Annotated in this window: 108 protein-coding genes and 1 pseudogene (2 of these 109 running past the window's edge); 13 read left to right on the forward strand and 96 right to left on the reverse strand. The window is 44.9% G+C overall.

What is annotated here, in order from left to right; all coding sequences use genetic code 11:
* The 14 genes from AZ46_RS16485 to hprK all read right to left on the reverse strand — a co-directional run.
* Positions 1–561, reverse strand: the 5' portion of a protein-coding gene (locus AZ46_RS16485; RefSeq protein WP_029284614.1) for a tetratricopeptide repeat protein. Its footprint begins 909 nt before the window's first position; the window shows 561 of its 1,470 coding nt (coding positions 1–561); its start codon is at positions 559–561; its stop codon lies off the left edge, out of view.
* Positions 562–787: 226 nt separating this feature from the next.
* Positions 788–1,417 carry a bifunctional phosphoribosyl-AMP cyclohydrolase/phosphoribosyl-ATP diphosphatase HisIE gene (hisIE, locus tag AZ46_RS16490; RefSeq protein ID WP_029284616.1) on the reverse strand — a complete coding sequence of 210 codons (630 nt, stop codon included), beginning with the start codon at positions 1,415–1,417 and terminating at the stop codon, positions 788–790.
* Entirely contained in the window at positions 1,414–2,172 is a 759-nt protein-coding gene (hisF, locus tag AZ46_RS16495) for an imidazole glycerol phosphate synthase subunit HisF (RefSeq protein WP_029284618.1), read from the reverse strand. The genes hisIE and hisF overlap by 4 nt, the downstream gene beginning before the upstream one ends.
* Positions 2,169–2,906 (reverse strand): 1-(5-phosphoribosyl)-5-[(5-phosphoribosylamino)methylideneamino]imidazole-4-carboxamide isomerase, encoded by a 738-nt coding sequence (hisA, locus tag AZ46_RS16500; protein WP_029284620.1) that lies wholly within the window; start codon positions 2,904–2,906, stop codon positions 2,169–2,171. Before hisA ends, hisF begins: the two co-directional genes overlap by 4 nt.
* Entirely contained in the window at positions 2,903–3,538 is a 636-nt protein-coding gene (gene hisH, locus AZ46_RS16505) for an imidazole glycerol phosphate synthase subunit HisH (protein ID WP_029284622.1), read from the reverse strand. Before hisH ends, hisA begins: the two co-directional genes overlap by 4 nt.
* Complete coding sequence (gene hisB / locus AZ46_RS16510; protein ID WP_029284624.1) at positions 3,539–4,126, reverse strand: imidazoleglycerol-phosphate dehydratase HisB; 588 nt, start codon at positions 4,124–4,126, stop codon at positions 3,539–3,541.
* A 12-nt stretch (positions 4,127–4,138) separates the two neighbouring features.
* The gene (hisD, locus tag AZ46_RS16515) at positions 4,139–5,407 is read right to left on the reverse strand and encodes a histidinol dehydrogenase (protein ID WP_029284626.1); all 1,269 of its coding nucleotides are present in this window, start codon (positions 5,405–5,407) and stop codon (positions 4,139–4,141) included.
* Positions 5,404–6,045, reverse strand: coding sequence for an ATP phosphoribosyltransferase (gene hisG, locus AZ46_RS16520; protein WP_029284628.1), 642 nt, complete (start codon positions 6,043–6,045; stop codon positions 5,404–5,406). The genes hisD and hisG overlap by 4 nt, the downstream gene beginning before the upstream one ends.
* On the reverse strand, positions 6,038–7,213 hold the full coding sequence (locus AZ46_RS16525; protein WP_029284631.1) for an ATP phosphoribosyltransferase regulatory subunit: 1,176 nt from the start codon (positions 7,211–7,213) through the stop codon (positions 6,038–6,040). The genes hisG and AZ46_RS16525 overlap by 8 nt, the downstream gene beginning before the upstream one ends.
* 523 nt (positions 7,214–7,736) lie before the next feature.
* Positions 7,737–8,267 carry an acyltransferase gene (locus tag AZ46_RS16535; protein ID WP_029284635.1) on the reverse strand — a complete coding sequence of 177 codons (531 nt, stop codon included), beginning with the start codon at positions 8,265–8,267 and terminating at the stop codon, positions 7,737–7,739.
* 3 nt (positions 8,268–8,270) lie between these two features.
* Entirely contained in the window at positions 8,271–8,912 is a 642-nt protein-coding gene (ppaX, locus tag AZ46_RS16540) for a pyrophosphatase PpaX (RefSeq protein WP_029284637.1), read from the reverse strand.
* Complete coding sequence (locus AZ46_RS16545) at positions 8,902–9,852, reverse strand: nucleoside recognition domain-containing protein (RefSeq protein WP_029284639.1); 951 nt, start codon at positions 9,850–9,852, stop codon at positions 8,902–8,904. Before AZ46_RS16545 ends, ppaX begins: the two co-directional genes overlap by 11 nt.
* A gap of 4 nt (positions 9,853–9,856) precedes the next feature.
* Positions 9,857–10,675, reverse strand: a complete 819-nt coding sequence (gene lgt / locus AZ46_RS16550; protein ID WP_029284641.1) for a prolipoprotein diacylglyceryl transferase — start codon at positions 10,673–10,675, stop codon at positions 9,857–9,859.
* A 22-nt stretch (positions 10,676–10,697) separates the two neighbouring features.
* Positions 10,698–11,633: an HPr(Ser) kinase/phosphatase gene (hprK, locus tag AZ46_RS16555; RefSeq protein ID WP_029284643.1), complete on the reverse strand. Its 936-nt coding sequence runs from the start codon at positions 11,631–11,633 to the stop codon at positions 10,698–10,700.
* 283 nt (positions 11,634–11,916) lie between these two features.
* Here hprK and AZ46_RS16560 point away from each other — a divergent pair, with 283 nt between their 5' ends.
* A complete protein-coding gene (locus AZ46_RS16560) occupies positions 11,917–12,612 on the forward strand; it encodes an N-acetylmuramoyl-L-alanine amidase (protein ID WP_029284645.1) in 696 nt (231 codons plus the stop codon).
* A gap of 33 nt (positions 12,613–12,645) precedes the next feature.
* Here AZ46_RS16560 and AZ46_RS16565 read toward each other — a convergent pair whose 3' ends face one another.
* Complete coding sequence (locus tag AZ46_RS16565; protein ID WP_029284647.1) at positions 12,646–13,551, reverse strand: metallophosphoesterase; 906 nt, start codon at positions 13,549–13,551, stop codon at positions 12,646–12,648.
* Positions 13,552–13,664: 113 nt separating this feature from the next.
* On the opposite strand from AZ46_RS16565, the gene mscL reads away from it, so the two are divergent.
* The gene (mscL, locus tag AZ46_RS16570) at positions 13,665–14,048 is read left to right on the forward strand and encodes a large conductance mechanosensitive channel protein MscL (protein ID WP_029284649.1); all 384 of its coding nucleotides are present in this window, start codon (positions 13,665–13,667) and stop codon (positions 14,046–14,048) included.
* Positions 14,049–14,074: 26 nt separating this feature from the next.
* On the opposite strand, the gene AZ46_RS16575 is transcribed toward mscL, so the two are convergent.
* From AZ46_RS16575 to AZ46_RS16620, 10 genes are all read right to left on the reverse strand, one after another.
* Positions 14,075–14,443, reverse strand: a complete 369-nt coding sequence (locus tag AZ46_RS16575) for a phage holin family protein (protein ID WP_029284651.1) — start codon at positions 14,441–14,443, stop codon at positions 14,075–14,077.
* A gap of 2 nt (positions 14,444–14,445) precedes the next feature.
* Positions 14,446–14,646: a PspC domain-containing protein gene (locus tag AZ46_RS16580; protein WP_029284653.1), complete on the reverse strand. Its 201-nt coding sequence runs from the start codon at positions 14,644–14,646 to the stop codon at positions 14,446–14,448.
* A gap of 6 nt (positions 14,647–14,652) precedes the next feature.
* Positions 14,653–15,771, reverse strand: coding sequence for a DUF4097 family beta strand repeat-containing protein (locus AZ46_RS16585; RefSeq protein ID WP_029284655.1), 1,119 nt, complete (start codon positions 15,769–15,771; stop codon positions 14,653–14,655).
* A gap of 51 nt (positions 15,772–15,822) precedes the next feature.
* A complete protein-coding gene (locus AZ46_RS16590) occupies positions 15,823–16,143 on the reverse strand; it encodes a DUF4870 domain-containing protein (RefSeq protein WP_029284657.1) in 321 nt (106 codons plus the stop codon).
* Between the two features lie 602 nt (positions 16,144–16,745).
* Positions 16,746–19,622, reverse strand: coding sequence for an excinuclease ABC subunit UvrA (gene uvrA / locus AZ46_RS16595; RefSeq protein WP_029284659.1), 2,877 nt, complete (start codon positions 19,620–19,622; stop codon positions 16,746–16,748).
* A 6-nt stretch (positions 19,623–19,628) separates the two neighbouring features.
* Positions 19,629–21,611, reverse strand: a complete 1,983-nt coding sequence (uvrB, locus tag AZ46_RS16600; RefSeq protein ID WP_029284661.1) for an excinuclease ABC subunit UvrB — start codon at positions 21,609–21,611, stop codon at positions 19,629–19,631.
* 245 nt (positions 21,612–21,856) lie between these two features.
* The gene (locus AZ46_RS16605; protein WP_029284663.1) at positions 21,857–22,096 is read right to left on the reverse strand and encodes a DUF2198 family protein; all 240 of its coding nucleotides are present in this window, start codon (positions 22,094–22,096) and stop codon (positions 21,857–21,859) included.
* A gap of 15 nt (positions 22,097–22,111) precedes the next feature.
* Complete coding sequence (locus AZ46_RS16610) at positions 22,112–23,701, reverse strand: peptide chain release factor 3 (protein ID WP_029284665.1); 1,590 nt, start codon at positions 23,699–23,701, stop codon at positions 22,112–22,114.
* Positions 23,702–23,952: 251 nt separating this feature from the next.
* Positions 23,953–25,353 carry a sensor histidine kinase gene (locus tag AZ46_RS16615; protein WP_029284667.1) on the reverse strand — a complete coding sequence of 467 codons (1,401 nt, stop codon included), beginning with the start codon at positions 25,351–25,353 and terminating at the stop codon, positions 23,953–23,955.
* Positions 25,350–26,048, reverse strand: a complete 699-nt coding sequence (locus tag AZ46_RS16620; protein ID WP_029284669.1) for a response regulator transcription factor — start codon at positions 26,046–26,048, stop codon at positions 25,350–25,352. Before AZ46_RS16620 ends, AZ46_RS16615 begins: the two co-directional genes overlap by 4 nt.
* A 190-nt stretch (positions 26,049–26,238) precedes the next feature.
* Between AZ46_RS16620 and AZ46_RS16625 the strand changes: the two genes are divergently transcribed.
* The 4 genes from AZ46_RS16625 to cyoE all read left to right on the forward strand — a co-directional run bounded on the left by AZ46_RS16625 (position 26,239) and on the right by cyoE (position 30,819).
* Positions 26,239–27,702 (forward strand): ABC transporter permease, encoded by a 1,464-nt coding sequence (locus AZ46_RS16625; protein WP_029284671.1) that lies wholly within the window; start codon positions 26,239–26,241, stop codon positions 27,700–27,702.
* A gap of 12 nt (positions 27,703–27,714) precedes the next feature.
* Positions 27,715–28,410, forward strand: coding sequence for an ABC transporter ATP-binding protein (locus tag AZ46_RS16630; protein ID WP_029284673.1), 696 nt, complete (start codon positions 27,715–27,717; stop codon positions 28,408–28,410).
* A gap of 144 nt (positions 28,411–28,554) precedes the next feature.
* Complete coding sequence (locus AZ46_RS16635) at positions 28,555–29,532, forward strand: zinc-binding dehydrogenase (RefSeq protein WP_029284676.1); 978 nt, start codon at positions 28,555–28,557, stop codon at positions 29,530–29,532.
* 372 nt (positions 29,533–29,904) lie between these two features.
* Positions 29,905–30,819, forward strand: a complete 915-nt coding sequence (cyoE, locus tag AZ46_RS16640; RefSeq protein ID WP_029284677.1) for a heme o synthase — start codon at positions 29,905–29,907, stop codon at positions 30,817–30,819.
* 30 nt (positions 30,820–30,849) lie between these two features.
* On the opposite strand, the gene AZ46_RS16645 is transcribed toward cyoE, so the two are convergent.
* The gene (locus tag AZ46_RS16645) at positions 30,850–31,170 is read right to left on the reverse strand and encodes a ribonuclease E inhibitor RraB (RefSeq protein WP_029284679.1); all 321 of its coding nucleotides are present in this window, start codon (positions 31,168–31,170) and stop codon (positions 30,850–30,852) included.
* A 141-nt stretch (positions 31,171–31,311) separates the two neighbouring features.
* Between AZ46_RS16645 and AZ46_RS22005 the strand changes: the two genes are divergently transcribed.
* On the forward strand, positions 31,312–31,470 hold the full coding sequence (locus AZ46_RS22005; RefSeq protein WP_161781219.1) for a hypothetical protein: 159 nt from the start codon (positions 31,312–31,314) through the stop codon (positions 31,468–31,470).
* A 77-nt stretch (positions 31,471–31,547) separates the two neighbouring features.
* Positions 31,548–31,880 (forward strand): membrane lipoprotein lipid attachment site-containing protein, encoded by a 333-nt coding sequence (locus AZ46_RS16650; protein WP_029284681.1) that lies wholly within the window; start codon positions 31,548–31,550, stop codon positions 31,878–31,880.
* Between the two features lie 87 nt (positions 31,881–31,967).
* Here AZ46_RS16650 and AZ46_RS16655 read toward each other — a convergent pair whose 3' ends face one another.
* From AZ46_RS16655 to AZ46_RS16835, 36 genes and pseudogenes are all read right to left on the reverse strand, one after another.
* A complete protein-coding gene (locus AZ46_RS16655; RefSeq protein ID WP_029284683.1) occupies positions 31,968–32,696 on the reverse strand; it encodes a MerR family transcriptional regulator in 729 nt (242 codons plus the stop codon).
* A 296-nt stretch (positions 32,697–32,992) separates the two neighbouring features.
* On the reverse strand, positions 32,993–34,171 hold the full coding sequence (locus tag AZ46_RS16660; protein ID WP_029284686.1) for a PDZ domain-containing protein: 1,179 nt from the start codon (positions 34,169–34,171) through the stop codon (positions 32,993–32,995).
* A gap of 88 nt (positions 34,172–34,259) precedes the next feature.
* Positions 34,260–34,634, reverse strand: a complete 375-nt coding sequence (locus AZ46_RS16665) for a swarming motility protein SwrAA (RefSeq protein WP_051865622.1) — start codon at positions 34,632–34,634, stop codon at positions 34,260–34,262.
* Between the two features lie 355 nt (positions 34,635–34,989).
* Complete coding sequence (locus AZ46_RS16670; protein ID WP_029284691.1) at positions 34,990–36,459, reverse strand: S41 family peptidase; 1,470 nt, start codon at positions 36,457–36,459, stop codon at positions 34,990–34,992.
* Between the two features lie 155 nt (positions 36,460–36,614).
* Entirely contained in the window at positions 36,615–37,967 is a 1,353-nt protein-coding gene (locus AZ46_RS16675; RefSeq protein ID WP_029284692.1) for a murein hydrolase activator EnvC family protein, read from the reverse strand.
* A 90-nt stretch (positions 37,968–38,057) separates the two neighbouring features.
* The gene (ftsX, locus tag AZ46_RS16680; protein ID WP_029284694.1) at positions 38,058–38,948 is read right to left on the reverse strand and encodes a permease-like cell division protein FtsX; all 891 of its coding nucleotides are present in this window, start codon (positions 38,946–38,948) and stop codon (positions 38,058–38,060) included.
* On the reverse strand, positions 38,941–39,627 hold the full coding sequence (gene ftsE / locus AZ46_RS16685; RefSeq protein ID WP_029284696.1) for a cell division ATP-binding protein FtsE: 687 nt from the start codon (positions 39,625–39,627) through the stop codon (positions 38,941–38,943). The genes ftsX and ftsE overlap by 8 nt, the downstream gene beginning before the upstream one ends.
* A gap of 410 nt (positions 39,628–40,037) precedes the next feature.
* Positions 40,038–40,367: a cytochrome c551 gene (gene cccB, locus AZ46_RS16690; RefSeq protein ID WP_029284698.1), complete on the reverse strand. Its 330-nt coding sequence runs from the start codon at positions 40,365–40,367 to the stop codon at positions 40,038–40,040.
* A gap of 53 nt (positions 40,368–40,420) precedes the next feature.
* On the reverse strand, positions 40,421–41,287 hold the full coding sequence (locus AZ46_RS16695) for a YitT family protein (RefSeq protein WP_029284700.1): 867 nt from the start codon (positions 41,285–41,287) through the stop codon (positions 40,421–40,423).
* A gap of 190 nt (positions 41,288–41,477) precedes the next feature.
* On the reverse strand, positions 41,478–42,098 hold the full coding sequence (locus AZ46_RS16700) for a DedA family protein (RefSeq protein WP_029284702.1): 621 nt from the start codon (positions 42,096–42,098) through the stop codon (positions 41,478–41,480).
* Positions 42,099–42,622: 524 nt separating this feature from the next.
* Positions 42,623–43,724, reverse strand: a protein-coding gene (gene prfB / locus AZ46_RS16705) for a peptide chain release factor 2 (RefSeq protein ID WP_139015506.1) whose coding sequence is annotated in 2 segments (ribosomal slippage) — positions 42,623–43,651 and positions 43,653–43,724 — 1,101 coding nt in all. Because the reading frame shifts where the segments join, the coding sequence is not laid out codon by codon here.
* 55 nt (positions 43,725–43,779) lie between these two features.
* On the reverse strand, positions 43,780–46,296 hold the full coding sequence (secA, locus tag AZ46_RS16710; protein ID WP_029284705.1) for a preprotein translocase subunit SecA: 2,517 nt from the start codon (positions 46,294–46,296) through the stop codon (positions 43,780–43,782).
* 256 nt (positions 46,297–46,552) lie between these two features.
* Positions 46,553–46,855 (reverse strand): DUF4282 domain-containing protein, encoded by a 303-nt coding sequence (locus AZ46_RS16715; protein WP_081870219.1) that lies wholly within the window; start codon positions 46,853–46,855, stop codon positions 46,553–46,555.
* 127 nt (positions 46,856–46,982) lie between these two features.
* Positions 46,983–47,555: a ribosome hibernation-promoting factor, HPF/YfiA family gene (gene hpf / locus AZ46_RS16720; protein ID WP_029284709.1), complete on the reverse strand. Its 573-nt coding sequence runs from the start codon at positions 47,553–47,555 to the stop codon at positions 46,983–46,985.
* A 390-nt stretch (positions 47,556–47,945) separates the two neighbouring features.
* The gene (locus tag AZ46_RS16725) at positions 47,946–48,335 is read right to left on the reverse strand and encodes a hypothetical protein (protein WP_029284711.1); all 390 of its coding nucleotides are present in this window, start codon (positions 48,333–48,335) and stop codon (positions 47,946–47,948) included.
* Complete coding sequence (locus AZ46_RS16730; RefSeq protein WP_029284713.1) at positions 48,319–48,669, reverse strand: flagellar protein FliT; 351 nt, start codon at positions 48,667–48,669, stop codon at positions 48,319–48,321. The genes AZ46_RS16725 and AZ46_RS16730 overlap by 17 nt, the downstream gene beginning before the upstream one ends.
* On the reverse strand, positions 48,669–49,070 hold the full coding sequence (gene fliS, locus AZ46_RS16735) for a flagellar export chaperone FliS (protein WP_029284715.1): 402 nt from the start codon (positions 49,068–49,070) through the stop codon (positions 48,669–48,671). The genes AZ46_RS16730 and fliS overlap by 1 nt, the downstream gene beginning before the upstream one ends.
* Positions 49,071–49,086: 16 nt before the next feature.
* Positions 49,087–50,865, reverse strand: coding sequence for a flagellar hook-associated protein 2 (locus AZ46_RS16740; protein WP_029284717.1), 1,779 nt, complete (start codon positions 50,863–50,865; stop codon positions 49,087–49,089).
* A gap of 14 nt (positions 50,866–50,879) precedes the next feature.
* Positions 50,880–51,212, reverse strand: coding sequence for a flagellar protein FlaG (flaG, locus tag AZ46_RS16745; protein ID WP_152554765.1), 333 nt, complete (start codon positions 51,210–51,212; stop codon positions 50,880–50,882).
* A 528-nt stretch (positions 51,213–51,740) separates the two neighbouring features.
* Positions 51,741–51,857, reverse strand: a pseudogene (locus AZ46_RS16755) (flagellin); the annotation flags it as partial.
* Positions 51,858–52,201: 344 nt separating this feature from the next.
* Positions 52,202–53,410: a flagellin N-terminal helical domain-containing protein gene (locus tag AZ46_RS22525; protein WP_029284726.1), complete on the reverse strand. Its 1,209-nt coding sequence runs from the start codon at positions 53,408–53,410 to the stop codon at positions 52,202–52,204.
* A gap of 177 nt (positions 53,411–53,587) precedes the next feature.
* Positions 53,588–53,806, reverse strand: a complete 219-nt coding sequence (gene csrA / locus AZ46_RS16765) for a carbon storage regulator CsrA (RefSeq protein WP_029284728.1) — start codon at positions 53,804–53,806, stop codon at positions 53,588–53,590.
* Positions 53,806–54,234, reverse strand: coding sequence for a flagellar assembly protein FliW (gene fliW / locus AZ46_RS16770; protein WP_029284730.1), 429 nt, complete (start codon positions 54,232–54,234; stop codon positions 53,806–53,808). Before fliW ends, csrA begins: the two co-directional genes overlap by 1 nt.
* Before the next feature lie 18 nt (positions 54,235–54,252).
* Positions 54,253–54,807: a DUF6470 family protein gene (locus tag AZ46_RS16775; protein ID WP_029284732.1), complete on the reverse strand. Its 555-nt coding sequence runs from the start codon at positions 54,805–54,807 to the stop codon at positions 54,253–54,255.
* A 43-nt stretch (positions 54,808–54,850) separates the two neighbouring features.
* On the reverse strand, positions 54,851–55,732 hold the full coding sequence (flgL, locus tag AZ46_RS16780) for a flagellar hook-associated protein FlgL (RefSeq protein WP_029284734.1): 882 nt from the start codon (positions 55,730–55,732) through the stop codon (positions 54,851–54,853).
* 10 nt (positions 55,733–55,742) lie between these two features.
* Entirely contained in the window at positions 55,743–57,263 is a 1,521-nt protein-coding gene (gene flgK, locus AZ46_RS16785; RefSeq protein ID WP_029284737.1) for a flagellar hook-associated protein FlgK, read from the reverse strand.
* A gap of 18 nt (positions 57,264–57,281) precedes the next feature.
* Entirely contained in the window at positions 57,282–57,764 is a 483-nt protein-coding gene (locus AZ46_RS16790) for a flagellar protein FlgN (protein WP_029284739.1), read from the reverse strand.
* 17 nt (positions 57,765–57,781) lie between these two features.
* Entirely contained in the window at positions 57,782–58,039 is a 258-nt protein-coding gene (gene flgM, locus AZ46_RS16795) for a flagellar biosynthesis anti-sigma factor FlgM (protein ID WP_029284741.1), read from the reverse strand.
* 65 nt (positions 58,040–58,104) lie between these two features.
* Positions 58,105–58,521 carry a TIGR03826 family flagellar region protein gene (locus tag AZ46_RS16800; RefSeq protein WP_029284743.1) on the reverse strand — a complete coding sequence of 139 codons (417 nt, stop codon included), beginning with the start codon at positions 58,519–58,521 and terminating at the stop codon, positions 58,105–58,107.
* Between the two features lie 55 nt (positions 58,522–58,576).
* Positions 58,577–59,266, reverse strand: a complete 690-nt coding sequence (locus AZ46_RS16805; RefSeq protein WP_029284745.1) for a ComF family protein — start codon at positions 59,264–59,266, stop codon at positions 58,577–58,579.
* Complete coding sequence (gene comFB / locus AZ46_RS16810; RefSeq protein ID WP_029284747.1) at positions 59,263–59,538, reverse strand: late competence protein ComFB; 276 nt, start codon at positions 59,536–59,538, stop codon at positions 59,263–59,265. The genes AZ46_RS16805 and comFB overlap by 4 nt, the downstream gene beginning before the upstream one ends.
* Positions 59,539–59,618: 80 nt before the next feature.
* Positions 59,619–61,073 (reverse strand): DEAD/DEAH box helicase, encoded by a 1,455-nt coding sequence (locus AZ46_RS16815; protein ID WP_029284749.1) that lies wholly within the window; start codon positions 61,071–61,073, stop codon positions 59,619–59,621.
* Positions 61,070–61,255, reverse strand: a complete 186-nt coding sequence (locus AZ46_RS16820) for a hypothetical protein (protein WP_029284751.1) — start codon at positions 61,253–61,255, stop codon at positions 61,070–61,072. The genes AZ46_RS16815 and AZ46_RS16820 overlap by 4 nt, the downstream gene beginning before the upstream one ends.
* A gap of 214 nt (positions 61,256–61,469) precedes the next feature.
* Positions 61,470–62,312 (reverse strand): DegV family protein, encoded by an 843-nt coding sequence (locus AZ46_RS16825; protein ID WP_029284753.1) that lies wholly within the window; start codon positions 62,310–62,312, stop codon positions 61,470–61,472.
* 183 nt (positions 62,313–62,495) lie between these two features.
* On the reverse strand, positions 62,496–63,179 hold the full coding sequence (locus AZ46_RS16830) for a response regulator (RefSeq protein WP_029284755.1): 684 nt from the start codon (positions 63,177–63,179) through the stop codon (positions 62,496–62,498).
* Between the two features lie 72 nt (positions 63,180–63,251).
* Positions 63,252–64,409 carry a sensor histidine kinase gene (locus tag AZ46_RS16835; RefSeq protein WP_029284757.1) on the reverse strand — a complete coding sequence of 386 codons (1,158 nt, stop codon included), beginning with the start codon at positions 64,407–64,409 and terminating at the stop codon, positions 63,252–63,254.
* Between the two features lie 148 nt (positions 64,410–64,557).
* Between AZ46_RS16835 and AZ46_RS16840 the strand changes: the two genes are divergently transcribed.
* The gene (locus AZ46_RS16840) at positions 64,558–65,193 is read left to right on the forward strand and encodes a YigZ family protein (protein WP_029284759.1); all 636 of its coding nucleotides are present in this window, start codon (positions 64,558–64,560) and stop codon (positions 65,191–65,193) included.
* A gap of 14 nt (positions 65,194–65,207) precedes the next feature.
* On the forward strand, positions 65,208–66,191 hold the full coding sequence (locus tag AZ46_RS16845; protein WP_029284761.1) for an LCP family protein: 984 nt from the start codon (positions 65,208–65,210) through the stop codon (positions 66,189–66,191).
* Between the two features lie 21 nt (positions 66,192–66,212).
* Here the strand turns inward: AZ46_RS16845 and AZ46_RS16850 are convergent, their stop codons facing one another.
* The 9 genes from AZ46_RS16850 to galU all read right to left on the reverse strand — a co-directional run bounded on the left by AZ46_RS16850 (position 66,213) and on the right by galU (position 75,606).
* Positions 66,213–67,199: a hypothetical protein gene (locus AZ46_RS16850; protein ID WP_029284763.1), complete on the reverse strand. Its 987-nt coding sequence runs from the start codon at positions 67,197–67,199 to the stop codon at positions 66,213–66,215.
* A complete protein-coding gene (locus AZ46_RS16855) occupies positions 67,196–68,575 on the reverse strand; it encodes an O-antigen ligase family protein (RefSeq protein WP_029284765.1) in 1,380 nt (459 codons plus the stop codon). Before AZ46_RS16855 ends, AZ46_RS16850 begins: the two co-directional genes overlap by 4 nt.
* Before the next feature lie 21 nt (positions 68,576–68,596).
* Entirely contained in the window at positions 68,597–68,956 is a 360-nt protein-coding gene (locus AZ46_RS16860; protein WP_029284767.1) for a hypothetical protein, read from the reverse strand.
* A gap of 145 nt (positions 68,957–69,101) precedes the next feature.
* Positions 69,102–70,520 (reverse strand): lipopolysaccharide biosynthesis protein, encoded by a 1,419-nt coding sequence (locus AZ46_RS16865; RefSeq protein WP_029284769.1) that lies wholly within the window; start codon positions 70,518–70,520, stop codon positions 69,102–69,104.
* Positions 70,521–70,618: 98 nt separating this feature from the next.
* Positions 70,619–71,290 carry a sugar transferase gene (locus tag AZ46_RS16870; protein ID WP_081870221.1) on the reverse strand — a complete coding sequence of 224 codons (672 nt, stop codon included), beginning with the start codon at positions 71,288–71,290 and terminating at the stop codon, positions 70,619–70,621.
* Positions 71,291–71,509: 219 nt separating this feature from the next.
* On the reverse strand, positions 71,510–72,262 hold the full coding sequence (locus tag AZ46_RS16875; RefSeq protein WP_029284773.1) for a glycosyltransferase family 2 protein: 753 nt from the start codon (positions 72,260–72,262) through the stop codon (positions 71,510–71,512).
* A 206-nt stretch (positions 72,263–72,468) separates the two neighbouring features.
* Positions 72,469–73,383 carry an NAD-dependent epimerase/dehydratase family protein gene (locus tag AZ46_RS16880; RefSeq protein WP_029284775.1) on the reverse strand — a complete coding sequence of 305 codons (915 nt, stop codon included), beginning with the start codon at positions 73,381–73,383 and terminating at the stop codon, positions 72,469–72,471.
* Positions 73,380–74,699, reverse strand: coding sequence for a UDP-glucose dehydrogenase family protein (locus AZ46_RS16885; protein ID WP_029284777.1), 1,320 nt, complete (start codon positions 74,697–74,699; stop codon positions 73,380–73,382). The genes AZ46_RS16880 and AZ46_RS16885 overlap by 4 nt, the downstream gene beginning before the upstream one ends.
* Positions 74,700–74,724: 25 nt before the next feature.
* Positions 74,725–75,606: a UTP--glucose-1-phosphate uridylyltransferase GalU gene (gene galU / locus AZ46_RS16890; protein WP_029284779.1), complete on the reverse strand. Its 882-nt coding sequence runs from the start codon at positions 75,604–75,606 to the stop codon at positions 74,725–74,727.
* 323 nt (positions 75,607–75,929) lie between these two features.
* Here galU and AZ46_RS16895 point away from each other — a divergent pair, with 323 nt between their 5' ends.
* Entirely contained in the window at positions 75,930–77,351 is a 1,422-nt protein-coding gene (locus AZ46_RS16895; protein WP_029284782.1) for an oligosaccharide flippase family protein, read from the forward strand.
* A 50-nt stretch (positions 77,352–77,401) separates the two neighbouring features.
* Here the strand turns inward: AZ46_RS16895 and AZ46_RS16900 are convergent, their stop codons facing one another.
* The 10 genes from AZ46_RS16900 to AZ46_RS16945 form a co-directional block, all read right to left on the reverse strand.
* Positions 77,402–78,205, reverse strand: a complete 804-nt coding sequence (locus AZ46_RS16900) for a glycosyltransferase family 2 protein (RefSeq protein WP_029284784.1) — start codon at positions 78,203–78,205, stop codon at positions 77,402–77,404.
* A 19-nt stretch (positions 78,206–78,224) separates the two neighbouring features.
* Positions 78,225–79,145 carry a glycosyltransferase family 2 protein gene (locus AZ46_RS16905; RefSeq protein ID WP_051865625.1) on the reverse strand — a complete coding sequence of 307 codons (921 nt, stop codon included), beginning with the start codon at positions 79,143–79,145 and terminating at the stop codon, positions 78,225–78,227.
* The gene (locus AZ46_RS16910) at positions 79,114–80,265 is read right to left on the reverse strand and encodes a glycosyltransferase (RefSeq protein ID WP_051865628.1); all 1,152 of its coding nucleotides are present in this window, start codon (positions 80,263–80,265) and stop codon (positions 79,114–79,116) included. The genes AZ46_RS16905 and AZ46_RS16910 overlap by 32 nt, the downstream gene beginning before the upstream one ends.
* A 107-nt stretch (positions 80,266–80,372) precedes the next feature.
* Positions 80,373–82,595: a SpoIID/LytB domain-containing protein gene (locus tag AZ46_RS21060; RefSeq protein ID WP_051865632.1), complete on the reverse strand. Its 2,223-nt coding sequence runs from the start codon at positions 82,593–82,595 to the stop codon at positions 80,373–80,375.
* A gap of 51 nt (positions 82,596–82,646) precedes the next feature.
* Complete coding sequence (locus tag AZ46_RS16920) at positions 82,647–83,411, reverse strand: hypothetical protein (protein WP_029284792.1); 765 nt, start codon at positions 83,409–83,411, stop codon at positions 82,647–82,649.
* Between the two features lie 76 nt (positions 83,412–83,487).
* The gene (locus tag AZ46_RS16925) at positions 83,488–85,578 is read right to left on the reverse strand and encodes a cell wall-binding repeat-containing protein (RefSeq protein ID WP_029284793.1); all 2,091 of its coding nucleotides are present in this window, start codon (positions 85,576–85,578) and stop codon (positions 83,488–83,490) included.
* Between the two features lie 184 nt (positions 85,579–85,762).
* A complete protein-coding gene (locus tag AZ46_RS16930; RefSeq protein ID WP_051865635.1) occupies positions 85,763–90,397 on the reverse strand; it encodes a cell wall-binding repeat-containing protein in 4,635 nt (1,544 codons plus the stop codon).
* 416 nt (positions 90,398–90,813) lie between these two features.
* Positions 90,814–92,673 carry a cell wall-binding repeat-containing protein gene (locus AZ46_RS21065; protein ID WP_051865638.1) on the reverse strand — a complete coding sequence of 620 codons (1,860 nt, stop codon included), beginning with the start codon at positions 92,671–92,673 and terminating at the stop codon, positions 90,814–90,816.
* A 108-nt stretch (positions 92,674–92,781) separates the two neighbouring features.
* A complete protein-coding gene (locus tag AZ46_RS16940) occupies positions 92,782–93,564 on the reverse strand; it encodes an SGNH/GDSL hydrolase family protein (RefSeq protein ID WP_051865641.1) in 783 nt (260 codons plus the stop codon).
* 148 nt (positions 93,565–93,712) lie between these two features.
* Positions 93,713–95,029 carry a cell wall-binding repeat-containing protein gene (locus AZ46_RS16945; RefSeq protein ID WP_029284802.1) on the reverse strand — a complete coding sequence of 439 codons (1,317 nt, stop codon included), beginning with the start codon at positions 95,027–95,029 and terminating at the stop codon, positions 93,713–93,715.
* Positions 95,030–95,395: 366 nt separating this feature from the next.
* On the opposite strand from AZ46_RS16945, the gene tagU reads away from it, so the two are divergent.
* The gene (gene tagU, locus AZ46_RS16950; RefSeq protein WP_029284804.1) at positions 95,396–96,340 is read left to right on the forward strand and encodes a polyisoprenyl-teichoic acid--peptidoglycan teichoic acid transferase TagU; all 945 of its coding nucleotides are present in this window, start codon (positions 95,396–95,398) and stop codon (positions 96,338–96,340) included.
* Positions 96,341–96,539: 199 nt separating this feature from the next.
* On the forward strand, positions 96,540–99,845 hold the full coding sequence (locus tag AZ46_RS21070) for a cell wall-binding repeat-containing protein (protein ID WP_235728242.1): 3,306 nt from the start codon (positions 96,540–96,542) through the stop codon (positions 99,843–99,845).
* A gap of 171 nt (positions 99,846–100,016) precedes the next feature.
* Here AZ46_RS21070 and AZ46_RS16960 read toward each other — a convergent pair whose 3' ends face one another.
* The 15 genes from AZ46_RS16960 to AZ46_RS17030 all read right to left on the reverse strand — a co-directional run.
* Positions 100,017–101,816 carry an SEC-C domain-containing protein gene (locus AZ46_RS16960; protein WP_029284807.1) on the reverse strand — a complete coding sequence of 600 codons (1,800 nt, stop codon included), beginning with the start codon at positions 101,814–101,816 and terminating at the stop codon, positions 100,017–100,019.
* A gap of 115 nt (positions 101,817–101,931) precedes the next feature.
* Positions 101,932–102,195: a hypothetical protein gene (locus tag AZ46_RS16965; RefSeq protein ID WP_029284809.1), complete on the reverse strand. Its 264-nt coding sequence runs from the start codon at positions 102,193–102,195 to the stop codon at positions 101,932–101,934.
* Positions 102,196–102,247: 52 nt separating this feature from the next.
* On the reverse strand, positions 102,248–103,039 hold the full coding sequence (locus AZ46_RS16970) for a metallophosphoesterase (RefSeq protein ID WP_051865646.1): 792 nt from the start codon (positions 103,037–103,039) through the stop codon (positions 102,248–102,250).
* A 99-nt stretch (positions 103,040–103,138) separates the two neighbouring features.
* Entirely contained in the window at positions 103,139–103,660 is a 522-nt protein-coding gene (locus AZ46_RS16975; RefSeq protein ID WP_029284813.1) for a competence protein ComK, read from the reverse strand.
* A gap of 150 nt (positions 103,661–103,810) precedes the next feature.
* Positions 103,811–104,263 (reverse strand): hypothetical protein, encoded by a 453-nt coding sequence (locus tag AZ46_RS16980; RefSeq protein WP_152554766.1) that lies wholly within the window; start codon positions 104,261–104,263, stop codon positions 103,811–103,813.
* A gap of 110 nt (positions 104,264–104,373) precedes the next feature.
* Positions 104,374–104,916 carry a transposase gene (locus AZ46_RS16985; RefSeq protein WP_029284816.1) on the reverse strand — a complete coding sequence of 181 codons (543 nt, stop codon included), beginning with the start codon at positions 104,914–104,916 and terminating at the stop codon, positions 104,374–104,376.
* Positions 104,917–105,055: 139 nt separating this feature from the next.
* On the reverse strand, positions 105,056–106,615 hold the full coding sequence (locus tag AZ46_RS16990; RefSeq protein WP_029284818.1) for an FAD-dependent oxidoreductase: 1,560 nt from the start codon (positions 106,613–106,615) through the stop codon (positions 105,056–105,058).
* 55 nt (positions 106,616–106,670) lie between these two features.
* On the reverse strand, positions 106,671–108,968 hold the full coding sequence (locus tag AZ46_RS16995) for a glycoside hydrolase family 10 protein (protein ID WP_029284820.1): 2,298 nt from the start codon (positions 108,966–108,968) through the stop codon (positions 106,671–106,673).
* A gap of 72 nt (positions 108,969–109,040) precedes the next feature.
* Positions 109,041–110,534: a DUF4127 family protein gene (locus AZ46_RS17000; protein ID WP_029284822.1), complete on the reverse strand. Its 1,494-nt coding sequence runs from the start codon at positions 110,532–110,534 to the stop codon at positions 109,041–109,043.
* Between the two features lie 48 nt (positions 110,535–110,582).
* Positions 110,583–111,473, reverse strand: coding sequence for a carbohydrate ABC transporter permease (locus tag AZ46_RS17005; protein ID WP_235728231.1), 891 nt, complete (start codon positions 111,471–111,473; stop codon positions 110,583–110,585).
* Positions 111,474–111,477: 4 nt separating this feature from the next.
* Positions 111,478–112,353: a carbohydrate ABC transporter permease gene (locus tag AZ46_RS17010; protein WP_029284826.1), complete on the reverse strand. Its 876-nt coding sequence runs from the start codon at positions 112,351–112,353 to the stop codon at positions 111,478–111,480.
* The gene (locus AZ46_RS17015) at positions 112,350–113,240 is read right to left on the reverse strand and encodes an ROK family protein (protein ID WP_051865649.1); all 891 of its coding nucleotides are present in this window, start codon (positions 113,238–113,240) and stop codon (positions 112,350–112,352) included. Before AZ46_RS17015 ends, AZ46_RS17010 begins: the two co-directional genes overlap by 4 nt.
* Positions 113,241–113,267: 27 nt before the next feature.
* Positions 113,268–114,119 (reverse strand): MurR/RpiR family transcriptional regulator, encoded by an 852-nt coding sequence (locus AZ46_RS17020; RefSeq protein ID WP_035319428.1) that lies wholly within the window; start codon positions 114,117–114,119, stop codon positions 113,268–113,270.
* Positions 114,073–114,807 carry an N-acetylmannosamine-6-phosphate 2-epimerase gene (locus AZ46_RS17025; RefSeq protein ID WP_051865651.1) on the reverse strand — a complete coding sequence of 245 codons (735 nt, stop codon included), beginning with the start codon at positions 114,805–114,807 and terminating at the stop codon, positions 114,073–114,075. The genes AZ46_RS17020 and AZ46_RS17025 overlap by 47 nt, the downstream gene beginning before the upstream one ends.
* Positions 114,808–114,878: 71 nt before the next feature.
* A protein-coding gene (locus AZ46_RS17030) for an ABC transporter substrate-binding protein (protein WP_235728232.1) crosses the window boundary here: on the reverse strand, positions 114,879–115,343 show its 3' portion. 837 nt of this gene lie beyond the right edge of the window; only the last 465 of its 1,302 coding nucleotides appear in the window; its start codon lies beyond the right edge, outside the window — the gene reads right to left on this strand; its stop codon occupies positions 114,879–114,881.

The following is a 115,343-nucleotide window of genomic DNA, read 5'->3' on the forward strand; positions in this document are numbered from 1 at the left end:
CCAGAACTCAGGAAAGTCTGCCGTAATTTCCTTCAGCAGGACAATCGCTTCTTCAAGCTTTCCGTTCTCAAGCAGGGATTTTGCTGCATCCTGCTTCACGATCAGTTCGTCTGAATCAGAAAACAGATCCTCCTCATCCGCGCTTTCAATTGTCAAAAGCTCAAGAAGATCCTCCGTTTCTTCGATAAACTCGCCGTTCGGCTCCTTAGTCTGGTATTCTGTCGCACATTTATAGGCTTCATGAAAAAGACCCAGATGCGCGTAATTATTGGCCATAAAGTAATGGCACTCTGATAACTCGCTATCAAGGTTTTTTAGAATATATGTTAAAAGCTCGTTTGATTGCTGATATTTTCCAAGTTCGGTATAGATGGCTGCAAGCTGGCTGAGCATCACGATATGATCCGGCTCAAGCTTTATGGCACGCTCAATCCACTTGCCCGCTCTTAATAGGTCTCGCTCCCGATAGGCTTTCATGCCCTTACGGTAAAAGTACTGTCCGTCTTGGAAGAAAGGGACAATCTGCGCTTTCTGTTCACTGTTGGTTGATTGTTTACCCACTGAAATCCTCCATTTCTTTACTTCTGCCGTAGGTTAGTATACCACACTGGGGAAGTACAACATAGCAGGTGGCAAAAATTAAAAGCTCTTGTCCTATCATGGTCAAAATAACAGCGCGGCAAACAATTTACAGGCAGAACAGGATGGTCCGCTTATACCTTTTTCCGCCGGGTTGGAGGGAACTTAACCTGTCTCACAACAAAAAAAAGCCCCAAAATATAGGGCTTTACTTTGATGCATGACGCTCTTTCAATACACTCAGAACTTCATCGAGAGGCAGCTTCTGTTCTCTGAGGAGCACCATGAGATGAAACAGCAGATCGGCTGCTTCCCATTTCAGTTCCTCCGCGTCGCGGTTTTTGGCAGCAATAATGACTTCAGATGCTTCCTCGCCGACTTTTTTAAGGATCTTATCTACTCCCTCTGTGAAAAGGTAGGTTGTATAGGAGCCTTCAGGCATTTCAGCTTCGCGCTCTGCAATCAGCTTCTCTAAAGTGCTCAGGATGTTGAAGCGGTCAGGAACAGATTCCTGCGCCTTGCCGAACAGCGTTTCAGAAAAGCAGGAATAGGCGCCGGTATGACAGGCAGGACCTGCAGGCTTCACTAATACAAGAAGGGCATCCTGATCACAGTCATACTTCAGCCCCTCAACCTCCTGGGTGTTTCCTGAAGTTGCCCCTTTGTTCCAGAGCTCCTGTCTTGAACGGCTGTAAAACCACGTTTGCTTCGTATCGATTGTTTTTTGAAGGGATTCCTTGTTCATATAAGCAAGCGTAAGAACTTCTTTGCTTGCTGCATCCTGTACGATGGCAGGGACTAAGCCATTTTGATCGAATTTTACGGATTCCAGGTTCATCTGACTAACACTCCCTGCGTTTTTAAGTAGTCTTTTACTTCTTTTACGGACGTTTCTTTATAGTGAAAAATAGAAGCTGCAAGTGCGGCATCTGCTTTTCCCTCTTTAAATGCATCAGCAAAGTGTGCCGCATTGCCCGCACCTCCGGACGCAATCACGGGAACTGTTACAGCTTCGCTTACGATCCGGTTCAGCTTGAGATCAAACCCGCTCTTTTCTCCGTCGCTGTTCATGCTCGTAAGCAGGATTTCACCGGCTCCGCGCTTCACTGCTTCTCTTGCCCATTCGGTTACTTCCCAGGCTGTTTTCTCTCTTCCGCCATGTGTGTAAACCAAATAAGTACCTGATTCCGCATCAAACCTTGCATCAATTGCAACGACGATGCACTGGGAGCCAAAAAAGCTGGCGCCTTCTGTAATCAGCTCCGGACGCAGAACCGCCGAAGTATTGACAGACACCTTATCGGCCCCTGCACGAAGGATTCGCTTCATATCCTCAAGGGAGTTGATGCCACCTCCAACCGTAAAGGGAATCGCAAGCTGCGCGGCTACGCTCTCCACGACGTCGGTCATCGTTTTTCTTCCTTCATGGGATGCAGAAATATCGAGGAACACTAGCTCATCTGCTCCCTCTTTGTCGTAGAACTTCGCCAGTTCAACAGGATCTCCAGCATCACGGAGCCCCAAAAATTGAATGCCCTTCACGACCCTGCCGTCTTTGACATCAAGGCACGGAATAATGCGTTTTGTGATCATGCCCGCTCCACCTCTTCCAGCGCTTCCGCCAGGTCAAACTGATTTGTATAGAGCGCTTTTCCGACGATTGCTCCTTTAACGCCATTTGCCGCGAAAGCTGCTAAAATAACAAGGTCATTCAGCGAACTGACTCCTCCGGATGCGATCACTTCTTTGCCTGTCGCTTTTGCCATTTCACACACAGCATCCACATTCGGTCCGGAAAGCATGCCGTCTGTTGCAATATCTGTGAAAATAAACGTTTCTGCACCGGCTGCAGCAAGTTCCACTCCAAGCTCAGTCGCTTTAACGGTCGAGGTTTCCACCCATCCTTCCGTTGAAACAAAACCGTCTTTCGCATCAATGCCGATGGCGATTTTCTCTCCGTACTTGGAGAGCATTTTTTTCACAAATTCAGGATTTGAGATAGCGGAACTGCCCAGAATGACGCGGGAGACACCATTTGAAAGGTAATAGTCCACATCTTCTTCAGAGCGGATGCCACCGCCTATCTGCACCTTCACATCAAGCTTTCGTGCAACTTCAATCACATGATTGTCATTCACGCGCCTGCCTGCTTTTGCACCGTCAAGGTCCACCATGTGAATCCACTCGGCTCCTTTTTCAGCAAATACTTTCGCCATTTCAAAAGGAGAATCGCCGTACACCGTTTCTTTTGCGTAATCTCCCTGTATGAGACGGACACATTTGCCGCCCCTCATATCAATGGCGGGATAGATGATAAATTCACTCATGGTTTCACCTTCTCTTCCACAATAGTAACAAAGTTTCTCAGAATGCCGATTCCTGTATGACTGCTCTTTTCAGGGTGGAACTGTGTTCCATAGACATTTCCTTCACCTACAACTGCCGGTACTTCCACACCGTAATCTGCTGCTGCGATCACTGTGGCATCAGCTTCTGCTTTTACGTAGTAGGAGTGGACAAAATAGGAATACCCTTCCTCAATCCCGTCAAGCAGTTCACTCTCTCTGTTCAGACGAAGCCTGTTCCAGCCCATGTGAGGTACCTTCAGCTGCTCTCTTTTCATGACATCTTCCGGAAAATGAACGACCGTTCCTTTCAAAAGGGAAAGTCCTCCTGTGAGGCCGTTTTCCTCGCTTGAATCAAACAGCAGCTGCATGCCAAGGCAAATGCCGAGCAGCGGTTTCTCTGCACGGGCAGCCTTTTGTATGTATGCTGCCAATCCTGTTTCATTTAAAATGGCCATTGCGTCTTTAAATGACCCTACTCCAGGAAGAATAATTCCGGACGCCCGGTCAAGCTCTTCAGGGCTGTCAGAAATGAAATAGGAAACATTCAGGCGTTCAAGCGCCTTGCTGACGCTGTAGAGGTTCCCCATGCCATAATCTATAATTCCGATCATTTACAACATTCCCTTCGTCGACGGCACTCCTTTGATCCGCGGATCAATCGTTGATGCTTCATCAAGCGCTCTTCCCAGTGCCTTAAACACAGCTTCAATCATGTGGTGGGTGTTGCGGCCGTAATGAACGATGACGTGAAGATTGATCCGTGCTTCAAGAGCGAACTTCCATAGGAATTCATGAACAAGCTCTGTATCAAAATTGCCGACTGTCGGACTCGGGAACTCTCCCTTCAGCTCAAAGTGAGGACGGTTGCTGAGATCCACTACAACTTGTGCAAGTGCTTCATCCATCGGCACCATTGCCTGACCATAGCGTTTAATGCCTCTTTTGTCGCCAAGAGCTTCTCTGAAGGCCTGTCCAAGACAGATGCCGATGTCTTCTGTTGTGTGGTGGCCGTCAATTTCCGTGTCGCCGTTAGCTGCAACGGTCAAATTAAACTGGCCGTGTTTTGTAAAAAGATCAAGCATGTGCGTCATAAACGGCACGCCTGTATTGAGTTCTGAGATTCCTTCTCCATCTATCGCAAGAGAAAGGGAAATATCGGTTTCATTCGTCGTTCTTTGCAGACTTGCTGTTCGTTCCATTTTGACATCCTCCTATTTTAAGCGCTCCTCAATGGCGCGTGCATGTGCTTCAAGACCTTCAAGACGGGCAAAGGCCGCAATCTTTTCCGCTGACTGCGCAAAAGCTTTTTCACTATATGAAATGATGCTCGTTTTTTTGATAAAATCATCGACAGAAAGCGGACTTGAGAACCGTGCCGTACCGTTAGTGGGCAGAACATGATTCGGGCCCGCGAAATAATCGCCGACTGGCTCAGAGCTGTACCTTCCAATGAAAATCGCTCCCGCATGACGGATGCTGCCAACCAGCTCCATCGGATTTTCTGTCAAAATCTCAAGATGCTCAGGGGCCAGTTCGTTCACAGCCGCAACTGCTTCATCAAGTGAATCCGCGACATAGATACAACCGTAATTTTCAATTGAAGCAGACGCGATTTCTCTGCGCGGCAGCGTCTCAAGCTGTTTCTCAACTTCTGAAGAAACGGCCTCTGCAAGCTCCATTGAATCTGTTACAAGCACGCTTGACGCAAGGGCATCGTGCTCTGCCTGTGATAAAAGATCTGCCGCGACTTCACCCGGAACAGCGGTATTGTCGGCAAGAACCACAATTTCGCTCGGACCTGCGATCATATCAATCGCGACATCTCCAAACACTTCTCTTTTCGCCAGAGCCACATAGATGTTTCCGGGCCCTGTTATTTTATCGACCGGTCTGATGGTTTCTGTGCCGTAGGCAAGGGCTGCAATCGCCTGCGCTCCGCCGGCCTTGTAGATTTCCTCCACGCCAAGCTCTTTTGCGGCGACGAGGACGCCTGCAGGCAATGTGCCTTCTTTATTCGGCGGGGATACTAGAACAATCCGCTTCACGCCTGCTGCCTGAGCAGGAATGACGTTCATCAGAACAGAAGAAGGATAGGCAGCCGTGCCTCCCGGTACATAAACACCCGCCGCATCAAGAGGCGTTATTTTCTGCCCAAGCATCGTCCCGTCCTCTTTATACGTCATCCACGACTCGCGCTTTTGCTTTTCGTGAAATGAACGGATATTTGCAGCCGCTTCGCGGATAATGTCTGCCGTTTCCTGATCTAATTCCTGATAGGCAGCCTGAGTTTCAGCTTCCGTTACCTTTAGATCAGATAGCGCCACGCCGTCAAATTTTTCCGTAAAAGCAAACAGGGCTGCATCCCCCTTTTGCTTCACTTCTTCAATGATTGATTTTACCGCGGCCCGCTGAGTTTCTGTCCCTGAATCAATGGATCGTTTTAATGATGCGGACGCGCCTGTCAGCCGCTCGATTCTCATAGTGCTTCCCCCTCTACAACAGCTGAAAGACGGCTTACAAGCTCATCAATCTGTTCATCCTTCATTCTGTAGCTTACAGGGTTTACAATCAACCGCGAGGTAATGCTGCAAATTTTCTCAAACTCCACTAGACCGTTTTCCTTCAGCGTGCGTCCTGTTGAAACAATATCGACAATTCTGTCGGCAAGCCCGATCAAAGGCGCAAGCTCGATTGATCCGTTCAGCTTAATAATTTCAACCTGTTCTCCCTGTTCCCTGAAATAAGAGGAAGCTACTCCCGGATACTTCGTGGCCACTTTGGGAGCCACTGCACCTGTGCCGCTGCCCCCCGGCAGACCGGCTACAGCCAGGTAGCATTCGCTGATTTTCAGATCAAGCACTTCGTACACATCGCGCTCTTCCTCAAGCATCACGTCTTTACCTGCAATCCCGATATCCGCAACCCCGTGCTCCACATATGTGGCAACATCCATAGGCTTAGCGAGGATAAACCTCATCTTTTCCGCCGGCACCTCAAGAATGAGTTTACGTGATTCATCAAATTCAGGCGGCAGCTTGTACCCTGCTTTTCTGAGCAGGTCAGCCGCTTCGTCAAAAATTCTTCCCTTCGGCATGGCAATTGTCAGCATGTTACTCATCCTGCTCTCCCTTTCTTGATCCGATAAAATAACTCACGTCCGTAAACTGTTTCGTATAGGAGTCAACATCATTGACACCTGTAATATCCTGCATCGTCACCCGTTTTCCCTGTCCGCGGAGATTTGCAGCCTGTGTAATGGCTTCTGCTCTTCTCTCTCCGCTGTAAAGGATACAGTGAATGTCAGGCTGTTTGTCTTCTTCACCAAGCGATTCAATGAGCCTGTCGAGCCTGATTCCGAATCCTGTAGCAGGAGCCGGAGTGTTAAAGCGTTCAAACAGCTTGTTGTACCGTCCGCCGCTGCCGACAGGAAACCCGATGTTTCCTGCGTACACTTCAAACAGAATGCCTGTGTAATAGCTCATGTGGCTGACAATATTCAAGTCTAGCTTCACATATTCTGCTGCTCCAAAATCCTTGAGGTGCAGCCACAGCTTTTCAAGCTCCGCAGCTGCTTCTTTTGCCTCTTTGCTTGAAGCAAGCTCAGACGCAAGTGCGAGTTTATCCTCGCCGCCTCTAAGCTGCAGAAGCTGAAGCAATCTGCCTTTATCAATGGAAGACAGAGGCAATGCCTTCACATGTTCTCTATATCCCACGTAGTTCTTTTCGTAAAGAAAACGGCGAAGTACATCTGCCCTCTCCTGATTCCCGAGAATCTCCTTGAAAAGGGCGTCCGCAAAGCCGATGTGGCCGATGGCAACCTTGAAATCACGCAGGCCGGCCTCTTTCAGAACGGCAATCATAAGGGCAATTACTTCCGCATCACCGCTTGTCGTTGCATCTCCAATGAGTTCCGTTCCGATTTGCTCAAACTCTGCCGGACGCCCTCCCTCTCGCTGCTGTGCGCGGAAGACGTTCGCATCATACGCCAGGCGCAGCGGGTAATCATCCTGATAAAAACGGGATGCTGCCACACGTGCAATCGGCGCGGTCATATCCGGCCGAAGGACGAGCGTGTGTCCCTGCTGATCGAGAAGTTTAAATAGCTTGCCTTCTGAAATGGCGGATTGAACACCGACAGTATCGTAAAATTCAAGTGTAGGCGTTTCAATAAACTGAAATCCCCATTTCCCGATCGCATCGGTCATCCGTTCCCTGACCTGTTTTTTTGTATCATAAAGCGATGGCAGTGTATCTCTCATGCCAAGCGGTTTTTCAAACATAAACATCTTCTGCTGCACCTCTTTCACGAAAAGTTCCGAATCCTTTAGTTCGCTAATATAGTAACATGCTACCAAAATAAAGCTGGGTTCGCAAGTCATAATGTTTCTTTCTTATTCTTTCTGTTTGGTTGATTTTCCTTTTAAAAAAAGTTTTTAAACAAACGTTTGATTAGGTTTGAGTGGCTGAAATGCGGGTATATAGAAAGTAATATTTCCCCCAATGATCATAGAAAACCGGCCTGGATGTTGAGGGCCGGTTCTTTTTTTGCTTAAAGTATTTTTCGGGATTGCAGCTGTACACGTTCCTTTCCGCTCCAGAAACTTGCTTTCCGCGGGGAGGACCGGGAGCTTCCTCAGCTGCGCTTCCGGGATCTCCCGTGTCCTCTTCATCCCGCAGGAGTCAAGTTTCTTCCGCTGCAATCCACTTATATCCAACTTCTCTCACAATAAATCTCTCACTCCACTTACATCCGAAAACTTTTTCTTGCAATTCAAAAAGACTATAAAAAAACACCGGCCGCAGCCAGTGTCATTGTTTTTCGCGGAGCGGATCTTTTTGATTCCGTTCTGCCATTTGTTCTTTTGTGTAAATGATTCTCATCGGGTTGCCTCCGGCGAATGCTCCGGCTGGTACGTCCTTGTGGACAAGGGTGCCGGCAGAGACGATGGCGCCGTCGCCTATTTCTACTCCGGGGAGAACGGTGGAGTTTGCGCCGATCATGACTTCGTCTCCGATTACGATGTCCCCGAGCCTGTATTCCCGGATTAAGTATTCGTGGGCAAGCAGCGTGGTATTGTAGCCGATGACCGTATTTCTGCCGACTTTGATTTTTTCCGGAAACATGACATCAAGCATCACCATCAGGGCAAAGGATGTCTGCTCGCCGACCTTCATTCCGAGAAGTCTGCGGTACATCCAGTTTTTCATGGATAGAAACGGCGTGTAGCGCGCAAGCTGGATGACGGTGAAATTGCGTACAACCTTCCAGAACGGAACGGTTTTATAAACGTGCCAAAGTGAGTTCGGGCCTTTAACAGGGTATCTCGTCGTTCTTCTCAAGAGTTATTCCTCTCCAAGCACGCTTAACAGATCGCTCATCTTGTTAAGCATGTAGTCCGGCTGAAAGCCTTCCAGATATGCTGCTCCCTTGATGGTCCATGCTACACCTGCTGTTTTTGTGCCAGCTGCCTTGCCTGCATCAATATCATGGTAATTGTCCCCGACCATAATCGCCTCGACTGGTGAAGCATTCAGCTTTTCAAGAGCGAGCAGGACGGGTTCTGGATGAGGCTTAGCATTTTTCACATCATCAAGCGTGACGACCGTTTCAAAGAACTTGCCGAGTCCGGTCAGCTCAAGGCCCATATTGACGGTATTCCGGATTTTCGTTGTCACGATGCCGAGCTTGAAGCCTTTTTCATGCAGCGCCTGAACCGTTTCGTACACCGTTTCAAACTGAGTGACAAGCTTGTCATGATTATCATGGTTAAACGTGCGGTACGTGCTGATCATTTCATCAACTCGCATCGGATCCATTTTCACAAACGTCTCATGAAGAGTCGGCCCGAGAAACGGCAGCACATCGTCTCTTCCGTACTGATTTGGATAATAGAGGTTGAGCGTATGAAGAAATGATTCAATAATTAAGTCATTTGTGTTGATCAATGTTCCGTCCAGATCAAACAATACGGTGTTAATTTTCATAAGTTGCTTCCTTTCTGCTTGTATGTTCAAATCTGTCCCAGATCGCCCCGACTGCCATTGTCAGCAGCACCGCTGTCACGATCCTGATAATCAAAAGCGGCAGCACAGGAATGCCGAGCGGAACAAAGATCAGCGTATCCTCAACAACGGCATGGCAGGACACGAGAAAAATAAAGGCAAGCGTCAAGTCCCTGTAGCTGACCCCGTCCTCTTCCACCGCCTTGATCATAACCCCGGCACCATATGCGAGGCCAATCGTTAAACCCGCAACCATCGTCATAGAGGTATTTTCTTTCATGCCGAGCATTCTTGTTACAGGGGCCATCCATCTTGAAAAGACTGTCAGGAAACCTTTGTCCTTTAAATACTGAATAATAATCATAAGCGGAATGACGATAAGCGCCAGCTGCACGATGCCAAGACCTGCTTTTTGAACAGCGCTTAAACCAATCTCCAAATAGCCTTCCGGAGCAGCCGCCTGCTTGGGAATAAACCCGTACTGAGCCGTCTCCGCTCCGCCCTTCCACAGGAGATTGATCATAATCGCCGAGCTGACAGCAAGACCGATTCTGACAAGGAGAATCACCCAGATTTTGATGCCGACTTTGGCAGCCACCGTGGATTCAATAATCAAATTATGTGAAAAAGAAAGCATAACCGCTAAAATAAATACTTCTTTAACTGATAAATCAAGCGTTAAAATCGCAGCAATTCCCGCATACAGATTCAGCATATTGCCAAGCACAAGCGGAATGGCCGCTTCCCCTGAAAGCCCGAAGATTCCCATGACCGGCTGAATCAGCTTAATCAGCCATGGCAGAACCGGTGTGTGCTGAAGCAGGCTGACAATCAGCGTAACGGGAAAAATCACTTTTCCAAGTGTCCAAGTTGTCTGAAGCCCTGCCTGAAATCCCTTTTTTAAGCTAGTAATCAGAAACATCCCCTTATTCAGCTGATTCTAAATAGCGTTCCTTTGAATAGCCTTTGACTCTTCTGAAAATCAAAACGGCAACCGCAACGGCAATCAAACCTAGTGAAATGACCTGGGCGATGCGGAGTGACTCCGTCAGCATCAGGCTGTCCGTCCGCATGCCTTCGATAAAATAACGTCCGATTGAATACCAGATGATATAGGTGAGAAACAGCTCGCCGCGGCGCAGATTCGCTTTTCTGAGAAGCATCAAAACGGCGAATCCGGCAAAGTTCCACAGTGATTCATACAGGAACGTCGGGTGATAGTAAGTCCCGTCAATATACATCTGATTAATAATAAACTCCGGCAAATATAACCCTTCAAGGAACTGGCGGGTAACCTCGCCTCCGTGTGCTTCCTGGTTGATGAAATTACCCCATCTGCCGATTGCCTGACCTAAGATGATGCTCGGCGCGCCAATATCGGCAAGCTTCCAGAAGGAGATTTTTTTCACTTTGGCAAAAATAAAGCCCGTCACAAATGCGCCGATCAGACCGCCGTGGATCGCAAGGCCGCCGTTCCAGATCTTCACGATGTCTCCCGGATTCTGAGAGTAATAGTCCCATTGAAAAATCACGTAGTAAATCCGCGCGCAAATAATCGCAATCGGAATGGCAAATAAGACAAGATCAACAAATGTATCCTTATGAAGCCCTCTTCTCTCGCTCTCGCGCACCGCAAGCCACAAGCCGAGCAGCGCCCCCACTCCAATGATCAGGCCGTACCAATGCACCTGAATAGGTCCAAGCTCCAGAAACACCGGATCAATCGGCGTAAAATTCTCCTCCATGCTTTCTTCCCCCTATAGATGATTATGCGTCATCGTGCTCTGTATCCGTTATGACATCCGTTAATTTATTTGTAAACTGTTCGGCAGCATTCAAACCCATGCGCTTCAGCCTGAAGTTCATCGCGGCCACTTCAATGATAACGGCAAGGTTTCTTCCGGGACGGACAGGAACTGTCAGCTTTGGAACATCCGTATCAATGATTTTCATTTTTTCTTCATCAAGACCAAGTCGGTCGTATTGCTTTTTCGGATCCCAGATTTCAAGATCGATGATGAGGGTAATCCGTTTATAGCTGCGGACTGCGCCTGCTCCGAAAAGCGTCATGACGTTAATGATGCCAAGACCGCGGATCTCAAGCAGATGCTCAATCAAGTCAGGTGCATTCCCGATCAGCGTATCCTGATCCTCCTGGCGTATTTCTACACAGTCATCTGCAACCAGGCGATGGCCGCGCTTCACAAGTTCAAGAGCGGTTTCACTTTTCCCCACGCCGCTTTTTCCGACAATCAGGACACCGACTCCGTACACGTCAACCAAAACACCGTGCACAGCCGTTGTCGGCGCAAGCTTCCCTTCAAGGAAATTCGTCAAATGACTTGATAGGCGTGTTGTTTTTAACGGGGAACGGAGAACGGGCACCGATTTCTCCTCAGATGCATCTGTCAGTTCTTTTGGAATCTCCATCTCCCGTGAGACAATAATAGCCGGAGTAGAGTCCGTGCAGAGCTGATCCATGCGTTTCACTTTTTCCTCGTCCGTCAGCTTCTGAAAAAATGTCAATTCTGTTTTTCCGAGTATTTGGACGCGCTCTTTCGGATAGTATGTAAAAAATCCTGCCATTTCCAAACCCGGGCGGGACAGGTCACTCGTCGTAATCGGCCGGTTAACACCTTCTTCACCGCTGATGAGCTCTAAATGGAACTTTTCTATTAAATCTTTCGTGCGAACTTTCGCCATGCAAGTTCCTCCTTTTTTTCTAAAAATAGAACGTATTTTATGCGCATAAATCCATTGCCTGACTGGCGCGGAATCAAGATCCCGACTCTTGCATTCATGCATTTTTACTGATTAAGTAAGAGAACTAAAATCCCTTCTTATTTTAGCACTTTTGCCTTTTAAACGGAAACCGGGATTCCCCGGTCTTCAACTTTTTATAAGAGGGCGGGGACAAACACCGCTACTCTACCATACCGAACGCCATATATTACTAGAGAAAAGATTTTTACTAGGAGGACTGCACGTGAAAATAGCCATTGATGCCGGACACGGCTACACTACGCCCGGAAAACGGACTGTAGACGGGACGCGAGAATACGAATTCAACCGTGCTGTGGCAAATGAAATGAAAACTCTCCTTGCAGGCTATGAAAATGTCACAGTATTGTTTACCCATTCAGACGCGCGTGACGTCCCGCTGCAGGAAAGAACGGACAAAGCCAATAAGGAACTTGCGGATGTATTTGTTTCGATCCATGCGAATGCATTCGGCAGCGGCACCGCTTGGAACGACGTAAAAGGAATTGAGACATATGTACATGATTCCAGGCCGCAGCAGGCACTCGCACTTGCAAATGCCGTTCAAAAAGAACTGATTGAAAAATCGAAGCGGACAGACCGCGGGGTAAAAGCAGCAAACTTCCATGTTCTGCGCGAAACAAAGATGACGGCGATCCTGATTGAATGCGGCTTCATGACCAATCAGGAGGAAGCACAGGCACTGAAATCAGCGGCCTACCGGAAACTCTGTGCGGAAGCCATCACAGAAGCTCTTGCCGCCTTTTACAAGCTGAAGAAAAAAGCACCGCCTGCCCCTCCTCCCGCACCCGGCAAGCTTTACAAAGTTCAGGTTGGGGCTTTTGCAAATAAAGCTAACGCAGATGCTCTGGCAAATGAACTTAGAAGCAAGGGGTACAGCGTCATCGTAATTGCTGAATAGCCAAACTTACAGAGACAGCCGCACAGGCTGTCTTTATTCTTTTAATTCAAGCAGGAAGCGCTCTTTTGGAAGCTTCTTTTTAGAGCGGAATTTATTCAAATAAGGAGAATACGTATCAACTTGAATCTGATTTTGATCCGGCTTAAAAAAGAGCAGTCTCATAAATCCGTTGCCGCCGTGCTTTTCCGCCTGATAATTGGCAAGCATCTGAAAGACCCTCTGCTCAGGCGATAACCGGCTTTCAAGGAACCCGGTGCCGTAGTAGTGTCCTGATAAAACAAGCTGGACATTTTTGTTCTTTAAAACCACTTTCTGATAGAGTTCCTCCCCGGCCGGACTGCGTTCACTTTTAAAGTTCAAGTAATCATGAAAGGCAAGGATCGCTTTGTGGCCGCGGTATTCCCTGAGTACTTTGTTCAGCCATTTAATCGCTCCGCGGTTTAATTCAAAGCCCATATAAATCATAATATAGGGCTGATTCTGGATCGTCAGCAGATCGTAGTGGCCGCGGTTATTTTCAAACGAGCCCCCGTAAAAAGGCTGCCTGATAAACCGGTGATAGCCGAAATTGTCTGTAAACACCCGGTACGGATCATCTCCGTGAACGAGGTCATGGTTTCCTGCCAGAACACCATAGGGAATACGGGTCATATCAAGCATCTTCATGATCTGATCAGTCCGTTCCCACTGCACCTCATCATTCGGTTCGTTCACAAGATCGCCTGTATGGAAAACATATTTAATATTGTATTGATCCCTGTTTTCAATAATCCATTGAATTTGCTTGATCATGATTTCAGGGTAGGTTTTTGCATAATACTGTGTATCCGTGAGCCAGACAACCGTCTCATCTCCTTCTTCAAAAGAAATGGCTGCATACGCCGGCCCGGCTGATAGAGAACTAAATAGAAGCATAACGGCAAAACAGATTTTTTTCATGACATTCACCCATTAATAGCGTGCCCACAAGCGTTCTCCTTATGTTTGCGGATTTACATTTGCCCTCATTGGTCTATACTAGAGATGGAAAAACAGGAGAAGGAGACAGATCTATGCTAAAAGATTTTAAAAAGTTTGCCATAAAAGGCAACGTCATTGACCTTGCTGTCGGGGTCATCATCGGTACAGCTTTCGGCAAAATTGTCACATCCCTTGTCAATGACATCGTCATGCCCCTGATCGGGATCCTTATTGGAGGAGTAAACTTTTCCGGACTCGACTATGCCTTTGGAAAAGCAATCGTAAAATACGGCGCCTTCATTCAAACCATCATCGATTTCTTCATCATTGCGTTTTCTGTGTTCTTATTTGTCCGCTTTTTTGAGCGATTTAAAACAAAGGACGAGCAAAAGCCTGTCCCGACTCTTACGAATGAGGAAAAGCTCCTGACTGAAATTCGTGACCTACTTAAAACTCAGCAGGAAAGAGAGCATTAAAAAAGGCGGACAAATGTCCGCCTTTTCTATTTCTTCTTACTTTCCTTAAGGGGTTCTACAACCCCTTTTTGAATCAGCAGGTGAAGCAGGGAAATCACGATTGAAGCAAGCACCGCGGTGCCAAAACCGTCAATGTTAAACGAGTCCCCCATAATCCCCTGCGCAATCATCAGTGTGATGGCATTGATGACAAACAGGAACAGACCGAGAGTAAGGACCGTAACAGGAAGTGTAAGCAGGATCAAAAAGGGCTTCACTAAAATGTTTAAGACGGAAATGAGCAAGCTTGCTAAAATCGCAGCACCCACGCCGCTAATATGAAAAGATTCAAAATATCCCGATACAACAATTAATATTAATGCATTGACCAGGATACTGACTGCCCATCTAATCATGGCTATCTGACATCTCCTTCATTCGGCACAAGGAAGACCATCGCTACATAGATAAGGCCAAACGGGAAGAAAGCTGTTGTAAGCAGGAGAATCACAAATAAAATCCGCAAAAGAGTTGTATCGATGCCGACATAATCCGAAAGTCCGCCAAGCACCCCGCTGATCATTTTCTTCGATTGCGATCTGTACAATTTCTTCTTCATAGTGAATTACCTCTCTTTCAGCGTAATGGAACCAGTTTTTGAATCTGCAATCAGATTCATAACCGGTCCTGCCTGTGCAGCTGATTTAACACGCAGTTCTTTCTGCATGGATTCATTCTTTTCATAGAGCACTTCAAGATCCGGCAGATCAGCAGAAACGGATCCCAGATTTGATTTCAGTTCGCCGTTAATGGCTGTCTGGACGGGAAGAAGAACTTCCACGTTCCCAGTCGCGGTTTTGGCATAAAGCGTGCGGCATGTTTGCTCTTCAAGCTTCAGCACCATGTTGCCATTGAAGCTCTGGACATCAAGCCTCTCTGATTTCCCTTCAAATTGAATCATGCCGTGGATGGTTTCTGCTTCTGTATGAGCAGCTTCAATTCCGGCAAGTCTGATCTGGCCGTTTGCGGTTTCAGCTTCAAGCTTTTCTCCCTTGAATGAATAAAGGGAGATGAGACCGTTGGCTGTTTTAGTGCGAAAATCTTTTATCTTTAAATTTTCCCCTCGTATCGGACCGCTAAACAGTTTAATTTTTACAAGCTCATATTGCTTTTCCGGTAAATATAGAGTCATGCTGACTTTAACGGTTTTCTTTTCTGTATAAAAACGGAATGCGCCATCATCAAGGCTGCAGTTCGTGTTTTGGACAAAGATTCCCTTCGCCTGTTCGGCATTTTCAGCCCTGTATACTTTGATATCACATTCTGCACGGACGTCCTGCTGCGGCCATGACTGCAGCGTGACACTTCCGTTTAAAATCTGAATGTCCAAATCGCGGATATCCGCATTTTCGTAGTGATAAACATGCTGAACACTGACCGAATGGCCAAAGTTCAAATCAAGATCCATTTCTTTCACCTTTTTAACGGCGGAATCGATATCGAGTTCTTTGACTTTTTTTACAGCTGTATCAATAAACAAGGCAAGTTTTGACGACAGGGCAGAGGATGGCGCAGCTTTTTCTTTTTCAACAAACGGCCCGCCAAAACCAGCATGATCGGCCATAGATGCCGTTTCTTTTTGGGCATATTCTGATTCAAGACCTTCAATGAGAGTTAACGCTTCGCTTGCTGAAAGCTTACCCTGCTCAACCAATTCCAAGATGCGTTTCTTCTGATCCTTCACAATTCCTTCCCCCTAATTATGTAATGGCAAAGCCTTGAGTCATCTCAAAGCTTATACGGTTTTCAATATTTTAATTCCCTGCACAATGTTGTAAACAAACACCGCAATGTTGACAACCCCAATCAGAATGAACCCGAAAATCACAATCCCGACCGCCAGTGCCTCAGGAGAACCTGCAAGACCTGCAAACAGCATCATGAAAAACGGCAGAATCAGCGTCAAGAGCGGAACTAAATGAGAGAACAGCGACTTTTTGGCATGCTGCTTCACATCGTGCTCATCTGCAATAAAGTACACGATAATCGGAAATAAAAACGGGGCAAAAAAGATACTGAAATAACAAAGTGAGGATAAGAGTTTATTTGTGTTCAATTCATGTCAGCTCCTTATAACAAGTATACGACTGAGTGAAAGATAAGTTTCATTCTTTTTTTGGGCTGAAGGCAGAAAAGCATATACCGCAGGTCATTTCAGGGGCGAGTTGAGTGGGTTTGGATGGGGAAAATGGTTGCAAACTCGGAGATGAGTGCTGTCAAAACGGAAAAACTGTGGTTTGATGGTTCTTATCCAGGGGATAAGTGCCACCAAAGTGAAAAATCTATGGCTTGATGGTTCCTATCCCTGAGATAAGTGCCACCAAAGCGGAAGATCTATGGCTTGATGGTTCCTATCCCGGAGATAAGTGCCACCAAAAACGAAAATCCACCCCTTGATGGTTCCTATCCCGGAGATAAGTGCCACCAAAAACGAAAATCCATAGCTTGATGGTTCCTATCCCGGAGATAAGTGCCTCCAAGATGAAAAATCCACCCCTTGATGGTTCCTATCTCCGAGATAAGTGCCACCAAGACGGAAATTCCACCGCTTGATGGTTCCATCCTATAGTGTTTTGTGTCATCAAGCCGACTGCAAAAAGAAACAATCCCCAAATAAAAAAAACAGCCCCCGCCTTATTAGGCTAGGGGCTGGGTCTGTTAAGCTTTCGCAACCGCTTCTTTTTCTTTTAATGCTTTTTTCATCCGTTCGCGGTCACGTTCGAGGATCGGTTTTAAATATTTGCCCGTATAGGAGCCTTTTACTTTTACTACTTCTTCCGGTGTACCTGAAGCGACGATTTGGCCTCCGTGATCTCCGCCTTCAGGGCCGAGGTCGATGAGATAGTCCGCTGCCTTGATGACATCCAGATTATGTTCAATGACAAGCACGGTATCTCCATTTTCAACGAGACGCTGAAGGACTTTCAAAAGTCTTGAAATGTCGTCTACATGAAGACCTGTTGTCGGCTCATCAAGAATATAAAGAGAGCGTCCTGTTGAGCGGCGGTGCAGCTCAGAAGCAAGCTTCACGCGCTGCGCTTCTCCTCCGGACAGAGTGGTTGCCGGCTGTCCGAGTGTGATGTAGCCAAGTCCAACATCGTAAATGGTTTGTAGCTTCCGCTTGATTTTCGGGATATTTTCGAAGAAGGATACTGCGTCCTCAACCGTCATTTCAAGAATATCCGCAATGTTTTTGTCTTTGTACTTCACTTCAAGTGTTTCGCGGTTGTAGCGTTTTCCGTGGCACACTTCGCACGGTACATACACATCAGGAAGGAAGTGCATCTCGATTTTAATTATTCCGTCACCGCGGCACGCTTCGCAGCGTCCGCCTTTAACGTTAAAGCTGAAACGCCCTTTTTTGTAGCCGCGCACTTTTGCTTCATTTGTTGTAGCAAACACATCACGGATGTCGTCAAACACTCCCGTATATGTGGCAGGATTTGACCTCGGCGTGCGTCCAATTGGAGACTGGTCGATGTCAATGACCTTATCAAGCTCTTCAATTCCTTTGATTTCCTTATGCTCACCGGGCTTCGTTTTGGCGCCGTTCAGTTTTTGGGCAAGGGACTTGTGGAGAATTTCATTCACAAGTGTACTCTTTCCCGAACCGGAAACGCCTGTTACGGCCACAAATGTTCCAAGAGGAAATTTTGTTGAGACGTTCTTCAGGTTGTTTTCGCTTGCTCCTTTAATCTCAATAAATCTTCCGTCAGGTTTGCGGCGCTCGACCGGCAGAGGAATGAATTTTTTGCCCGACAGATATTGTCCGGTCAAAGAATTCTTGTCATTCATAACGTACTCAGGCGTGCCTTCGGAAATGATCTGCCCGCCGTGTACTCCTGCGCCCGGTCCTATATCAATCAAGTAATCCGCTGCAATCATCGTATCTTCATCATGCTCGACGACAATGAGCGTATTTCCAATATCTCTCATGCTTTGAAGTGTCTGAATCAGCCTGTCATTATCCCGCTGATGAAGACCGATCGACGGCTCATCCAGAATGTACAGAACTCCTGTCAGCCTAGAGCCGATTTGCGTGGCAAGTCTAATACGCTGGGCTTCACCGCCGGAAAGAGTGCCGGCAGCGCGGCTGAGCGACAGATAATCAAGGCCGACATTGTTCAGGAATCCAAGCCGCTCCTCAAGTTCCCTGAGAATCAGTCTTGCAATCTGCATTTCTTTTTCCGTTAAATTCAGGCTTTCAAAGAAAGCGATGGCTTCATGGACAGAAAGAGCTGTGACCTTTCCGATATGATTCCCGTCAACAAGCACGGCAAGACTCTCTTTTTTAAGCCTGTGTCCTTTACATTTAGGACATGCCTGCTGAGCCATGTATTTCTCCATCTGCTCGCGGATGTAATCAGAGCTTGTCTCTTTATAGCGGCGTTCCACATTCCGGATAACCCCTTCAAACTGAATGTAGTTTTCGCGCACCTGACCAAAGTCATTTTCATAGCGGAAGTAGATTTCATCACTGCCGCTGCCGTAGAGAACTTTATCTAATAGATGTGCCGGAATATCCCTGACCGGAATATCCATCGGAACACCGTAGTGATTGCACACTGCTTCAAGCAGCTGCGGGTAGTACTGCGAACTTGTCGGCTCCCACGGTGCGAGCGCATGCTGTTTTAAAGAAAGGTCTTTATTCGGCATGACAAGATCAACATCCACCTCTAGCTTTGTGCCAAGTCCGTCGCATTCATTGCAGGCGCCGAACGGGCTGTTGAACGAAAACATTCTCGGCTCAAGCTCGCCGATTGAGAAACCGCAGATCGGACAGGCGTGATGTTCGCTGAACAACAGCTCCTCCTCACCGATGATGTCAATGACAACCCTGCCCTCCCCAAGGCTGAGGGCTGATTCAAGAGAATCAGCTAAACGGGCTGAAATTCCCTCTTTTATCACAATCCGGTCAATCACAACTTCAATCGTGTGCTTTTTGTTTTTCTCAAGGCTGATCTCATCGCCGACTTCCATCATTTCCCCGTCGACACGGACGCGAACGTAGCCCTGCTTTTTGATGTCTTCAAACACCTTCGCATGTGTTCCTTTTCTTCCAGAGACAATTGGCGCAAGCACCTGAAGCTTTGTCCGCTCAGGATACTCAAGGATCCGGTCCACCATCTGCTCGATTGTCTGGGATGAGATTTCAATATCGTGGTTTGGACACGTTGGTCTTCCAACGCGCGCAAACAGAAGTCTCAGATAATCATAAATTTCCGTTACTGTTCCTACTGTGGAACGGGGATTCCGGCTTGTTGTTTTCTGGTCGATTGAAATGGCAGGTGACAGCCCTTCGATGGAATCAACGTCCGGTTTATCCATTTGCCCGAGAAACTGGCGGGCATAGGCAGAGAGAGATTCAACATATCTCCGCTGCCCTTCTGCATAAATCGTATCAAACGCAAGCGACGATTTTCCGGAGCCCGATAAGCCTGTCAGAACAACGAGCTTATCCCGCGGAATCGTCACATCTATGTTTTTCAAATTGTGAGCGCGCGCACCTTTCACACTAATTTTATCGAGTGCCATCTAGTTTCATCCTTCCGCTTTAAGCTCTAGTATCAGATCACGAAGCTCGGCAGCACGCTCGAAGTTGAGCCCTTTAGCCGCTTCTTTCATCTCTGATTCCATTTGCTGTATGACTTTTTCGCGCTCTTTTTTAGACAGCTTGCCGAGTTTTGGAAGAGCTGATTCCAGTTCTTCCGCATCTTCCGGGGCAATAACAGCGCGAATCGTCTCGGCAATTTTTTTCTGGATTGTCTTCGGTTCAATGCCGTGTTTTTCATTGAATGCCTTCTGTGTTTCACGGCGGCGTTTTGTTTCATTTATGGCAATTTCCATGGAATTCGTCATTTTGTCGGCATACATAATAACGTGGCCGTTTGAGTTCCGGGCAGCACGTCCAATCGTCTGAATCAGCGAGCGTTCCGATCTCAGGAAGCCCTCTTTATCCGCATCAAGGATGGCGACAAGAGACACCTCAGGGATGTCGAGTCCTTCCCTGAGAAGATTGATTCCGATAAGAACATCAAATTTCCCGAGGCGCAGCTCTCGGATAATTTCGATCCGCTCGAGCGTTTTGATTTCAGAATGCAGGTAGTTAACCTTGATTCCGATGTCTTTAAGGTAATCGGTCAGATCCTCGGACATTTTCTTCGTGAGGGTCGTAACGAGGACTCGCTCGTTGCGCTCAATTCGGGCATGAATCTCCCCAATCAGATCATCAATCTGACCCTGAATCGGCCTGACGTCGATGGTCGGATCAAGAAGCCCTGTCGGACGGATAATCTGCTGCACCATTTCAGGTGTATGATCAAGCTCGTACGGTCCTGGAGTTGCAGATACAAACAGGATGTTGTTGATATGCTCTTCAAACTCGCCAAACTGAAGGGGACGGTTATCCTTGGCCGACGGAAGACGGAATCCGTGATCGACAAGCACCTGCTTTCTCGCCTGGTCCCCGTTGAACATGCCTCTGATCTGAGGAATCGTCACATGTGACTCATCGACAACAATCATAAAATCCTTCGGGAAGAAGTCGAGAAGCGTGTAAGGCGTTGAACCGGCCGGGCGGAGCGTCAGGTGCCTTGAATAGTTCTCAATCCCTGAGCAAAAGCCCATTTCCCGCATCATTTCAAGGTCGTATCTCGTACGCTGCTCAAGACGCTGCGCTTCAAGCAGCTTTCCGTTCTCATGAAGCTCTTTCAGCCGCTCTTCAAGCTCTTTTTCAATGTTTCCAATCGCGACTCTCATTTTTTCCTCGCGGGTAACGAAGTGGGATGCCGGGAAGATCGAGACATGCTCGCGGTCGCCGCGGATTTCGCCGGTCAGCGCATCGACCTCGCGGATGCGGTCAATTTCATCCCCGAAAAATTCAACCCGGATGCACTGTTCATCTCTTGAAGCAGGGAAAATCTCCACAACATCCCCGCGCACCCTGAACGTTCCGCGCTTAAAATCAATGTCATTGCGTTCATATTGCACATCCACAAGCTTCCGGAGAAGCTGATTGCGTTCAATATCCATGCCCGTGCGCAAAGAAACGACCAGGTCGCGGTATTCTTCAGGAGAACCGAGGCCGTAGATGCAGGATACACTGGCAATGATGATGACATCTTTCCGTTCAAATAACGAGGCGGTAGCGGAGTGCCTCAGTTTATCGATTTCATCATTGATGCTTGCGTCCTTTTCAATAAATGTGTCCGTCTGCGGGACATAGGCCTCCGGCTGGTAATAGTCATAGTAGCTGACAAAGTATTCGACTGCATTGTTCGGAAAGAACTCTTTAAACTCGCTGTACAGCTGTCCGGCGAGTGTTTTATTGTGGGCGATGATCAGCGTCGGCTTGTTCACTTCCTGAATGACGTTTGAAACGGTAAACGTCTTCCCGGTGCCTGTTGCTCCAAGAAGCGTCTGATGCTTCTTCCCATCTTTAATGCCCTGGACGAGCTGCTTGATCGCCGCTGGCTGATCGCCTTCCGGCTTATAATTTGATACTAACTCAAAACGATCGCTCAACAGGAGGACCTCCATTCGTATGTAATCAGTATTCATATTTTACCATAATCACAGAGAAAAACACTAAAAATACGAACGATAGTTCGTATTTTTCTTTCGACAATTTGGTTTGATTTTATCATTATCGCCTGAAAAAGCTATTTAAATGCTTGTGTTTCTTATTTCAATACCTTTTTAGAGAGGGAGGTAAACCGGAAGGGTGTTTTATAGAAAACAAAAAAACCTGCTCCCACCGGGAACAGGTTCTAATTGGTCTTTTCATTTCTCGTCCTTTTGGCCATTTTTGCTGCGTACAGGAAGCCTGCGATAACCGACACCGCGTCAAGAGCGATAAGCAGCCAGGAATCCATGTAGCCCTTTGAATAGGCTGCAGCAAGAAGGGCGATTGTCAGCACCGCTGCCACGTAGTGATTATACGTCACGCGCGCAAACAGCGTGAGAATGACAAAAGGCAGGACGAGAGCCAGAGCTGCTTTCAATAGCATTCAATCAGCCCCCGCTTATTTATCTGTAGCCGAATAGCTTTGATAGTCATTTTCCTGCAGAAGATCGATCAGCTGAATCTCTTTATGGTTTTCACTGAAATGCCTGAAGGTAAATTCGTTTTCGAACAGAACGGCAAACTGGTCATTGCGGTCGCGGACAAGAAGGCTTCTTGAATCGAAGAATCGTTTTTCAAACTTGTCGTTGCCGATCCACCTTGGAATGCGGTCGCCCATTGGCACGAATTCAATTTCAACGTTATATTCCGCTCTCATGCGGTATTCGAACACTTCATATTGAAGCTGTCCGACTGCGCCGAGGATAATATCATCAGTAGAATCCTGGCGGAAGTACTGAATGGCGCCTTCCTGAACAAGCTGTTCAATTCCTTTGCGGAACTGCTTTGCTTTCATGACGTTTTTCACGCGCACTTTTTTGAACATCTCAGGCGGGAACTGCGGAAGCTCATCATACTGATAGCCTTCCTTGCCGGCTGTCAGCGTGTCCCCGATCTGATAGACGTTCGGGTCATAGATTCCGATGATATCGCCCGCGAACGCTTCATCAACTGTTTCTCTGTCTTTGGCCATAAAAACTTGCGTCTGATTCAGCTTCAGCGTTTTGTTCGTTCTGCTCAGCTGAACACTCATGCCTCGCTCAAATCGTCCTGAGCACACACGAAGGAAGGCGATTCTGTCGCGGTGAGCCGGATTCATGTTGGCCTGTATTTTAAAGATGTAGCCTGAAAATTCTTCTGTTTCAGGAGAAATAAAGCCCTGATTTGTTCTTCTTGGCTGCGGAGGAACGGCATACTGAAGAAACACATCAAAGAACGATTTTACCCCGAAGTTTGCCAGCGCGCTTCCGAAGAAAACAGGCGTCAGTTCTCCGCGTTTCACACGGTCAGCGTCGAACTGGTTTCCGGCTTCTTCAAGCAGCTCAAGCTCATCAAGCGTTTCAAGGTACGTCGGATGGCTGCCGATTTCGCTGCCTTCCACTTCAGCTGCAGGAATGATTTCCTCCTGCTCGTTTCCTTTAAACTGAACGACTGTGTGCTGCTCGCGGTCAATGATTCCAAGGAACCGCTTGCCCATTCCAACCGGCCAGTTCATTGGATAGGATTCGATGCCGAGCACTTCTTCAATTTCAGACAGAAGCTCAAGCGGATCTTTGCCTTCACGGTCAAGTTTATTAATAAAGGTGAAAATAGGAATGCCTCTCATGCGGCAGACTTTAAACAGCTTGATCGTCTGCGGCTCAACCCCTTTAGTGGAGTCGATGATCATCACAACGCTGTCAACTGCCGTCAGTGTGCGGTAGGTGTCCTCACTGAAATCTTCGTGTCCAGGAGTATCAAGGATATTAACGTGGAAGTCATGATAAGGAAAACTCATGACACTTGATGTAACGGAAATGCCGCGTTTTTTCTCGATTTCCATCCAGTCGGAAGCGGCAAACTTGCCGGTCTTCTTCCCTTTTACTGTTCCTGCTTCGCGAATCACTTTCCCGAAATACAGGAGCTTTTCTGTTAACGTTGTTTTACCGGCATCAGGATGGGAGATGATGGCAAACGTCCGTCTCTTTGAAATTTCATTATCTATGCTCATATATGATTACCCTCACAAAGTTTACTTCGTTTGAAATATATCACATTTAGAGCAATAGAACAATTTCAGCCCGGACTTTCTTTAAACAGGAGCTGTGAAAAAAAGAACATTGACCGCAGCCATAATGACAGCGCCTACAAGAATGAAGACCGTATCCTTCTTTTTCATAAATCTCGTCCCCTTTCCTATTTTTCAGTCATATTTGTAATCAGTTTACCAGAGAAGTATGAACAAAGTATGAACAGCGCTCTCTACTTCTCTGGAAATTTGAGGATGAATGTTGTTCCCTGATTCTTTTTGCTGACAATATCAATTTCTCCGTTATGCATGAGGACAAGCTGCTTTACTATTGAGAGGCCCAGGCCGAATTCCCCGAACTGATGACCTGTGCGGGACATGTCCGCCTTGTAAAACCGCTGCCAGATGGCTTTCACTTCCTCTGGATCCATGCCAATTCCCGTGTCCTCTATTGTAATAATGGTTTCTTTATACCCCCTTTTGCCCCGAAGGCAAACGGTCCCGCTCTCTGTAAACTGAATACTGTTTTTCGTAATGTTAATAAGAATCTGGATGAGCCGGTCATAATCGGCGTAAACCTCTGCATCAGCATCTGAAGCAATCTCAAGCCGGACATTTTTATCTTCTGCCTGCAGCTCTAAATGTTCTTTTATAATTTCAAAAACCTCAATCAGCTGAATCTTTTCTTTAAAAAGCTTCACCTGGTTTGAACGGATTTTTTCATAATCCAGATTTTCATTTACGAGCCTGATCAGCCGTTTTGTCTCCTGACTCACAAGCTGCAGTCCCCGGTCTTTTTCCGTTTCCGGAATCATGTTGTTTTTCAGCCCTTCAATCACACCGCTGATGGTCGTGAGCGGTGTCCTCAGTTCATGTGATACATCCGCCATGAATTTTCTCCGGCGGTTCTCTAAACTCTCGATTTCTTCATTTGATTTTTTCAGCCGGCCGGCCATGATATTAAAATCGTTGGCCAGTTCGCCAATCTCGTCGATTGTAGAAGTCGGCACGGAGATGTCATATTTCCCTTCAGCGATCATAGACGTCGCGTTTCTGATCCGCTGAATTCTCTTCACGTGAAGACTGGACAAAATCCAGCTGAGCAGCAAGGAAACAGAGAGCGAAATAAGGATTGTGTAAAGCAGGTATCTGTTGATTTCACTGATTGTCTCCCGTGAACCTTTAATTGGAGATACAAGCAGGATCCCTCCCGACAGCGAGCCGTTCTCTATATACGGCAGGGCAACGAGCGATACCTCCTGGTCGAACCGCTTGATTTCATGCTTGACCACTATCCGTTCGCCGGATTTCAGATTTTCCCATTCCTCGTCTGTCGGCTGAAATCTTGGCGCATTTCCGGAGTACGGATAAAAAATCATTCCTTTATTATCAAACAAACTGAAGCGGATGGCGCGTGCACTTAAAACACGATCATATTCTTTAAGCGCCTGCTCCCCTCTGTTGTTTTTAACATCTGCGAGGATTCTGTCTCCGTACTGTTCAAGCTCCTCTACCTTGTTTTCATAAACAAAGGATTCCGCGTATTGCGCAACAACCAGACTTAAAATCATAAATGCGATAATCAGAATGCTGATGTGGCTTAAAAACAGCTGGTAAAGATATTTAATTCTCATTCGGATCCGGCCGTTTCATCAAATTTATAGCCAACTCCCCAGACCGTATGGAAAAAAGGGCGCGCTTTCGTGCCGAGTTTTGCTCGGAGCCGCTTAATATGCACATCGACGGTCCGCTCATCTCCGTAGAACTGATAGCCCCATACCCTCTCAAGCAGCTGCTCTCGCGTGAAAACCTGTCGCGGATGCTCTGCAAAATAGCAGAGCATCTCAAATTCTTTTGGCGTAAGGTTTTCTATTTTCCCGTTATCAAGAAGAACCTCGCGTGTCTGCTTATTAATTTTAAAGTTAACTGTTTCTAAGGAATCTGTTTCTTCTTTAGGCGTCCTCGCGGCTGCGTGTCTCCTTGATACAGCTTTAATCCGTGCCATCAGCGCAAGCGGACTGAACGGCTTTGTCACATAATCGTCCGCTCCCATTTCAAGTCCGAGAACCTGATCTGATTCACTGTCTTTGGCTGTCAGCATAATGATGGGAACCGTTCCCTTTTCCTCCCTGATTTTCCGGCAGAGCGAAACCCCGTCCATCCCCGGCAGCATCCAGTCGATGATCAGAACGTCCCAGTCCTCCTGCTTATAGGCTTTGTACCCTTCCAGTCCATCCTTTATAAAAGCACCGTCAATGCCTTCTTTTGAAAAAAACATCTCAAGCATCTCACTGACGCTCTGATTATCTTCTATTACTAAAACTTTCATTTCTTCACCTTCCAAATCGATCACTTTCTATTCAAAGTAAAGTGAATTTCATCGTTTCGCAACTATTTTCTAAATTGTTCCCTGTTTTTTAAAACTTAGGAAACAGATTTGACACAGTTTGTTCATGTTTCCTCATTAATCTGTAAAAGCCGGAGCATATGGCCCCAATTACAGGAAAAGGAGAAAACATATGAATTTTATCAAACGCGGTTTTTTAAGTGTGAAAGCACGGGCCGGAAAAAGCCTGCTGCAGGTATTTATTTTTACTGTTATTTGCGTGTTTGTTTTATCGGGCCTGTCCATTCAGTCGGCTGCTGAAAAATCAAGCGTCCTTGCAAGAGAATCTCTCGGCGGTGAAGTGACCTTGAATGTGGACATGGAAAAAATGATGGAACAGCAGCGAAGCGAAAGTACGGAGCAAGGAGGGCGAGTAAGGTTTCAGCCTGTGCCGATTCCTGAAAAAGCAGCTGAAGAGCTTGCATCTTATTCTCAAGTAAAAGGATATAACCTCCTATCGTCAACATTCGCTGCAGCGAGCAGCTTTGAGCCAATCGAAAATGAATCCTCTGACACAGCAGAAGAAAATCAGGGTCGCGGCGGAATGGTCGGAGGCGGCATGATTTCAGCGGATGTTACCTTGCAGGGAGTGATGTTTACTGACTCTGTTCAGGCCTTTTTAAACAGCGAATCTGTTCTGACTGAAGGCCGTCACCTCACAGATGCGGATATCGATAAAAATGTGGCCGTTATTGAAAAGACGCTTGCTGAGGAGAACGAGCTTGCTGTCGGAGAAACACTGACAGTTAAAGGAGCAGCGAGCGAAGAAGAAACCGCATTGGAACTGGAGATTGTCGGCATCTACGAAACAGCTGCCGCAAGCACTGATCTTGGCGGGAGGAATATATCTGCCATGAATCCTTATAATCAGCTTTATGTGCCTTATACGAAAGCTGCCGGGCTTAAAGGCTCCGATTATGAAGGGACGATTGACCAAGCCATCTATTACATGAATGATCCTGAGCAAATAGATTCTTTTATTTCTGAAGCCAAAGAAAACAGCAGCATAGATTTTGACACGTTTAAACTGGGTGCCAATGACCAGACGTACCAGCAGATGATCGGGCCAATCAACAATGTCGCCTCTTTTTCAAAAAATGTCGTTTATTTAGTGACGATTGCAGGTGCAGTCATTTTGGCGCTTATTATCATGATGTCAATACGCGAACGGAAATATGAAATGGGCGTTCTGCTTGCAATCGGCGAAAAGCGATGGAAGCTCGTCGGCCAGTTTCTGTTTGAGATCCTGATTGTTGCCATTATTGCCCTTGGCGTTTCCTCCATTTCAGGCCAGGCTGTGGCAAAGCAGTTCGGAGATCAGCTGCTGTCACAGGAGCTTTCACAAGCTGAAGAAACAGCATCAAATCCTGCTTCGTTTGGCGGAGGGAGAGGCGGAATGGGTATGGGCGGACCGCTTGGCAGCGGTAATGCCGCAGCAAGCGCTGAACCGATTGAGGAAATGGAAATTGAAGTCACAGGCAGCGACCTTGGCATGTTGTTTGGAATCGGACTTCTGATTGCAGTCATATCTGCCATAATACCGGCACTGTCAGTCTTGAGACTTCAGCCTAAAACAATCTTAACAAAACAAGATTAGGAGGAACACACTATGACAAACCTGCTGCAATTTGAAAACGTCAGCTACTGGTATCATCATGAAAATAAAAAGCATGTCATTTTAAACGATATTTCAATCGGCTTTAACAAAGGAAGCTTTTACACAATTGTCGGCCCTTCAGGTTCAGGTAAAACCACCTTCCTTGCACTGGCCAGTGCCCTCGATCTCCCAAAGGAAGGATCAGTGCTGTATGAAGGAAAAACGATAAAGAAAATTGGACTTGCCAACTTTCGGAATAAGCATGTATCCATTGTTTTTCAGTCCTACAATCTCCTTCCCTATATGACGGCTCTGCAAAATGTGACAACAGCCATGGAAATTACAGGATCAAAACAAAAAGACAAAAAAACTTTTGCCTTAGAGATGCTTACGAAAGTGGGCATCACCGAAAAGCAGGCCCGCCAGAAAGTTCTCACACTCAGCGGCGGTCAGCAGCAGCGCGTTTCCATTGCCAGAGCCCTTTCCTGCGAATCCGATCTGATTATCGCCGATGAGCCGACAGGCAATCTTGATGAGGACACCGCAAAAGACATTGTCCGCCTGTTTCAGTCTCTTGCCCATGATGAAAATAAATGCATCATCGTTGTTACACATGATCCAAGCATTGCCGAGATCTCCGATGTTACGGTAAAGCTTTCTAAAAGGAGCTTTACTGTAAAGGAAAACGGGATTTTAATGAACCGTTAATGGCCGTCTTCAAATTGGCTGGTTTAAAATGTTCGCGCCTGCAGCCTTGACTTTAAATACAGGCACTTCATTTGAAAACAGTTCACTCTTTCTCCTATAATGTCAAAGAAACTTGTTTATAAAACTCAGAGGAGTGTTCTACATATGAAAGCATTATTGCTTCAAGGAAAAGGCGAATGGAAAGACATGCAGGTCGGTGAAAGTGAAAAGCCGTCGCCCGGCAGAGGCGAAATTCTCATTAAAGTGAAAGCAGTCGGACTGAATCCGGTTGATTATAAAACAGCAACAGGCGGCAATCCGCTTTGGAGCTATCCCCACATTCTCGGCCTTGATGCGGCAGGCATCGTTGAGGAAACAGGTGAAGGCGTGGAGCACCTGCAAATCGGAGACCGCGTCGTATATCACGGCGACCTGACGAAAAAGGGCGGATTTGCAGAGTACGCTGTGACAACTGCCCACACAGTATCCATCATTCCGGAGTCAGTCTCATTTGAAGATGCTGCAGCCCTTCCGACTGCGGGCTACACAGCCTATCAGGCTCTTTACAGAAAGCTCCGCGTCACAGAAGGCGAATCGATTCTGATCCACGGGGGAGCAGGAGGAGTCGGCGGATTTGCCATCCAGATGGCGAAACGTTCAGGACTGACAGTCTATACAACGGCATCTGCCTCCAATCATGAGTTTGTGAAATCTCTCGGAGCAGACCATGCAATTGATTACAATGAAACAGACGTTACGGCTGAAATCATGAAGCTGACCGGCGGAAACGGGGTCGATGCTGTCCTTGATACAGTAAGCCGTGAGAACGCAACAAACTCTCTTGACTGCCTAGCCTTCAACGGCCGGATTGCCTATATCGCAGGCGCACCTGATTTTACAAAGGTTAAGCCATTTACCAAAGCCATTTCGTATCATGAAATCGCTCTTGGCGCTGTTCATCAGTCCGACAACCTCAAGCAGCAAAAAGATCTGGCGGTCATGGGCGATGACATGCTGCTTCTGCTTGCTGAAAGACAGCTGAACTCCCTGCTAGAGCAGGTCATCCCGCTTGAAGAAGTGCCGCAAGCACTTGTACAATTATCGGAGCGCCATGTAAAGGGAAAAATTGTTGCGAAAATTTGATAATCGGTAAGACCGGGTTTTTGAGCCCGGTCTTTCTTTTTTTATCCGGACAGGGAATATGCTCATTACGGGTTTTGAGGATTGACCCGGGATTGTATCAATACCATAATGGAGAGAGTGCCTTATTGCAGGGGTATTATCAGAAAAGTTCAATAACGTATAGAAAATGTTCACAAAGATGCGACATCTTTTTGTCAAATCTATCCGTCTATTACTTTCCAGTTCAAATACCTGTTAAGATAGTAGATAATTAGTTAAGTTAGGTAAGAGTTTTCGCATGATAAAAGAGCGCATGTGTCTGGTCAGATTCTGCAGGCTGCATACAGCTGCGCTTGCATTTATATTTTTTAACACTTGAAAAGGAGAATTGTGATGAAAAGTTCAGAGGTTATCGTAGAAGATTCTCTTTCTATAAAAAGCATCTTTTCCTGGAGCAATCTTAAAGCCATCGTCAAAGACGGCATCGTAAAATCAAACCTTCTCGGCATGTTCGCAGGTCTTTCTGTGGCCCTGTCCGTATATAATGCAAATTTTGTAGACAACATTTTAGTGGTGATTCTCGCCCTGCTTGGAACAGCAGCCGTTGTAGGCGGAGCAGGCGCAATCAATAACTACTATGACAGAGACATCGACTCTCTTATGCAGCGCACGATGGAAAGACCGACCGTTACGGGGTCCATTCATCCGAAGTTTGCGCTCTGGCTCGGAATAGCCCTATCCATCAGCGGGGCAGTGTTCCTGTATCTTATTTCTCCGCTGACAGCTTTTATCGGTGTACTTGGTCTCTTTCTGTATTTAGTACCCTACACAATGTGGACGAAACGCAAAACAATCTACAACACGGAAGTGGGAAGCTTATCAGGTGCCATTGCTCCGCTGATCGGCTGGGCAGCCATCTCGCCTGACCTGTTTCATCCGGCAGCTTTCGGCCTGTTCGTTCTTATGTTTTTATGGCAGCCTCCGCATTTTTACGCGATTGCCATCAGACGCTTTGATGACTATAAAAACGCAGGCGTTCCAATGCTTCCGGTCGTGAAAGGAACACCGCGCGCCAAAATTCAAACAATCGTTTATTTAATTGCCCTGCTAGCAGCTTCATTCCTTTTCCTGTCCTTCAGCAAAGTCGTTGCGTTCTCCATGTTCGCCCTGACTCTTGCATGGATGATCGCAGGCCTTGCAGGCTATAAGAAAATGGACGACTACAAATGGGCAACAATGATGTTCATCTTCTCGCTGAATCATTTGACGATTATTTTCACTATGCTTATTATTGTTTCTTTCCTATAAGAAAAGCCAGCCGCTCAGGCTGGCTTTTTTCTATTCCGTCATAACACCCCAGCCGTCCGCGTATCCGCCAAGAGGCTTTACAATCGCATCGAGCTTTTTCTGCACGGCCGTAATTTCATTGTGCTTCAAATGCATTTTAATGGAACCGAAGCATGTCCACTCTTCCACATCATCATCATACTCCATCATGAACTTATAACCGTTATCAGCAAGCGCCTTAATCATCGCTTCCCCGTTCTTCTCATCTGGTACAGCTACATAAAAATCAACATTGTGAGGCTTTTTAAAATTCAGCCCTTCCCTGTAAAGCATGCTCAGGATCTTGCCGTCCTCATCCTTTGGAAACTTCATTCTTACTCCTCCTGCTACTCAAGTCTCTATCCATTATAAAGCATTCCCATCCTAAAGACCGAGAAAAGTTCAGTCCGATGCCGAATCTGTTTTTCGCGCCGGCTCCCATATAATGAAAGTAACTTAAGGAGGCGGTAAAAAATGAATAACCACGATTTTTATGTCATGGAAGAACTTCATAAACTCGAAAAGGAAGCACAGCTTAATAAGATGAGAACTGACGATGCCCTTCAATCCTATTCTAAGGTTCAGCGGAAAAAAGTATGCGCGGACTTTGGGCTATTTAAAATCTGTTTTTGAAATTTGAATTAACCACTATTCCTTGATAAGTAGATATGCTAGAATTGGATATATCTGTAATAATTGGAGGCCTGAAAATGAAAAGAACCATTTTTGGTGCATCAATGTTATTACTTCTCGGAGCATGTTCACAAGATCATTCCATTTATGAAGATAATGAAAGAGAAAAAGCCATTGGAGAAAAAATCTTTCATGAGTTAAGCAAAGAGGAATACAACAATGTAGCCGGACACATCGTGGCGGAAGGCATTATTGAAGAAAAGAAGACCATCGCTTTCCTGATAAGACCTCCGGAAGGTGTCAGTTACAGCACGCTTAAGCAAAATGCAACTGATGGGATCAATCACGTTCTAAATGAAAATGACATCAGCGGTTATACGATTGAAATAAAAAAAGAGCCAAAATGGTAGGTTCGAGAACTCATAACGAGTTCTCTTTTTCGTTTATATCAATCAACTTATAAAACGGCGATTCCCTCAAGAATCGCCGCTCCACTCTCACTTCTTGCGAGTATCTGCGTAAACTGCCATCGCATCCCGCATGAAAACGGCAAGACCTTCACCGAACTTGTCGATGTTCTTAGTAAACCGCTCATCGTCAATATACAGCTGGCCAAGCCCTTTGAACGCATCAAGTGAATAGCTGCCAAATTCATTGAGAAGGGTATACCATTCGCCGATTGCTTCCTGTGCCTCCTTAGAATCAGGTGCTGTATGGCGCACATCTGCAAGTCTTCTGTACAGGTCGTTGAACCGCTCCTGCATATCTTGATTCATACCGGCTGCTTTTTGATTCGCCTCATCAACTGCTTTGTCCCCGTAAAGCTTCCGTGCCTCCTCCTCATAAGGATTATGGCTGAAGTCAAAGCCTTTGAATTTTTCTTTTTGTGACATCTCAATTTCTCCTTTCGTATGCTGTATCGTTTTTTCAACCGTCTCAATCATCTGATCCAGCCGCTTCCGCTTCTCGAGGAGCATTCGGCGGTGAAGCTCCAGAGCTTCTTTTCTGTCAAATGTAGGACTGCTGATGATTTCATTTATTTTTTTCAAAGGGAAACCGAGCTCTTTAAAAAACAAGATCTGCTGCAGCGTTTCAAGATTTTCACTGGAATAGATCCGGTACCCTGACTCTGTTACCTCGTCAGGCACTAAGAGTCCAATCTCATCGTAATGATGCAGCGTGCGCACACTGATTCCGGTTAAATCTGCCACTTCTTTTACTTTCATGCTGTGAGCCTCCCTTCACTTGTTACTTTAAAGTATGACGCAGCGTGAGGGTCAATAGTCTTTTTCAAAAAAAAAGCACTTTTTGCAGGGGTACCGGTTCCTTTCCGCTCCAGGAACTTGCTTTCCGCGGGGACGACCGGGAGCTTCCTCGCTGCGCTTGCGGGATCTCCCGCGCCATCTTCATCCCGCAGGAGTCAAGTTCCTTCCGCTGCAATCCACTGGAGTTTTGCGGCTGAAAGAAGAATACTTTAGAAAAGACCAAAAAAGACTTTAGCATTTGTGCTAAAGTCTTTTTGTCACACTGCTTCTATTCCCCACTTCTTATCGTCCTGAACAAACAGGATGCCAAGTTCGTGGTGTTCGCCTTTGTAAATGGCACCCTGAACAAAGCGGATTTCTCCGTTGTGGCCGATGACTTCCATCTTGCAAAATGCCCCGTTGATCTGCAGGGCCTGATAAAACTCATCGACCGTTTTAACAGGCGTACCGTTCGTTTTCATAATAATCTCGCCGACCTCAAGCTGGAGCTTGACCGCTGGTGAATTGGGCAGAATGCCAAGAACCATCAGTCCCTGATCGCGCTTTGAAAAATAGAAGGCCGCTGAGTTGTCGTTCATGCGCTGGCGGACAGTCAGGAACTCTCTGCCGATAATCGCTATGATTGCAGCTGCAAACGCAAGCGGTGTGATCCAAATACTCGCTGCAGCGATGGCGGTAATCCCTATGCCAAGCCAGATTATGCGTTTTGATGTGACCATAATGCTTTCTTTTGGAAGAGAGCCCTGAACACGCTGATGAAATCCGATAATATAAGGAATAAATAAAAGCATGAACGGCTCATTTCCGATTGTGAAAACAGGCCACCATGGCAGGCTTTCTGTCAGTGTACCGCCAGGAACAAGCAGAAGCAGCGGTACAAGCCATGTACGGTTGGCAACATGATTGCCGATCGGAAGACCCCTGCTGCTCTTCAGCAGAAACGGAGAAGTCTTCACGTGTCCTGTCTTATATGCCAGAGATCCCTCAACGATGAGGAAAAATCCCATAAGCAGAGCAAGAACCGCAAAGCTTGTCCCCTCAAGCGCAAGCCTTCCTGATAATATCCCAGTGTTCATTAGAATGAGCACCGCGAACATCGTAAGTCCAAGCGTATAGGCAGGAGAAAGAAATCTGAGCTGCATCGTTAATGCCAAGAGTACAGTTACTGCTCCAAGTACGATGACTGCACCGGACGGCATGCCAAAACCAAACGCAAGCGCTGCTGCTGAAAGGACCAAACCTGTAAGCAGTCCTTTTGAATATGTAAACCGAACTTCTTCGTAAAGATCTTGAATCCTTGTGTGAAAGGATTTGCGCTCACGCTTTACGCGGATGTATCCAAACACAAGACTGTAAATAAGGAAAAAATAAACGAGAGGATGAATAAAAAACCTTCCCATTGCAAATAGAAATTCAAGCAGCCAGTTTTCAAGCAAATCCTGTCACCACCTTATATCCTTTCGTCTGACTCTACTGCTATTTTATCAGATAAAAATAGCATTGAGTATCCTGCATGAGCAAAGTTTACTTTAATTTGCTCCACAAATGCAGATTCGAAAGGGAAAAATCAAGGAGGGAATCGTCCACTTTTATTTCCAGCACTTCTTCAATCAGCTGCATTGAACGTTTTATATCCGTGAGGTTTAACGAAAGACGCCTGTAGTTTTCCGTCAAATAGTGAAAGTAGTCTTCGACGCAAGTCTTGTTCACTTCCTGAAGATGCTTGACGTCAGTGTAATTAGCAAGGTACATGCAGAACAGCTGTACCCATTTGCTGACCTTTGCATGAGAGGAGTTTGCCGTTTGCAGTCTCATCTTAAATTCCTCTGTTAACTGCTTATACGTTTGTTCTCTCATCACACTTGCCCTTTTTTTCAATTGATCTCCCCATCTTTCCATAGGCTGTTTTCGCTCTTTGTTTACGTTTTACAGGAAGCATTAATGCTCTTTTCCTTTATAATCAAAACGTTTTGATTATCATGCAACAAAGGGGCACGAAAAGAGCCGTTCTTATTTAGTGTGTTGTAGAACAGTACTTCCATCGTAAAACGAAATATCGAACTATTCAACTAGCTAAAGATTCATTTTTATGTGCCCGAAAAGTCTGTACTAATTATAAAAATACGGAAATTCCCGCTTTTTTCCGTCGCTTTTTCACTAAAAAGTTAGTAAATCGTCCTAAATGTAGATAATATGTTATTTTTATCCATAAAAAAGCCAGCTCGCATTCTTGCGGCTGACTCACTCGAACATACTATTGGTTTGATATCGTTTCTAATGCTTTATTCAGCTGGTTATCGTGTTTCCCGTCTGTGCGCTGTTTGGAGATTTGCTCATTGATTTCATTTGCTGTTGCGATATCAATGGTTCCTGATTGTTTAAGGCTGTGTTTTTTCTGGAACGTCTTTACGGCATCGGCCATTTTCTTGCCGTAGTAGCCGTCTTCTCGTCCAGTGTCATACCCAAGGCCTTTCAGCAGCACTTGTGCCACCTTGATCTGTTCGTCATTCATATCAAGGGCAAGCGGCTTTTCAAGCTGAATCGGTGGAGATGTCAGGTGCTTAGGCTGTGCCACTTTGACTGTCGGCGCAACTCCTTTTTTATGGATCCAGTTTCCTTCAGGAGTTAGCCACTTATAAAGAGTCAGCTTGATGTTGCTGCCGTCTCCCATAGGTACTGCCTGCTGGACGGTTCCCTTTCCGAAAGAGGTTTCGCCGATAATGTCATAGTTGCCCGCCTCTTTAAGCGCTCCAGCCAGAATTTCCGATGCAGAAGCACTTCCTTTATCAATCAGAACAGATACAGGATAGTCTTTTTTCTCTCGAAGATTCGAGAAATACCGTTTCTTTTCTCCGTTGCGCTCTTCAATTTGAATGTAAGGCTGGTCCTTTGTGACAAATTGCTTCAAGATCTCTTCAACACTTTGCAGATACCCTCCCGGATTGCCGCGCACGTCAAGAACAAGTCCTTTTATATTCTGGTCTTCAAGCTTGGCCAGTTCTTCCGTAAAGTCCTCTGCTGTATCTTCAGAAAAAGAGGTGATTTCAAGATAGCCGATTTTCTTCTTGCCCTGCTGTTTAATGGAACTGAATACTGTCTCAATCGGAATCTCATCACGCGTGACATCAAAGCTCAGCTTTTCCTTTGAGCCTGCACGCATAACTTCAATTTTTACCGTGGTCCCTTTTTTCCCGCGGATCTTTAACACCGTATCATTTAAATCACTGCCGACTGTCGATTCACCGTCAATGGAAACAATCTCATCATTCGGCTGGAGACCTGCCTTTTCAGCCGGTGAATTCTTAAACGGGGAAACAATGATGATTTTCCCGCCATCCATTCCAACTTCAGCGCCGATTCCTTCAAAAGAAGAATCAAGGCTGTCCGAAAATTGCTTCGCTGTTTCTTTATCCATATAAACCGAATAAGGGTCATTCAGCGTAGAAAGCATTCCCTGAATGGCACCTTCCAGTAGCTGCTCCTCATCTACTTCCTCAACATACTTGCTTGAAATCAGCTCATACGCTTGTTTTACCTTCTCAAGGCCTTCTGTTTCCTGTCCGCGCTCTCCCTTTAAAACATCCGTAACGGCAGGAACGGAAAGCTCTTTTGCGGTTGCATCCTGCTGCTTGTCATGCTCGTAAAACTGGATGCCGGTGTACATGCCCCCTGCACCCAGGACCAGGGAAAGAGCCATCAGTAGGGCTGTCATTTTCTGCTTCATCTTGTTCCTCCTTTGGTAGGCTTGACGATTGGTTATGTAGATACCAGTACAGCTAGTATATGTAAATTATGGATCATTCATGTAGGACAAGGCAATCTCTATGAAAAAAAGTCAAAAAAAACTCCTAAAACGCTTTGTTTTAGGAGTTTTCATTCTTATTGAAGATAGTTCATCGGGTTTACAGGGTTTTTCCAAGCACCGTCATGAATTTCAAAGTGAAGATGCTTTCCTGTTGAACGTCCAGTGTTACCCATGTAACCAAGCTGCTGTCCTTTGCTTACAGACTGTCCAGCACTTACGTGACGTGCATCTAAGTGAGCGTATACCGTTGTATACGTCTTGCCGTCGATGTTATGCGTGATAAAGACTGCATTTCCGTAGCTGCTTGAGTAGTATGAACGGATAACCGTACCTGCTGCTGATGCAACTACAGGAACGTTCGCCGAACGGTTGGCAATGTCAATACCTGCATGGAGTTTGCCCCATCTATGGCCGTATCCTGATGTAAAAGTACCTTGTGCAGGCCACATGAACTTACCGCCTGTAACAGCTGGTGCTGGTGCCGGCTTAGCAGGTGCTGGAGCCGGAGACGAACTTCCGGAAGAGCTGCCTGATGATGATGACTTCTTAGGTGAAGATGGTTTGGCTGCTGCTGCTTGAGCTGCCGCTTCCTGCTTCGCTCTTTCTTCTGCTGCCGCCGCTTCTGCTGCTTCACGGCGCTTGCGCTCAGCTTCTTGTTTTTGACGCTCAATTTCTTTAGCGATCGCTGCTTCCTGCTCTTTCAGGAACGCTGCTTCGTCTTCTAGTTCGTAGATTGCTGCTTCTGTAGACTTATGCTGTGCTTTCACTTGCTCAATTAGTTTATTCTTTTCTGCTGCCTGTTTCTTAAGCTGCTGCTTTAAAGATTCAAGCTCAATTAAAGCTGTTTCCAGATTCTGCAGTTCGCTGCTTAGTTCTGCTTCACTTTGCTCAAGAAGTTTCTTATCTTCTTCATGCGCTTTAATAATTTCTTTATCAGCATCGACGATTTGTGTTACTGCACTTACGCGTGTAACAAGATCACCGAAATCCTGAGCACCGAGCAGCACATCCAAATAGCTCACTACTCCGCCTGTTTCCTGCAGGGAACGGACGCGGTTTTCCAATAGCTCATTGCGTTCTGCAATGCGTTTTTTCACTTCCTGAATTTGAACCTTCAGTTCCTGAATCTTTTTCTTTGCTTCTTCAATTTCAGCCTGGCGCTCACGGATTTTTTCGTTCGTCTCCGCTGTTTGCTTATCAAGCTTTTCAATGTCTGCGTTCAGCTTTTCTTCTTTGCTTTTAAGCTCAGAAAGCTCGCCCTGTTTTTCTTTAATATTTGAATCTACTCCAGAACGCTCAGTTTGGAGTTCTGATTTTTTCTTTTCTAATTCTGTGTTTGCGTAAGCTTTTTCTTGGGTAACTGGTATAATAACGGAGCTTGTCCCAACCAAAGCCGCAAGGCCAAGTGCCAGTAATTTCTTTCTCACTCTCTAGTTCCTCCCTTTATCTTATCTCTCTATCATTCTCTGAATTTCACATCATCCAGAGAAAACAAGCAATCCTTAAAGACTGCTTGTTTATACTCTCAAGAACTTGCGGACAGACATTAAGCTTCCCCATACACCGATCAGTGCACCGATCAGGATCAGAATAGCTGATACCTGGAAGGCAAACGGACTGAACGGCAGGAATTGAACAAATGAACCTGCGACCTTTGGTTCGACCCATGTATATAAATAGTTGTAAGTGGCCAGTACAAGGATTACAGGGACGATGGCTCCCATTACTCCAAGCATCAGGCCTTCTAAGAAGAACGGCCAGCGGATAAACCAGTTGGTTGCGCCTACGAGTTTCATAATTTCAATCTCGTGCCTTCTGGCAAAGATTGTGATTTTAATGGTATTTGAGATAAGGAACATCGCCGTGAAGACAAGTCCGATAATCAGCGCAATACCGATGTTTCTTGAAATTTCAACAAAGTCAAATAGCTTTTTGACTTCATCTTGACCATAGAGAACTTTATACGCTCCGTCAAAACGCTCTATTTGCTTGGCGATTTGTGGTGTGTCGCGCGGATTCTCTGTTTTAACTACAATAACGTCATTCAGCGGATTGTTCTGTTCAAACAGCTGATACGATTTTCCTTGTTCGCCCATGCTGCTGATCAGGTTATCCAATTCTTTTTCTTTCGGTGAAAGTTCTACGGATGCAATCCCGCTCAGATTATCCACCCTGCTCCTGAGCTCTTTCTGCTGTTCAGGTGTGCTTGTCACATCAACCAGCACCCTGATCTCTACATCCTCTTCAACCTTTGTAGCAAAGTTGTTTAAGTTCATCATAATGACCAAGAACGTTCCTACAAGGATTAAAGTGACCGTAACGGCACTGACCGACGCAAAGGTCATCCAGGCGTTGCGGGTTAAGCTTTTCATACTTTCTCTGAAGTGACGCCCAAGGGTTCTAATCATAAATACCATACTCCCCTCTAGCCTCGTCACGCACAATCTTTCCGCCTTCGATCGCGATGACTCGTTTTTTCATGGTGTTAACAATTTCCCGGTTGTGAGTGGCCATCACAACAGTAGTGCCTCTGTTGTTGATTTCCTCAAAAATGTTCATAATCTCCCACGACGTATCAGGGTCAAGGTTTCCTGTCGGCTCATCAGCGATGACTACGCCTGGATTGTTGATAATCGACCTTGCAATCGATACCCGCTGCTGCTCTCCTCCTGAAAGTTCGTTAGGAAAAGACCGGGCTTTATGCTTGAGCTGAACAAGATCAAGTACATCCAGCACTTTCTTTTTGATGACTCTCGGCTGCTCCCCGATTACCTCAAGAGCAAATGCGATATTTTCATAGACTGTCAGCTTCGGCAAAAGCTTGAAGTCCTGGAACACAACGCCGATGCTTCTTCTTAATTGAGGAACTTTTTTCTCTCTTAATTTTGCAAGATTGACTCCGTTGATCAGGATTTTGCCGTCTGTCGGCTTTTCCTCACGGTACATCATTTTTATAAATGTCGATTTGCCTGCACCGCTCGGACCAACAACATAAACAAATTCGCCCTGATCTATTTTTACATTTATTCCATTAATGGCGAGAACGCCGTTAGAATACGTTTTATAAACGTCTGTCATTTCGATCATAATTTTATCACCCAAAGCTGTTTATTTTGTAGATAACGTGGTGTAATGGCCTGATTTAAGCTAAATTTAAGTATGTAACCATAATTTTCATATATTAATAAGATTTACCCACAAAAGTCATTATACCATCAAAGTTCGGCAAAAATAGACTTAAAAATATTACAGTTTCATTTCAGTGTCGTAAATTGTCAAAGGAAATGTAATCCAGGTCTAAAGAATTGTCGACTGATAGCGCTTTAATGTAAATATTAGAACTTTCTGACTAAAAAGACAATCTTTTTTTAGGAATATATAGGTGGAAATTCTTTCTTACTTTCGGAGGAAGGAACGGATATTGGAAGGCGGCAAGTTATATCGTGCCTTTAAAACAGCAAAACCAGCCGATGCTGCCGGCTGGCTTCTCTTTAAGATTATTTCTTCTGCGCAAGCCATTCAGCTACGACAGCTGCATCCGTTTCGTTAATAAGACCTCCAGGCATTCCGCCCTGGCCATTATTAATGATGCTTTCAATTTTTTCTTTGTCATATTTTGAGCCGACCTTTGCAAGACTTGGTGCGGCCCCGCCGCCTTCAAGATTTTGACCGTGGCAGCTGATGCAGTTCTGCTGAACAATTTCTTCAGCATTCGCTGTATCTTTTGAGCCCGAATCTTTTGGCTCTTCTCCTGCGTTATCTCCTCCGCCGCATGCAGCAAGGACTAAAGATGTTCCGAAAAGAAGGGCAAGTACTTTTGATTTCATCGCCGAAATCCTCCCCAAATAAGGATGTAAAACACACATTTATTATATCCTAACTAGGCCCGCTTGAAACCTTCCCCGAGCACATGAGAAGCATCCATAACGACCACAAACGCAGACGTATCAATGCTTTTAACGAGTTGTTTCAATTTCGTGAATTCTGTCTGATCCACCACGCACATCAGGATCGGCCGCTCGCTGTCTGTGTAGCCTCCGAAGGCCGACAGCTTTGTCACTCCCCGGTCGATCTCGCTCAAAATCGCTTTTCTGACCTCTTCTTCCTGATTTGTAATGATCATCGTCATCTTCGATCGGCCCAGCCCCACCTGAACGACATCGATCGTTTTACTTGTAACATAAAGGGCGACAAGAGCGTAAAGCCCAAGTTCAATATCAAAGACCACCGCAGCGGTCAGAACAATCAGCCCGTCAATTAAAGCCACGCACGTTCCGAGAGAAAGCCCCGTAAACTTGTGAATGATCTGAGCAGCCAGATCCGTACCCCCTGTAGAAGCTTTTCCTCTAAAAACAAGCCCAAGACCAAGACCTACTCCGATTCCCCCGAAAATTGCACCGAGCAGCGGATCTGTCGTCGCTGGCGCAACGTCCTTTGTCAAAAAAACAACAAATGGCAGAAAGATCGTTCCAACCAGCGTTTTTAAGCCGAACTGTTTCCCAAGCAGCAGCACACCTGCAACAAACAGAGGAATATTAAAAGCCCACTGCACATAGGCAGGCTCAAAACCGAATAAAGCATCTGTAATCGTACTGATCCCGCTCACTCCGCCTGAAGCGATGCGGTTCGGCAGAAGGAACAGATTAAATGCAATGGCAACGATTCCAGAACCGAGCAGAATAAATAAATACGACGTCACTTTTTCAAGCATTGGATTATATGTACGAGTGCGTTTACGCTGAAACATCCTGCATCCTCCATCTGAATCACACAAATTTTTGACATAACCTTACAGAGTATAGCACCCGTCTGATTCAGCTGTAAATAACAGCGGGATAACGTGCTAAAGAGATAAAGCGGTTATGTTAGTTTTAGCATTGCAGGTGGAATTTAGTCTGCGGTGCGCGGATTTGTGTGGAGGATGCCGGTGCTTTCGGTTAACAGGTCATTTCTTTTCCAGTACTGCTTTTCTTTTTCTCACGCCAACTGCGCTGCGCTTTCAAGCCTGCATATCCGGCAGTAATGATCACAAAGCCTGCAAGGAGCAGCGTTTGATAATCTGTAATTGTTTTGATGATTGTTTCCGTATCGCCATCATAAAAATGGCCGATACTCAAAAATAGAAAAGTTGTAGGGGCAATCCCAGCCATGGTCAGCAATGAATACTGGCGAAGATTCATATTTGAAGCGCCAGCTAGGAAAGGTACGACATTTCCTAAATGAAGGGGACTAGAAATAACGACACTCCAAATTCCATATTTGCTGAAATTGGCTTTTGCTTTTTCCAGACCGATTCTGTTCCGAGGGCTTAATCTGTTCTCGAATGAGTGTCCCAGTTTGTATCCGATGAAAAAAGGAATGTAGCTGCCTGCTGTATAAAGGAAGCTTCCGATGAGCGAAATTCCTGCAATTTCGAGCCAGGACAATTCTAAAATGAAGCCTATTGTTACCATAAAAAAGGTTCCGATAAAGGGAAAAGCACTTCCTTCAATGAATAAGGAAAGGAGCACACCCCATATACCCCAGTCTTCTGCGTGACTCACGATTGTTTGCGTCATACCTTCTAGCTCCTGCCGTTTTAGTATGCTTTAATCATAGAGGTATTTTTAATGATCAAACAACGGCTGGAGAAGCAATTTCGGCTGCGTCTTGGGACTTAGAAGGAGCGCACCTTTTTTGGCTACCCTTATTCCACTCGCTCTATTTTATAAGACAGCGTTTCTTCCTTTTGCTACCCCATATTCTGCTCACTCCGATTTATAAGGCTGCATTCCTTGCTTTTGCTACCCCATATTCTGCTCACTCCAATTTATAAGGCAGCATTTCTTCCTTTTGCTATCCCATATTCCGCTCACTCCGATTTATAAGGCTGCATTTCTTCCTTTTGCTACCCTATATTCCGCTCACTCCGATTTATAAGGCAGCATTTCTTCCTTTTGCTACCCTATATTCCGCCCACTCCGATTTACAGGGCAGCATTTCTTCCTTTTGCTACCCAATATTCCGCTCCACCCAATTTATAAGGTACCAAAGTCCACAAAAAAAACAGCCGCCCCCCACAGGGACAACTGCCTCATTTGTCTTATGATAGTTTTGAACGAAGATACGCATCGATAAACGGATCGAGGTCTCCGTCCATGACTCCCTGCACGTTTCCGCTCTCGGTGCTTGTGCGGTGGTCTTTGACAAGAGAGTACGGGTGGAACACGTAGGAGCGGATCTGGGAGCCCCAGCCGATTTCCTTTTGTTCGCCGCGGATCTCGTCAAGCTCGGCCTGCTGCTCGTCAAGCTTGAGCTGGTAGAGCTTTGCTTGAAGCATTTTCATTGCGCGCTCGCGGTTTTTGATCTGGGAGCGCTCTGTTTGACAGGATACAACCGTGTTAGTCGGCAAATGCGTAATACGGACGGCGGAATCCGTCGTATTGATGTGCTGACCGCCGGCGCCGCTTGCACGGTACGTGTCAATTTTCAGGTCCTCTGTACGGATGTCGATTTCGATTTCATCATTGAATTCCGGCATGACTTCGCAAGATACGAATGACGTATGACGGCGGCCAGATGAATCAAACGGCGAAATCCGGACAAGACGGTGAACGCCTTTTTCCGCTTTCAAGTAGCCGTAGGCGTTGTGGCCTTTGAATAGAAGCGTGACGCTTTTGATTCCCGCTTCATCACCTGGAAGGTAGTCAAGAGTTTCCACTTTGAAGCCCTTCTTTTCGCCCCAGCGCGTGTACATGCGGAGAAGCATTGAACCCCAGTCCTGGGACTCTGTTCCGCCTGCTCCCGGGTGAAGCTCAAGGATCGCGTTATTCTTGTCATGCGGTTCACTTAATAGAAGCTGAAGCTCATAATTGCTCATCGCTTCAGTCAGCTCGGCAATTTCACTTTCAAGCTCTGCATGAAGATCGGCATCAGGCTCTTCTTTTAAAAGTTCGTGCGTGATTTCGAGGTTTTCATGCGTTTCGCTCATTTCTGTGAACTGAACAACTGCCTCTTTCAGCATATTGCTTTCGTTAATAACGGTTTGTGCTTCGTTTTGGCTGTCCCAGAAGTTCGGGTGGGACATCATTTCATCTAGCTCCTGAATGCGAGCCTGTTTACGGTCGAGGTCAAAGAGACCCCCTAAAAGCCGCTAATTTCTTAGCCATTTTTTCAAGTTCGTTTCGAATTTCTGCAAGTTCCATATTCATTCTCCTCTAAAATGGGGTAAAGAGAGGCAAAGTGCCCCTCTTTGAAAAATTATTTTCCGCTGCCGCAGCAGTTTTTGTATTTCTTTCCGCTTCCGCATACACATGCGTCGTTGCGGCCGATTTCCATCTGCTTCTTAACCGGCTTTTTCTTAGGCGCCTCGTCTCCCTCTTTCGGGTGAACCGCCTGCTGGCCTTTAGCAACTTCCTCACGCTGAAGGTTGTTTCTGATTTCTGCTTTCATGATGTATTTTGCAGCATCCTCTTCAATCGATGCAATCATGCTTTCAAACATCGCAAAGCCTTCCATTTGATACTCGCGGAGAGGATCTGTCTGGCCGTACGCACGAAGGTGAATACCCTGGCGCAGCTGATCCATGGCATCAATGTGATCCATCCATTTCGTATCAACCGCACGAAGAAGGATGACCTTTTCAAACTCGCGCATCTGCTCTTCTCCGAATGCCTCTTCTTTTTCATTGTAGCGGGCTTTCGTTTTCTCAAGCACAAGCTCTGAAATCTCTTCGGATTCTTTTCCTTTAAAGTCATTAACTGTGAATGTGCCTTCTTCAAGGAGGTTGGCATTCAGGTAGTCAATCAGCCCTTCAAGGTTCCAGTCCTCAGGAAGCTCTTCCCTTGGCGTGTACATCGCAACCACACGTTCAACTGTTGATGTAACCATGCTTTCAACAATCGCACGCAGATTTTCAGAGTCAATCACGTCAAAGCGCTGCTTGTAAATAACTTCACGCTGTTGGCGAAGAACGTCATCATATTGAAGAAGCTGTTTACGAGCGTCAAAGTTGTTGCCCTCAACGCGTTTTTGCGCAGATTCAACAGCTTTCGTAACAATTTTACTTTGAATCGGCTGTGAATCATCCATGCCCAGACGATCCATCATCGCCATCATGTTTTCAGAGCCGAAGCGTCTCATCAGTTCATCTTCCATAGATAGGTAGAACTGAGTCACACCAGGGTCTCCCTGACGTCCGGAACGTCCGCGAAGCTGGTTATCGATGCGTCGTGATTCATGGCGTTCTGTTCCGATAACAGCCAAACCGCCAAGCTCCCTTACACCAGGTCCAAGCTTGATGTCCGTACCGCGTCCCGCCATGTTTGTCGCAATCGTAACCGAACCCTGATGGCCGGCATTCTCGATGATTTCCGCTTCTCTTTCATGGTTTTTCGCATTCAGCACGTTATGTGGAACACCTTTTTTCTTCAAAAGCCTTGAAATAAGCTCAGACGTTTCTACCGCAACCGTACCGACAAGAACCGGCTGGCCGGCAAAATAACGCGTCGTTACATCATCAACAACGGCTTTGAACTTGCCTTCCATAGAACGGTACACAAGATCTGCACGGTCATCACGCACCACATCGCGGTTTGTTGGAATCGCCACAACCTGCATGTTGTAAATGTTGCGGAACTCCTCTTCCTCCGTCTTCGCTGTACCTGTCATACCTGAAAGCTTTTCGTACATGCGGAAGTAGTTCTGGAATGTGATCGTTGCAAGTGTCATGCTCTCGTTCTGAATCTCAAGGCCCTCTTTCGCCTCGATTGCCTGGTGGAGACCATCGCTGTAGCGGCGGCCTTTCATTAAGCGGCCCGTGAACTGGTCAACGATGACAACATTGCCGTCTTCAACAACGTAATCAACGTCATTGTGCATCACAACGTGGGCTCTTAATGCCATATTAATATGATGGTTGAGAGACACATGTGTTAAATCGAACAGGTTTTCAATATTAAAGGCTTTCTCTGCTTTTGACATTCCGTCTTCAGTCAGCTGCACACCTTTTGTTTTTTCATCGAACGTATAGTCCTCATCGCGCTTCAATGAACGGACAAAACCGTTAGCCTGTACATAAAGCATCGTGGACTTTGCAGCAGACCCCGAAATGATTAACGGCGTACGCGCCTCGTCAATCAGGATGGAGTCAACTTCATCAATAACCGCATAATGAAGCGGACGCTGAACCATCTGCTCTTTGTAAAGAACCATGTTGTCGCGCAAGTAGTCAAAGCCAAGCTCATTGTTTGTGGAATACGTAATATCCGCCGCATAGGCAGCACGCTTTTCCTCTTTGGAAAGACCGTTTGAATTGAGTCCGACAGTCAGGCCGAGAAACTCATACAGCTTGCCCATCTCAACAGCATCACGGCTTGCAAGGTATTCATTGACCGTCACAACGTGAACGCCTCTCCCGGAAAGAGCATTCAAATAAACAGGCATCGTGGAAGTCAGTGTTTTACCTTCCCCTGTTTTCATCTCGGAAATATTCCCTTCGTGAAGAGCGATACCCCCCATCAGCTGAACCGGGTACGGATAAAGTCCGAGCACTCTCTTTGAAGCCTCGCGCACAACCGCAAAAGCCTCTGTCAAAAGATCATCCGTGCTTTCGCCTTTGGCAACGCGCTCTTTAAATTCCTGCGTCTTCGCCTTCAGCTCTTCATCAGAAAGCCTCTCCATGTCACCTGCTAAAGATTCTATTTGATTCGCCATTTTTTCGTATCTATTCAATGCACGTTTATTAAAATCAAACACCTTATTTAAGATTCCAAGCATTCTAAACGCTCCTCTGTTAGTGAAGTGCCATACGTGAAGCTACTCATAGGCAGGATAATTATCCGTCCTGCAAAACTACCTTCTATTTTACCATATATTAAATAATATCAACAGTTTATCCTGTTTCAAAGCGAAAAACCGTTCTCCATCAACTTTTTTAAAACATCGTCTTCAGGTTTGCTGAAGAAGCTTATGTATTTTTAAAAAAGAAAACAAAAAAATCCGGCATGGCCGGAATACCCTTCTATGTATCCTTTTATAGAAGATCAGCGGAGGAACTGCTTTTCTGTTCTGCAGAAACATTCTTGGTTATCACTTGCAGATTCTCATGCATTTTGAACATGACAATTAACAGCTCACAGTAGATCCTGATGACAAAGGGACCAAACAGCAGTGTCAAAAGCCCGGCAAACACCTGAGCTCCACCCCCGAAATCAGCGCTCGCTCCTGTTGCAATCGAGATAAATCCTGCGATGATGCTGAGGGCCGATCCCACATAAAAGATAACTGTAATGATAGTGGGGGTAATCATTTTATTGAATTTTAAAAAGTCCTGCATGTTTATCTCCTCCTTCTCTAGAGCATATGACTTTAGAATCATTGAATATGTCTTATTAAAGTAAAAATATGTAAATTAGAACAAATGAAAAGCAGCCTCTTCAATGAGAGACTGCCTGATGGTGTATTTATTCAGTCGGTTCAATAATCGCGTACTTGCCGTCTTTACGCTGATACACAACGTTTGTTGTGTTTGTTTCAGCATTTGTAAAGACGAAGAAATTATGACCGAGCATGTTCATTTGAAGAATGGCTTCTTCGCTGTCCATCGGCTTTAAGTTAAAGCGCTTTGTGCGGACAACCTGGATCTGGTCTTCTTCTTCCTGAACGGCTGTCTGGGTCTGTGCCCCTTCAGCTTCTTCTGTGCCTGCTGCAAACATGAATTTAGGTGATCCCTGCTCGCGCAGCTTGCGGTTGACTTTTGTTTTATGTTTACGGATCTGACGCTCGAGCTTGTTTGTCACAAGATCGATGGCAGCGTACATATCCTCGTTATATTCCTCAGCACGCAACACTAGATTGGTCATGGGAATGGTTACTTCAATTTTTGATTCCTGATCGCTGTAGAATTTCAAATTTACGTTTACGTTTGCTTCAACTGAATCCTCAAAATAGCGTTCCAGTTTGCCGATTTTCTTCTCGACATACTCTCTTAATGCTGGAGTTACCTCAATGTTTTCGCCTCTGACGTTATAATTCAAAATGAACTCCTCCTTTGTTAAGGATATGTAAACTTAATTCTTCCTTTCCCTTTAGAATTCCTGCTGAAACGTAAAAATAATGTTAAAACAATGTGAAATTTGTTGAAGTTTGCGGTTCAGAAGGAAAGGATGTGAATAGAGTATGCGAGGGTGGTTTGATTTATTCTGTGAAAAAAAAGACTGATTTTATGAAATCGTACCCGTTCCCTTGCGCTCCAGTCACTTGCTTTCCGCGGGGAGTGCCGGGAGCCTCCTCGGCCAGCCTGCGGGGTCTCCCGTGCCCTCTTTATCCCGCAGGAGTCAAGTGCCTTCCGCTTCAGTACACTTATACATCTTCCATTACAACCACTCCTAATAAAAAACAAAAATCCCGTCCTTATTCTGGCGGGATCAGTGAAGCAGGTATGGGAGCAGGCATGTTTGGATGTCTCTCTTCCAGGCTGTATAGAGATGGGATAATCTTTTTAAATAGGCATGGAAAAGGTGGGACCCGCCTTCTGGCGCCGGTCTTAGTTCTTCGAGCATGTCATCAAAGAGAAGAATGGCCTTTTGGAGATCTGGATTGCTGCGGGCCGCATGCATCATGGAGCTGTGAACGGCATCCACCTGTATGAAGGCGTCCATCAGATCGTCCATAATCTGCTCGCGATTTGTATATTCCATGCTTTCATAGCTTTTGATCAGATAATAAAAACACTCTTCGATTGTGTTCAGCAGCTCATTATAGGAAAGGAAAAGCTCGTAATCGCTTTGAGTTATGGCGTCACTTGCGCTTATCATAATACATTCCGTCAATGGCTGTGCTCTGGTAGGGGTTTGCATATTTCTGGCCGGAGGCTTTTTGCAGCTTCAATTTTGTCATATCTTCTTTAATCTCATTCTGCACAGCTTTCAGTTTTTCATGGATAACCGCGTTCCATTCCGTGATTTCTTTTCCCAGCTGTTTTTCCTGCTGGGTGTATGGCGGCTTCAGGTTTGAGATCAGCACTTCCCGCTGTTCAATCCACTGCTGGATGTTCAGGATGTAGCTGTCCCTCATGTCCTTTTGCTGTGAGCCGTTCACTTCACTCAGCAGCTGGTGAGTAAGCTGATGCAGTTTTTCAACAGCGCTCATCAGATCGGGCCGCCCTGTCCGAACTGCTGCCTGCGGGCGGATTGGATGACCTGTTTCCACGCATCGCGGAATTCGGTTACATATCCCTCTGCTTCAGAGAGAATCTCCGGATCATTTGAGATATTCGCTTCTACGAGCCTGCGGTTGATGTATTCATACATCTGCATCATCGACCCGGAAACCTCAGCTTCAGGGTTCAATGTAATCATCAATTCTTGAATAATGCGCTGCGCCTTTTGAAGATTGATGTTTTTTTCCTGAACCTGTTTCTGTTCCATCGCTGTTCGTGCCTGTTTAATAAATTTGAGGCAGCCGTTATAAAGCATCAGTGTCAGCTCGCCTGGAGATGCCGTGCTTACTGAATTCTGCTGGTACGCCTGATAAGGATTTGTCAATGCCATCGTGTTAACTCCTTTTTTAGCCGAATTGCTGCATTAAATAACTCATTTGTTCGTTGGATCGCTGAATCGCTTTTTCCATCGCCGTAAACTGCGCCCAGTAGCGATCCTCTACTTGCGTCAGCCTGTCTTCAAAACGCGTGATCTGATTATCAATGGATGAGAGATTTCTCCCGATCGTAAATTGCTGGCTTGTGGAACTGGACGTGCCTGCTTTGGCATTAAGCTTGTCCATCGTTGTTTTTAAATTGTCATACAGGTTGGTAACAATCCCTTTTTCTCCGCTCGTCGGGCCATTGCTTGTGAACAGCTTCTCTACGCCTTCCGGATTTTCTTCAATTGCTTTTTTCAGCTTGGCCTCATCAATAATAAGCTTTCCGCCCTCCCGATAGTTCGTGGAGGTCGTGATTCCGATATTGGAAAGATGGGTAAAAGATGTGCCTGATGCTGAAGACAGCGTTGAAGAGAAATCTGAGCGCATCTGGCTGAGAGTACTTGTCAAAATCGAGTCTTTTCTGAGCATCCCGCTCTTCGCCTTTTCATCCCACTGCTCCTGCTGCTTGTCAGACAGAGCTTCGCGTTCTTCGTCAGAAAGCGGCTGATAGTCGCGGTAGCGGGTTTCATCTGTTTTCGTCTGGATTTTGGCAATGGTTTCGTTGTAAAGGGTGACGAATTTTTTGATGTTGTCAAAAACGGCATTTGTATCGTTTGTCACATTAATGGCGACAGGCGGTTCTGCAGCCGTGAACGTGTTTTTCAGGGTAAAGGTAACCCCGCTCATTTCAAACGTGTTGGACGTCCGCTCTGTTTCAAGTCCGTTGATCGTGAACTTCGCGTTTTGCCCGCCCGTTTCTGTGCCTGAGCCAAATCTCAGGACGTTATTCAGGAAGCCCGCGGATGTAATGATTTCATTTCCGGCTTTGTTAAAATCACCGGTTTCTTTTCTCGTCAGTGTAATCTTGTCTGAGAAAGAATCATACAGGGCCGTCACGCCGAGAGAAGATGAATTGATTTTTGCAAAGACGTTGTTCAATGATTCTGTGCCCTGAATCAGGAAGTTCTCTTTTTTGAGACCTGCTGAAGTATGGGTCTGCATGTCAAAAGAGAAGTACTGGTCTGTACTCTCAATCACGTAATCCGCTTTGATGACGCTTCCTTTTTTGATCGTTTCGCCGAACATCAGGTTGCCGTCTGTATCAAGTGCAGCTTCTCCCGCTTGAGGAGTACCCGTCACAAGCTTAAAAGATTTTCCGTCCACTTTGATAATCGCGTCTTTATCAACATTTTTCAGCACTTGCCCGGTTTCAAGTGTCAGCTTAAATGACGTCCCGTCAGCCGCGGCAGTGACTGCCTGATTTTTAACGGTTCCTGTCTGCCAGTTGAAGTTCGTGTTGGCAAACGAATCTTTTATATCCTGGAGAGCTTTGGACGGGTCGACCTTTTGGCCGGATGCAGAGATAGCTCCGGCATTCACCTTCGTCGCTGCCGTTGCAAGCTGATCTACTTTCGAGATGCTGTAGGACGCCTGGCTCGCTGCACTGGTTGCAGTGGCTGTCACCTTATCGGCATTGGAGCTGTTCGTCGTCCGTGCCCGGTAGTTGCTCGAGAGCTTCATATCAAACGCAGCATTCCGGAATGAAAACAGCAGGCTGTTCATCTCGCGGTAGCCGTCGCGCTGCCACTCAAGCACCTGCTTGTTCTGCTTCAGCTTATCAAGCGGCATTCTCTCCGCCTTCATCAAATCTGCCACGAGCGAATCAATGTCCATTCCGCTCGCCAAACCGCCGATTCTGACCATGTACCTTCACCTCTCTAAATTTTCTTATCTACTACAAATCCCAGGAACTCCGTTAATGCTGCGTACAAATCCAGCATCTTCTTCGACGGAATCTCCCGGACAATTTCCTTCGTCTGACTGTCTACCACCGTCACATAATACTCATTCAGCTTCTCATGCAGCTGAAACTGAATCGACGTATTCGCCGGCTGTAGAAACTCATTGATGCTGATCACCGCTTTTTCAATCTCTTCTTTCGGAAAAGCAGGAATATATTCTTCTTTACTTCCTTCTTGTATGGTTACGGGCTTCGTGTCAATTTCTGAGATGCGCGGACCAGGCTGGGATGACATTTTCTCAATCATCATGATGGGTCGCTCCTTGGATAAATGTTCTATTGGTTATATCGGAGGGATTGGGGAGATTTGAAGGTTTGGGGAGTTAAAATTGGGCTTAAATGTTTTGCAATTTTGGAGAAAAATTGCAAGCAGAAAAGACCCTAGCTGGGCTAGAGTCTTTGATCCAATTAACGAAGTAATTGAAGAACACCTTGTGGTTGTTGGTTGGCTTGCTTTGCCGCTATGCCTTTCGGTCATAGAATAGACTATATCTTCACCCTGATCATTCAGGGGCTGGGCACTTCGAACAGTTTGCACTGCCCTACGAGATTCATAATCATAGCTTGCGCCGTAGACCGTCTTCTCTAGTCGTTGAACCTTCTCCAGAGTTTCCTCCCAGGAGCTTGGCTGCTGATTATCCATTGTGTGATCTTCATCATTTTCATACCTTCACGCTGACCGTTTCCAGTTACGTTGTGGTTGAGGAAGCTTTAGGAAGTTCCAGCAATTCACCCAGTTATACTCTAGTTCGTTACCAAACTAGACGCCCTTCAATCATTATCTCAAGAGTTGTAAAACCCCTTGAGGCATCTGATTGGATTGAGCCAGCATTGCTTGTGCTGCTTGAGAAAGAATAGAATTCTTTGTTTGGTTCATCATTTCTTTCGCCATCGTGCGAACATTTACTTTCATAAATGACCAGACTATATCTTCACCCTCATATTTTCAAGTAGGGGTCGGGCACTTCGGATTCACAATGCTGATGATACATTGCTTCACCTATGGATTTCATCATCATAGCATTCGCCTTAGATGGTATATCCTAGTCGTTGAACCTTCTCCACTCTTTCGAGACAGGAGCTTGGCTGCTGATTGCCCAATCTTTTCTTTTGTCAAACCATCACGCTTGTCGTTTCCAACTACGTTTTGGTAAGAAAAGCTCTAAGGGGTTTCCAGCAATTCACCCGATAATACTCACTAGCCGTTACCAGCCAGGACGACTGTGCTTGTCACTGCTCTTAGGCAGCTAAAGCATAATCTACGTCACGGATACGAGATTCCGCAGCAGTTAGGTTTTCAGAAGATGTTCCTAGGTTGTTGATTGTGTGTTCTAGACGGTTTTGGTAAGCACCTAAACGAGAACGTTCTGCAGAAACTGAAGCAATAGCTTGGTCAACAACTTTAATTGCTGCACTTGCTTTGGTTGAGCTTGAAAGGTCTAAAGCATATTCTGGGGTTCCAGATGCGCTAGCATCTGTTAATTGATTAGTTGCACCAGTTGCAGTGAAACTAGCACCTGTAACCGCATCATTTGAATCAATACCAGTTGCAGTTGCACCACCAGTAGTTCCTGAAACTCCTAGAGCAGCAGAACGCATATCATTAATTTCCACTGAGAATTGTTGCCCTTGGTTAGCACCGATTTGGAGAGAAACTGCTCCACCTGGAGTAGCAGGGCTTCCTGGAGTTGCTGTTACCTCAGCATTTAGAGAATAAGTGAATGAATCTCCAGTTGTAGCACTTGCAACACTACTTACATCAACAGTCATACCATCTGTTGTAAAAGTTGTTGTGCCTCCACCAATTGCTGCATCTGTAAGAGCGTCAGTTACCCCACCATCAATTGAATAACCAGTAGCCGTTTTTTCTACAGTAAGAGTGGTGTTAGTAGCACCTGAATATGTTCCTTGTAGTGTCATATTACCTGTTGCCATGTTACCAACATCAGCTGTCATGTTTGTTGCTGAAGATAGAGTAGTAGCTGGTGAGCCTGGATTAGCTGGTACTGCTGGTGAACCGGCTCCAGTTTTTGTACCATTTAATAATTTTTGAGTATTAAACTCTGTAGTATTTCCAATCCGATTGATTTCAGAAGTTAATTGGTTCATTTCTTTCTGAATTTCACCGCGGTCAGCAGTTGTATTGGTATCGTTCGAAGCTTGAGTAGACAATTCTTTCATCCGTTGTAGGATACTGTGTGTTTCATTTAAAGCTCCTTCAGCGGTTGCAATTAAAGAAATACCATCTTGAGCATTTTTAGAAGCCATGTCTAAACCGCGAATTTGCCCACGCATTTTCTCAGAAATCGCAAGTCCAGCTGCATCGTCACCAGCACGGTTGATACGCTGACCAGAAGCCAATTTTTCCATTGATTTAGATTGAGCAGCAGAAGCACTGTTCAACTTATTATAAGTATTTAAAGCCGCAATATTATGATTAATTCTCATTACAAATTTCCTCCTTGAAATGGTTGTTTTCTTCCACGTCCTTGTGGAAGGTGTCAGACTGGGCCGAGCCGGCCGTCTGCAGCCCTGCCTGACACTTTTTATATCGACAGGGAGAGGTATTGTTTAATAGAAGAGGGAAAAAAATCATAAAAAAACCTCAAGCTAATGTGCTTAAGGTTATCTGTTTCTTAGCTGTGATAAGAGGTCGAGTGTTACGTCCGCCGCTTTGTTGTTTTCTTCCTGGATGGAAAGGTAGATTTCTTTCCGGTGGATTTCGATGTGTTTTGGGGCGTTGATGCCAATTTTGACCTGGTCGCCTGAGATGGAGATGACGGAGATCTCGATATCGTCGCCGATTTTGATGGCTTCCCCTGTTTTTCTTGTGAGTACGAGCATCAGGCTTCCTCCCACAGGCGGTGTTTGGTTGTGTAGTCTGTTCCACTCAGGATGAGCTGCTTGCCTGTTTTTTGTTTTCGGTTGATGATGACCGGTCCCTGGAGATTGGCGGTTGAAGCATTGAAGGGATCTGTTACGGTCAGGATGACATAGACTTCAACGTCTTTTTCACTTTCAATGGACAGGGCTTCTTTTGAGGCTTCGTCTATCTCAAATTCATAGTTTTTGAAAAAGAAAAACGGACTTGTGACGACGAAGGCAGTGGACGGGCTCTGAACTGACTGAAGAATGAAAAAGGAGGAATCCTCTTCAAGCGGCAAGAGGATAAACGAGCTTTCATCCAAAAAGCCGGGTATGCCATGCTCGAACTTCAGTTTTTCGCCTTCATCAACATCGACCGTTCCGTGGTACTTCGTTTTGAAAACCATGCTTCACGTTCCTTTCTGTTAAATGACAAAATCAATTTTCAGCTGATTTCTCTCAGCGAGATGAATGTTCACGTCTCCGGCCTCATAGTCTATGACCGGCTTATTAGGCGTGCTTTCAATGACGGGTTCATTCGTCTTCACATCAATCTCAACCTCTGCAGGCTGATAGGCAAGCTTCACACTGAAATGCGACGGGATAAAGCCGATGTTGAATTGCTTCTCCGGGCGCCCGCTGTTCGTCTTTGCCTGGGCAGTCAGAGGACGGCCGCCGTTTTCAATCCGCATCTGCTCATCACCCTGCCTGATGCGTCTTGCAATTCCGGAGAGAACATCCTGCCTGCCCATATCGGCAGCTTCTTCGATGCGCTTTGAAATATGCTTCAAATCGACATCTTCCCGCGCTTTGGTCTGGTCAATTGTGAGCTTGCCCGGTGTGGTCCGGATGGACAGCTCTGCCTTCGGCTGCTGAATGGAAAGGTCAGCTGGCTTCTGTTCAATGGAGAGCTTAGCGTTCACCGTTTCGATTCCGATTTTGGTAAACCTGCTCTCAAGTCTGATTTGAGGAATGTTCATTATTTCACTCCTAGTAAAAAAGCTATCTCTCTAAAAGATAGCTTTATCGTAAAAAGTCCATAAGCGTAGGCTGAATGATTCTCGCACCGACTGAAAGGGCAGCTCTGTGTAGGCTTTCCTGAGCGGTGAGACTCATGATGACTTTCTCAAGGTCTGCGTCTTCGTTTTCTGAAAGAATACGAGTAGACACAACCTCCTGCTTCATCACCCGGTCTTCGATCAGCTCAAGACGGTTGTACCGTGCGCCAAGCTCCGCGCGTTCAGCGGTCATGGCGTCCATTTTCCCGTCAAGGTCTGAAAGCAGTCCGTCCAGGCCGGACGCATCACCTGATGACATTGCTTTTTCAATCGATCCAACTACCGCAAACAAGTCTTCGCTGAATACGTTATCTGAATTGATATTCGCTTTTAATGAAACCCCTTTTGACACTTCTACTTCAAACGGAGATTTATCAACGAGAACGGTTACCGTACCGTCATCATTCAGTGTCACTGGAGCCTTTTTCGTTTCCGTTCCGTTGAAAATGTAATTCCCCGCTACCTTGGTATTGGCTGACCCGACCAGGTCCTCTTTCAGCTGCTTGATTTCAGCGCCGATCGCTTTAAGGTCCTCCGGGCTGTTTGTGCCGTTGCTTGCCTGCACGACAAGTTCACGGACACGCTGCAGAACCTGTGTGCCCTGCTCTATGCCCGCTTCTGAGTTCTCCATCCACTGATAGGCTTCGGAAATGTTTCGCTGGTATTGTTCAACTTCCGTCAGGTTTGTGCGGTAGTGCATGCCTTTCATGGCAACGACCGGATCATCTGATGGTCGGTTGATCTTTTTGCCCGTGGCCAGCTGATCCTGATATGTCCCCATTTTCTCATAGCTTTTACTTAAGTTGCGGAGAGAATTGGCTGCAATCATACTTTGTGTGACGCGCATGGTTTTTCACCTACCTTCTTAATCCGTTGATAATGGTGTCAAGCATCTCATCCTGCAGCGAGATCATTTTCGCCGAAGCATTATAGGCATGCTGAAACTGAATCATATTTGTCATTTCTTCATCGAGTGACACAGCACTAACCGACTGGCGGCGCTGGTCAACAGCCGACCGGAGGACATCTGTGTTGCTTGAAAAGCGGTTTGCTTCCTGGGCATCAACAGCCATTCCGCCAATAAGACTTTCGTAGAAGTCCTGGATGGTCGTCGTTTTTCCGCCAATGAAAAACGTCTGATTTTTCACTTCGGCAAGTGCCAATGCATTTTTTCCGTCTCCGATGTTTCCATTGGAGGAGGCTGCGATGTTGTCGGTCGAATCGAGAATGTCCTGGTGCAGCTGAATAAGGGCAGCGGCACCTTCAGGAGGATTTGTCAGGCTGCCGAGATCAAAGAATGGTGAGCTGCTTGTTCCGCCCTCTTCAATTCTTTTAATACTATGGCCTGCTTCTTGAACTTTGTTTACCTCGATTGCAAAGCTGTAGGCAAGCTGGTCAAGCTGCTGAAGCATTTCCGGGTAAACTCCCTTAGCAGAACCGCCGTCATTGTATCCGTACGAATCAATTAAACTGCGGATCTTGCCCGCGCTGCCGAAATCTCTCACATCTAAAGCCGTCCCTCCGATCGAGACGGTATCAGCAAGGCCGTTTACAGAAGAATACCCGACGCTTATTTCATTCACTGCTTTCGTTTTGCCGTCTACTAGGGTCCCGAGTGATTTGCCTCCGGCGTCTACGATTTCAATAGAAACGGATCCTTCTGCAATCGAAAGTGCATTTCCTCCGCTTTTTTCATAGGAAATTTTCACGTTAGCCATCCCCGAAAGCTGATCAAGCAGACGATCCCGCTCATCGTACAAATCATTCGCCAGATAGCCGTGCGGCTCAACTTCCGAGATTTGCTTGTTGATGCTGTTAATCTGCTTTGCAAGTGAATTGATTTCTTTGAGAGAAACCTGGATTTCGCTTTTCAGCTCACCCTGAACTGCTTTTAGAGAAGTAGAAAGATAGTGGAACGTTTCCGCTACCGCTTTTCCTCTCTCGCGCACAACCGAACGGGCGCCTGCATTCGTCGGGTTTAGGGCCAGATCCTGCGTCGACTGCCAGAAACGGTCAAACGTTTTGGAGAGACCGGTCTCAGACGGTTCATTCATGATTTCTTCCATCTTCAGAAGAGCATCGGCGCGGGAATCCCAGTATCCACTTTTGTTGTTTTCATAGCGGAACTGCGTGTCCAGAAAGCTGTCGCGCACACGTTCAATTGTCCCTGCCTGAACGCCGGTTCCGGTTTGCCCCGGGATATGGGGGCGGTTGATGGATGCGTTCGGATAGGGCTCCGTCTGTTCAAAGTTCACACGCTGCCTTGTGTAGCCCGGCGTGTTGGCATTGGCAATATTGTGGCCTGTTGTATTAAGGGCGCTTTGCTGCGTAAACATTCCTCTTTTGGCAATTTCAAGACCTGAAAAAGTCGAGCGCATGGTTCATTCCTCCGAGCTTTATGCTTTTGAATCAAATAACGATTTTCGTTTCGGCTGAGCTGCTGCAGATAAGCCCGGAGGCTTGTAGGCCGGGGACTCTTCCTTAGGCATGAGCATATCAAGAGACAGGGAGACAAACTGAAGGGCCTGAACGGTCAGCTGCTGGTTCAGCTTGTTTGCCTGTTTCAGCTTGTCCATGACATCTGTCAGGTCGGATAAAAGCTGCTCAAACTGGACCTTGTCTTCTCCCTTTGCTTTTTCGATGCATGCCCACAGTGTCAGATCATGATCTCTGCCAAGATAGGCTGAGGTGAGCGGGATCCGCTCTTTCTCTGCAAGCTTAATAGCGCTTACGCAGATGTGTTCCTGCTTCAGGGTTTGCTGAAGCACAGCCAGATCTTCTTTTTTCAGGGCTTCTGTTTTGGCTTCGGCTAGCTTCAGAAGCTGCTGATTAAGCCTGAGAAGCTTCTCGAGTTTAAAAATTAACGGCTGTGCTGACACGGCAAATCCCCCTGGTTCTATTTCTTATAGTGATTAAAAAGGCTTTCGGCCACAGCTTTTGGATCAGGCTGGTAAGTGCCGCTTTCAATTTGTTTTTTCAGAGCTGCCACTTTTTCCTGTCTTGCGGCATCGATGCTGTTCTGCTGCTGAAGTTCTTTCGCTTTGGATGAGATCTCTACCTTATCCTGTTTCTGTGCAGCCTGCGGAAGCTGCTGTTTTTCCGCACTTCTTTGGTAGGGATTGATTGAAGCTGAATTCAGATGATTGATTTTCATCTCTTATCCTCCTCCATTCCTTTGATGATATCTTTATCGGCCCTTTTTGCCGGGCATTAACAGTCTTACTTGTTTTTGGGCTGAAAGGTATAGAAAGTCGCTTTCTCTTCTGTGACTTTCTGACGGCGTTCTTCCTCCCGCTCTAAGTCAAACAGCTGAGTTTTCAAGTCTTTTGAACATGTGAGGCACAGCTTGTTCTCCCTGATCAGCGTTCCGCATTTCTGGCACGGGTAGCCAAGATTCGGGAAATTGGCGAGCTGGATCTTTCCCTGTCTGATAAATTTCAGAATCAGGTCTTCAGAAACTCCTGTCTCCTCTGCCGTTGTGACCAGTGTAGCTGTCCGGTTCCTGCTTTGTTTTAAAAAGCTGTAAACCGCTTCGTAATGACGCTCTTCTTTTTTATGGCACGTATCGCATACTGTTTTAAACGGTGTTCTGACAAATAATGAGTAGCATTCCGGACAATTTGATAGTTCCACAATAATTCTCCTATCATTGTACTATATATCATTAATATCGGTTCGTTTTTGAAAACGTTTAGCCTCTGACGAGAGTTAAGGAGGAGACCTTTTTTGCACCGTTTTGAATCAGCACGTTTGCTGCATGCCTGATTGTCGTGCCTGTTGTGTAGATATCATCAATTAAAAGGATGTGTTTTGAGTGAATGTCTGAAGGGTTTTCGATAAAAAAGACATTTTCACTTTGGAGGCGTTCTTCGCGGGTTTTTTTGGATTGTTTTTCAAGATGTTTGCGGTTTAAGGGTGAAAGGACGGGGCGTCCGAGAAGTTCAGCGAGGAGGAGTGCCTGATTAAATCCGCGTTCATAAAGTCTTTGGCTGCTGAGAGGGACCGGAACGATGAGGCCGGCCTCTTTAAAGTTCTGAAGGAAAGCTTGGCGGAAGGAGTCTTGAAAGACGCGAACTAATGCTGCGTCACCCCTGTATTTGTACCTGGCGATGACATCTTTCATCCAGTCATTGTAGTGGTAAACCGAGCGGTTACTTGTGAGGACGGGGCCGAGTTCAGGGTCTGACTGCCACCTTTCACAGTCATAACAGGTTTGTTCATCTGCCTGAGGCCGGCCGCAGGTTCGACAGACCGGTCCTTCGATCAGAGTGAATTTATCAAAGCATTCTGAGCAGCATGCTTCTTCCTTTTCCAAGAAAAAAACGCTTCTCCACGTAACCGTTTGTGCAAGCTCTGCTGCGCAAATCAGACAAAGGCTCATTCTTCGCCTCTGCGGCAGCGCGGCATGTCAGATACCATTTTCGCCGACTCCGCGAGCTTGACGATCAGCGTCGTCATCTGCTGCTTGTCTATGAATTCCGCTTTGACGTAGGCGATTTTGCCGGCGTCTGTCACATATCTCGGCTGGACTCTGTTCAACACAAGCGCGAGCACGTCATTCAGGCATTCATCGCACGTGCAGCTCATCTGAAGAGCCTGCTTATATTCAAATAACAGGTCTGACATAATTTGTTCCATTGCATTAACAGCCAACTTCCTGTCCCCTTTCCTGCTGCTACTAACCGATTATGCCACAACGTAAAAATGTTGGATATATTTAACATGCTAAACAGTCAGAAAGTCACTTTCGAAGCTTCCGAATTCATCATCTCGATATGCTTTTTGGCACGAATCATGGCTTCTGTTTTCCCATAATGAAAAAAACGGACATCTCCATCAGGGTGTGCAGCGCTTCTGCCGACACGTCCTGCAATCTGGACAAGGGCACTTTCAGTAAAAATACCTGCTTCTGCCCCGAGCACCGCCGCATCCGAATTAGGAATGGTGACTCCCCTCTCTAAAATGGTCGTTGTCACAATGATTGGAATGGCGCCGTCTCTGAATTTCTGCACTTTTTCTTTTCGGTCCGGATCTTCTGCATGGACGCCTTCTATCGCTGTATGCTGTTCTTTCAGAATTCTCACAGCGTCCTTTAGAACAGGAATAGAGGGGACAAATAAAAACGCCTGTCTGTTTATGGCAAGACGGGCATTGACCCATTGCTGAAGCGGTTCAGGCAGTCTTTTTTTCTGAAGCGCCCGTTTATAATGCCCGCACCAGGTGAAGGAAGGAACAGGAAGCGGATGGCCGTGGTACCTTTGCGGAATTTTCACATGAAGGGTGATGGCTTCTCTAATTTTTTCTGAAGGGGTGGCGGTCAAGTAAATAAGGGAACTGTCAGGCTTTCTCGCTCTTGCTGCAGCAAACTGGAGTTTTTGGTCTGCTGAAAATGGAAAGGCGTCCACTTCGTCAATGATCAGAACATCAAATGCCGCGGTGAAGCGCATGAGCTGATGGGTCGTTGCGATCACGAGATCCGCTTCCTGGAAGCGTTCTTCACTTCCTCCGAACAGGGAGGCAATCTTCACTTTTGGAAAGGCAGCACGCAGTCTCGGAGTCAGCTCGAGGATGACATCCGTTCTCGGGGCAGCAAGGCAAACTTGTTTATTTTCTGATAAAGCTGCCTCTATTCCGTGAAAAAGCATCTCGGTTTTACCCGCTCCGCATACGGCCCAGAGCAGTAAATCCTGCTGATTTCTTACCGCATAAACCATTTGGTCTGATCCTTTTTGCTGAGCACTTGAAAGCCTGCCGTCCCACTTCAGGCCTGCAGATTCAGACTCGTTCTTTGGCCGGCACGGGCCTGTCCATTTGATGAGGGGCGTACATTCGCTTACTTTTCCCATTTGAATGCAGGCCCTGCAATAGGAGCAGCTTTCACCGCATCTCGCGCATGAAAAGGAATGAATCAGCCGGGGATCTTTATTTCCGCAGCGGTAGCAAACTCCGTCTTTGACACCATATTCATAGCTGACATAGCCATTTTCAGCATGCGATTGGATTAGGGCAATGGGGAAAGGAAGCTCATCAGGGAGCAGCAATCTGCCTTGAAGGTATGTTTGGAGGTCTTTGGAGTATAAAAATGATGGATTGGTTCGGCTAACACGGAGGCTGTGTTTGGCGACCTGAAGTCCTTCACTCACAATCTCTGTGGGTTTCAGCAATCCATTTACGACCGAAAACCTCACTCCTGATCGAACTTCGTTTTTTCAATTTTTCTGAAGCGCTTTTCTACACTGATTGGTGTCCTGTTCAGCTGCTGGGCAATATCACGGAATTTAACGTTCTGTTTTCTCAGGTCAACCAGCTTGCGGTCTTCCAGAGTTGTCCAGTGACGATATGACCGTTTTTGAATGTCAATTTCCTGCATATTATCTCTCCTCTAAATGGATATTGAAGTATACATATCCAAGTATGGGAATAAATGCAGGTATTGTCTAGTCCTGTCATAAAAAAAGTATTAAAAAAACTGAAATTTTCGGTGGGAATTTCGTCTTTTTTTCGTTGTATTTCGTTTACCGAAGTAAAAGAAAGGGGTCAGTCCCTCACCGCTTTAAAGCGGTGAGGGACTGACCCCTTTTCCATTATCTCGTGTACCAGCCAAGGCCCATAGCCCCTTCACCCAAATGGGTGCCGATGACGGGTCCGAAATAGCTGATCGAATATTCGACGTGTGGATATTTCGCTTGGAGTTCCGCTTTCATGCTCTCTGCCTCATCAGGACGGTTGGCATGAATGATGACAGCGCGCATCGGTTTGCCTTTGTTTGCTTCTTCGTCAAACAGGTCATAGATGCGGTTGAGCGCTTTTTTGCGTGTGCGGATTTTTTCAAATGGCACGATGAGTTTGTCTACAAAGTGCAGGATAGGTTTGACTTGCAGCAGGCTTCCAATCAAAGCCTGTGCACCGCTCAAACGTCCTCCCCGCTGCAGGTGGGAAAGATCATCCACCATAAAATAGGCGCTGATTGACTGCTTCACTTCGTTTAAGCGTTCCATAATTTCCTCAGGCGTTTTGCCCAGAGCTGCCATTTCTGCCGCTTCAATCGCGTAAAAGCCCTGCACCATGCAGCTGACTTCTGAATCAAACGCAAAGACTTTAATGCTTTCCGCCATTTGTCCAGCAGTGACGGCTCCATTATAGGTTCCGCTGATGCCGCTTGATAAGTGGACGCTGATGACAGCGTCATATTCTTTTGAAAGCTCCTGAAACAGCTCGACAAATTTCCCGACGGGCGGCTGTGAAGTTGTCGGAAGCTCACCTTTGCTTTTGACTTCCTCGTAAAATTCGGCAGCCGTAATTTCGACTTCCTCCTGATACACTTCCCCGCCAAAAATAACGCTGAGCGGGATCATATGGATGTTCAGCCGCTCGCGGGTTTCTTTCGGTATATAAGCTGTACTGTCCGTAACAATTGCCGTTTTCATAAAATGTACCTTCCTTGTCATCGACTTCTCAACTTGTTCTTTCATTCTATAAGATAATGCTATAAATTTCATTACTTTTGTATGTAAATAATTGGTGAACAGCAAAAACCCCTGTTACCTATCATAACAGGGATTTGCTATATAGAAAAACTTCAAAACGAAAAAAACCCGCCGAAGCAGGTTCTATCGCACTTCCACCCAGCCGTTTTTGATGGCAACGACTACAGCTTGTGTACGGTCATTAACGTTCATTTTCTGAAGAATGTTGCTTACGTGGTTTTTAACGGTCTTTTCACTGATGAAAAGAGCTTCGCCAATGCCGCGGTTGCTTTTGCCGTCAGCAAGCATCTGCAGCACTTCACACTCGCGGCGCGTCAGGATATGTAATGGACGCCGAATTTCCGTTGCGATTGTGGCTGTGCCTCCGCCTGAACCGCTTGTCGCGAGGCGTCTGAATTCATTCACAAGGTTGTGAGTGACTTTAGGGTGCAGGTAAGAACCGCCGTCAGAAACAACTTTAACTGCTTCAATCAGTGTATCTGCATCCATTTCCTTCAGCAGGTAGCCTCGTGCTCCCGTTTTCAGCGCATGAGTGACATAGTTTTCGTCATCATGAATGGAAAGAATAATGACTTTCGTTTCAGGATTTGCTTCTACAAGCTGCTTTGTCGCTTCCACGCCGTTTACTTTCGGCATGTTGATGTCCATGATGACGACATCAGGCTTGCTGTCCTCAACGATTGAAAGAGCATCCTCTCCGTCATCGCCTTCTGATACAACTTCAAAGCTTGGTTCAAAATCCAGGATCCGCTTAACGCCTTCCCGGAATAATTGGTGATCGTCTATAATTGCAATTCTTGTCTTCATGCATACGCCTCCCATTTTTTTATTCTAGTCTAAAACAAGGTCATGCCGTCAATATGCCTTTTGTCTCCTTTTTCAGACGTTAAGAGGCACCTGTATCATAATGAATGTCCCAAGACCTATTTTCGAATCAATGGTCATTCTTCCGTTCAGGAGCTCCACCCGCTCCCTCATGCCGAGCAATCCGAATGACTTTTTCTGATTTTGAATGGTATCTCTCGTATCAAAGCCTTTTCCATTATCTTTGATCATGAGGACAATATTATTCTGGTTCACTTCGACTTTTACCTGTATTTCGCGGGCCTCAGCATGTTTGAGGGCATTTGTCACAGCCTCCTGGGCAAGGCGGAACAGCGCAACCTCAAACCGCGGCGGCAGCCGGTTCTCCTCAAATTCCCCAAGGCTCGAGAACAGGATTCGTGTTTTCCCGTTATACTCCTCAATCGTGTACAGATACTTCCTGAGCGTAGGAATCAGGCCAAGGTCATCCAGGGCCATTGGTCTCAGGTCATAGATGATGCGGCGCACCTCATAAAGGGCATTCCGGACATTCTGCCTCAAAGAGCGGATTTCCTTAAATCCTTCTTCAGAACCGCGCTCTCTGAAAATCCGTTCAATTAACTCAGAGCGCATCATCACATTTGCAAGCATCTGTGCAGGCCCGTCGTGAATCTCACGCGAAACGCGCTTGCGCTCTTCTTCCTGGGCTTCAATAATTCTGAGGCCGAAATCCTGCCTCTGCTGGGCATCTTCAATGAGCAGGCCAACCTGCCGCAGATCCTGATGCAGATAGTTCAGGACGACGGTAATCTGGCTGACAAGCACCTCAGCGCGTTCTATCGTCTCCTGAAGACCGAGCAGCCTTCGCTCAAGGTCATCACGGCGGTCTCTGAGCTGCTTTTCCTTCTGCTGCAGCATCGTCAGCTCTACCTGAAGCTTGTGGGCCTTCTCATACGCCTCCCGGATTTCCTCTTCACTGAACTGCTTGAAGTGCTTGCTGACCTCTGAAAGGCGCTTTCTGGCGAATCTCGCATGCACCTCGAGTTTGTCGCCCTGCTCAATGACATCATTCACCTGTATTTTGATTTGCTTTAACTCTTCGACGAGTGATTCATATTGATGGCGGGACTGTTCGCCGATCTTAAAAATCTCGCCTTTGCTGCCGTCCACCGTTTTTACCATTTTATCCAGAATCTGATCGAGCACTTTGCAGTCGAGCTTCTTGGAGTCCACTATATCTCCTCCGCTAATGGGTTAAAATAAACTTCACACAATATAATGATTGAAGTGAAAATTTTGTCGCTTTATAATAGAAGAATGGCTTTTGAAAATTTTTAAAAAATATGCTGCCTTCTGCAACCCTTTAAGGAGGTGTACAAGCATGCTTTCACACTATTATACCGTAAAAGGATACGGAGAGCATGAAATATCCATACAGAAATCCCGTTTTATTTGTTATCTTACCCGTGCTGAAACAGAAGAAGAGGCACAAGCCTTCATTCAGGAAATCAAAAAGAAGCACTGGGACGCAGCGCACAACTGTTCCGCCTATCTGATTGGGGAACAGGATCACATCCAAAAGGCAAACGATGACGGAGAACCAAGCGGGACAGCAGGAGTGCCCATCCTTGAAGTTCTAAAAAAAAGGCAGCTGAAAGATACAGTCGCAGTCGTGACGCGTTATTTCGGCGGCATCAAGCTCGGCGCAGGCGGTCTGATCCGCGCATACGGAAGCTCGGTATCAGAAGCATTAAATGAAATCGGCATTGTGGAGCGTAAGTTGACCCGTGTGATGCATACTAAGATTGATTATACATGGCTCGGAAAAGTGGAGAACGAACTGAGAAACTCCCGCTTTCAGCTCAAAGAGATCCACTACCTAGATACCGTTGAGGTTGAGACCTACACTGACGAGGGCCAGAAAGAAGCATTTACAGAATGGATGACTGAGCTGACAAACGGCCAGGGAGAAATTACAGAGGGCCTTGTCACTTATTTAGAGCAAGATCTTAATTGAAGGAGAAATACAACATGGAAAATGGAAGAAGATATCAGAAAAAGAAAAGAAAGAACTCGATTTTCCGCAGGATTCTAGGGTTATTGCTCCTTATAGCAATTATTTCGGGTGCATACTTCGGATACCTTTTTTACACAACCTACCAGGCAGCAAATGAATCATATACTGAACTTGAGCGCGGCAACAAGTCCAAACTGAGAGAACAGGAAGTTCAGCTGAGCAATGACCCGGTCTCCATTCTTTTTATTGGTGTAGAGGACTACTCAAGCGGCGGTCAAGGCGGAAGAACTGATTCTATTCTGGTCGGAACATTCAATCCAAAAACCCAGAACATGAAACTGCTGAGCATCCCTCGTGATACTCGAGTTGAAATACCTGGAACCGGAAGATCAAGCAAGATAAACTCAGCTTATGGAAAAGGCGGAATCGAGACAACAATCGATACGGTTGAAAACCTGCTGAATATCCCGATTGACTACTATGCAACCGTAAATTTCGAAGGATTTAAAGAAATTGTTGATGAAGTAGGAGGCGTTACAGTAGACGTTCCGTTTGATTTCTGGGAATATACCGATACAAAACCGCGCCAAAAGATATATTTTAAAGAGGGAAAGGCAAAGCTTGACGGTGAAGAAGCACTTGCCTACGCAAGAATGAGAAAACGGGATCCCCGTGGTGACTTTGGCAGAAACGACAGACAAAAACAGATTGTTATGTCCACCATTGACTCAATTTTAAAACCGAACAACTTATTAAAGATTGATGATGTTTCACGGCATATCGGACAAAATGTCGAAACCAACATACGGGTCAGTGAAGGTCTTGCTTTTGCAAACAAGTATAAAAACTTCAATTCCAAAGACATTGACCAGTTAACATTAGAAGGCTCTGATGCAACAATCGGAGGCGGTTACTATTTCATCCCGTCAGAAGAGAGCATCATCACCATCCAATCAGAACTGAAACAGCATCTTGAAGCAGACAAAACAACCCCCTGACTAAGTCAGGGGGCTGTTTTTTTATTTCTCTTTCATATAAAGATAGCCTGTGTCTTCTGTTGCGAATTGCACATATGCTGTAACGGGATAATCTTCCGGCAGCTGGATGTAGACCTTATTTCCTTCTTCCCTTAAGCTATAGGCAGATGAGAGCTCATCCTTCGTTATTTTCACATAGGCTTTTATCTGTTCAACTTTGTCTTCTTCATTGATTCCAAAAAACACTTTCATTTTTTTATAAAAATACCATTTGTAGTCTTCTTCCTCATCGATTAAGCCCGGTGAGCCATTGTTCATGATCAGATCTTCTTCACTCATCCCGATTGGTACAGGCGCTTCAGGGAACAGACTTGCCTTCGCATAGTCCATGAATTCATCTGAGAGAAGCTTCTCTTTGTTCTCTTCTAACCCCAGATCAAGGGCGACCGGCTTTGAGTTTTTGATGATATCTTCATTTTCAAGCTCGGCAAGAGACGGTTCAAGATCAAATGATGTCATAAAATCCATCGCTTCCGCTATCGGCAGCTCCGGGTCTGAAAGGACGATCTCCTTGATTTTATTGTCACTTCCGATATAGAAAAAGACATTTTGATCCCTGTGAACGAAGTACACTACAGCGCCTTGGTTAGTGGCAATTTCGAGAAAGTCAAAGTCTTCATATTTTCTAATAAGCTTGTTCTTCGTATCACCAACATGAATATTTTCCTTTGTTTTAAATCCCGGATCCTTCGAAGACATGAGTGTCATAATACGGCTTCGGTCAAACTGCAGTTCAAGCTTTTCATCACTGTACAGATACCTGCTGTCTTCAGCTTCATCCGGTTTGCCGAGTTTATCTGAAACAACCTTCCTTGACTCCCCGAGGCCTATTCCATAGTAAGAGAGTTCTTTCGCGAAGCTTTTGTACGCCTCCGGTTCAACTTCAAGTGTCTTTAGTTTAATGCACCCGGAAAGGATGAGTGAAGAAACGGCAATAAGACAGATACTTGTATATATTTTCTTCATCATTCATTTTCCTCCCTTACTGAATGCAAACGGTCATGTTCATACTTTCCAATCAATGAAAGCAGACCCACAATCAGCAGAATCCCCCAGAATCTAGGTGTGACAAAGTCAGCTCTGTAGAGTGAGGTGATGAGCATATGCACGTACAGCAGCAAAGCAATAAAGTAATAAATATTTTTCTTGTAGTGTTTGATTAACGAAACAAATACAAGGACTAAACCTGTGAATACGAGCAGGAATCCGATCACACCGTGCTCAAACATAATATCGATGTACATATTGTTAGAGGAGATGGCAACAGGCGCGATACTCGGCAGAATTTTGGTTTGTGCCAAAAATTCAAATGATCCGGGACCGTATCCAAACATTGCCGATATGAACGAATGATCAAACAGCCAAAAAAACGGCATGACATACATGTACATTCTTGAGTGATGCTCAAAGTCAAGGATAGTGGAAAAACGTCCGATGATCGGATTAAAGAAATCCATCATCAAGTCGTTGGCTACAACAAACGCAGCACCAAAAACAACTGCACCGGCGACGATGAGATACACAAGAATCTTTTTTGGAAATGACTTATGAAAAACGAGCAGGACTGCTAAAAAACCAATCAGAAAAACAATATTCACGTATGCTGACAGTGAAAATGAAAACAGCAGAAGAAATCCAGCTGGCAATAAAATCAGCGGAATATACGTATACCACTTTCTGAATAGAAGTAGACCAAGTATAAGAAAATCAATAAGAATCGGCCCAAGATAGCTTGGCTCATCAGCAAACGATGTAAGCCTGAAATCAAACAGTGTCGGCCCTTCTGAGCTGTGAACAAAACTTCTTGTGTTTATATCCAGAAAAGGAACGTTATACGTAAAATGAAAAAATTGCCATATACCCACCGCAATCAGCAGGAAAACAGCCGCCGGGTACATGTTAACGATATTCTTAAGGGCTTGAAGCGGAAGCCTGCGGGCCACAGCAAGGCCCAATACCACAAGTGCGATATAGGCACCGTAATAAATAAAGCGCGTATACAAAGATGACCTTAGATACTGATCATACTCTGTACTGAACAAGACTGTGCTTGTGTAAAACGCTGAGAGAGTCGAAAAGACAAGTGATACGACAAATAAAACCAAAAAGAAGTAAAAACTGTTTTTAACAAAGAGACCCCTGATAAAGTGCCGCCCTGTCATTTTTATGTACACTAGAGCAAGGCCAAGTACTGCGGCACTTGTAATCAATGCAGGAGTGGGAATCGGCAGTGCATTTATAAACAAACGGGAAATGGAAAACTGAACTTGAAAAAAGAACAAGAAAAACAAAATATAACTAAACCATATTGACGGTAATGATACCTCTCTGTCTTCAAGATGCATGTCGTAAAGCTCCTTTATTCTTTAATTCTCATATATATAGATGTCTTTTAACTTATAAGTGCCATGTTCTTTTTTCCAGATCGTCTGATACAATAGCTCTTTATCCAGGGAGAACCTGTACATCTCATTATCAAGTACTACATGAAACGACTCTGGATCTCCTTTAATCAACTTTTTGAATGATTGAAAATCGTCTTTGCTTACCTGGGCGTTTTTAGAAAGTCCCTTTTCAAAAACGCTCCACTCCATTCCCTCAATATTGCTGTGGTAATATTTATCAGCTTCGAGGAGGTTTCTGAATTTTAATGGTTCTTTGGAACATCCATTCAGGAGAACGGTTAGTAAGAGAATGGCAACAAGCCAGTGATATTTCTTAGACAATGCTTCTCTCCCCTTCATTTGGTTTAGATAAAATGTCACTTTGATTATTATGAATAATAATTCACTGCATATCAATCTTTTTTCAAATTCATCCTACGGTTACCCACTAATCTTCCCCTAATCAAGTATTACTATTTAAAACCTTTCATGAAGTCCTGCCAAGCTTTTTATCAATAAAGCTCCGGATGTTCAGTAAATTAAATGCATACGAGTAAATCAGGTGTACGACGGCAATCACAATGCCCATCTTGATAATCCCCGCTATACCCTTCTCGTAGAAGAACAGCCATATAATCAGACAGAAAGTAATGACTGACAGGGTATTCGCCATAAATCCTTTCCAGTCAAACTGATAACGGAGCATTTTCCTTCCCACGGCATACGTCACTATACAGGATGAACCATACGCGATAATGGTCGTATAAGCCGCACCGTATACGCCGTATTTGGGAACAAGGATGACGTTGCAGACGACACTGATTACTGCTGTACTCAGTGAGACGACGGATGTCAGACGCGTCTTCTTTTTAATTTGAAATGGCCGGATGAAAAAATACTCTTTAAATACCAAAAAGAAATTACCGATCATCAGCAGCATGAACAGGTCTTCGGTACCCGCATATTGAGAGCTCAACACTCCGTTAAACAGAGGATAAGCAGCAATGATAAGACCGAAAGATGCCGGCCACAGCATAAAGATAAGCATTCCATTTTCTTTTCTGAGCAAATCATTCATTTCACTGTAATTCTTTTCGTCATGCGCTCTGAAGATAAGCGGCAGCGAAGCAAGTCCAATCGTTGAAACTAGCGTCAAAAGAACCTGCTTTCCAAGGTTATAGCTCATGGAGAACACACCGACAGCTTCTTTTCCTTCATATATATTCAAAAAGAAAATGTTCGAGTAGGTAATGAAATACTCCAGTGATAACGTGATGGCAATTGGAATACCAAACTGATAAAGCTTCCCGAGCATTTCTTTATCCGTTTTTTTAAAGTCAGGTTTTGTCCACTCCGTTTTGATAATGAACATGGGAATAATCATCCCTGCTGTAAAGGAAATGAGAAGGCTGTATTCCTTAAAATCGAGAAGGGCAAGGATGATTCCCAGCAGCAGAAAGGTAACGGAACGGATATTCAGAGCCAGTAAGTATTTCTTAGGCTGAACGCTTGCTGAATACAACTCAAGATTCAGTTCATAAAAGGATTGAACAATCAGCAAGAGCCCCATGATGAGAATGATCAGCGGGTTTGATGCAAAAATCGCAAGCACGGCAAACACCAGAAAAGAAACAGCAAGTATCACACTGTAGACCGTAATGATATTGGTCTTAAGTTTATTTACTGCCGCTGTGTCTTCCCTGTCAATTTCCTGATAGAATCTGGTAAAGCTTACACGGAGCCAGTGATAAGCCGCAACATTTACAAGAGCTGTCGTGGCTATCACATAGTTGTAAATACCGTATTCTTCCTTAGTTAACAAATACGAAAAAATAAACAGTGAAGCAAGCATGGCAATTCCATGCACTGCCTTTGAAATAAAATAAATGAAACTGCTCTTGAACATGGCTTAACTCCAATCACCAATTAAGGTTTGCTTAGTTGAGTAACATGATTCTTTCCAATCCTTTAAAAAAAGCTGTGAGGGATTCCTCACAGCTTTTTTTACCTTGCGCCTTCTCCGGTTAGAACAACCTTGACCGTTTTCAGCATAATTTTAAAATCAAGAGCCAGGCTCATGTTTCTAATGTAGAAAAGATCAAGCTTTAATTTATCTTCAGGACTGATGTCGTATCCGCCGTTTACCTGGGCCCAGCCTGTGAGACCCGGCTTCACGATAGTGCGTTTATCAAATCCTGGAATCTCTTTAGAGAATTGTTCGACAAAGATTGGTCTCTCAGGTCTTGGTCCAAAGATTGTCATATCTCCCTTGAACACGTTAAAAAGCTGAGGCAGCTCATCAATTCTTGTTTTACGGATAAATTTACCTACTTTTGTCACGCGGTTATCATCTTTTGAAGCCCATTGAGGACCATTTTTCTCTGCATCCGTTGACATGGAACGGAGTTTATAGATGTTAAACGATTTGCCGTTTAAGCCGCTTCGTTCCTGCTTAAAGAAAGCAGGACCCTTTGATTCAAGCTTAATAAAAATCGATGTGATCAAAATAATGGGAATCGCAACAATCAAACTGACTGAAGATAAAAGAATATCGAGTACACGCTTAATCATCAAATACGCTTTTTTATCAGACAGGTCAATCTCTTCTATTTCTTCGTAGTAGTATTCTTTTTGCATATTGCGGTAGTAGTTCATTTCAGCTCGATCTATGGCCATGAAAAATTCACCTCTAAATTACAAGAATAAAAAAGATTTTTTTTATCTTCTTTTTTGAATACAAACTCTATTCTCTTACTTACATGTAGCCGTGTCAACAACTTTTTCTACTGGTGAAAATTAAGAATCCGGTTTCTAAGAGAGGCCGCTAACGTTATTTTCCCCTAAAGTTAGACGAAATAACTTGAAAAAAGTTTCATTTTTAAAGAATATTTGTTTTTATCGAGACTTTTTCACTGCATTTATTGCATACCCTGTAAACGAAACGGCCGATTTGAAAAGAGATAATTTTTCAATTTCCCGGTAAACTTTCCAGTTTTGCTTTGCAGCCTTCAGTTTGTTGCTCGAAATAGAGCCTGGAACTTTCCGGTAAAGAGCGAGCGTTTCATCTATTCCATAGGCTATATACCCTTTTTTCAGAATACTAAGCCACATGACGTAATCCTGTCGGGTGCGTATATTGACCATTTTCACTTTCCCCAGACTTTCCAGGTTGAGCATAACCGTTAAGCAGCCAATTATTGTGTTGCTGAGCAGTTTATTGTACGTCATTTCTTTCGGGGCATGTACAACTTGACCAAGCCGGTTTCCTTGATCGTCCATGATTTCATAGCTCGTAAAGCTGAAATCAATTTTCCGTTCTTCCATAAAAGAAACCTGCTTCATCAATTTCTCTGGAAGCCATGCATCATCGCTGTCAAGAAAGGCTGCATATTTCCCTGATGCATGTTCAATCGCCGTGTTTCTTGCAACGGCCGCTCCACCGTTCTCTTTTTGCTCTATCAGCTTTATTCTTGAATCGGCCGCTGCCAGTTCTTTAATCACGCTGCGGCTTTTATCGCTTGAACAATCATCTACAAGCAGCATTTCCCAATTGGTATATGTTTGATTCTGAACCGAACGGATCGTTTCAGTTATAAATTTCTCTGCATTATATACAGGTGTAATGACAGACACAAGAGGTGTGTTCATAGTTAAGGCTCCTTTTTAAACTCATTTAATACTATACAATAAAACAGTACGTATTTTAAGTGAATTTTTTGTAACAAAATTGCAGGGTTTTAATTATAATGTATCCGTCATGTAAAGATATACCCCATAAATAGAAGTCAAGGTGTTTTTTGGAACTTTATACAGCTGGGCAAGCAAAAAGACTTGCACGCGGACGCGGCAAGTCTTTACATTTTTTTATAAAATTGGTAAGTCTTCAGCAAACCTTCATGAAGTGAAATTTTAGGCTCCCAGCCCATGAGGTTTTTTGCCTTGCTGTTATCAAGGAAGCTCTTTTTGATATCGCCTTTGCGTTCCTCGCCGTAATGTACGACCAGTTCCGTTCCGGTAACTTCCTGGAAAATGGCAACGGTTTTGTTGAGATCAAGTTCGATATTAGTACTTATGTTCACTATTTCATTGTAGGATTTTTCTGTGGCAGCCACATTTGCCGTCACAAGATCTTCGACGTGGATAAAGTCTCGTGTCTGTTCACCATCACCGAAAATGGTGAAGTCCCTGCCTGAAACTGCACAATCAACAAGAATGGAGATCACTCCACCCTCCCCTTTTGGGTCCTGGTGTTTTCCGTATACGTTCGCATAACGCAGAATAGTATAAGGAATTCCGTATAACGTGCTGTATGACTGAATATAGTGCTCAGGTGTATGCTTTGAGATGCCGTATGTCGAAAGCGGCGCGACAGCATGATTCTCATCCACAGGCAAATATTCGGGTGTGCCGTAAACAGCAGCAGAAGAAGCGTACACCAAACGTACACCAGGAACCTGTCTGCAGGCCTCAAGTACATTTATTGTTCCAAGGATATTTATTTTCGCATCAAACACAGGCTCCTTTATCGACGTCTGAACATCGATCTGAGCTGCATGATGGTTAATAACATCCGGTTTCTCTTCCTCAACAATGCGAAGAAACTCTGCATCTGCAATATCAGCCTCATAAAAAGTGATGCCGTCAGGAAGGTACTTCTTTTTTCCTGTAGAGAGGTTATCAACAACAACAACCTTATGGTTTTGTTTCAAGTATTCTTCAACTAAGTTGGAGCCGATGAATCCGGCTCCCCCAGTTACTAATACTTTCATGATGTAACCCTCTTTCCGTTCACTGTTTTACGTCCAATAGAGGCATAGTAGAAGCCTTGATTTTCCATAAACCCAGGATCAAAAACGTTTCTTCCGTCAATCATGATTTTTTCGTTCAGCGCTTTTCCTGCTTTAGCCACATCAAGATTTTTGATTTCATCCCAGTCAGTCAAAAGCAAAATAGCATCGGCATTTTGAATAGCCTCTTCAACAGAATCAGCTGTTTTGAGATTATTGATGACTTTTTTCGCATTTTCTGCAGCTACAGGATCATAACCGACCGGATGGGCACCGTGTTTTTGAAGTTCTTCAATGATTTCAATGGACGGCGCATCGCGCATATCATCTGTATTCGGCTTGAATGCAAGGCCCAGGACGGCAATTTTTTTGTTTGCAATATTGTTATCATAAGCTTCAAGAAGTTTATCAACAATTTTAAACCGCTGCAGCTTATTGACGTATTCCACATCACGTACAATCTTAAAGTCATATCCGGCCTGCTTCGCAATGCTGACAAGGGCACTCGTATCTTTAGGAAAACAAGATCCGCCGTATCCAATTCCCGCATTCAAAAAGGCGGATCCAATCCGGTTATCATGCCCCATACCTTCTGCAACCTTTGTCACGTCTGCTCCAACAAGCTCGCAGATATTGGCAATTTCATTAATGAAGCTTATTTTTGTAGCGAGGAAGGCGTTGGCAGCGTATTTAATCATTTCAGCTGTTTCAACGTCTGCTGTAACAATTGTTGTATTAAAAGGAGCATGAAGCTCCTTCAATAGCGCTTCTGCCTTTGCAGACTCAACCCCTATAACTGCTCTTTCCATATTCATCGTGTCTTTAATCGCAGATCCTTCTCTTAAAAACTCCGGATTAGAGGCAATGTCAAAATTACTGTGACCCGCTGCTTTTTCAATAATGGCTTTAACACGCTTGCCTGTTCCAACCGGTACTGTGCTTTTTGTCACAATGACTTTGTAGTCTTTAAGGTTTTCCCCAATTTGTTCAGCCACTTTGTCCACAAACGCAAGATTTGCTTCACCATTTTCTTTAGGTGGGGTTCCAACTGCAATGTATACTGCATCAGCACCTTCCATGCCTTCGGCAAGGTCTGTTGAGAAATGCAGTCTTCCCTCATTTATATTTTTTTTCATCAGTTCATCGAGACCCGGCTCATAGATAGGAGATTCTCCCATTTTCATGCGTTCAATTTTCCGTTCATCAATATCAATGCAAGTAACGCTGTTGCCGATGTCACTGAAACACACTCCCGAAACAAGACCAACATAGCCAGTTCCAACCACACAAATCTTCATGCTAGTTCCCTCTTTTCATATGTAGTTATTTATGTTTTTGAGCGAGTGAATTAATTAATTGCTGAACCGGCTCCTTTAAATCATCCCTCATTAGAGCAAATTCAAGCGTTGCTTCTATAAAGCCAAATTTATTTCCTATATCATAACGGCGCCCTTCAAACATATAACCATGAATGTTCTGTATCTTCAAAAGTTCTTTTAGCGCATCCGTCAACTGAATTTCGTTCCCTGCACCTGGCTTTGTATTTTCTAGAATCTGCAGAACTTCAGGAGTCAATACGTATCGTCCCATAATCGCAAGATCTGATGGAGCATCCTCAACAGCAGGCTTTTCAACGAGATTTTTCACTTTAAATAAATCTCCTTTGCTTTCGCCCATATCAGGATCAATGACTCCGTAACTTGAAAGCTGGTGCTTTTCTACCTTCTGCACACCTATGACAGAAGACTGTGTTTTTTCAAACTGGTTAATCAGCTGCTTTAGACACGGCTCACCTTTTGGAACAACGATATCATCTCCAAGTAAAACCGCAAATGGATCATCCCCAATAAACTTTCGTGCACACCATATGGCATGGCCAAGGCCTTTCGGCTCTTTTTGTCGGATGTAATGAATGTCCACCATCTCCGAGATTCGCTGCACTTCATCCAGCTGATCATACTTCCCTTTGGACGCAAGCGTTTCCTCAAGCTCAAGCGCACGGTCAAAGTGATCTTCAATGGCACGTTTACCGCGCCCGGTCACAATCAGAATATCTTCAATCCCTGACTTGACAGCTTCTTCGATAATGTATTGTATCGTCGGACGGTCCACAATCGGGAGCATTTCTTTTGGCTGTGCTTTTGTAGCAGGCAAGAAACGGGTACCCAGTCCTGCAGCTGGTATAATGGCTTTTTTAACTTTCATTATGATTCCTCCAATGAAAATACTTTTATATACTTCGTATATTTTTTAAAAAAAGTGACCAGAAAAGAAAATTTTCCGGCTATACCGCTTTAAATCATTTTTCATTATAATGGGATATGACTGACACCAAAAAAACGTTCAAAGATACGCAATAAACAGACAATCTAAACTCAATAACATATCATACCACATTTAAAAAAGATAATGAATTAAATAGTAACCCGGTTTAGTCTCCTAACGTTATTATGCCAAGAAAGAGGCACTTTCATGAAGAATCAATTATTGGGACGAATCAGTCTGTCTAAAAGTGAGGAATATCCAAAATGCTCCGACATACATTAAATTACTTCTTTGCCAAAGGTCTCCCCGGGGTTGTAAACTTTTTGGCAATCGCCATCTACACACGGCTTTTGACTCCCGATGAATACGGTGAATATGCGTTGATTCTTGCATCTGTGAGCATGATGAGCTCGCTCGTTTTTCACTGGCTCAGAATGGGATTGCTCAGGTTCAACCCTAAACACGAGGGGGGAACAAAAGCGGTTTTCTTAAGTTCGATTGCAGCATCCTTTCTCTCATTGCTCGCTTTTTCTCTTCTGATTGGAACGGCCCTTTTTTTTGCCGTGCATGACTTTCGTCTTCTAGGGTTTATTTGGTTTCTCGGACTTGCCATGCTCGCTGTACAAAGTGTTTATGATTTGCTTTTAGAGCTCTTGCGGTCTGAATTGAACTCAAAAATGTATGGAATCATGACTGCAGTAAAGGTTGTGTCTTCACTTGTTATGTCCATTTTTCTTATATGGGCGGGTTTTGGAAGCACCGCCATTATTATGGGTATGATTTTCGGCATGGTGCTGCCAATCGTTTTTTTACTTCCCCGCTATATCGGGGATATCCGTCTCAATCTCGCAGACAGGACGTTAATAAGAGAGATTGTGATCTACTCCCTTCCCTTTGCTGCCACTCTTTCAATGGAGTATATCTTTTTAAGCTCAGACCGCTTTGTTATCGGCTATTTTCTCGGCGCGGCAAAGACAGGAATTTATGCCGTTTCGTATGATCTGGCAAAACAAATATTGATGATGATTATGATGATTATCAACCTTGCAGCATACCCTCTTGTCGTCAAAGCCTTTGAGCAGCGCGGCGTACATGCTGCCCAGGTTCAGATGAATAAAAATACTACTTTTCTGCTGCTTGTCTCCATTCCGGCTGCAGCTGGCATGATTATGCTAAGCAAACCGTTTACATCCATTTTTCTTGGAAGCGGATTTCAGCAGGAAACAGCTATAATCTTTGCTTTTGTGACATTCTCTGTTTTGCTGCAGGGATTTAAGATATATTATTTCGACCTTGCTTTTCAGCTGGGAGAGAACACAAAGCTTCAAATTTGGCCGGTGCTTATTTCAGCTGTGGTTAATATCGTTCTGAACATTCTCCTCGTACCGCAATATGGAATTCTTGGTGCAGCTTATTCGACGATCTTCTCCTACGGACTTGCCATGCTTTTAAGCCTTTTTATCGGGAGAAATCTTTTCCCGCTGACATTTCCGGCAAAAGAAGCGTTTAAAATTGTTCTATCTGCAGCAGTAATGTGCCTCTCCCTCCAGCCGCTTCTAAACATGGAAGGAACCATCTATTTTGCGGTTCAGGTTGCAATTGGCATTGTAAGTTACATATTGATGATACTGGCATGTAACGTCGCCCAATTAAGGACCGTTATAATCAGCAAGCTTATGAAATAGAAAAAGAGCGGGGACTTTTTGTCTCCGCTCTTTTTACTCATTTACAGCATTCAGCCCCGCTTTTTATAGCTGATCATTTCCCTGACTGAGGCGAAATAATAGGGAAATGGTTTTTCTAAGTATTTGTATTTTTTTATAAACAAGGCAGTAAGCATCAGAAACCCGACAGGCAGGTTGGATATGCGCCGGAAAAGAGGTCCTTTGCTTAAGAAAGATTTGTAATTCAGCCTGGAATCAGTACTTGGCTTCAGATGATAGACAATAACATTATTAACATATGACACGGAATGGCCCAGGCTGTGAAGATGAGAAAGAAAAATATTTTCTTCTCCGCTGACATACCTGGCTCCAAGGCCAAAGTCTTCATCAAAGAAAACATCTTCTTTCTTCACCCTGTCCAGTGAAATGAAAAATTCAATGGAGGAACGCTGAAACAGCTCCCTCAATGTCAGGGTGTCTTTTGGCTCTCTTGCATAATTTTTATAATAGACATTGGTGACCGGATCAAAGATTTGAAAACATACGCCCGCTTTATCAGGGTGATTTTGAAGAAAAGCTTCTGCATCTTTAAATGCGTAAGGCGGATACCAGCAGTCGTCATCAGAAAAGGTGACGATGCTCCCTGACACTGCTTTCATCCCTTCATTTCTTGAATAAGAAAGCCCTTTTCGGTTTAATCGTACATGTTTGGTTGGAAAAGTGTATGCACCAAGCAACTCTTCCACTTTTTCGTGATTGTCCTGTGAAACAACAATCGCTTCAAAGTTTTGGCTTTCTTGCACGGAAAGGCTTTGAAATAATCTGTTCAGCTCTTCAACTCTCGTGCCCAGTGTAGGAATAATGACACTAATCATGAAAATCTCGCCCTCACTCTTATAATGGTTTCATTGTTTTATAAACAAATTTATTTAAAAGATTTAATGTCTTGGGATGAAGGAATAATGCGGCTGCCCTCAGGTTCGGATAATACAAAAAGCTTTTGACGGAATATTTGAGGGATTCACCATAGCTTTTCCTGTGAACGGCTTTTGATAAATGCATATACCTTGAAGAACAAAAACGACGTTTCACATCCGGCCCAAGTACCGTTAGTTCTTTTTCATATTTTTCAAAAAGGTAGGAGACTGCCCGCTTATGATGATCACTGTTTCCGGATATCTGGTGATTTGGGTCATCTGCAATTGTATACCGTACATAACACCCCCGGTCATGCTCGATTACGGCATGTTTGCAGCACCTTATCCATAGGTCATAGTCTTGCATAGCAGGAAGGTTCACGTCAAATCCTCCCGTTTTCTCAAACAGCTCCTTTTTAATTGAGACAGAAGAAGTTGTCCCAATTAGATTGTCAAAGAAAATGTCAGGATATAATCTTCCCCTTTTTTGCGGAAGAATGACACGGGTGATTTTATTTCGATTCGTATCCTTAACAACAAGCTTCCCGGAATAAACCAGTCCTATGTCTGCAGATTGCTTAAATGTAATGAGCTGTTGTTCGATTTTTTCCGGTTCCCAGGTGTCATCGTCATCAAGAAACATAAGAATGTCCCCGCTGGATAAGGCGGCGCCAAGATTCCTTGCCGTACACGCCCCCTTGGCCGGCACCTGCTCTTTAAGATGAAGTGCATAGCTGTCCGGTTTGAAACGCTCTAACATCTGTATGGTCTTTCGATCCCCGCCATCATTAATTACAATGACCTCATGCGGTTTTATTGTCTGCCTATTTATGCTCGTTAATGCCTCAAAAAGAGCTTTAGCCCGTTTATGAGTGGGGATAATCACTGAAACTTTCATGACTTTTTTCACCTGACTCCCTTTTTAGCACCTTCTCGTAATGATCGACCGAGAAATCTTTGCTCATTGCTAGAAGATGATGCTCTAAGTGTTCTTTATCTATTTTCATAGGTTCAGATAGTTGTTGAAGCAGCGCTTCAGACAGTTTGTCTGCATCGCCTACCGGGAACAGCAGCCCGAAATCCCCATTTTTCAGAATTTCTCTTGGACCGCTCTCACAGTCTGATGATACAACTGCGGTACCCAGGTAAAGAGCTTCTGCAAGGACATTCCCAAAACCCTCCCATTTTGATGCAAGAACAAACACATCTGCATGTTTAATATAGGAATAAGGGTTTTCGCTAAATCCTATAAAATCAACCTCTGAATCTATTTGTAATTCTTTTGCTAGGTCTTTCAGTTCTTTTCTTATCGATTCTTTACCGTCTCCTGCAATAATAAGTTTTGCAGGTGTATGCTTTAAAACAGCTGCAAAGCCTTTAAGCAGGGTGGGGTAATCTTTCGCCTCAAACAACCTGCCGACTGCAAGCACAACCGGCACTTTCCTGTCTGCCAGCCAAGGATGATTCAAGTTTACTTCGGCCTTCTTTTTAATAGAAGGATCTAAAACCGGGTTATAAATAACCTCGATTTTCGTTTCCGGGATTCCCAGGAACTGAGCCGAAGCGGCAGCTGTTCCTTTTGAAACAGCAACAATTTTATTTGCCCGTCTGAAAGCGGCTTTCAATAAAAACGGATTGATTTTTTGTACAAATTTTCTAGTCTTTTTATACGATCTCATCAAGTTTGTATGCAATGTGGGAATGTGGCGTGTTTTAGAGAATGAGAAGGTCATCGCAAGTGAAGAAATAATATTTGCATTATCCAAGGCTGATATCAGGAATTCCGGCTTTTGCCTGCGCAAATAGCGGATTAAAGGCACGAGGCTGAAAAACGTCTTCTTGCTTTTCAGGTCAATAACATTTACGTCACTGGAAACTTCCTGAAGAAGTTCGCCTTTTTTTTGAACAAGAATAAGGTCAATGCTGTGTCCGCGCTGTGCAAGGCCGTTTGCCAGGGTAATCATGACTTTCTCCGCCCCGCCAAACCCCAATACCGGGATAAAAAGAGCAATTTTCAACTGATTCATCCTTTAGTTAATCTTATTAAAAACTTCTTCTACTATTTTACACGGTTTTATGGAAAAAAGAAAAGGCTGTCCGCAAAGACAGCCTAATCCATTTATTCTCAGTCCAGAAAGGAACGCTGAAGTTCATTTCGAACCCCGTCTGAAATAGCATTTTTCCCGCCTAAATAATGAATATGGGGAACAAACGTCATATGTTCATTGATATAGTTTGTCACACTTTCCGGAACTGCGTCCTGTTCTACCAAGATGATTGGAGCGTGATAATTAGAAGCAAGGACTGAGCCAGGGAGCGCATCAATAAATTGCTTCCCTTGTGCAAAAAACACATTGCGGGTATCAAGGTTATATTTCTTAACGATGTTGATGCTCGTTTCGTAACGGTCGCTGCCTGAAACACGGTCAACATTTGCTGAGCCTACTAAAGCTTTGAGGTCACCTTCAACCTTGGCCGAAACAGCGTCTTCTCCGCCTACAATGGTTATTTTTTTCACCCCGCTCTTTTCAATAAACTGAGCAGTTGGCTGTGGAACAGCATCTTTCTTAGTGTACAGAATAGGCATGTTTTCAAAGGCAGCGTAGGATGCGATGGAGAGTGCATCCGGAGAATTGCTTTGATCAGAAGTAATGAAAACAGAACCGGAATGACCTGTCTGAGCTGCAACAGCAGCAGACGTTTCGTAACGGTCATTTCCACTGATGCGGTACACGTAGCCGGCAAAAGGTTTCAGCTCATTTTCAACAGTCTGGTTAATGGCTGAAGTTCCGCCCAGAATAACAATTGTTGAAGGATTCAGCTTTTGCAGCGTCTGCTTGACAGAATCTGATAACTTGTCAGGCTTGCTCAACATAAGGGGAGCGTTGTATTTTTTTGCAAGAACGCTTCCTGTCAGCGCATCCACCGGATTATCTCCTCTTCCGATAAAAACGGTGTTCACAGATGTCCAGCCATACTCAGCAATCGCTGCACTTGTAGCATACCGGTCATCTCCCTCGATTTCTTTCATTGCCTGAGTGATGTAGGTATCAAATGTCGTTCCGGGATAGTAGAAGTTCAGTATATCTCTATAGCCTTTACCCTGATCTGCCATGGCCTTGGCCCCGTACTGGCTCATTCCGACCCCGTGACCGTATCCGCGTCCTGAAATGGTATACAATCCGTTTTGAAGAGAAAGGGCATCAACCAGGTGGCTTTTGAAATCATTTAGACCAAACATAGAACGCAAAGTTGAAATGGGTACATTTGACCCCTCTTTTACAACGGTTTCAAGCTTGCCGTCTTTCATTTGGTACGTGCCGTTTCCATTTTTCACAAAAAATTCAATTCGGTAACTGCCTGATTTGCGGCGGTCTCCGCTTGTTTTGTCATTAGAGACTGCGAGTTTCGTAATTTTGACGATTTTAAGTTCTTTCCCTTTTAAACTGGCATCTGTACCGAGCCACTTCTTGATGTTCCCTGCATATTTCGTGTCTTTTTCTAATTGGGAACCCCACCATGCTTCCGGTTTCGTTAAGTCAAGCTTGAGGGTATCCAGCTGATTTTCATTCAGTTTTATCGTCCATAGATTTTGAGGATCATATGGATCTTGTTTAGCCGGGAGGTAAGGCAGCGGAGTGCCGCTTGTCCATACATTTGCATTGTTTTCTGTTTTGCCTCCGTTGCTTGAGCTGTACTGGGCTTCTATTAGATTACCATTCACCTTGAGGACCTGGCCTTTTGTAAGGTTTACAGCAGCATTGGAATTTGCACTTGCCCTGCTCGTATATCCATCATATCTTTGTACACTCACGGTGTCGTCGATGTTTTTACTTTTGAGCGCTTTTGTCCTTGCAGCAACTGATTGTGCCTTTAGGGCTTCAACCGCCCAGCTGCTGGGCATTTCACCGGGTACAACACCTTTTAAATAATCTTCTATCGGAAGGCTGTTGACAGGGCGTATATACTGACTGCTTTCTAGAGTGAATTTCATCGTTCCCAGGTAAGGGCGTCCGTCTATTGAAATGAGGTTTTCTGTCCCGTATTTAACCGGCTTGAAGACAGGATCAGATGAAAAAGTTACTGCTTTTTGACTGCCGATATACAAAACAAGTTTGCCATTCTCACTCTTTATTTCGTACGGTTCACCCGTTTTTAAACGAAACGTATTTTCGTTCTCAAGATAATACTCTCCAGAGACACTTACAGACAGTTCCTTTGAATTACCTGTATAATGCTTCAGCTTTACAGATACTTCCGCAGGATTTTCAGCTGCTGCAAGGATATTTTCATCAGCAAAAAGAAAAAGCAATGTTAATGCGACAATCGACATAAAAACCTTATTCAACTGTTCGATTCCTCCACCATAAATAGATTAAGAGTGACTAATTATGATAGTTTATTCAACAGAAGATAAACTTGACTCACCCTTATATCCATTTTCACCTGTAAGCTCAAAATCTTCTTTTACCATTCCGAGACCAGGGGCATAGTAGCGCGTAAAGATCGTTTTCTCCCCAGCAGCTTCTTCAGATGTCTTTTGGATCACCAGTACGTTTTTTTGCTTCCCGTATGGTGTGTCAGCTTCACCGGATTCGTTGATCATTTCCCATACCGATCCCTCACCTGCCAGTCTTTCATTTTGGTTTGGCTGGAAGGAAGGCAGGATGCTGGTAAAATGATCCTGGAGGTCCCGGTCTTCGAAGACTAGCGTAATTTCAGTACCGGTCCATTTAAAGATTTGCGTGGTGACAGAGTCCCCTAGTGTCAATGCGATCTGAACATACTCACTGTCTGCTGCAATGACCTGTTCTGTAAGGAGAACCACGTCACCTTCTTTAAACTCTTTCTTCAGTCCTGCTTCAGGGCGGTATTTCAGGTATGGTCCGTCATCTGCTGTATCACTCTTACCTTTCTTATCGTCCTTTTCCGGCGTTTCTTTAGGAGAGGAAACAACTTCTTCATTTTTTTGTTCGTCAGCCTTTTCTTCCGTATTTTGATTTACCGTCTCTTTTTGGCTTTCTTCTTGGCTTTCCTCTTTTACTTCCATTTCCTGTTTTGTTGCTTCTTTCTGATCTGTATTCTTGACCTCTTCTGTTTTTTCACTTGAACATCCTGAGAGAATCAGTAATGAGAAAAACAATAGATTCATCCATCTTTTCAACGGTTATCACCTTTTCTATAAATTATTTAAAAGAAGAGAAAGACCCCGGGCAGCCAATCGTCCAGGGTCTTAATTATTACCTTACTCGATTTGCTGTTTCACCTGCAATTTCAGATGAGACAGCTCCGCCAATTTGGGTAATTTCATCAATATGATGCTTTCCGCCGTATGACATGATGAATCCTTCAATGGACCTGTTCATCTCTTCTCCCGTAAGGATCAGCGGCGCTTTAGTGATTGTAGCTAAAGGAGCTGCAGCTAATGCATCAGGGAAATTCTTTCCGGTTGAGAGCATGATAGAATCCGAGTTCAGATATGGATCGAAATGCCACAGGACTTTAGCGAGCGTTTCATAGCGGTCGCTTCCTCCCAGACGAATCATGCTTTTCGGTCCGATGTTTTTAACCTGATAATCAATGTTGGAAGTAAGAACTGCATTTCCTCCCAGGATGATGGCATGTTTATCTTTCAGCTTGACACGTGCATCATAGTAGATACTGTTTGTATCAGAAAGCATGATTGCCCAGCTGCCGCTTGCTGCCAATGGTGCAGCACCAAGAGCATCCGGATAATTGCGTCCTGAAGCCACAAAATAACCGGTTACATTGCCCAGCCTGTTTAAGATCAGACGGTTTGTATGGTAACGGTCTTCTCCGCTGATTCGGTCTGTCGCAATTTTCATCGATTTAAGCTCTGTTTCAATGCCCCTTGAAACAGCAGCTTCACCGCCGACGATAACCGCTTTGCTTGCTTTCAGGCGGATAATCTCATTTTTGACAGAAGCATCCAGTGCATTTCCTTTTACAAGAATCATAGGTGCTTTATCATAGATTCTTGAGAGCGGCCCTGCAGAAAGAGCATCAGCATACTGGCTTCCAGTAGCAATAATGACCGTTTTTTCTGCTTTAGAATTACTGAAACCTTGTGGGTACATCTTCTTTGAAACATTAATGGCTGTTTCATAACGGGTTGCCCCAACCATTTTCTGTAGATCCAGGCTGCGGGTTACTTTTTCCCCTGAAATATTGGAATGAACAATTTCACCCGACTTATTATTTACCACTTTAGCATTTGGAGAATACTTCTGCGCTTCAGATCTGGCATATTCAAAATCGTAATAAGAGCCTTTTTTCACGCCGCTGACATACAGGTTATACTTAGCAGGCAGGTAGTTTGACCAAACCGTATATCCGGTTTTTTGAGATACAACTCTTGTACCGGATTTTTTTCCGGCGAAGGCCTGGGCATCAGTCTGACTGTAGAATTCACCAATAGCTCCGTTCTTGTCATACACGGTGTATTCTGCATTTTTAGCGTAAATATCTTTTTGTGCATTTTTGTCAAAAACCCGCACGTAGCTGGATTGCTTATACGCAAAATCCAAAGCTTTTTCTTTTGATTTTTCAGTCAGAAGTTTGTTGTTTTTAGCGTCATAAACTTCATATACTTTAAAATAATTGGTTACAGCCTGTACAATTCCCTGTGCTGCTTTGTTTTGAAAATCACTCGTTTTAATACGGGCTTCTTCTTCACGGTTTGTCATAAAGCCCATTTCCACCAGTAAAGCCGGCATTTGAGCGTTTCTGATCACATAAAAGCTTTGCGTGTCTGCAATACCACGGTCAACCGACCCAAGTTTTGACAAAACTGTCGGATGAACTTCGGCCGCAAGACGCCGATTATCCTGCAAATATTTAATTTGCATAGGATCATGGGGATACTCTGGCTTGGCATGATCGACCCCGTTATAAAAATAAGTTTCATAGCCTTTAACATATGTATTCGTTGGATGTGCATTATGATGAATGGAAATAAAGACACTGTTATCGTTATTGCCTTTGGCGAATCCGTTGGCGATTTTCATCCGGTTCTCAAAATCCCCGCCCTCACCGCTTAAAAAAGATGCAAACGCTTTGTCTGTATCCCTTGTCAAATAAACGTTTATGTCACTCGCCTTCAGTAAATCTCTGACTTTCTGTGAAACGATTAAGTTCGCACTCTTTTCACAAAAACCCGTTTGATTACCTGTTAAACCACATGTTCCGCTGAACTTCCCGCCATGTCCGGGATCAATGACAAGAACCTTCTCTGCAAATCCTGAAGCCGGGGCGAAGAATAATAGAACAGCAAAAAGCACGCCTGCTGCCCATGATACTCTTTTCTTCATTTTTCACTCTCCTTCATTTCTACAATTTTCTACAAATACTTTCCTATTATAGCATTATAATCCTAGTAAACTTTATGAAATTTTGGTTAATTATCTCCTTTTAGTTCTTTAGTCACAGGATTAAAGAAGCGCAAATCAAACATAAAAGACTGATAGGCATGTAAGCCTATCAGTCTCTCACTGTTTACTTCAGTATTTTTTCAATATCAGCAAGAACTTCATCTGATACAGCATTCGGGCCGCCGAATACTGTCACTTGTCCGATATTATTTTCTTTAAAGAATCCTTTTACCTCATCAGGCAGAGATTTACCTACTAAAATGACTCCGCTATTATGCTTAGCAGCTAATGCAGCACCTGTAAGGGCATCTGCATAATCAGAGCCTGTAGCAACGTAAACCTTTTGAAGTGAAGGTTCAAAGAATTTCGCAAGCTCAACACTTGTGGCATAACGGTTTGCACCGAAGACACGTTCCGCATCAGGCAAACTGTTTACGACTTTATCACTGAGAGCAGCAGGGCCGCCGACTGCGATGGTGTATTCCGTTCCTAGGGATTTAAGTGCTTCACTTGTTTCTTTCGGAAGCTCGTCTTGACCGGAAAGCAGAATCGGCAATCCATGCTGGCCTGCATAAGATGCAACAGCAAGGGCGTCAGCGAAAGTTCGTCCATTGACAACTACCGCTTCTTCAGATCCATCAGGTGCAACCAGGTCGGCAATGGCTGCCGCGGTTTCCCATCTGTTCTGACCGGCAATACGTTCTGTGTCAAGCCCCATATCTCCAAGCTGATCTTGAACGTTTTTGGATACAGCTGTTTCTCCTCCCAAAATGATAACTGTGTCAGCGCCTAATCTTTCAATTTCCTTCTTAGCCGCATCCGACAGGTTTTCAGAATTCGTTAACAGAATCGGAGCATCGTACATAGCTGCAAGAGGTACTCCGGCAAGGGCATCAGCGAATCCCTTTCCTTTTGCAAGGAAGACGACTTCAGAGCTTTCCCAGCCTTCAGAACTGATGGCTGCAGCTGTCTCAGAGCGTGTTGCTCCGCTGATTCGGCTGACTTTGTCATCTCCGCGGTATACTTTTACTTCTTTTACTGTTTTGTGTCCGGCAAGGTCAGTTGCTTCAACCATGAATGTGTTTTCTCCAGGCTGAAGGGCAACAGCCGTGCTTAGTGTTTTCGTGATTTCGTTCATTCCGTAAGGCTCTTTCAGCAGGTTAACGAAAACTTCATCTCCGTCAACTGCTACACGAAGCTCTTCGAAATTGTCTGATACTGTTGATTTAAGCGTTACTTTTTCTGTTGCTGCACTTACAGAAGATGGTGCATCAACTGTTACAGATGGAGCTGTAGTATCAACGAAGAAGCGTTTGATGAAGGAAATTTTGTTTCCTGCTTCGTCTTCTCCGGCGATTGTCACGCTGTGGTAGCCGTCTTCAAGTGTAAGTGTTGTATTAAACTCATAGCGTTTTAGTTCAGCGTTCCAAGTTAATTCAACTGGTTTGCCTGCAACTGTAAAGTTCGTCACTTTTGACTCATCTGTGATATAGCCTTTTACAGGCACTTCACTCGTTGCATACGTTCCAAGTGCTTCAGGAAGCTCAGCAATGATTGAAGGAATGGTTCCGTCATTCACGCCTTTGAATTCCTTAGCAGATGTGTTTCCTGCATTGTCTGCTGCAAGAACCGTTACAGTTGAACCGGCTTTAAGATCTGCAATCTTGAATTCTTTTGTTGTTGGCGCAAGAGTCAGCGGGTTGCCGTCTTTATCTTTGCCGACAACAGACTCGCCGTTAACAAGGACATCAAAGTATGCAAGACCTGAACGGTCATCTGATCCTTCAAATGTGACTGTATCTTTGCTGAATTCAGCTTTCAATTCCGGCTGAACCGTGTCAACGATAACAGGCACGTGTACTTTTTGAGGAGCCTTACCAGGGAAATCGACCGTAGCAGCGATTTCATAGTAATACTGTCCGTCTTTAACAAGAGCATTTTTCACTTTTCCATCCCACTGTGCAGCAGGATTTAATGAGTACGTCGCACCTGAGCCGCCGTCATAATAATGCTTACGGACTTCAAGCTCTGTGCGGATTGCACGCAGCTGATTTTTGTTCTCGTCAAGAACGTTGAATTTCACTTCTTTGGCATTTCTCAGGAAGGACAGAACAGGAATGATCTCATCCTGGCTTCCATCACCATTTGGTGAAATAGCGATTTTACGTGCATCAAACGGCATTTCGCTGTTGAATGCATCAAACCCTAGGTAGTTGAAGCTCTGGCCTGCACGTGCTACAACACCTGCATCTCCGTAGAACGTTTCGTTCTCTGTGTCAAAATTCATGGCATCAAGGATTGGCGCTTTGCCCCAGTCGCCATTAAAGCCGACATAAGGAACAGTAAGCTGTGACAGACCTTCAGCCGAGAATGTGACAAATCCTTCTACAAAATATCCGTTTTTAAAGACATCTTTTACAGATACCGGTGTTTCGAAGTCATCGCCTAAAACTTTAGCGTTTGAAGTATCAAGAGTAACTTTTACAGTTTTCGTTTCACCGGCAGCAAGATCAACTTTTGCTGTTTCTTCGCCGTTTACTTTGATTACCGCGTCAATCAGTTCCTGAGCTTCAAGTTCGTCGTAATTGTATCCAAGAGATCCGCCGTTTGCGAAATCTGTTTGAACATTAGCTTTCACATCATAAGAAACGGCCTGCTCACTGAAGTTTTTAATATCAAGAGTAAATTCCACTTGATCGCCAACTTCTTTAAGAGCTACTTTGCCTTCGCCTGTTTTCGATTCCGTTACTACAGCAGGAGTGTTAAGCGCTGAGTAAAGTTTCATTAATCCTGCACCCTGACGGCGAGGAGAATACGGAACTTCCCATCCGAATGCATCATTCACAAGTCCCTTATCCATTACTGGCTGAGACGTATTCATAAGAATATTCTTCGCCATTTGTACGCGATCTGCGCCATCAAGATCAAACAGCTCGTCCACTTTCTCAAGGACAATTGCAGATCCGCCGGCAACGTGAGGAGCAGCCATGGATGTTCCGCTCATGATACCGTACTGGTTGTCCTGGAACGTAGAAAGAATTTTACCGCCCGGTGCCGTAATTTCAGGTTTGAAATCAAGGTTAGGCGTTACACCCCATGAAGTGAAGGCTGACATTTTTCCGGCTTCCGCATTTGGAGCCGCTACTTTGTCATCACCGAATGTCACTTCAAGCTTTTTGCCTGCTTTCGCCTGCTCTTCAAGAGCGTTTCCATCAGCAACACTTAGTGACACAAGCGGAATAACCGGCTTATCAAGAGCCATATTCACGTAATCGCCGTGTGCAGGCAATCCGCGGATGATGACACCTGCAGCACCCTGTGCTTCAGCTGTTTTCTGGATATTTGTATAGAAATAACTTCCAGTCCGAACAACAAATACAACTTTCCCTTTAACATCTTTTCCTTCATAGCCTGCAGGCTGACCATCGCCTACATAAACAATTTCAAGCTTTTGTCCTTTAAATTTATCAAGGAATTTAGGTCCGTCCTGCTTTTGGTATCCAATCGAGCCAAATGCAGCACCATCAACATCAACTTTCATTGCATCAAGTTCAATCGTTGAGTTTTCAAGTGAAGCGACCTGGAGAGAATCGTAAGACAGACCAGGAGCTCCTACTACTCCAACGTCAGGATTGCTTGCATACGGATTTGCCCAGCCATTTCCTAAATGAGCAGAGTTACCGGCTGAAACAGCCATAACGACGCCATTTTCAACAGCTCTTGCAATGGCCATCTGCTCAGGATCTTCAGGAAGTACAAATGATGCTGTTGAGCCTAAGCTCATGTTCAGTACATCTGCACCAAGACCAATCGCATCATCAATTGCTTTAATATAAATATCGCCCCATGTAGAAGGCATTTCTGGATCATTTCCGAAAACTTTAAGAGCTAACAGCTGCGCTTCAGGAGCCACGCCTTTTAAGCCGCCGTTATCTTCATCACCATTTGCCCCTACTGTTCCGCCAACATGCATACCATGCATGGAAGCGCCAGGTCCAAGGTCAAGAATTTCTTCGTTTTCATCCATATAGTTATAGCCATATGGTACTTTTTCTGTATAGAACTTGCCCGGAAGGCCAAGCTCTGATTTAGCGTCATTAACAGCACCTTCAGAAAGTGCAGGAACTGTATCTTCGCTTAAAATCATGTCTTTATGGCTTGGATCAAGACCTGTGTCGATGATTCCGACAATCATGCCTTCTCCGTCATAGCCAAGATCCCATGACTCGCGCGCTTCTACTAATTCTTTACTGTATTTCATATCAGGCTTTGCTTTTGGACGCTCGTATTCATGAGCAATCGTTACATTATTTACACCAGTCAGCTTCTCAATGAGAGCAATCTTGCCGTATTCAACTTCTCCGGAGAAACCGTTGACGACTGTTGTAAATTCCTGTTCGTATTTCATTCCAAGATTTTTGGAAGCAATTTGATTTTTGACAGCTTTTTGCTCTTTAAGAGCATTAGCTTTCAGCTCATCTTGTTTAGCCTTAGGCAGAGCATCAAATTTCTTCCCTTGTTTTGTTGCATATGTAATTGCAGGTTCGCCTTCTACTTCGACAATTACACGTACTTTATCTGAACTCTTATACTGTTTTCCTGTGTCAGGATTTTTAAGTGTCTGCTTGCCGAAATTTTTCTGTACTTCGGTATTGGCGTTCCCTTTTTGAACCGTCGGACCAGCTGCCATAACAGCATTTGAGAAAACCAGCAAGAAAGCGAACATTAAAAATAACGATCTTTTCAGCTTAACTTTCAACTACTTGACCCCCCTAGTAAATTAGCCTTGCAATTCTCAAAAACTTCTAATTTATCCCTCCTTTTACATAGATAGAATATATTTACTCTCTTATTCTATTTGTAAAATATTGAATAGTCAAACATTTATAAAAACTTTTATTCATTAATAAAAGAAAGACAAATTACGACATGTTCATAATCGCTGCAAAGCCTGTTATCCTTTGATGCATCAATGTTTAAAAGCAAATAAAATAAAGATGCTTGCGGAAACTGGGATGACAGACTCCGAGTTTTTATGCACATTCCATTTATATTTTGGTATAGGATTTCCAGTGAGGCATTGGTCCCGGCATGTTTTGTCATAAGGCGACATGTTTCCCGGGGAATAGTGAAGAAAACGAAAAAGGCCGCCCAATCCCGGGCGGTCCCAATCTATCACTTCAAACGCTCAATTATTTGTTCTTCAAGAAATTCAGGAATCGCACTTTTACTGCCCAGAATCGTCGCGGCAGGATATTGATCAATCACTCTTAATGTAGGAACATTGTATTCGCTCTCCGCTCCTCTGTTATCCATTAATAGAACAGAAGCATTATTTTTTGCAGCAAGAACTGATCCTGAAAGCGCGTCAGGGAAAGCTCTGCCTGTAGCTGCAAATATCTCATTTTTGCCCATTTTCAATTGTTCATTAATAATCCTTGAAGTCTCATAACGATCTTCTCCACCGTAACGGACGGGATTTTTCAGCTGACTTTCTACTGATTTTTTTATAACGGCAACTGAACCGATTACTAGGGTTTTTTCTTTTTCATCAAGAGCTGATTTAATCTCCTCACGAATAACATCTTTATCGTCTGTCAGTAGGATAGGGAAACCGTTTTTAGCTGCATAGGATGCAACAGACAGTGCATCAGGATAATTTTTCCCTGTCGCTACGACAGCAGTCTTGCTGCTAAGGTATTTTGCTACTTCAGCAGACGTCTCGTACCTGTTGTCTCCTGCGATTCTGGTGACTGTTAACCCCATACCTTTCAGCTGATCAGCTAATTGCTCAGGAATTACTGCCTCTGCACCAATGATAAAGGCTTTTTTTGCTTTTAATCTGCGGATTTCATCAAATGAAATTCTATTATAGTCCGGTGCCATTTTTGCATCTTTTCTACCATCTAAAAGTATGAGAGGTGCATTGTATTTTGCCGCGAGAGGTGCGCCTGAGAGTGCATCCGGAAACTTATTCCCAGTTGCAATGACAACCGTCTCGGACTGCTTCCAGCCTTCTTTTGAGACTGCAGCTGAAGTCTCATAACGGTTTTCACCTTCATGTCTTGTTAAAATCCGTTTCAGATAGCTTGATGCCACGTACCCTTTTTTATCCTTAAAAGTTACAGGGTACCATGTGAACTGGTTCTTAGAGCTGCTAGTTGCATCATATACGAATTGACCTTCGGGCTTTACGATGATATTGCCTTCATAAGGTATCGGTGGTATTGTCGGATCTTTGGTAGGCGTCTTTCTAATTGCAGGAGAGCCTACTGTGAGTAATGTATCATTCTCATTGAATGCATGTTTGGTCTCGGTTAAATGTGCATTAACAGTAAAATTTGATTTATTATATTTAATAATAGGCTGATCAAGATCACAATCATATGAAAAATCTTCTGCTTTCATCAACAAGTCATCAACATTCGATGTAATATATTGAGAATCGCTTATCTTTTTATAAACTTCTTCCTGATAGGCGCCAGTGTTTCTTGATCCAAACACACCTTCACATTTATTAATGGGACTGTTCTCAGCGTAGTTACCGTTATATTTTAGAACAGTAAAGTACCATTTTTCGAGGAATTTATCAGGATAATTTTTTTCTACATATGGAGATCCGTAGTTTTCTTTTAATCTGAGTACACCCGAATAAATGTTATAGATCGCATTGTTTTTAATTTTTTCAGGATCTGTCGTAAACACAGTCATCTGCATAATGCCATAACCAAAATCGCCTGATTGCAGCGGTTTCCCTTCTTTGTCAAACTGCTGCCAGGATGCATTTTCCTGTGAAGCCACCGCTTTCACAATTTCTGCAGGCACTTCCATTTGCATGGCTGTTGTTGTCAGCAGACAGTTGGCAGTCTGAAAAGGTATTTCCTTCCCATACTCCACAGCAGGGTCATAGTTACAGGCTTTCTTCACTTCGTTTTCAATACTTTCATAGCTTTGAGCTGAGGCTGCACCGGTTTCTTCTGTCAAAAATAGACTCCATCCAATAAAAGCAAATATTAACACAGCAATTTTTTTCATAAATACGTGATTCCCTCCGAAACTTAGATTCTAGTGAAATTCTATCATAAAAATCAGACAAGGATTGTATAAATTTCCAATAAACAGAAAAAATAGACCCCTCAGGATCTATTTCTCTGTTTTTATAAAGTAGGATACGATGTAGTCTGCCCAGACTTTATTACCCTCTTTATTTGGGGTCTGCTGATCTTCCGTCAGCATGGACTTGATTTTATCATCTTTACCGTCCGGCCAGTTCTCCCAGTGATTTAAATAGGTCATTCCGAGCTCTGTCGCAAGGCTTTTAAGTGCATCTACCTCTTTTGGATAGTAAATGGCATTGTAAATAGGATGGGAGGGCTGAACATAGATGATGGCATCCGTATTTCCCTCTTTCAGCTCCTTTAGAATGGACTCAACGTTTTTCAGAGTATTTGAAAGACCCACATTCCCATTATCGTTTAGCGAAAAGGGTTCAAGAAGGATGATATCAGGCTGAACCTCATTCACTTTTTCAATATGATTTTCGTTAAGAAACGTTTGAGACGTACCGTCCGGGTAGGATAAAACCTGAACGGAGAAGACTTTTTCGCCGTATGCTTTATCCAGTTCTTTTTGCACAAGCATAGGCCAGCCTTCATCCCCAGGTGATGTGCTTTCAGAGCCAACCGCAGCAATCTTAATTGGTTTTTCGTCAGCTTGAGCCGTTTTCATCTTTTCTTTTATTGGTGCAGGAAGGTTCCCGGCCTTTTTCACCCACTCAGGCTGCTGCTCTTCAGCTGATGCAGAAGCAGTTTCAGTCTTTGCTTCAGGCTGACTTGCAAGGCTGATTTTTCCCTTCCAATGATAGTTGCCAAGTACCAGCACGCATACCGATAAGACAACAACACATGCTGTAATCACTTTACTCATACTTATTTCCTCCAAAATCTACAAAGTTCTACATTCTATCATAGTGATGAACATATGAACCTGCAAGGATATTAAAGGGAAATTATTATTAATTTATCAAAATTTAACTGTATATCCATAAAAAACAGCATCGGGGAATTCCCGATGCTTAGTGAATGACTTTTTTAGCGCCTAAGTATTTTGGTTTAAAGTAGACATTATCCATCGTTGTAATGGATACGCCTTTCGATGAGCTCGCATGGATAAATTCGTTGTTTCCAATGAAAATTCCGACGTGAGAAGGGCCTTTTGATACCGTTTCAAAAAAAATAAGATCTCCTTTTTGGGGAATGGCAGCCACGGTTCCTGTATTCCATTGATCTTTTGTTGTTCTCGGGAGGTCAATGCCGTGCTTGTTGAACACATATTCTGTGTAGCCGCTGCAGTCAAAGCCCGAAGTTGTCGTACCGCCGTATTTGTAAGGCACGCCTTGCAGGGATTTGGCAGTTTCAATCAGTTTGTCCACAGGAAAATAAATTGATGCCAGAACGCTGTCGCTGATAGCGGCCGTTCCTCCGACAGCAGTCACCGTTTCGATTGTTTTAGAGTCAATCAGTGTTCCGGTTTCTGCCGGAAGATTTGAAGAATCAGAAAGAAGCATCGGAATGTTCTGCTTTGCTGCATAAACAGAACCGGTAAGTGCGTCTGCAAAGGTCTTACCTGAAACAAGCAAGGAACGCGACGCCGTGAAATTCGCAAATTTCGATGATACTTTGGCAGATGTGTCATAGCGGTTTGACCCTGAAATTCGTTCCGGATAAGGAAGGTATGAGGTTGTTCCTGACGCTACAACTGAAGTTCCCCCGATGACATATGTTTTTGTATATCCTTTGAGGAAGTTTTTAACGGTTTCAGGAACACTGTCCTTTTTAACCAAAAGAATGGGTGATCCCTGCCTCGCGGCGATCGGCGATGCAGCAAGGCTGTCCGGGAAGTTGGTTCCATTGGCTATGAATGCTTTTTTAGAAGTTGCCCCCAAGTATTTTGCGATAGCGACTGATGTGTCATAACGGTCCGCACCTGCTATTCTGTGTACAGTCAGCCCCATTGATTTAAGGGAATTTGCGGTTTGATCTGAAATGGCGTTTTTGCCGCCGATTATGTATGCGTTTTTTGCCTGTAATCGTTTAATTTCGCTGCTTATGACGGAAGGAACGGAGTCACGGCCTGTAAGAAGGATCGGTGCATTAAGCTTATACGCTAGCGGACCTCCAGAAAGAGCATCAGGGTAGTTTGTTCCGACTGCTATGACAACGTTAGAAGTGCCGTTCGGAAACGTTTTCTTTGAAACTTCCACTGCCGTACTGTAGCGGTCCTGACCGTAAATTCTTGTAGTAGTACCGGCTTCTGCAGACTCCGGCAAAGAGATAAGAAGCAGCATCAATAGACTTAGACAGCTCAACAAAGTTACTGTTATTTTTTTCATACCAATCTCCTATGATGTTTTTACCCTACTTATTATAGCATCACAGAAATAGTCTGATAGTTTACAAATGTGTTACAAATAATGGGGATAATCGACTATAGACAGCATAAAACCTCCATTTCCTCTGCCTTTCGACCGCACTTCTCCCCTCATTTCGACGAACATTGCAGAAAAAACATTTCTTAAAAGACATGAAATTTGTCAAAAAAATGCCGATAGGAACCATATGACTTTGATTTATGAAACTTTCACAAGCTGCACCACGTCATATTAATGGACATATTTATTTACAAAAAAAGTATTGTTTCCATGTTCCGGCAAAAATATAATGTGTATAGGCAATTACTTCTATTAAAGGATGATACGATGAGAGAACAAAAACACAAAAAGCGCAAATGGCTCTTGATTACCCTTAGCATCATTGGTCTGCTTGTACTGGGTACCTTAGGCTATGCCTTCTATTTGTATAAAGCGGCAACGGACACAGTTGCCAACATCCAGGAAAATATCGGCAGGGAAAAATCAGACAAACGCCCTCAGGCAGTTGCATTTAAAGAAAAAGACCCAATCTCCATCCTGCTTATGGGAGTGGATGAGAGAAAAGGCGACCGTGGACGTTCTGATTCTCTGATTCTTTTAACCGTGAACCCGAACAAAAAATCCATGAACATGGTCAGCATTCCGCGTGACACCCGAACCGAAATTATCGGAAAAGGCAAAGAAGACAAAATCAATCATGCCTACGCCTTCGGCGGTACGGAAATGGCGATCAATACGGTCGAACATTTCCTGGACGTTCCCGTTGACTACTTTGTCAAAGTGAATATGGAAAGCTTTAAAGATATTGTTGATGCAGTAGGCGGAGTAGAAGTAAACAACGACTTGTACTTTGAATACGACGGCAAGACGTTTAAAGAAGGTCCAATTACATTAAATGGTGCAGATGCATTAAGCTTTACAAGAATGCGCTATGAAGACCCGAGAGGCGACTTCGGCCGCCAGCTGAGACAGCGACAGGTCATTGAAGCCGTTATTGCAAAAGGAGCAAACGTATCCTCCATTTCAAAATTCGGCGAGATGTTCAAAATCGTTGAAAACAACGTCAAAACTAATCTAGGAATGGACGAAATGTGGAATATTCAGGAGAACTATAAAGATGCCAGCCATTCTCTTGAACAGCACCAGATCAAAGGATCCGGCGACAAAATCGGCGGAATCTACTATTATATTGTACCTGAAGAAGAGCGCACAGCTTTATCAGGCAAGCTGAAAGAACATTTGGAGCTGTCCGGGACGACGGCTTCAAACTAAGAGTAAGAAAGAACAAACCTCCATTCAATCGGGGTTTGTTTTTTTTTGAGAAATGAGCGGTCGGATTGTTATGGAACCAGTTTAGACCGTTAAAGCGAAGAAAATAGTCATAAATAATTATTTTTATGTAATATTTCCCATTAAAATGGTATATTAGTAGTGTTATCCCATTTTAAAGGAGTGAATGTATTTGTCCAAAATGTTTTTAAAGAGTTTCATTGTTTTATTTATTTCTGTACTTATCCTTCCTTTTTCATCAGGAACGGACACTGCTGAAGCATCAGGCACGATCCGGATTGCGGGAGAAGACCGCTATGAGACAGCAGCCGCTATTTCAAAAGAAGGCTTTGCAGGCGGGGCTGACACCGTTGTTATTGCCAGAGGGGATCAGTTTCCCGATGCTTTGACAGGTGCTCCGCTGGCGTACAAGTTAAATGCACCCATTCTATTATCCTCCCCATCAAAAGTTCCAGACGCCACTCTAAATGAATTGAAACGCTTGAAAGCAAAAAAAGCGGTCATCCTGGGAGGTCCTGCCGCGATTAATGAAACGGTAAAAAAAGAAATCGAGAAACTAGGCATGACAACGGAACGGATCTACGGTGATACCCGTTACGAAACGTCTGTCAAAGTTGCCGAAAAACTTGGCGCTTCTAAAGAACAGGCGATTATCGCAACCGGCAAGAACTTTCCTGATGCGCTTGCAATCGCTCCATACGCCGCAGAAAAGGGGTACCCTATTCTGCTGACTGCCCCTGATAAACTAAGTGATAAAGTAACGGGATATCTGCAGGGTGTTAAGAGTACGATTGTTATCGGAGGTCCGGACGCAATAGGTACGCTTGTTGAATCCAAACTTCCAAAACCCGAACGAATTTCAGGTGCCACAAGATATGATACAGCTGCTCAAATCTTACGGACGAAATACGACAAAAACAGCCACATTTACATAAGTACAGGACGAAAATTTGCAGATGCGTTGACGGGCTCTGTCCTTGCAGCTAAAAACAGCTCTGCCATTTATTTAACAAAGCCGGACGAACTGCCGGAAGGATCTGACCGGCTGATTGCTGAAAAACAGATGAAAAGCTTTAATGTTTACGGAGGCAATGCAGCAGTAACGGATGGTGTCGTCTCCCAGCTGGAAGAACTGTTTGCACAATTTGAAGACGTGATTGGCACCGCTGTATTTACTGACGGACTAGAGGTAATGGAAGAACAGGAAGAAAATCTTTTTGAAAATGCATCCGACAGCATCGTTTACCATGAGGACGAATCATTCTCTATTAAACTTCCGGCGGACCAGGCTCAAATGTATAAAAAGTCAGACCTCTTCTATCTTCCGCCGTCTGATGACCATCCATCAGGGTTTTTCGGGCAGGTTTCGGATGTTCAGTCAGACGGAACCGTAACGATCGATCAGCCGGCACTTGATGAAGTGCTGAAGGAATTTAATATTCAAGGTGAAGAAATCCTCACCCCAGACAATCTTATCGATGTGGATCTTGAAGAAGGCGTCGTTATGACAGAAGGCGAGCAGCAGTTTCAGTCTTTTTCAAAGTGGAGCAGTGCAGGCATGAAGGCTGCGGCCGGACAAAAGCCGATTGAGTTTGCATTAGATAAGACTCTATTTGAAAAAGAGTCTAACAACAGCAAAGTGAAACTTACCGGAAGTATTGCTGTTAAATCAGCAAAAGCTAAAATGGACCTGAAGAAAAAATTCGGACTGATCACGGGATTTGACTATCACTTTGAAAGCAAGCAGGATTCCTCCATCAAATTTATGATGGAAATGGACGGTAAGATGGAAACAGTCGACCAGTCCAAAAACAAAGAATTCGGCAAGTGGATTAAGCTCGAAGGCGTGGATCGCGAAGGAAGGATTTCGCTTGCAACGATGACCTATCAAATTGGGACAGCGCCTGTATTCGGAGTCGGCAATAAAGGGTATATAGACATCCCGATTGGTGTCACCGTTTTCGTTACAACCAACGTCAAGGGTGAAGCAAAGCTTTCTATGGAATTTGGCGTCATTGAAAAATCCAGTTCTTATGTTGATGTAAAGTGGAAGGGCGGTTCATTTGATTCTGATTTTGACTTGACTACAGACCGTTATGAGGCGGAATTTGAAGGGAAAGGAGAAATCACCGCTTCCCTCGGAGCAGGATTTGAACCGGCTATCAACATTGGCGGCCTATTGCCAGCCGTTGTTCAAAATGACTTATCCATCGGCCAGGAGCTAAAAGGCAATGTAAAAGCCAGTTATGATTTTAAAGACAATGATTTCTCCTTCTCAGGATGCTTTGAAGATACTTTCAAAGCAGGCTTTGAATCTAACTTAAAAGTCCGTCTTAAAGCCTCATCTGAAAAGTGGAACATTGAAGAAAAAGTAGAATACAAGAAAAAACTTTACGATAAAGAGTTTTTCAAAAAAGAGAACAAATACTGCGAGTACGCAGGCAAAATTAAAGGCAATGTAGTCGATGCCGTCAGCAAAGATAAACTTGAAAATGTAAAGGTAAGCGCCTATCAGGACGGGGAGTTTTTCAACAGCGCAGTCACGGACGAAAACGGTGACTACGAACTGCAGCTGTCTGACGGCACATACACATTTGAATACAGCAAGTTTCTCTATAAAAAAGAAAAATATGAGAATGTGAAAATCAAAGAAAATGAAATTGAGTACAGTCCTTCCCTGCGATTGATCGGGTCTGAATTTTTCGGGGACGGCGAAGCAAGCGGACAAATCAAGAATTCAATTGACGGACGTCCTGTGGCAGGCGCGTCCATTAAAATCAGATCAGGATTAAATTCGTTTACCGGTCCTGTAAAGGCCACAACTGTTTCAGATGCATCAGGGTTCTACAAAGTAACACTCCCGGCCGGACTCTATACTGCCGAGGTGTCAAAAGAAGGATTCATTACATCCTCCACAGAAATTCTTTCCATCGGTACGAGAAAAACAGAAAATCAGAATGCCACACTCAGCCCGATTCTTGACCAGGCCAAAACACGCATCGTGCTGAAATGGGGAGAGCAGCCATACGATCTGGATTCCCACTTAACAGGTCCGGCTGAGGACGGAAACAGATTCCACCTGTATTTCGGAGACCAGGATGTTTATGAAAATGACGAGCTGATGGCACAGCTGGATGTGGATGACACCTCTTCATATGGTCCGGAGACCATTACCATTAACCATCAAAAAGATGGCGTTTACCGTTATTCCATCCATGACTTTTCAAACGGCGGCTACACAGACAGCGACGAACTGTCTAAATCAGGAGCCGTGGTAGAGGTATACCGGGGAAGCTACTTAGTGCGGACATTCCACGTTCCTACAAATCAGACAGGTACACTTTGGACAGTTTTTGAACTTAATGGAAGTACTATCGTGCCAATCAATACGGTTTCAAACACCGACGTTTATACGCAAAACAGCAGGCAGACACAAGGCAACTCCGTTGACCGGCTGATTCTTCCTTCATTGAGTGAGAAGAAGTAAAGCATTGCAGAGACAAATCCTTTTTGGGGGTTTGTCTTTTTTATTTGAGGTGGGTTTTGCCCGGGCAGATTGCAGCATCAATCGAAAATTGACGGCTTCCCCTTAGTCTGATTCTTACTTCCATTAAACAAAAAACCGGCTCCCATAAGGAAAACCGGCTTCAGCCTTGCACTATTCAGACATCCACTCAACCAATTCCGGATGATTGGACCAGACAAATCCATATTCCATGAAGTACTCAACCGCTTCAGACTCTTGGCCGAATTCCTCCGGCTCTTTCGGCAGCTTGCGTTTGCCGGCCAGAACATCATAAATGATCGGATTCACGTTTTTCGCCTTTTGAGCAAGTCTTTCAACCGCAGGAGTCATTCCTTTTAACGCGAATTCCACAAGCAGCATGTTGTAGGCGCCTGCCGCAAATTCGGTCTCATCAAATTTCTCAAGAAGCTTTTTGGCTTTTTGGTGCTCGCCTGCATCCATGTACATGACAAACAGCGTATAGCGCACGCCCTGACTGTCCATCTCATTGAGCTCGAGCAGCTCCTCGCACTGTTTAATTGCTTCAGTCAGGTTGCCCATTGCCGCTTCAAGGATGGCATAGTTGAACTTAGAGCGCATGTATGGCCGCGTTTCAATCAATCCCCAGAACATGCCTTTATCCTGCTTGAAGATTTCCTTGCCAAGGTCCGCCTCGCCGGCTTCCATTCCCTGTTTATAAAGTTCAAGCTGCTTGGCAGGATCACTCTCTGCGTCTCCCAGCATATTGTATGCATCAGGGTGGAACGGGTAGATCTCCATCGCCTCTTTGGCAAGCTTTACTCTTTTCTGCGGGGAACTTTCCATCGCTTCATAAATAAGCTCCTGCGCACGCGCGCGGTCAGAAGCAGAGTATTTTTTGACGTCTGCTTGTTCTCCAACAGTCATGCTGTCCTCAGTGAGATCCGCCTCAAGCACTTCTTTTATCTCTTTATATACCTTTGAAAGAGAGCTTGTGCTGACTTCGTAAAGTTCCGCAATCTTTTTCTGAGTCATTCCCTGCTTGTACATATGCTTTTCAACGAAATAATGCATACCGGCTGAGTAAATGACCTCTTTTTTGATCGTTGGCTTTACTTCGTGAAGATATTTATGCATTAAAGCAAACGCCTTTTCGGCAGTTTCTACTGGAACATGGGCTTGCAGAAGCTTTCTTTGCATTTTTAATGCAGCATTTTCGTACAACGGTTCATCCCAAACCAGCTCTGCTTCTTCCACCTGAGGCTCTTTTTCTACCTGAGAATCTTCTTCCACAGGCTCCGTCAGCATGGAAATCAGCATTTCCGGGAACTGATCCGCAATGAACGCGCCGATGTCATCGAACGTGCTCTCTTCAAAAAGCTTGAGCGTCAGTTTTTTGTTAAACTCCGTCTGCGCTTCTTCAAATTCAAGCTGCATCATGAAATACGTATAGTAGTCTCCGAATGGCAGCAAGTATCCAAGAAGCATCGCGCCTGACTTAAAGGAATGGGTTCCCTCGTCCACGCGCACATCTTTTACTTCTTCTGTAAACAGATCTTTCACTGTGTAGCTTTCATCGTCTGTCACATGTTCCACGACAGAGAACGTCGGAACAGCGCCAGCCCATTTTTCCAGCTGGGCCATCGTTACCGGTCTCACATTTTCGCGGCGTTTTTTCTCAATAAAGGCTTCTAAGATAGTCCCGTTTCCAACATTCACTGAGAAAACAGCCCAGACAAGGAGTGAACCGTAAATCTGCTGATCCTCGCCTATGTTAAACTTGCGCATCTTCTCTCTGACAGCCTTGTCCATTTCTCTTGAATAGACAGAGGAGGCGAACTGCATCAGCTCTCCCTGCATCTTTTCAAGATCAGCATGACGAATCGCTTCAATCGACGTCACTTTATTCATACAGCATTTCTTATATTTTTTTCCGCTGCCGCAATGGCATGCGTCATTTCTTCCAATATCCATTTGTAGACTCCTTTAAATCCTTATTCCCTCATCTATTGTGCCAGTTATCAGGGAATAATTCAACGCACATGAAATAACCGCAGATGGAGATCTGCGGTTTTGTGACTCAAGCGGCCTAACCCACTTGATTTGATTTTTTATAAATATACATGCTTTGATCTTCACCGTATGCAAAATGAATGTCATGTCCGACGCGGTTCAGTGTCGGGATGAGCGTATTGTGATACTCTTCCTCTTTAATATCATTAAAATAAAGCCTGAGCGCTTCTGCACATTCGGAGTCTGTCAGAGATAAATCCTCAAAGCAGGCGCGGAGAAAGTTTTTGTTCAGGATGAAATATTCATGTACATCATAAAGAATATGGTCCAGATTAGACAAAGGATTCACTCCCTAAAAAGAATTACTCTAATTATGGACAACTTTTTGAAGTTTATACATTCTTCCCTTTTTTCCTTAAATTCACAATCGTCATTTCACTCCGCACCCCGAACCGCAGATTCCAGTGCGCCTGGCCGATTCCCTTTGAAATGTACAAAAAGCGGCCCTGCATGTTGTGGAGTCCCTGATAAATTCCGCGTTTAGCAAGCACCCCTTTATCAACAAACTTAAAAAACAGGGGAATATTAAATTGTTTTCCGTGAAGATGCCCGGACAGCATTAGATCAAAAGGTTTATTTACTTCTGCCAGGTCGTTCGGGTCATGGCACAAAACAATGCTCGGTTTCTTTGACGATACATTTGCAAAAGCTTTTTCCACACCATATTCGTCTTCCCTGTAAAAATCAAGGCCTATTAATGAAAAGTCCTCAAGCTCAATGGACTCATTAATCAGCACACTAACTCCCTTTTCCTCAAGCCACTCTCGGAGCAGGAGACTCAAATGAAATGTCCGGTAGTCATGGTTACCAAAAACCGCGTAGACAGGAATGTCCCGCTCCCTAAAGGCTGTGAGGTACGCCTCAAGGCGCGGAATGTAACGTTCCCGAGCCGTAAAATCACCGGTGATAAAAACATAATCAGGTTTTTCCCGCTTTAATATGTCCCTCATTTTTTCAGAAGGAATCCGGTTTCTTTCGATATGAATGTCCGACAAATGAAGGATTTTTTTATCAATCCCGAGCGGCACGTCCACTCTTTCAACCTTCAGCCACTTTGTCGGCACAATGAACAATAAATAAAACAACCCTGTGCATCCAGCAAGGAACCAAATGAATTCCGCCATACGATCCCCCATTTTTTCTATTTTCTACAGTTTACTAAATGTTGGCGGGATTTAGTAATAAAAACAGCCAAGTTCCATCAGGAACCCGGCTGCGGCATGTTAGTATACGTCGTATCCCTCATAAGACTCTGCCACATACACAGGCAGCTCCCACATTTCCTCCTGCCTGTCGAGATAATTCAGGACAAGCTGCTGGGCATGTCCTGATTTGAGTTGAAAGCTTTCCACACTGCCATGAATTTCGATTTGCTCTCTGTTTTGAAATTCAACCATTGTTTTGCTGCCCTTCAGAAAAGGCTTCTTGGCATACCGGTAGGAAATCCACATGCAGTCCTCATGGTCCGGGGACAGCGTCGGCAGCATGCAGATCCGGTAGCCCGGTGACAGGCAGATCGGGAGCATTTTCTTGCCGGGCAGTATCAGCTTTGCGGCATCCACCATTCCCTGATAAGAAGCACCTGCATGAACACAGCTGCGCTCCATAATGGCTTTTGGAGACATTTTGATCATTCTTTTTTTGTACAGCTCATGAACAATCGTCCAGCGTTCTCCTCTCTCAGAATAAATCGGCTTTAATACCATCGTTTCTCTCCAAACTGTATAGCTTTCTTCAGCAAGCACTCTCTCCACCTCTTTTTAATTTATCTAATATTTTCCACCCTCCTGTTTATCATACAAAATATCGCTTTAGTAGGTAATATTAACTATTAAAAATTTACTATATTAAAACAATCCTTTACAATCCAAACAAAAAGGCCTCAACTAGAGGCCTCATTCAAACTCCCACACAATCTTCCAATCTCCTTTTTCTTTTACCGCATACACGTTCTGCCTGACATCAAACGTGCCGAACTTGCTTTTAAACGTCTGTCTGACCTGGACAAGGCGCACCTCATTAAATACTGGGGCTCCCTTCGCCATCCTCCATCTCCTGACTTTCTTTTGCTTCTCGATCTCAAACGTAAACGTCGACACTCCGTAATGGCTCATATAAATATGAGAACGCTCCGTTACATAAGCATTTTTCGTGAACCGGTCCTTCATCAGAGGATGAAACAGCTCCCAGGCATCTCCGAAGTTGCCGCTCTGCTCCATCCTGTAAAAATCCTGAACTGCCTCCTTCGGCGATGAAGGAGAAAACAAGTGAAACACACCGTAGATCAACAACCCTGCCGCACACATAAGCAACAGGGGCATAACGGGCCATCGCCTTCGTCTTCGCATTGGGGACGTACCTCCTGTGGATGCTAAGACAAGTTTATGAAGGTGGGAGCGGAAAAAGAACTGGGGGGTCAGTCCCCACTCGCGTTAAAGCGAGTGGGGACTGACCCCCATTATTTTTCACGCTCTTCTTCAACAAATAACTGATAATTTTTATGTGCAGGTTCTTGAAAAAAGGAGTATGTTTTCGATGAATCAACGTGAGGGTTGCTGATGTGGTTAATATATGAGGAATAACTGCTCCATGGGTAATCATGCATAGCTTTGACCATGGAAGCTTCAAGCGGGTTACGGTGTATATACCTGCTTACTTCAAGAAAAGAATGTGTATTATTAATTAGTGATGATCCATATCTTCCTTGAAAAACATGTCCAGTCAGGTCCAGTCGGCGGTTAAGGTACATGGCGTAACGCATGTGAAGTGGTTTTATAATGTCCTGAATGTGATATGTGGTCGTTTCAATTTGAAGATGAATGTGGTTTGTCATTAGACAATAGGAGTGCAAAACGAAGGGGTAATTTTCTCGAACGTCTTCTAAAATTTTTAAATATTTTTGGTAATCCTGAGTGTTATGAAAAAGAATTGACCGCCGGTTCCCTCTCGCATAAATATGATAAGTGGCACCAGGATACCAGGTTCGTAATTTCCTAGGCATCGTTCATCGTTTTCCTCCCTCTAATAAATTCTTATCCAGCTCAATATCCAATATATTACTTTGATGGTTAGCCGTCAATAAGGAAAGCAGGGTCAGTCCCGCTTCACTTTAATGTATTAACGCAAGGCGGGACTGACCCCTATATCTTCCCTATCTCCGGCCAATGCAGCACAATCCCATTCTTCTCAAGCATAGATTGATAGCATCTCAGCAAATCTTCCTGCTCAAGAACCTCCTTAGGCGTCACGTTGTGATCAGCTGCAAATGCCGCAAGATAGCCTGCACTTTCACCGATATTCCACTCAACAGGATGAACCCTGAAGCATCCGTTTGTCAGATGGGTTGTGCCGATGTTTTTGCAGGCAGGAAGCAGGTTTTTGAGCCTGACAGGAATAAGCGAGCCAAGCGGAATTTCAAACGGAAAGCTTTCTGCGTAGAAAAAGGTATTGGTTTCAATGGTCGGATGCAGGTCGATCCGGTAACAGCCGATGCCAACGCTGTCTTTTACTTTTTTTATGGAGTCGCGCAGATTTGCATTGATATCTTCTTCGACTACTGTGTGAACCGCTTTGATCCGGCGGGATTCCCGGATGTACGGATATTTCGCAAATCCGTCATCCGTTCCAAGTACATCTCCTCTCATGCGAAGCCCCGGATACCCTTTGCCGCCATCCCGCCTTGGAGCCTCTGTCTGCAGCCAATATAAGAGCGAGTAGCCGAGCTGCTTGGACTGATACAGATGCTTTTCTTTCTCATCTGCGTCCACATCAATAATGGAACCGAGCCAATAGTCGTTTTGCGGCCAGTTAATGAGAGAAATATCGCCCTCATAAAGCCCTTGATAGAATGATTGATCCGCAATTCTCCGGTAATCCCACAGCCCCCATGAATCTTCGTGAGAGAACATCTTAAATTCCTTTGAGCTGCCTGTATGAGCATCCGGAATAAACCAGCTCAGCTGCTTATGCTTCAAAAAGGGAGCCTGATACTCCTTCCAGAATTCATACTGAGGCGGCTTTTCGATGGTGAAATCCTCCCCCTCAATATGCTCGAGAGCAAAGACAAACGTAAAGGACTGCATATCCTGCGGACGGCTCACTTCACCTGCATGCTCCTCACCGGTTTCTGCGCGTGATTCCGCCCCGGTTACGTACTCAGCACCTGTCAGGGGGAGCAAATCTCCGCATTCTGTTGCATCAATGAAAAAAGGCCCCTTTAACAAAATACGTTCACCCGTTCCGGTCTTTTCGACCGTCACAGACTGAATCACATCGTTTTCAACCTCTGCACCAACAGGAACAGCTGAAAAGATAACCGAAATACGTCCGCTGTTCACATAAGGTGAAAGCATCTCGTTCAGAATGCTCAAAGCCACCTTTGGCTGATGCGACAGCCTGCTGACCCAGGCATTACCTGGATTAAAGACTGGATTATCTTTTTCCTCCTGCTTCAATGGATAGTTTTTGCGGTAATACTCCCGTACCCGGTTTCGGAACTCCCTGTAGGTTTGCGTGCAGCCAAACTGTTCAATCCACGGGTGCTCATCCGGAGGAACTGCCTGACTTGTAAGCTGGCCCCCAAGCCAGTCTGTTTCTTCCGTTAAAATGACCTTCTTGCCTGATTTGGCTGCAGAGTATGCGGCAAGCGTTCCTCCGAGGCCACCGCCAATAATGATGATATCCGCCTTCATTTCCGTCATGGCTGTTTCCCCCTATGTAAAGATGTCCTCCCGCATACTGGGGAGGACCTTTCCATTATTGAGCCAGGTACCTTCTGGCATCATCAAGCTGCTTTTCAATCTGAGTTTTTACATTTGGATCAGCTTGCTTTTTGACTGTGTTTAAAAGCTTTTCAGCTTGATCAATATGTTTCAGCGCTTGTTCTTTCTTTGATTTCTCTAATTTAGCCCGCGCCTGCTTCAGCTGTACCTCAATGATTTTCGATAGCTGTGGGTTAAGTCCTTTTTTCGCAACGTAGATTTCATTCATTTTGCGCGAAAGCTCCTCTAACGCGACGGTTGCTGATTGAACCGGATTTCTGTGCGGCACAATCGCGCTGGTCCGCTGCGGTCCAAGAGCAAGGGCATGGAAATGCTGATCCTGAAGCGTATGGTAAGCAAACTGAACCTGCCCTGCTGCTCCTGTATTGCCTATTGCGTCTGCCTGACTGACGAGAAGCTCATCGTCAAACCCTACAAACGGGGCAAGTCCAATGTAGGATAAAACAGGATATGTCATGCGCTCAATGAATTCACGGGATGTCCGCTCCACATAGTTTGTATCCACTGAATAGACCATAGGTGTGATAAAGTCCAGCTGTCCTTCGTTTACCCACTCCACCCAGTTTTGGAATTTCGCATCAATGGCATCTGATACTTCCGGGAAAACGGCAGTAGAAAGATCGACTTGTTTGCCGTTCATTTCACCGCGAATCCGCTCAACAAAGGTGGAAATCTGTCTTTCTCTCCATTTGTTCCACTTTTCCCAGTTTTCCGGATCACTTGCAGGCGTTATCTCGAGCGGGTCAACACCTGCTTCTTTCTTAAATTCACTCCGTGTATAGTCATCATAGCTGAAGCCAACATCGTACGGCTGGCTGACAGGATAGCGGATATAGTCTAAATGCAGACCTTCTACCTCATATTCATCCGTCATTTCGTTAAAAACATCTGATAAAAAGTCGCGTGCTTCAGGATGTGCGGGATTAAGCCAGTAGTAGCCAACCTCTTTTTTGGAAGGCAGATCGCCCTGACGGTCAACGGCCGCCCATTCCGGGTGTTTTTTTAAAACAGGGCCAGGCGGATTGAGAGATTCGTGTCCAACAAAGAAAGTATGAACCCATGCGTGCACTTCAATATTGCGCTTTTTAGCCTCTTCGACAAATACAGTTAACGGATCCCAGCCCTTAAACTGCGGATTTTGTTCTGCTTTTGTGCTTGGATAGATCGTATAGCCGTGGAAGTACGTTTCTAGAAAAAGAAGGTTATAGTTTGCAGCTTCCAGACGATCAAGCGTATTAATAATCTCCTCGCGGTTCTTTTCAACAGGGCGGTGCCAAACTCCCCGGGCATCTACTTTTTTAGATTCTACACTATAAAAATAAGCTTCTTTTGAAAGAAGGGCGGCCCGTTCGGAAAGCTCCATCGTGCTCTCCCAGTTCTCATCTGCAAAAGCACTTCTCGCTTCCTCAATCACTTCTTCCGCCTCAGCAATTTTAGCTTCAGCATCCGCTTCCGGAATATCAAGGAATTGTTCTTTTGCAGAGGCAAGTGAAGCTTTTGCTTTGTTCAGTACCAGCTCAGCTGCGTTGATATAGGCACTCGCATCAATGACAGCCGTTACAGTCTTATTTTCCTCATTGAATGTCACTTTTGCTCCAACCTGTGTATACTTCAGCAGCCAGTCCTTCCCCTTTCCGTGTCCTGAAAGCACAAAGCCATCATCCGGAATCGGCGAGTTGCTTCCGGACATTTCAACAACGATGCCATTTCGGACAATGACTTCAGCACCGTACTGATTGGTTCCGGTCGTGTCATAGCCGTAATCCTTTGTATAAACGATCAGCTCATCTGCTCCGCGTCCGCCCGGAAATTCAAACGGTGCCTGCGGATTCAGCTTGTTAAAGGAAGTTGTCGATTCTTTTCTCGGCTCTGAAATCACGTCATAGAGGATCTCAGTCCGTTCACCCAGCTTCACATTGGCTAAAAGCCACGTGCGGGCTTCACCGTGACCAGATAGAACATATCCGTCTGCAGGAATCTCTGCATCTGCTCCTTTTCCTGCATCCCGGACTTCTGTCACCACATCATTTTTAACAATAATCTCAATACCCCACTGATTGTTTTTAGTAGAGGCCCCAAACTCCGGTGTATAAACAATCAGCTGATTGGCCTCGCGGATTTTGTTAAACCCGCTGATTTGGTAGGTCTGTCCATTCTGCGCCTTAATCAGATTTTCCTTAAATGCTGCCTGCGGCTGTAAACTTGGGTAGTATGAAAGAACAAATGCAGCAATCACAGCAAAAACAATCCACGTTTTAACCCGTTTGCTCATGAAAAATTTCTCCCCTTCTCACCTTTGATAAAGAACATCCCCATTGTTCTTTTTTCGTTCAGCTTCCCCCGCTCACCTCCTCAAAGTAAACCCGATCTCAAACGTCCGATTCCAAGGCAAATGAATGTCCTCTACATCAAAATCAAAACCGGTTTCTTCTTTAAAACTTTCCACTTCCTTTAAAAACTCAGCGCTGACAAGCTTCACAAGCTCCTTTTGATTCGCGTTATCTTCATCAATCTGCTTTCTCACGGCCTGCCTCACAACCGTTTGATACAGATAATCCTCAGTTGCTCTCGCCAAGAGCTGCTCCTGGTGCTTCCTTTCTGTATGAAGCCCTTTCTTCACAGCTAAATGCCGCAGACAAGCCTGTGATACAACCGTTCCCAGAGTGTTCCCCGCTGTATTCCATGCGCCAAATCCCGCAAGCTCCAGCAGATTGACCTGTTCCAAAAGCGGCTTCATCATCGCCGGATCTGCTCCATTTGCATAGGCAAGGTCCGCGACAGCAACCGGTTTGGTAGGGAGATAGTAATTTAATCGTGCAATCCACTCTCCCACATTCCGGTCAGCTGTATGAACGCCTCCAAGATGTTTCTGCAGCGCAAGATCTCCCTGCGCTTTTCCAGGAACATTTACAGCGAGCAAGATATCGGCTTCAGCTGCCGAATCAACCGTATGGCTGCCGGCTGCAAAAATCTGGCCTTTTACAGACTCTGCGATCGGCCTGTCTTCATACATGGCATGAAGAAGAGCACCCTTCTCACCGCTGTAAAACTGGTAAAAGAGAGGCTGGGTTTCGTTTTCAAGCTGATAAATCATCCTCGTTGCAAGCGTTGAGGCCACCTCGTCGGCTCCAGGATAAATGAGCACCCTCGAAGATAATCCACGCTCCAGCACTTCACCTGCAAGCACTTCCTGTTCTCTGATATTAAAGCCATATTCGGCTGTATCATCCTGGGGGAAAACAAGGAAATCGAGAATCTCATCCTCCACATAATTAAGCAGCTGCAGATTGATCTTGAAATTCCTCTCTCTTGTTTCGGTATAATCCGACAAAATTCCCCGGGGAATATGAAGCTGATCCACAATCTTTTTAGAGCTCCCATCCCCTGTCTTTTCATAGCGGTGACTGTGGTACGAATAAGCCCAAAGCTCTTCCCCGTACTGATTCCAATACTCTTTTTCTTCCTCATTCACATAGTTGTTGGAAATTCTCATCGTGGAGCTGAACGCATACAGCGATTTATCTGGATACCGAGCTTTTATGTCTTTCAAAAGCTGGAGTCTAAGCGTCAGCTCTTCTATCGAAGCAGCACTGACCCTTGAAGGAACAAGTCCTCCATATAGCAGCATATCGATGGAAAGAATAAACCCGTCTACTTCACCCGCTGTCTGAAGCAGCCACTTCCTATGATCTTCAATCTTCCCGGGCTCTTTTAAAAATCCCAGGGATTCTTTGTCCGGCGCAATGATCTCCCATCCTCCAATCTGCGCAAGATGGATAGGCAAATCCCTTGTCACGGGACGCGCATCAACAGGTAATAAAGCCAGTTTACAGTTCACACTCTCACCTCATTTGAAAAGGGAGATGATCATCCACCTCCCCTTTTTTTATCCTTTCACAGCACCTTTCATGGCGCCGTCAATAAAGTACTTCTGCATCGCTACAAAGAAGAGAATAATCGGCAAGATCGAAATGATGGAACCTGCGGCAATGAGCCTCCAGTTGCTTGAAAAACTTCCTGCAAGCATGTTCACTCCAAGCGGCAGTGTGTACATGTTCTGATCATTAGTGATGATCAGCGGCCACAGGAAATCTCCCCATGCCATGACAAAAATAAAGATGGCAAGCGTCACGACAGAAGGCTTCACAAGCGGCATAAGGATCTTCCACCAAATCTGAAACGCATTCGCCCCGTCCATTCTCGCCGATTCATCCAGCTCATACGGAATCGTTAAAAAGGCCTGCCTCATGAGGAAAATACCGAACGCTGTTGTCGCATGAGGAAGAACGAGACCGGCATACGTGTTCTGCAGTCCAAGATCAAGGGACAGCAGATAGATCGGGATCATGAGCAGCTGAAACGGAATCATCATCGTACTGATGATCAGCAGGAAAACAAGGTTTTTCCCTCTGAAGTTCATCCGGGCAAGCGGATAGGCAGCAAGCGAGCACAGCACAATGTTTAACAGAACCGTCAGCACTGATACGATGACGCTGTTCCCCAAATACCGCCAAAACGGGAAGGTGTCCATCACCTGCGTGTAGTTGCTGAGCGTTGGGTTTTCCGGAATGAACTGCGGCGGATAGGCAAAAATATTTTCACTGCCCGATTTTAAAGATGTTGCAAGCAGCCAAAGAAACGGACCGACTGTCAGAAAAGTGACGAAGATCAGCAGGGCATACGTTAATGTCAGCCGGACAATCTTTTTCACATTCCATTTTTTCTTCATGTTTACTTTCACCCCGACTGCACTTGGTTGATTTCTCTGAAGTTCCATTGCCTCACCCCCTCATCGCCGTTTCGCGTTTATTCATAAACTTGATATTCAAGATTGAAAAGATAAGTGTAATCAGGAATAAAATGACTCCCCCGGCACTCGCATATCCCATCTTCAAATTCTCAAAAGCTTCCTGGTAAATATAGAAAACAAGCGTTTTTGTACTGTTCAGCGGTCCGCCGCCTGTCATGACATAAATCTCTTCAAACACCTTCATCGCTGAAATGGATGACATTATCGTCACGATCATAATGGACGGCATCAAAAGCGGAATCGTAATATGGATAATCTGCTTCCACTTGCTTGCACCGTCGATGTCGGCCGCCTCATAGAGATCTCCCGGAATGGCCTGCAGTCCTGCCAAATAAATAACCATATAATAGCCAAGGCCCTTCCAGACTGTTACAGCCATCACAGCAAATATTGAGGTTGAAGTTGATGTAAGCCAGTGCACAGGCTCTCCGATAATCCCAAGCGATTCAAGAAAATAATTCAGCACGCCTTGATCTGCGTACACCCATTTCCATGTAATCCCGACAACAACCATCGATGTAACAACAGGTATGTAATAGGCGGACCTGAAAAAAGCGATTCCCCTGATTTGCTGGTTCACAAGAATGGCAATAAAGATGGGGAGAATGACAAGTGCAGGAACCACTATGACCAGGTAAAGCAGCGTCTGCCCGAGCACCTTCCAAAAAAGATCATCTTCAAACAAATTCTGATAATTTTCCGTTCCGATAAATTCCGCCTCTGTCACCATGTTGTAGTTGGTGAAGCTGAGCCAGATCGCCTGCAGCATCGGATAAAAAATGAATGCCCCAAGAATGATGCAGCCCGGCAGCAGGAACAGATACGGTGTTATTTTACCTTGCTTCATCGCCCGCTCACCCCGCTTTTTAATGAATGGAAAACAAGCTGTGCCGCGCCGATCATTCCCGCCTGGTTTCCAAGAACGGCGGGAATCACCCTGACACCTTCCACCCGTTTCAGTAATCGATTCCACCAGTGCTCCTTGGACTCAATCATTCCTCCGCCTATGATCACGGCATCAGGATCAATGCCAAGGCCAATATTTTCAATAAAAATCCCCAAATGCTCCATATATTCTTCAACAACCGGAACCACTTCCGGATCGCCGCCCGCATACAAATCAAACACAGCTGATCCCCGAACCTGCTTCCAGCTGGTGCGTTCACTGATTATGGTGTTCAGAGCCGTTCCTGACAGGTACTGCTCTGCACAGCCTCTCCGTCCGCAATTGCATGGACGTCCATTTGGAACAAGGACAACATGTCCCCACTCGCCGCTCTGGTGGTGAGCACCAGAAAGCACGTTTCCCCGTATTCGGTTTGCCCCGCCAACACCCGTGCCAAGGGTCAGCATCACCAAGTCTTCCTCCTCATAATGCTGAGCCTCTCCCCACAGAGCAGCATTTGCATCATTAACGGCAAAGACCGGCAGCTTATACATAGCCTCAAAAAACGTTTTCAGATTGAATCCCTGCCACCCTGGGAGGTTTGCCGTTGCAAAAACAACCTCTCCCGTCTGTTCATTGATTCTGCCGGCTGATCCAATCCCAATTCCCATCACTTTGTCTGTTCCTGTGAGGAGGGAATCAATGACGAACGCAGCCGCAGACAGGATTCCATCCCTACCCTCTTTAACAGGTGTTGCGGTTTCAAACCGATTTACCATCACACCATGTTCATCCGTTATACAACCTTTTATTTTCGTCCCGCCAATATCAAGTCCTATCGCGTACACCTCTGCCATCCCCCCGGAAAACATGCGTCAGTAGATTTTCTTTACAACGGCCTGCGCCGTTTTTTCTTTCATGAGCAGAGACGCAGATTTGTTTCGTAATGCAAGTCCTGTGCACAGTAAATCAATCACAAAAAGCTGGGAAATCTTTGCCCCAAGCGATCCGCCTTCAAGCGGTGATTCTTTCCCGCCGCTGATGAGCACGCAGTCTGCAAGCCTTGTAATCGGCGAACGGGCGTAATACGTCACCGCAATCACTTTCGCTCCGTTATCGCTAGCAATCTTAAGCGATTCCAGCGTATCCTTCGTGCTTCCTGACACACTCAGTCCAATGACAAGGTCTTCTTCTGTCAATGTCGCTGCCGTCATCGCCTGAATATGCGGATCAATAATGGCGTCCGTCCGTCTGCCGATCCGCAAAAAGCGGTTTTTCGCATCCTGAGCGGTAAGCCCTGAAGTGCCAACTCCGAAAAAATGAACCGATTTTGCTTCAGATAAAAGAACGAGTGCTTCTTCCAGCTTTTTTTCGTCAAGCAGCTGAACCGTTTCATCAATCACCTGCTTTGTATGAGCTGCAATGGATGTTATCAGTCCGTTCGGCTGCTCGCCGCTGTCTTCCTCCTGCTCCTGCTGGGATAAATCCTTCGCAATCGCAAGCTTAAACTCCTGATATCCTTTGGTTCCGATTTTCCGGCAGAACCTGAGAACCGTCGTGTCGCCGACCTCAGCCGCATCCGCCAGATCCGTTACCGAGAAATACAGAATTTGATCCATGTGTTCAAGTACATAGACAGCCACTTTCTGCTCTGACTTTGTTAAAGAGGGGTAATAGCTGTTAATGAGACCAGCTAGCTTCCCTTTTGATGTAAATGTTTCCGTCAATTCGATCTCCTCTTTCCAGTAAACCGTCAGTAAAAGTTTTTGTAATCAGCTGCGGCCTTGTAATGGCAGAGCCCACAACGACAGCATGGGCGCCGGCTGCAAGAGCCCTTGCCGCATCCTTCGGTGTTCCGATCCTACCTTCTGCAATCACCGGAACTTTCACGCTTTGTGCAGTTTCTTGTATTAATGTAAAATCAGGACCCGTTTCCTGTCTTGAATAGGAGGTATAACCCGAGAGCGTCGTCGAAACGCAGTCACACCCGATTTTCTCAGCGTAAAGAGCCTCTTCAAGCGTAGAAATATCCGCCATGACAAGCACATGGTGCTGATGGATATAAGATACAAGCCCTTCCAGTGTCTCACCCGACGGACGTTTTCTATTTGTTGCATCCAGTGCAATCATCTCAACTCCTGCAGCAATCAGCTCATCCGCTTCACGTTTTGTGGCGGTAATGTAGATTTCGCTGTCCCCATAATCCCGTTTGACAATGCCAATCACCGGCAAATCGATTTCCTGTTTAATCGCTAGAATATCTTCTTTGCTGTTGGCCCTGATGGCAGCTGCGCCGCCTTCTTTCGCCGCCTTCGCCATCTTTGCCATAATAGCCGGCCCGTGCAGCGGCTCTTCTTTTAGCGCCTGACAAGAAACGATCAACTTTCCCTTTATCTGACTGAATAGATTCTCCATCCTGTGCTCCCCGTAACTTTGACATGAACCCGTTTGTGGAAAAAAGAAGGGAGTTTCCCCCCTTCCCTGCTTTATTGACTTAAGATTTCATTCCATTTATCTTCTGCCTGCTTGAGAGCATCATCAACTGACATTTCTCCAAGCATCGCAGCCTGCATCGCTTCATTCATGGCATTTTTCAGTTCATCGTAGCCCTTCATTGGCGGAACAAGCACTTCGCTTTCTTTCAGCTGCTCAGCTGAAACGATGCGCGCCTCATCAATCGGAGTCGCATTTTCAGGAAGCTCTGTGAAATAAGGGTCCTCAAGAGCTGACTCAACGGACGGCAGGATTGTTGTCAATTTATCAAACTCAATTTGGTTCTCAGCATTCGTCAGGAAAACAGAGAATTTAACAGCCGCATCCTGATGCTCGCTTTGCTTTGGCACCACAAGGTTCATAGCCGCTACGTTCTTCTTGTTCGTTTCACCGGTAATCGATACAGCCGTCTTTGTCGCTGCAAGCACATCCGGCGCATTTTCTTTCACTGTGTTCAG

The organism is Metabacillus indicus LMG 22858 (assembly GCF_000708755.2).
Lineage (GTDB): Bacteria > Bacillota > Bacilli > Bacillales > Bacillaceae > Bacillus_P > Bacillus_P indicus.

Bases quoted from the DNA above. Each gene is read 5' to 3' on its own strand.
- hisIE (WP_029284616.1), bottom strand. From the start codon at position 1,417: ATGAACCTGGAATCCGTAAAATTCGATCAAAATGGCTTAGTCCCTGCC.
- hisF (WP_029284618.1), bottom strand. From the start codon at position 2,172: ATGATCACAAAACGCATTATTCCGTGCCTTGATGTCAAAGACGGCAGG.
- hisA (WP_029284620.1), bottom strand. From the start codon at position 2,906: ATGAGTGAATTTATCATCTATCCCGCCATTGATATGAGGGGCGGCAAA.
- hisH (WP_029284622.1), bottom strand. From the start codon at position 3,538: ATGATCGGAATTATAGATTATGGCATGGGGAACCTCTACAGCGTCAGC.
- hisB (WP_029284624.1), bottom strand. From the start codon at position 4,126: ATGGAACGAACAGCAAGTCTGCAAAGAACGACGAATGAAACCGATATT.
- hisD (WP_029284626.1), bottom strand. From the start codon at position 5,407: ATGAGAATCGAGCGGCTGACAGGCGCGTCCGCATCATTAAAACGATCC.
- hisG (WP_029284628.1), bottom strand. From the start codon at position 6,045: ATGAGTAACATGCTGACAATTGCCATGCCGAAGGGAAGAATTTTTGAC.
- AZ46_RS16525 (WP_029284631.1), bottom strand. From the start codon at position 7,213: ATGTTTATGTTTGAAAAACCGCTTGGCATGAGAGATACACTGCCATCG.
- ppaX (WP_029284637.1), bottom strand. From the start codon at position 8,912: ATGAAAATTAACACCGTATTGTTTGATCTGGACGGAACATTGATCAAC.
- AZ46_RS16545 (WP_029284639.1), bottom strand. From the start codon at position 9,852: ATGTTTCTGATTACTAGCTTAAAAAAGGGATTTCAGGCAGGGCTTCAG.
- lgt (WP_029284641.1), bottom strand. From the start codon at position 10,675: ATGGAGGAGAATTTTACGCCGATTGATCCGGTGTTTCTGGAGCTTGGA.
- hprK (WP_029284643.1), bottom strand. From the start codon at position 11,633: ATGGCGAAAGTTCGCACGAAAGATTTAATAGAAAAGTTCCATTTAGAG.
- AZ46_RS16565 (WP_029284647.1), bottom strand. From the start codon at position 13,551: ATGAAAAAAATCTGTTTTGCCGTTATGCTTCTATTTAGTTCTCTATCA.
- mscL (WP_029284649.1), top strand. From the start codon at position 13,665: ATGCTAAAAGATTTTAAAAAGTTTGCCATAAAAGGCAACGTCATTGAC.
- AZ46_RS16575 (WP_029284651.1), bottom strand. From the start codon at position 14,443: ATGATTAGATGGGCAGTCAGTATCCTGGTCAATGCATTAATATTAATT.
- AZ46_RS16580 (WP_029284653.1), bottom strand. From the start codon at position 14,646: ATGAAGAAGAAATTGTACAGATCGCAATCGAAGAAAATGATCAGCGGG.
- uvrA (WP_029284659.1), bottom strand. From the start codon at position 19,622: ATGGCACTCGATAAAATTAGTGTGAAAGGTGCGCGCGCTCACAATTTG.
- AZ46_RS16605 (WP_029284663.1), bottom strand. From the start codon at position 22,096: ATGCTATTGAAAGCAGCTCTGGCTCTCGTCCTGCCTTTTGTCATTCTC.
- AZ46_RS16610 (WP_029284665.1), bottom strand. From the start codon at position 23,701: ATGAGCATAGATAATGAAATTTCAAAGAGACGGACGTTTGCCATCATC.
- AZ46_RS16615 (WP_029284667.1), bottom strand. From the start codon at position 25,353: ATGAGAATTAAATATCTTTACCAGCTGTTTTTAAGCCACATCAGCATT.
- AZ46_RS16620 (WP_029284669.1), bottom strand. From the start codon at position 26,048: ATGAAAGTTTTAGTAATAGAAGATAATCAGAGCGTCAGTGAGATGCTT.
- AZ46_RS16625 (WP_029284671.1), top strand. From the start codon at position 26,239: ATGAATTTTATCAAACGCGGTTTTTTAAGTGTGAAAGCACGGGCCGGA.
- AZ46_RS16630 (WP_029284673.1), top strand. From the start codon at position 27,715: ATGACAAACCTGCTGCAATTTGAAAACGTCAGCTACTGGTATCATCAT.
- AZ46_RS16635 (WP_029284676.1), top strand. From the start codon at position 28,555: ATGAAAGCATTATTGCTTCAAGGAAAAGGCGAATGGAAAGACATGCAG.
- cyoE (WP_029284677.1), top strand. From the start codon at position 29,905: ATGAAAAGTTCAGAGGTTATCGTAGAAGATTCTCTTTCTATAAAAAGC.
- AZ46_RS16645 (WP_029284679.1), bottom strand. From the start codon at position 31,170: ATGAAGTTTCCAAAGGATGAGGACGGCAAGATCCTGAGCATGCTTTAC.
- AZ46_RS22005 (WP_161781219.1), top strand. From the start codon at position 31,312: ATGAATAACCACGATTTTTATGTCATGGAAGAACTTCATAAACTCGAA.
- AZ46_RS16650 (WP_029284681.1), top strand. From the start codon at position 31,548: ATGAAAAGAACCATTTTTGGTGCATCAATGTTATTACTTCTCGGAGCA.
- AZ46_RS16655 (WP_029284683.1), bottom strand. From the start codon at position 32,696: ATGAAAGTAAAAGAAGTGGCAGATTTAACCGGAATCAGTGTGCGCACG.
- AZ46_RS16665 (WP_051865622.1), bottom strand. From the start codon at position 34,634: ATGGAAAGATGGGGAGATCAATTGAAAAAAAGGGCAAGTGTGATGAGA.
- AZ46_RS16670 (WP_029284691.1), bottom strand. From the start codon at position 36,459: ATGAAGCAGAAAATGACAGCCCTACTGATGGCTCTTTCCCTGGTCCTG.
- ftsX (WP_029284694.1), bottom strand. From the start codon at position 38,948: ATGATTAGAACCCTTGGGCGTCACTTCAGAGAAAGTATGAAAAGCTTA.
- ftsE (WP_029284696.1), bottom strand. From the start codon at position 39,627: ATGATCGAAATGACAGACGTTTATAAAACGTATTCTAACGGCGTTCTC.
- cccB (WP_029284698.1), bottom strand. From the start codon at position 40,367: ATGAAATCAAAAGTACTTGCCCTTCTTTTCGGAACATCTTTAGTCCTT.
- AZ46_RS16695 (WP_029284700.1), bottom strand. From the start codon at position 41,287: ATGTTTCAGCGTAAACGCACTCGTACATATAATCCAATGCTTGAAAAA.
- AZ46_RS16700 (WP_029284702.1), bottom strand. From the start codon at position 42,098: ATGACGCAAACAATCGTGAGTCACGCAGAAGACTGGGGTATATGGGGT.
- secA (WP_029284705.1), bottom strand. From the start codon at position 46,296: ATGCTTGGAATCTTAAATAAGGTGTTTGATTTTAATAAACGTGCATTG.
- AZ46_RS16715 (WP_081870219.1), bottom strand. From the start codon at position 46,855: ATGCAGGACTTTTTAAAATTCAATAAAATGATTACCCCCACTATCATT.
- AZ46_RS16725 (WP_029284711.1), bottom strand. From the start codon at position 48,335: ATGATAAGCGCAAGTGACGCCATAACTCAAAGCGATTACGAGCTTTTC.
- AZ46_RS16730 (WP_029284713.1), bottom strand. From the start codon at position 48,669: ATGAGCGCTGTTGAAAAACTGCATCAGCTTACTCACCAGCTGCTGAGT.
- fliS (WP_029284715.1), bottom strand. From the start codon at position 49,070: ATGGCATTGACAAATCCTTATCAGGCGTACCAGCAGAATTCAGTAAGC.
- AZ46_RS16740 (WP_029284717.1), bottom strand. From the start codon at position 50,865: ATGGTCAGAATCGGCGGTTTGGCGAGCGGAATGGACATTGATTCGCTC.
- flaG (WP_152554765.1), bottom strand. From the start codon at position 51,212: ATGATGATTGAGAAAATGTCATCCCAGCCTGGTCCGCGCATCTCAGAA.
- AZ46_RS22525 (WP_029284726.1), bottom strand. From the start codon at position 53,410: ATGAGAATTAATCATAATATTGCGGCTTTAAATACTTATAATAAGTTG.
- csrA (WP_029284728.1), bottom strand. From the start codon at position 53,806: ATGCTCGTACTCACAAGAAAAACAGGGGAAGCCATCAAAATCGGCGAC.
- fliW (WP_029284730.1), bottom strand. From the start codon at position 54,234: ATGGTTTTCAAAACGAAGTACCACGGAACGGTCGATGTTGATGAAGGC.
- AZ46_RS16775 (WP_029284732.1), bottom strand. From the start codon at position 54,807: ATGAACATTCCTCAAATCAGACTTGAGAGCAGGTTTACCAAAATCGGA.
- flgL (WP_029284734.1), bottom strand. From the start codon at position 55,732: ATGCGCGTCACACAAAGTATGATTGCAGCCAATTCTCTCCGCAACTTA.
- flgK (WP_029284737.1), bottom strand. From the start codon at position 57,263: ATGCGCTCGACTTTTTCAGGTCTTGAAATTGCCAAAAGAGGAATGTTT.
- flgM (WP_029284741.1), bottom strand. From the start codon at position 58,039: ATGAAAATCAATCATCTGAATTCAGCTTCAATCAATCCCTACCAAAGA.
- AZ46_RS16805 (WP_029284745.1), bottom strand. From the start codon at position 59,266: ATGAGCCTTTGTCTGATTTGCGCAGCAGAGCTTGCACAAACGGTTACG.
- AZ46_RS16820 (WP_029284751.1), bottom strand. From the start codon at position 61,255: ATGCAGGAAATTGACATTCAAAAACGGTCATATCGTCACTGGACAACT.
- AZ46_RS16825 (WP_029284753.1), bottom strand. From the start codon at position 62,312: ATGAAAACGGCAATTGTTACGGACAGTACAGCTTATATACCGAAAGAA.
- AZ46_RS16830 (WP_029284755.1), bottom strand. From the start codon at position 63,179: ATGAAGACAAGAATTGCAATTATAGACGATCACCAATTATTCCGGGAA.
- AZ46_RS16840 (WP_029284759.1), top strand. From the start codon at position 64,558: ATGCTTTCACACTATTATACCGTAAAAGGATACGGAGAGCATGAAATA.
- AZ46_RS16845 (WP_029284761.1), top strand. From the start codon at position 65,208: ATGGAAAATGGAAGAAGATATCAGAAAAAGAAAAGAAAGAACTCGATT.
- AZ46_RS16850 (WP_029284763.1), bottom strand. From the start codon at position 67,199: ATGATGAAGAAAATATATACAAGTATCTGTCTTATTGCCGTTTCTTCA.
- AZ46_RS16855 (WP_029284765.1), bottom strand. From the start codon at position 68,575: ATGCATCTTGAAGACAGAGAGGTATCATTACCGTCAATATGGTTTAGT.
- AZ46_RS16865 (WP_029284769.1), bottom strand. From the start codon at position 70,520: ATGTTCAAGAGCAGTTTCATTTATTTTATTTCAAAGGCAGTGCATGGA.
- AZ46_RS16870 (WP_081870221.1), bottom strand. From the start codon at position 71,290: ATGGCCATAGATCGAGCTGAAATGAACTACTACCGCAATATGCAAAAA.
- AZ46_RS16875 (WP_029284773.1), bottom strand. From the start codon at position 72,262: ATGAACACACCTCTTGTGTCTGTCATTACACCTGTATATAATGCAGAG.
- AZ46_RS16880 (WP_029284775.1), bottom strand. From the start codon at position 73,383: ATGAAAGTATTAGTAACTGGGGGAGCCGGATTCATCGGCTCCAACTTA.
- AZ46_RS16885 (WP_029284777.1), bottom strand. From the start codon at position 74,699: ATGAAGATTTGTGTGGTTGGAACTGGCTATGTTGGTCTTGTTTCGGGA.
- galU (WP_029284779.1), bottom strand. From the start codon at position 75,606: ATGAAAGTTAAAAAAGCCATTATACCAGCTGCAGGACTGGGTACCCGT.
- AZ46_RS16895 (WP_029284782.1), top strand. From the start codon at position 75,930: ATGCTCCGACATACATTAAATTACTTCTTTGCCAAAGGTCTCCCCGGG.
- AZ46_RS16900 (WP_029284784.1), bottom strand. From the start codon at position 78,205: ATGATTAGTGTCATTATTCCTACACTGGGCACGAGAGTTGAAGAGCTG.
- AZ46_RS16905 (WP_051865625.1), bottom strand. From the start codon at position 79,145: ATGAAAGTTTCAGTGATTATCCCCACTCATAAACGGGCTAAAGCTCTT.
- AZ46_RS16925 (WP_029284793.1), bottom strand. From the start codon at position 85,578: ATGAAGAAAAGAGTATCATGGGCAGCAGGCGTGCTTTTTGCTGTTCTA.
- AZ46_RS21065 (WP_051865638.1), bottom strand. From the start codon at position 92,673: ATGAAAAAAATTGCTGTGTTAATATTTGCTTTTATTGGATGGAGTCTA.
- AZ46_RS16940 (WP_051865641.1), bottom strand. From the start codon at position 93,564: ATGAGTAAAGTGATTACAGCATGTGTTGTTGTCTTATCGGTATGCGTG.
- AZ46_RS16945 (WP_029284802.1), bottom strand. From the start codon at position 95,029: ATGAAAAAAATAACAGTAACTTTGTTGAGCTGTCTAAGTCTATTGATG.
- tagU (WP_029284804.1), top strand. From the start codon at position 95,396: ATGAGAGAACAAAAACACAAAAAGCGCAAATGGCTCTTGATTACCCTT.
- AZ46_RS21070 (WP_235728242.1), top strand. From the start codon at position 96,540: ATGTTTTTAAAGAGTTTCATTGTTTTATTTATTTCTGTACTTATCCTT.
- AZ46_RS16960 (WP_029284807.1), bottom strand. From the start codon at position 101,816: ATGGATATTGGAAGAAATGACGCATGCCATTGCGGCAGCGGAAAAAAA.
- AZ46_RS16970 (WP_051865646.1), bottom strand. From the start codon at position 103,039: ATGGCGGAATTCATTTGGTTCCTTGCTGGATGCACAGGGTTGTTTTAT.
- AZ46_RS16980 (WP_152554766.1), bottom strand. From the start codon at position 104,263: ATGCGAAGACGAAGGCGATGGCCCGTTATGCCCCTGTTGCTTATGTGT.
- AZ46_RS16985 (WP_029284816.1), bottom strand. From the start codon at position 104,916: ATGCCTAGGAAATTACGAACCTGGTATCCTGGTGCCACTTATCATATT.
- AZ46_RS16990 (WP_029284818.1), bottom strand. From the start codon at position 106,615: ATGACGGAAATGAAGGCGGATATCATCATTATTGGCGGTGGCCTCGGA.
- AZ46_RS16995 (WP_029284820.1), bottom strand. From the start codon at position 108,968: ATGAGCAAACGGGTTAAAACGTGGATTGTTTTTGCTGTGATTGCTGCA.
- AZ46_RS17005 (WP_235728231.1), bottom strand. From the start codon at position 111,473: ATGGAACTTCAGAGAAATCAACCAAGTGCAGTCGGGGTGAAAGTAAAC.
- AZ46_RS17010 (WP_029284826.1), bottom strand. From the start codon at position 112,353: ATGAAGCAAGGTAAAATAACACCGTATCTGTTCCTGCTGCCGGGCTGC.
- AZ46_RS17025 (WP_051865651.1), bottom strand. From the start codon at position 114,807: ATGGAGAATCTATTCAGTCAGATAAAGGGAAAGTTGATCGTTTCTTGT.